This window comes from Lentzea chajnantorensis (genome assembly GCF_054300775.1).
Map to the genome: position 1 here is coordinate 1577111 of NZ_JBSDZT010000002.1, position 111417 is coordinate 1688527.

At 69.2% G+C, this 111417-nt stretch carries 115 protein-coding genes, 4 tRNA genes and 6 pseudogenes (2 of these 125 only partly in view); 95 read left to right on the forward strand and 30 right to left on the reverse strand.

Annotation, left to right across the window (positions count from 1 at the left end):
* The 7 genes from menD to ACVDFE_RS08535 form a co-directional block, all read left to right on the forward strand.
* On the forward strand, nt 1-1283 hold the 3' portion of the coding sequence (gene menD, locus ACVDFE_RS08505) for a 2-succinyl-5-enolpyruvyl-6-hydroxy-3-cyclohexene-1-carboxylic-acid synthase (RefSeq protein ID WP_458430133.1). It extends 289 nt beyond the left edge of the window; only the last 1283 of its 1572 coding nucleotides appear in the window; its start codon lies off the left edge, out of view; its stop codon occupies nt 1281-1283.
* Nucleotides 1284-1349: 66 nt separating this feature from the next.
* Complete coding sequence (locus ACVDFE_RS08510) at nt 1350-2852, forward strand: M1 family metallopeptidase (protein ID WP_458430134.1); 1503 nt, start codon at nt 1350-1352, stop codon at nt 2850-2852.
* Between the two features lie 209 nt (nt 2853-3061).
* The gene (locus ACVDFE_RS08515) at nt 3062-3412 is read left to right on the forward strand and encodes a hypothetical protein (protein ID WP_458430135.1); all 351 of its coding nucleotides are present in this window, start codon (nt 3062-3064) and stop codon (nt 3410-3412) included.
* Nucleotides 3413-3421: 9 nt separating this feature from the next.
* Nucleotides 3422-3958: a DUF3558 family protein gene (locus ACVDFE_RS08520; RefSeq protein WP_458430137.1), complete on the forward strand. Its 537-nt coding sequence runs from the start codon at nt 3422-3424 to the stop codon at nt 3956-3958.
* Nucleotides 3959-3985: 27 nt separating this feature from the next.
* Entirely contained in the window at nt 3986-5200 is a 1215-nt protein-coding gene (locus ACVDFE_RS08525) for a WXG100-like domain-containing protein (RefSeq protein ID WP_458430138.1), read from the forward strand.
* Nucleotides 5201-5268: 68 nt separating this feature from the next.
* Nucleotides 5269-6117 (forward strand): helix-turn-helix domain-containing protein, encoded by an 849-nt coding sequence (locus ACVDFE_RS08530; RefSeq protein WP_458430139.1) that lies wholly within the window; start codon nt 5269-5271, stop codon nt 6115-6117.
* On the forward strand, nt 6095-6265 hold the full coding sequence (locus ACVDFE_RS08535; protein WP_458430140.1) for a DUF397 domain-containing protein: 171 nt from the start codon (nt 6095-6097) through the stop codon (nt 6263-6265). The genes ACVDFE_RS08530 and ACVDFE_RS08535 overlap by 23 nt, the downstream gene beginning before the upstream one ends.
* Here the strand turns inward: ACVDFE_RS08535 and ACVDFE_RS08540 are convergent.
* The gene (locus ACVDFE_RS08540) at nt 6262-7494 is read right to left on the reverse strand and encodes an isochorismate synthase (protein WP_360399717.1); all 1233 of its coding nucleotides are present in this window, start codon (nt 7492-7494) and stop codon (nt 6262-6264) included. The genes ACVDFE_RS08535 and ACVDFE_RS08540 overlap by 4 nt on opposite strands.
* A gap of 78 nt (nt 7495-7572) precedes the next feature.
* Between ACVDFE_RS08540 and ACVDFE_RS08545 the strand changes: the two genes are divergently transcribed.
* The 8 genes from ACVDFE_RS08545 (at nt 7573) to ACVDFE_RS08580 (ending at nt 12996) form a co-directional block, all read left to right on the forward strand.
* Nucleotides 7573-8004, forward strand: coding sequence for a DUF3592 domain-containing protein (locus tag ACVDFE_RS08545; protein WP_458430142.1), 432 nt, complete (start codon nt 7573-7575; stop codon nt 8002-8004).
* Between the two features lie 9 nt (nt 8005-8013).
* Complete coding sequence (gene paaA / locus ACVDFE_RS08550; RefSeq protein ID WP_458430143.1) at nt 8014-8955, forward strand: 1,2-phenylacetyl-CoA epoxidase subunit PaaA; 942 nt, start codon at nt 8014-8016, stop codon at nt 8953-8955.
* Entirely contained in the window at nt 8952-9236 is a 285-nt protein-coding gene (paaB, locus tag ACVDFE_RS08555; protein ID WP_089948924.1) for a 1,2-phenylacetyl-CoA epoxidase subunit PaaB, read from the forward strand. Before paaA ends, paaB begins: the two co-directional genes overlap by 4 nt.
* A complete protein-coding gene (gene paaC, locus ACVDFE_RS08560; protein ID WP_458430144.1) occupies nt 9233-10117 on the forward strand; it encodes a 1,2-phenylacetyl-CoA epoxidase subunit PaaC in 885 nt (294 codons plus the stop codon). The genes paaB and paaC overlap by 4 nt, the downstream gene beginning before the upstream one ends.
* Nucleotides 10114-10605, forward strand: a complete 492-nt coding sequence (paaD, locus tag ACVDFE_RS08565; RefSeq protein WP_458430145.1) for a 1,2-phenylacetyl-CoA epoxidase subunit PaaD — start codon at nt 10114-10116, stop codon at nt 10603-10605. Before paaC ends, paaD begins: the two co-directional genes overlap by 4 nt.
* Complete coding sequence (gene paaE / locus ACVDFE_RS08570) at nt 10606-11646, forward strand: 1,2-phenylacetyl-CoA epoxidase subunit PaaE (RefSeq protein WP_458430146.1); 1041 nt, start codon at nt 10606-10608, stop codon at nt 11644-11646.
* Nucleotides 11647-11684: 38 nt separating this feature from the next.
* Nucleotides 11685-12212, forward strand: coding sequence for a hypothetical protein (locus tag ACVDFE_RS08575; protein WP_458430147.1), 528 nt, complete (start codon nt 11685-11687; stop codon nt 12210-12212).
* 157 nt (nt 12213-12369) lie between these two features.
* On the forward strand, nt 12370-12996 hold the full coding sequence (locus tag ACVDFE_RS08580) for a hypothetical protein (RefSeq protein ID WP_360399694.1): 627 nt from the start codon (nt 12370-12372) through the stop codon (nt 12994-12996).
* Here the strand turns inward: ACVDFE_RS08580 and ACVDFE_RS08585 are convergent.
* Nucleotides 12984-13820, reverse strand: a complete 837-nt coding sequence (locus tag ACVDFE_RS08585; RefSeq protein ID WP_458430148.1) for an inositol monophosphatase family protein — start codon at nt 13818-13820, stop codon at nt 12984-12986. The genes ACVDFE_RS08580 and ACVDFE_RS08585 overlap by 13 nt on opposite strands.
* Nucleotides 13821-13965: 145 nt before the next feature.
* On the opposite strand from ACVDFE_RS08585, the gene ACVDFE_RS08590 reads away from it, so the two are divergent.
* From ACVDFE_RS08590 to ACVDFE_RS08600, 3 genes are read left to right on the forward strand one after another with little or no spacing between them, the layout of a single operon-like run.
* Complete coding sequence (locus ACVDFE_RS08590) at nt 13966-15039, forward strand: glycosyltransferase family 4 protein (protein ID WP_458430149.1); 1074 nt, start codon at nt 13966-13968, stop codon at nt 15037-15039.
* Nucleotides 15036-16133 (forward strand): glycosyltransferase family 4 protein, encoded by a 1098-nt coding sequence (locus tag ACVDFE_RS08595; RefSeq protein ID WP_458430150.1) that lies wholly within the window; start codon nt 15036-15038, stop codon nt 16131-16133. Before ACVDFE_RS08590 ends, ACVDFE_RS08595 begins: the two co-directional genes overlap by 4 nt.
* A 34-nt stretch (nt 16134-16167) precedes the next feature.
* Nucleotides 16168-16926, forward strand: a complete 759-nt coding sequence (locus tag ACVDFE_RS08600) for a demethylmenaquinone methyltransferase (RefSeq protein ID WP_360399682.1) — start codon at nt 16168-16170, stop codon at nt 16924-16926.
* A 111-nt stretch (nt 16927-17037) separates the two neighbouring features.
* Here ACVDFE_RS08600 and ACVDFE_RS08605 read toward each other — a convergent pair whose 3' ends face one another.
* Entirely contained in the window at nt 17038-18081 is a 1044-nt protein-coding gene (locus ACVDFE_RS08605; RefSeq protein ID WP_458430151.1) for a hypothetical protein, read from the reverse strand.
* A 137-nt stretch (nt 18082-18218) separates the two neighbouring features.
* Between ACVDFE_RS08605 and ACVDFE_RS08610 the strand changes: the two genes are divergently transcribed.
* The 16 genes and pseudogenes from ACVDFE_RS08610 (at nt 18219) to ACVDFE_RS08685 (ending at nt 36398) form a co-directional block, all read left to right on the forward strand.
* A complete protein-coding gene (locus ACVDFE_RS08610; protein WP_458430152.1) occupies nt 18219-19484 on the forward strand; it encodes a geranylgeranyl reductase family protein in 1266 nt (421 codons plus the stop codon).
* A gap of 267 nt (nt 19485-19751) precedes the next feature.
* Nucleotides 19752-20117 (forward strand): NADH-quinone oxidoreductase subunit A, encoded by a 366-nt coding sequence (locus ACVDFE_RS08615; RefSeq protein ID WP_065915906.1) that lies wholly within the window; start codon nt 19752-19754, stop codon nt 20115-20117.
* A 7-nt stretch (nt 20118-20124) separates the two neighbouring features.
* On the forward strand, nt 20125-20676 hold the full coding sequence (locus ACVDFE_RS08620) for a NuoB/complex I 20 kDa subunit family protein (RefSeq protein ID WP_089948943.1): 552 nt from the start codon (nt 20125-20127) through the stop codon (nt 20674-20676).
* Nucleotides 20673-21425, forward strand: coding sequence for an NADH-quinone oxidoreductase subunit C (locus ACVDFE_RS08625; protein ID WP_458430153.1), 753 nt, complete (start codon nt 20673-20675; stop codon nt 21423-21425). The genes ACVDFE_RS08620 and ACVDFE_RS08625 overlap by 4 nt, the downstream gene beginning before the upstream one ends.
* Nucleotides 21422-22819, forward strand: a complete 1398-nt coding sequence (locus ACVDFE_RS08630; RefSeq protein WP_360399672.1) for an NADH-quinone oxidoreductase subunit D — start codon at nt 21422-21424, stop codon at nt 22817-22819. The genes ACVDFE_RS08625 and ACVDFE_RS08630 overlap by 4 nt, the downstream gene beginning before the upstream one ends.
* Nucleotides 22816-23535 (forward strand): NADH-quinone oxidoreductase subunit NuoE, encoded by a 720-nt coding sequence (gene nuoE, locus ACVDFE_RS08635; RefSeq protein ID WP_360399669.1) that lies wholly within the window; start codon nt 22816-22818, stop codon nt 23533-23535. Before ACVDFE_RS08630 ends, nuoE begins: the two co-directional genes overlap by 4 nt.
* Nucleotides 23536-23545: 10 nt before the next feature.
* Complete coding sequence (gene nuoF, locus ACVDFE_RS08640) at nt 23546-24826, forward strand: NADH-quinone oxidoreductase subunit NuoF (protein WP_360399666.1); 1281 nt, start codon at nt 23546-23548, stop codon at nt 24824-24826.
* Entirely contained in the window at nt 24823-27273 is a 2451-nt protein-coding gene (locus ACVDFE_RS08645; protein ID WP_458430154.1) for an NADH-quinone oxidoreductase subunit G, read from the forward strand. The genes nuoF and ACVDFE_RS08645 overlap by 4 nt, the downstream gene beginning before the upstream one ends.
* Nucleotides 27270-28605: pseudogene (nuoH, locus tag ACVDFE_RS08650) on the forward strand (NADH-quinone oxidoreductase subunit NuoH). Before ACVDFE_RS08645 ends, nuoH begins: the two are co-directional and overlap by 4 nt.
* Nucleotides 28606-28607: 2 nt before the next feature.
* Complete coding sequence (gene nuoI / locus ACVDFE_RS08655) at nt 28608-29138, forward strand: NADH-quinone oxidoreductase subunit NuoI (protein WP_360399657.1); 531 nt, start codon at nt 28608-28610, stop codon at nt 29136-29138.
* A 59-nt stretch (nt 29139-29197) separates the two neighbouring features.
* A complete protein-coding gene (locus ACVDFE_RS08660; RefSeq protein ID WP_458434296.1) occupies nt 29198-29986 on the forward strand; it encodes an NADH-quinone oxidoreductase subunit J in 789 nt (262 codons plus the stop codon).
* Nucleotides 29983-30282 carry an NADH-quinone oxidoreductase subunit NuoK gene (gene nuoK / locus ACVDFE_RS08665; protein ID WP_030473209.1) on the forward strand — a complete coding sequence of 100 codons (300 nt, stop codon included), beginning with the start codon at nt 29983-29985 and terminating at the stop codon, nt 30280-30282. Before ACVDFE_RS08660 ends, nuoK begins: the two co-directional genes overlap by 4 nt.
* A 10-nt stretch (nt 30283-30292) precedes the next feature.
* Complete coding sequence (gene nuoL, locus ACVDFE_RS08670) at nt 30293-32230, forward strand: NADH-quinone oxidoreductase subunit L (protein ID WP_458430155.1); 1938 nt, start codon at nt 30293-30295, stop codon at nt 32228-32230.
* Complete coding sequence (locus ACVDFE_RS08675; protein ID WP_360399651.1) at nt 32227-33795, forward strand: NADH-quinone oxidoreductase subunit M; 1569 nt, start codon at nt 32227-32229, stop codon at nt 33793-33795. Before nuoL ends, ACVDFE_RS08675 begins: the two co-directional genes overlap by 4 nt.
* A 1-nt stretch (nt 33796) precedes the next feature.
* Entirely contained in the window at nt 33797-35377 is a 1581-nt protein-coding gene (gene nuoN / locus ACVDFE_RS08680; protein ID WP_360399648.1) for an NADH-quinone oxidoreductase subunit NuoN, read from the forward strand.
* Between the two features lie 55 nt (nt 35378-35432).
* The gene (locus tag ACVDFE_RS08685) at nt 35433-36398 is read left to right on the forward strand and encodes a polyprenyl synthetase family protein (protein ID WP_458434297.1); all 966 of its coding nucleotides are present in this window, start codon (nt 35433-35435) and stop codon (nt 36396-36398) included.
* A gap of 31 nt (nt 36399-36429) precedes the next feature.
* Here the strand turns inward: ACVDFE_RS08685 and rarD are convergent, their stop codons facing one another.
* Nucleotides 36430-37362 (reverse strand): EamA family transporter RarD, encoded by a 933-nt coding sequence (gene rarD / locus ACVDFE_RS08690; protein ID WP_458430156.1) that lies wholly within the window; start codon nt 37360-37362, stop codon nt 36430-36432.
* A 144-nt stretch (nt 37363-37506) separates the two neighbouring features.
* On the opposite strand from rarD, the gene ACVDFE_RS08695 reads away from it, so the two are divergent.
* A complete protein-coding gene (locus tag ACVDFE_RS08695; RefSeq protein ID WP_458430157.1) occupies nt 37507-39624 on the forward strand; it encodes a sunset domain-containing protein in 2118 nt (705 codons plus the stop codon).
* 82 nt (nt 39625-39706) lie between these two features.
* Here ACVDFE_RS08695 and ACVDFE_RS08700 read toward each other — a convergent pair whose 3' ends face one another.
* The 4 genes from ACVDFE_RS08700 to ACVDFE_RS08715 all read right to left on the reverse strand — a co-directional run bounded on the left by ACVDFE_RS08700 (nt 39707) and on the right by ACVDFE_RS08715 (nt 43997).
* The gene (locus ACVDFE_RS08700) at nt 39707-40759 is read right to left on the reverse strand and encodes a 2-oxoacid:ferredoxin oxidoreductase subunit beta (protein ID WP_360399639.1); all 1053 of its coding nucleotides are present in this window, start codon (nt 40757-40759) and stop codon (nt 39707-39709) included.
* Complete coding sequence (locus ACVDFE_RS08705) at nt 40756-42594, reverse strand: 2-oxoacid:acceptor oxidoreductase subunit alpha (RefSeq protein WP_360399636.1); 1839 nt, start codon at nt 42592-42594, stop codon at nt 40756-40758. Before ACVDFE_RS08705 ends, ACVDFE_RS08700 begins: the two co-directional genes overlap by 4 nt.
* Before the next feature lie 211 nt (nt 42595-42805).
* Entirely contained in the window at nt 42806-43546 is a 741-nt protein-coding gene (locus ACVDFE_RS08710) for an enoyl-CoA hydratase (protein WP_458430158.1), read from the reverse strand.
* A 10-nt stretch (nt 43547-43556) separates the two neighbouring features.
* Entirely contained in the window at nt 43557-43997 is a 441-nt protein-coding gene (locus ACVDFE_RS08715) for an Lrp/AsnC family transcriptional regulator (RefSeq protein WP_360399630.1), read from the reverse strand.
* A 75-nt stretch (nt 43998-44072) separates the two neighbouring features.
* Here ACVDFE_RS08715 and ddaH point away from each other — a divergent pair, with 75 nt between their 5' ends.
* Complete coding sequence (gene ddaH, locus ACVDFE_RS08720; protein ID WP_360399627.1) at nt 44073-44957, forward strand: dimethylargininase; 885 nt, start codon at nt 44073-44075, stop codon at nt 44955-44957.
* 130 nt (nt 44958-45087) lie between these two features.
* Entirely contained in the window at nt 45088-45822 is a 735-nt protein-coding gene (locus ACVDFE_RS08725; RefSeq protein WP_458430159.1) for a class I SAM-dependent methyltransferase, read from the forward strand.
* Nucleotides 45823-45906: 84 nt separating this feature from the next.
* Here the strand turns inward: ACVDFE_RS08725 and ACVDFE_RS08730 are convergent, their stop codons facing one another.
* Nucleotides 45907-46284, reverse strand: a complete 378-nt coding sequence (locus tag ACVDFE_RS08730) for a helix-turn-helix domain-containing protein (RefSeq protein ID WP_360401810.1) — start codon at nt 46282-46284, stop codon at nt 45907-45909.
* 779 nt (nt 46285-47063) lie between these two features.
* Here ACVDFE_RS08730 and ACVDFE_RS08735 point away from each other — a divergent pair.
* From ACVDFE_RS08735 to ACVDFE_RS08750, 4 genes are all read left to right on the forward strand, one after another.
* Nucleotides 47064-47339, forward strand: coding sequence for a hypothetical protein (locus ACVDFE_RS08735; RefSeq protein ID WP_360401813.1), 276 nt, complete (start codon nt 47064-47066; stop codon nt 47337-47339).
* Nucleotides 47340-47396: 57 nt separating this feature from the next.
* Complete coding sequence (locus ACVDFE_RS08740) at nt 47397-47783, forward strand: hypothetical protein (RefSeq protein ID WP_458430160.1); 387 nt, start codon at nt 47397-47399, stop codon at nt 47781-47783.
* 406 nt (nt 47784-48189) lie between these two features.
* Entirely contained in the window at nt 48190-48936 is a 747-nt protein-coding gene (locus tag ACVDFE_RS08745; protein ID WP_360401819.1) for a transglycosylase SLT domain-containing protein, read from the forward strand.
* Nucleotides 48937-49076: 140 nt separating this feature from the next.
* The gene (locus ACVDFE_RS08750) at nt 49077-49229 is read left to right on the forward strand and encodes a hypothetical protein (protein WP_360401822.1); all 153 of its coding nucleotides are present in this window, start codon (nt 49077-49079) and stop codon (nt 49227-49229) included.
* 33 nt (nt 49230-49262) lie between these two features.
* Here ACVDFE_RS08750 and ACVDFE_RS08755 read toward each other — a convergent pair whose 3' ends face one another.
* Complete coding sequence (locus ACVDFE_RS08755; RefSeq protein WP_360401825.1) at nt 49263-50294, reverse strand: LysR family transcriptional regulator; 1032 nt, start codon at nt 50292-50294, stop codon at nt 49263-49265.
* A gap of 225 nt (nt 50295-50519) precedes the next feature.
* Between ACVDFE_RS08755 and ACVDFE_RS08760 the strand changes: the two genes are divergently transcribed.
* The 4 genes from ACVDFE_RS08760 to htpX are packed head-to-tail and all read left to right on the forward strand — an operon-like array spanning nt 50520 to nt 52810.
* Entirely contained in the window at nt 50520-50930 is a 411-nt protein-coding gene (locus ACVDFE_RS08760) for an NADH-quinone oxidoreductase subunit B (protein ID WP_458430161.1), read from the forward strand.
* Entirely contained in the window at nt 50927-51460 is a 534-nt protein-coding gene (locus ACVDFE_RS08765; protein ID WP_360401831.1) for an NADH-quinone oxidoreductase subunit C, read from the forward strand. The genes ACVDFE_RS08760 and ACVDFE_RS08765 overlap by 4 nt, the downstream gene beginning before the upstream one ends.
* The gene (locus ACVDFE_RS08770; protein ID WP_360401834.1) at nt 51457-51927 is read left to right on the forward strand and encodes a 4Fe-4S binding protein; all 471 of its coding nucleotides are present in this window, start codon (nt 51457-51459) and stop codon (nt 51925-51927) included. The genes ACVDFE_RS08765 and ACVDFE_RS08770 overlap by 4 nt, the downstream gene beginning before the upstream one ends.
* A gap of 19 nt (nt 51928-51946) precedes the next feature.
* The gene (htpX, locus tag ACVDFE_RS08775; protein ID WP_360401837.1) at nt 51947-52810 is read left to right on the forward strand and encodes a zinc metalloprotease HtpX; all 864 of its coding nucleotides are present in this window, start codon (nt 51947-51949) and stop codon (nt 52808-52810) included.
* Here htpX and rfbA read toward each other — a convergent pair.
* Nucleotides 52807-53679 (reverse strand): glucose-1-phosphate thymidylyltransferase RfbA, encoded by an 873-nt coding sequence (rfbA, locus tag ACVDFE_RS08780; RefSeq protein WP_458430163.1) that lies wholly within the window; start codon nt 53677-53679, stop codon nt 52807-52809. The two genes, htpX and rfbA, sit on opposite strands and share 4 nt — an antisense overlap.
* A complete protein-coding gene (locus ACVDFE_RS08785; protein WP_065915931.1) occupies nt 53676-54167 on the reverse strand; it encodes a YajQ family cyclic di-GMP-binding protein in 492 nt (163 codons plus the stop codon). The genes rfbA and ACVDFE_RS08785 overlap by 4 nt, the downstream gene beginning before the upstream one ends.
* A gap of 120 nt (nt 54168-54287) precedes the next feature.
* On the opposite strand from ACVDFE_RS08785, the gene ACVDFE_RS08790 reads away from it, so the two are divergent.
* A tRNA-Tyr gene (locus tag ACVDFE_RS08790) sits at nt 54288-54368 on the forward strand.
* Between the two features lie 86 nt (nt 54369-54454).
* On the opposite strand, the gene ACVDFE_RS08795 is transcribed toward ACVDFE_RS08790, so the two are convergent.
* On the reverse strand, nt 54455-54811 hold the full coding sequence (locus tag ACVDFE_RS08795; RefSeq protein ID WP_360401844.1) for a winged helix-turn-helix transcriptional regulator: 357 nt from the start codon (nt 54809-54811) through the stop codon (nt 54455-54457).
* Nucleotides 54812-54894: 83 nt separating this feature from the next.
* Between ACVDFE_RS08795 and ACVDFE_RS08800 the strand changes: the two genes are divergently transcribed.
* The 3 genes from ACVDFE_RS08800 to ACVDFE_RS08810 all read left to right on the forward strand — a co-directional run bounded on the left by ACVDFE_RS08800 (nt 54895) and on the right by ACVDFE_RS08810 (nt 56943).
* On the forward strand, nt 54895-55716 hold the full coding sequence (locus ACVDFE_RS08800) for an NAD(P)-dependent oxidoreductase (protein WP_458430164.1): 822 nt from the start codon (nt 54895-54897) through the stop codon (nt 55714-55716).
* Entirely contained in the window at nt 55713-56432 is a 720-nt protein-coding gene (locus ACVDFE_RS08805) for an SDR family NAD(P)-dependent oxidoreductase (RefSeq protein ID WP_458430165.1), read from the forward strand. Before ACVDFE_RS08800 ends, ACVDFE_RS08805 begins: the two co-directional genes overlap by 4 nt.
* Before the next feature lie 85 nt (nt 56433-56517).
* A complete protein-coding gene (locus ACVDFE_RS08810; RefSeq protein ID WP_458430166.1) occupies nt 56518-56943 on the forward strand; it encodes a carboxymuconolactone decarboxylase family protein in 426 nt (141 codons plus the stop codon).
* Nucleotides 56944-57052: 109 nt separating this feature from the next.
* Here the strand turns inward: ACVDFE_RS08810 and ACVDFE_RS08815 are convergent, their stop codons facing one another.
* Both ACVDFE_RS08815 and ACVDFE_RS08820 read right to left on the reverse strand, forming a co-directional pair.
* Nucleotides 57053-57262: a hypothetical protein gene (locus tag ACVDFE_RS08815; protein WP_458430167.1), complete on the reverse strand. Its 210-nt coding sequence runs from the start codon at nt 57260-57262 to the stop codon at nt 57053-57055.
* Nucleotides 57263-57424: 162 nt separating this feature from the next.
* A complete protein-coding gene (locus tag ACVDFE_RS08820; protein ID WP_458430168.1) occupies nt 57425-58219 on the reverse strand; it encodes a GNAT family N-acetyltransferase in 795 nt (264 codons plus the stop codon).
* Between the two features lie 30 nt (nt 58220-58249).
* Between ACVDFE_RS08820 and ACVDFE_RS08825 the strand changes: the two genes are divergently transcribed.
* The 12 genes from ACVDFE_RS08825 to rplA all read left to right on the forward strand — a co-directional run bounded on the left by ACVDFE_RS08825 (nt 58250) and on the right by rplA (nt 66214).
* Nucleotides 58250-59002, forward strand: coding sequence for a PhzF family phenazine biosynthesis protein (locus ACVDFE_RS08825; protein WP_458430169.1), 753 nt, complete (start codon nt 58250-58252; stop codon nt 59000-59002).
* 157 nt (nt 59003-59159) lie between these two features.
* Nucleotides 59160-61766 (forward strand): putative bifunctional diguanylate cyclase/phosphodiesterase, encoded by a 2607-nt coding sequence (locus ACVDFE_RS08830; RefSeq protein ID WP_458430170.1) that lies wholly within the window; start codon nt 59160-59162, stop codon nt 61764-61766.
* 74 nt (nt 61767-61840) lie between these two features.
* A tRNA-Thr gene (locus ACVDFE_RS08835) sits at nt 61841-61916 on the forward strand.
* A 42-nt stretch (nt 61917-61958) separates the two neighbouring features.
* Nucleotides 61959-62031 (forward strand) — tRNA-Met (locus ACVDFE_RS08840).
* A gap of 171 nt (nt 62032-62202) precedes the next feature.
* Nucleotides 62203-62367: a 50S ribosomal protein L33 gene (gene rpmG / locus ACVDFE_RS08845; protein ID WP_053733184.1), complete on the forward strand. Its 165-nt coding sequence runs from the start codon at nt 62203-62205 to the stop codon at nt 62365-62367.
* 72 nt (nt 62368-62439) lie between these two features.
* On the forward strand, nt 62440-62889 hold the full coding sequence (locus ACVDFE_RS08850; protein WP_360401868.1) for a MaoC family dehydratase N-terminal domain-containing protein: 450 nt from the start codon (nt 62440-62442) through the stop codon (nt 62887-62889).
* On the forward strand, nt 62886-63293 hold the full coding sequence (locus tag ACVDFE_RS08855) for a MaoC/PaaZ C-terminal domain-containing protein (protein WP_360401871.1): 408 nt from the start codon (nt 62886-62888) through the stop codon (nt 63291-63293). Before ACVDFE_RS08850 ends, ACVDFE_RS08855 begins: the two co-directional genes overlap by 4 nt.
* A gap of 235 nt (nt 63294-63528) precedes the next feature.
* Nucleotides 63529-63601: transfer RNA gene (locus tag ACVDFE_RS08860), tRNA-Trp, on the forward strand.
* 34 nt (nt 63602-63635) lie between these two features.
* Nucleotides 63636-64049, forward strand: a complete 414-nt coding sequence (gene secE, locus ACVDFE_RS08865; RefSeq protein ID WP_360401874.1) for a preprotein translocase subunit SecE — start codon at nt 63636-63638, stop codon at nt 64047-64049.
* A 40-nt stretch (nt 64050-64089) separates the two neighbouring features.
* Entirely contained in the window at nt 64090-64908 is an 819-nt protein-coding gene (nusG, locus tag ACVDFE_RS08870) for a transcription termination/antitermination protein NusG (RefSeq protein WP_458430171.1), read from the forward strand.
* An 85-nt stretch (nt 64909-64993) separates the two neighbouring features.
* Nucleotides 64994-65428, forward strand: coding sequence for a 50S ribosomal protein L11 (gene rplK, locus ACVDFE_RS08875; protein WP_360401880.1), 435 nt, complete (start codon nt 64994-64996; stop codon nt 65426-65428).
* Between the two features lie 75 nt (nt 65429-65503).
* Entirely contained in the window at nt 65504-66214 is a 711-nt protein-coding gene (rplA, locus tag ACVDFE_RS08880) for a 50S ribosomal protein L1 (RefSeq protein WP_360401883.1), read from the forward strand.
* 67 nt (nt 66215-66281) lie between these two features.
* Here rplA and ACVDFE_RS08885 read toward each other — a convergent pair.
* Nucleotides 66282-67032 (reverse strand): annotated as a pseudogene (locus ACVDFE_RS08885) (GlxA family transcriptional regulator).
* Nucleotides 67033-67115: 83 nt separating this feature from the next.
* Here ACVDFE_RS08885 and ACVDFE_RS08890 point away from each other — a divergent pair.
* Both ACVDFE_RS08890 and ACVDFE_RS08895 read left to right on the forward strand, forming a co-directional pair.
* Nucleotides 67116-67535: pseudogene (locus tag ACVDFE_RS08890) on the forward strand (NAD(P)-binding domain-containing protein); the annotation flags it as partial.
* 67 nt (nt 67536-67602) lie between these two features.
* Nucleotides 67603-67992: pseudogene (locus ACVDFE_RS08895) on the forward strand (imine reductase family protein); the annotation flags it as partial.
* Between the two features lie 33 nt (nt 67993-68025).
* Here ACVDFE_RS08895 and ACVDFE_RS08900 read toward each other — a convergent pair.
* Nucleotides 68026-68736 carry a hypothetical protein gene (locus ACVDFE_RS08900; protein WP_458430172.1) on the reverse strand — a complete coding sequence of 237 codons (711 nt, stop codon included), beginning with the start codon at nt 68734-68736 and terminating at the stop codon, nt 68026-68028.
* A 242-nt stretch (nt 68737-68978) separates the two neighbouring features.
* On the opposite strand from ACVDFE_RS08900, the gene rplJ reads away from it, so the two are divergent.
* The 15 genes from rplJ to ACVDFE_RS08975 all read left to right on the forward strand — a co-directional run bounded on the left by rplJ (nt 68979) and on the right by ACVDFE_RS08975 (nt 89345).
* Entirely contained in the window at nt 68979-69533 is a 555-nt protein-coding gene (gene rplJ, locus ACVDFE_RS08905; protein ID WP_360402183.1) for a 50S ribosomal protein L10, read from the forward strand.
* A gap of 56 nt (nt 69534-69589) precedes the next feature.
* A complete protein-coding gene (gene rplL / locus ACVDFE_RS08910; RefSeq protein ID WP_360402180.1) occupies nt 69590-69976 on the forward strand; it encodes a 50S ribosomal protein L7/L12 in 387 nt (128 codons plus the stop codon).
* Between the two features lie 254 nt (nt 69977-70230).
* Entirely contained in the window at nt 70231-71298 is a 1068-nt protein-coding gene (locus ACVDFE_RS08915; RefSeq protein ID WP_458430173.1) for an ABC transporter ATP-binding protein, read from the forward strand.
* Complete coding sequence (locus ACVDFE_RS08920) at nt 71295-72077, forward strand: MlaE family ABC transporter permease (RefSeq protein ID WP_360395681.1); 783 nt, start codon at nt 71295-71297, stop codon at nt 72075-72077. Before ACVDFE_RS08915 ends, ACVDFE_RS08920 begins: the two co-directional genes overlap by 4 nt.
* Nucleotides 72077-72886: an MlaE family ABC transporter permease gene (locus tag ACVDFE_RS08925; RefSeq protein WP_360395683.1), complete on the forward strand. Its 810-nt coding sequence runs from the start codon at nt 72077-72079 to the stop codon at nt 72884-72886. The genes ACVDFE_RS08920 and ACVDFE_RS08925 overlap by 1 nt, the downstream gene beginning before the upstream one ends.
* Nucleotides 72883-74199, forward strand: coding sequence for an MCE family protein (locus ACVDFE_RS08930; RefSeq protein WP_360395685.1), 1317 nt, complete (start codon nt 72883-72885; stop codon nt 74197-74199). The genes ACVDFE_RS08925 and ACVDFE_RS08930 overlap by 4 nt, the downstream gene beginning before the upstream one ends.
* Nucleotides 74196-75227 carry an MCE family protein gene (locus ACVDFE_RS08935; RefSeq protein ID WP_458430174.1) on the forward strand — a complete coding sequence of 344 codons (1032 nt, stop codon included), beginning with the start codon at nt 74196-74198 and terminating at the stop codon, nt 75225-75227. Before ACVDFE_RS08930 ends, ACVDFE_RS08935 begins: the two co-directional genes overlap by 4 nt.
* Nucleotides 75224-76225 (forward strand): MCE family protein, encoded by a 1002-nt coding sequence (locus ACVDFE_RS08940; RefSeq protein ID WP_458430175.1) that lies wholly within the window; start codon nt 75224-75226, stop codon nt 76223-76225. Before ACVDFE_RS08935 ends, ACVDFE_RS08940 begins: the two co-directional genes overlap by 4 nt.
* Nucleotides 76222-77388 (forward strand): MCE family protein, encoded by a 1167-nt coding sequence (locus ACVDFE_RS08945; RefSeq protein WP_360395691.1) that lies wholly within the window; start codon nt 76222-76224, stop codon nt 77386-77388. Before ACVDFE_RS08940 ends, ACVDFE_RS08945 begins: the two co-directional genes overlap by 4 nt.
* Nucleotides 77385-78527, forward strand: a complete 1143-nt coding sequence (locus ACVDFE_RS08950) for an MCE family protein (protein WP_458430176.1) — start codon at nt 77385-77387, stop codon at nt 78525-78527. The genes ACVDFE_RS08945 and ACVDFE_RS08950 overlap by 4 nt, the downstream gene beginning before the upstream one ends.
* Nucleotides 78524-79750 carry an MCE family protein gene (locus ACVDFE_RS08955; protein WP_458430177.1) on the forward strand — a complete coding sequence of 409 codons (1227 nt, stop codon included), beginning with the start codon at nt 78524-78526 and terminating at the stop codon, nt 79748-79750. The genes ACVDFE_RS08950 and ACVDFE_RS08955 overlap by 4 nt, the downstream gene beginning before the upstream one ends.
* Nucleotides 79750-80250, forward strand: a complete 501-nt coding sequence (locus ACVDFE_RS08960; protein WP_360395697.1) for a nuclear transport factor 2 family protein — start codon at nt 79750-79752, stop codon at nt 80248-80250. Before ACVDFE_RS08955 ends, ACVDFE_RS08960 begins: the two co-directional genes overlap by 1 nt.
* Before the next feature lie 47 nt (nt 80251-80297).
* Complete coding sequence (locus ACVDFE_RS08965) at nt 80298-81203, forward strand: hypothetical protein (RefSeq protein WP_458430178.1); 906 nt, start codon at nt 80298-80300, stop codon at nt 81201-81203.
* Nucleotides 81204-81847: 644 nt separating this feature from the next.
* Nucleotides 81848-85333, forward strand: a complete 3486-nt coding sequence (gene rpoB, locus ACVDFE_RS08970; RefSeq protein ID WP_360395701.1) for a DNA-directed RNA polymerase subunit beta — start codon at nt 81848-81850, stop codon at nt 85331-85333.
* Nucleotides 85334-85448: 115 nt separating this feature from the next.
* The gene (locus ACVDFE_RS08975; protein ID WP_360395703.1) at nt 85449-89345 is read left to right on the forward strand and encodes a DNA-directed RNA polymerase subunit beta'; all 3897 of its coding nucleotides are present in this window, start codon (nt 85449-85451) and stop codon (nt 89343-89345) included.
* Nucleotides 89346-89405: 60 nt separating this feature from the next.
* Here the strand turns inward: ACVDFE_RS08975 and ACVDFE_RS08980 are convergent, their stop codons facing one another.
* The 9 genes from ACVDFE_RS08980 to ACVDFE_RS09020 form a co-directional block, all read right to left on the reverse strand.
* Entirely contained in the window at nt 89406-89687 is a 282-nt protein-coding gene (locus tag ACVDFE_RS08980) for a DUF4287 domain-containing protein (RefSeq protein ID WP_458430179.1), read from the reverse strand.
* 75 nt (nt 89688-89762) lie between these two features.
* The gene (locus ACVDFE_RS08985) at nt 89763-90329 is read right to left on the reverse strand and encodes a histidine phosphatase family protein (RefSeq protein ID WP_458430180.1); all 567 of its coding nucleotides are present in this window, start codon (nt 90327-90329) and stop codon (nt 89763-89765) included.
* A gap of 19 nt (nt 90330-90348) precedes the next feature.
* The gene (locus ACVDFE_RS08990; RefSeq protein ID WP_458430181.1) at nt 90349-90624 is read right to left on the reverse strand and encodes a hypothetical protein; all 276 of its coding nucleotides are present in this window, start codon (nt 90622-90624) and stop codon (nt 90349-90351) included.
* Nucleotides 90625-90795: 171 nt separating this feature from the next.
* On the reverse strand, nt 90796-91242 hold the full coding sequence (locus ACVDFE_RS08995) for a hypothetical protein (RefSeq protein WP_360395711.1): 447 nt from the start codon (nt 91240-91242) through the stop codon (nt 90796-90798).
* Nucleotides 91243-91335: 93 nt separating this feature from the next.
* Entirely contained in the window at nt 91336-91710 is a 375-nt protein-coding gene (locus tag ACVDFE_RS09000; protein ID WP_458430182.1) for a TFIIB-type zinc ribbon-containing protein, read from the reverse strand.
* A complete protein-coding gene (locus tag ACVDFE_RS09005; protein WP_458430183.1) occupies nt 91688-92512 on the reverse strand; it encodes a phosphotransferase family protein in 825 nt (274 codons plus the stop codon). Before ACVDFE_RS09005 ends, ACVDFE_RS09000 begins: the two co-directional genes overlap by 23 nt.
* 35 nt (nt 92513-92547) lie before the next feature.
* A complete protein-coding gene (locus ACVDFE_RS09010; RefSeq protein WP_360395717.1) occupies nt 92548-94068 on the reverse strand; it encodes a hypothetical protein in 1521 nt (506 codons plus the stop codon).
* On the reverse strand, nt 94065-94757 hold the full coding sequence (locus ACVDFE_RS09015) for a hypothetical protein (RefSeq protein WP_458434478.1): 693 nt from the start codon (nt 94755-94757) through the stop codon (nt 94065-94067). Before ACVDFE_RS09015 ends, ACVDFE_RS09010 begins: the two co-directional genes overlap by 4 nt.
* A complete protein-coding gene (locus ACVDFE_RS09020; protein ID WP_458430184.1) occupies nt 94754-97564 on the reverse strand; it encodes a hypothetical protein in 2811 nt (936 codons plus the stop codon). The genes ACVDFE_RS09015 and ACVDFE_RS09020 overlap by 4 nt, the downstream gene beginning before the upstream one ends.
* A gap of 28 nt (nt 97565-97592) precedes the next feature.
* On the opposite strand from ACVDFE_RS09020, the gene ACVDFE_RS09025 reads away from it, so the two are divergent.
* Complete coding sequence (locus ACVDFE_RS09025) at nt 97593-97889, forward strand: hypothetical protein (protein WP_458430185.1); 297 nt, start codon at nt 97593-97595, stop codon at nt 97887-97889.
* A 606-nt stretch (nt 97890-98495) separates the two neighbouring features.
* On the opposite strand, the pseudogene ACVDFE_RS09030 reads toward ACVDFE_RS09025, so the two are convergent.
* The 4 genes and pseudogenes from ACVDFE_RS09030 to ACVDFE_RS09045 form a co-directional block, all read right to left on the reverse strand.
* Nucleotides 98496-98882: pseudogene (locus ACVDFE_RS09030) on the reverse strand (WXG100-like domain-containing protein); the annotation flags it as partial.
* A 21-nt stretch (nt 98883-98903) separates the two neighbouring features.
* Nucleotides 98904-99212: a WXG100 family type VII secretion target gene (locus ACVDFE_RS09035; protein WP_360395723.1), complete on the reverse strand. Its 309-nt coding sequence runs from the start codon at nt 99210-99212 to the stop codon at nt 98904-98906.
* Nucleotides 99209-99706 (reverse strand): YbaB/EbfC family nucleoid-associated protein, encoded by a 498-nt coding sequence (locus tag ACVDFE_RS09040; RefSeq protein ID WP_458430186.1) that lies wholly within the window; start codon nt 99704-99706, stop codon nt 99209-99211. Before ACVDFE_RS09040 ends, ACVDFE_RS09035 begins: the two co-directional genes overlap by 4 nt.
* Nucleotides 99707-99814: 108 nt before the next feature.
* A complete protein-coding gene (locus ACVDFE_RS09045) occupies nt 99815-100297 on the reverse strand; it encodes an LppU/SCO3897 family protein (protein ID WP_458430187.1) in 483 nt (160 codons plus the stop codon).
* A 455-nt stretch (nt 100298-100752) separates the two neighbouring features.
* Here ACVDFE_RS09045 and rpsL point away from each other — a divergent pair, with 455 nt between their 5' ends.
* The 16 genes and pseudogenes from rpsL to rplN all read left to right on the forward strand — a co-directional run.
* A complete protein-coding gene (gene rpsL, locus ACVDFE_RS09050; protein WP_030473471.1) occupies nt 100753-101127 on the forward strand; it encodes a 30S ribosomal protein S12 in 375 nt (124 codons plus the stop codon).
* Entirely contained in the window at nt 101127-101597 is a 471-nt protein-coding gene (gene rpsG / locus ACVDFE_RS09055) for a 30S ribosomal protein S7 (protein WP_030478293.1), read from the forward strand. The genes rpsL and rpsG overlap by 1 nt, the downstream gene beginning before the upstream one ends.
* Nucleotides 101598-101675: 78 nt before the next feature.
* Complete coding sequence (gene fusA / locus ACVDFE_RS09060; protein WP_360395728.1) at nt 101676-103778, forward strand: elongation factor G; 2103 nt, start codon at nt 101676-101678, stop codon at nt 103776-103778.
* A gap of 144 nt (nt 103779-103922) precedes the next feature.
* Nucleotides 103923-105116, forward strand: coding sequence for an elongation factor Tu (gene tuf, locus ACVDFE_RS09065; protein ID WP_360395730.1), 1194 nt, complete (start codon nt 103923-103925; stop codon nt 105114-105116).
* A gap of 590 nt (nt 105117-105706) precedes the next feature.
* Complete coding sequence (gene rpsJ / locus ACVDFE_RS09070) at nt 105707-106012, forward strand: 30S ribosomal protein S10 (protein WP_003938093.1); 306 nt, start codon at nt 105707-105709, stop codon at nt 106010-106012.
* Nucleotides 106013-106039: 27 nt separating this feature from the next.
* Nucleotides 106040-106690: a 50S ribosomal protein L3 gene (gene rplC / locus ACVDFE_RS09075; protein ID WP_360395731.1), complete on the forward strand. Its 651-nt coding sequence runs from the start codon at nt 106040-106042 to the stop codon at nt 106688-106690.
* Nucleotides 106690-107377: pseudogene (rplD, locus tag ACVDFE_RS09080) on the forward strand (50S ribosomal protein L4). Before rplC ends, rplD begins: the two are co-directional and overlap by 1 nt.
* Entirely contained in the window at nt 107374-107673 is a 300-nt protein-coding gene (gene rplW / locus ACVDFE_RS09085) for a 50S ribosomal protein L23 (protein WP_065915972.1), read from the forward strand. Before rplD ends, rplW begins: the two are co-directional and overlap by 4 nt.
* Nucleotides 107674-107692: 19 nt before the next feature.
* Nucleotides 107693-108526 (forward strand): 50S ribosomal protein L2, encoded by an 834-nt coding sequence (gene rplB / locus ACVDFE_RS09090; RefSeq protein ID WP_065915973.1) that lies wholly within the window; start codon nt 107693-107695, stop codon nt 108524-108526.
* An 18-nt stretch (nt 108527-108544) separates the two neighbouring features.
* Nucleotides 108545-108826, forward strand: a complete 282-nt coding sequence (gene rpsS / locus ACVDFE_RS09095; RefSeq protein WP_030478300.1) for a 30S ribosomal protein S19 — start codon at nt 108545-108547, stop codon at nt 108824-108826.
* A 34-nt stretch (nt 108827-108860) separates the two neighbouring features.
* Complete coding sequence (gene rplV, locus ACVDFE_RS09100) at nt 108861-109259, forward strand: 50S ribosomal protein L22 (RefSeq protein WP_285643061.1); 399 nt, start codon at nt 108861-108863, stop codon at nt 109257-109259.
* Nucleotides 109259-110092 carry a 30S ribosomal protein S3 gene (gene rpsC / locus ACVDFE_RS09105; RefSeq protein ID WP_360395734.1) on the forward strand — a complete coding sequence of 278 codons (834 nt, stop codon included), beginning with the start codon at nt 109259-109261 and terminating at the stop codon, nt 110090-110092. The genes rplV and rpsC overlap by 1 nt, the downstream gene beginning before the upstream one ends.
* A gap of 3 nt (nt 110093-110095) precedes the next feature.
* Entirely contained in the window at nt 110096-110515 is a 420-nt protein-coding gene (rplP, locus tag ACVDFE_RS09110) for a 50S ribosomal protein L16 (protein ID WP_030473461.1), read from the forward strand.
* Nucleotides 110515-110757 carry a 50S ribosomal protein L29 gene (gene rpmC, locus ACVDFE_RS09115; RefSeq protein WP_053733144.1) on the forward strand — a complete coding sequence of 81 codons (243 nt, stop codon included), beginning with the start codon at nt 110515-110517 and terminating at the stop codon, nt 110755-110757. The genes rplP and rpmC overlap by 1 nt, the downstream gene beginning before the upstream one ends.
* Nucleotides 110754-111035, forward strand: a complete 282-nt coding sequence (rpsQ, locus tag ACVDFE_RS09120; RefSeq protein WP_089949051.1) for a 30S ribosomal protein S17 — start codon at nt 110754-110756, stop codon at nt 111033-111035. The genes rpmC and rpsQ overlap by 4 nt, the downstream gene beginning before the upstream one ends.
* A gap of 70 nt (nt 111036-111105) precedes the next feature.
* A protein-coding gene (rplN, locus tag ACVDFE_RS09125) for a 50S ribosomal protein L14 (protein WP_089915281.1) crosses the window boundary here: on the forward strand, nt 111106-111417 show its 5' portion. 57 nt of this gene lie beyond the right edge of the window; only the first 312 of its 369 coding nucleotides appear in the window; the start codon lies at nt 111106-111108; its stop codon lies beyond the right edge, outside the window.

Consider the following 111417-nt stretch of genomic DNA (forward strand, 5'->3'; position numbering starts at 1 on the left):
TCCCGCTGGTCGCGCTCACCGCCGACCGCCCGGTCGAGCTCTACCGCACCGGCGCCAGCCAGACGATCAACCAGCACGACATCCTCGGCATCCGGACGCTCCACATGCCCGAGGCCGCAGACGAGCCCACGACGCGATCTCTCATCTGTCGCGCGATGGCCACCGACGGCCCGTCGCACATCAACATCCCGTTCCGCCCGCCGCTCACTCCCGACGACGACGCGTGGCCCACGTCCGACCGCACCCCGTGGACGGCCACAGACCGAACCACCGCAATCGAAACCCGCCCGTCGGACCTGCCCGCGAAAACGCTGGTGCTCCTCGGCGACGACCACCCCGGCCGCGTCCGGGAAGCCGCGCGGCTCGGCTGGCCCGTCATCGCCGAACCCACCGCCCCCGGCGGCCTCCGCCACGGTTCACTGCTGCTCAACGCCGGTCTGCCGGAACACCTGGAGCCCGAGGCGGTCCTGGTCGTCGGCCGGGTCACGCTGAGCCGCGGCCAGCAGGCGCTCCTCAAGAACACCGCGGTCGTGCACGCCGTCGGCGACCAGGCGGAGTGGGCGGACACCCAGTTCACCGCCACCCGCGCCTCGACGTGGCTGCCCGAGCCGCAGGCCGTCGACCAGGACTGGGCACAGGCCTGGCAGAGCGCGGTCAAGGACGTCAGCGCCGCCGTGGACGAGCTGCTGGACGCCGAGCCGTGGCCGACAGGGCTGCACGTGGCGCGCGAGCTCACGCACACGGTCCCGGCCGGCTCGATGCTCTTCGTGGGCTCCTCCAACCCCATCCGGGACGTCGACTTCGCCGGCGAGCGCCGCGACGACCTGGAGGTCCACGCCAACCGGGGCGCCGCGGGCATCGATGGGAGCGTGTCCACGGCCATCGGGCTGGCGACCACGCACGAAGGACCGGCCTACGCGTTGATGGGCGACCTGACGTTCCTGCACGACCTCAACGGCCTGATCACCGACCGGCGGCCGGACCTGACGATCGTGGTGCTCAACGACGACGGCGGCGGCATCTTCTCGTTGCTGGAACAGGGCGCGCCGGAACACGACAAGAGTTTCGAGCGGATTTTCGGCACGCCGCACGGAGCTGATCTCGCGGCATTGTGCGCCGGACACCGAATCAGGCACTCCATTGTGGACGGCAAGGAGGAGTTCCGTAGAGCACTTGCGCCACCGGAGGGCATCCAAGTGGTGGAAGTGCGGTCGAAAAGAGACGAACTGCGCTCTTTGCACCAACGTCTCAAGTCGACGGTGTCAACGGTTTTCAGCAGGTAGGAAAACCCTCCGAAACCTACGTAAGTCGGTGGTTGCCCCCGGAAAGGGGTGGATAGCGTCCGGCGCATGTCGATCAGAACCAAGGCAACGGCCGCGGTCGCGTCCGCAGCCGCAGTGACGCTCTTCGCGGGAACGGCGCTCGCCGCGGCGCCCGGTGCCCCCGGCGCGGGCGACCCGTACTTCCCCGGCTACGGCAACGGCGGGTACGACGTCTCCCACTACGACATCAGGCTCAACTACAACCCCAACGGCGACCAGCTCTCCGGCACCACGACGATCCTCGCCAAGGCCACCGAGGACCTCACCCAGTTCAACCTGGACTTCCTGCTCAAGGTCAAGACGCTGCGGGTCAACAACGCCCCCGCCTCGTTCGTCCAGGACGGCGACGAGCTCGTCGTCACCCCGCGCGGCGGCCTGCGCAAGGGCCAGGACGTCACCGTCGTGGTGACCTATGCCGACGTCCCGTCGCAGGTCAAGGACCACAACGGCTACACGGCGTGGACGAAGACGCCCGACGGCGCGCTCGCGATCGGTGAGCCGGAGATCGCCCGCTGGTGGTTCCCCGCCAACGACCACCCCACCGACAAGGCCACCTTCGACGTCAACGTCGCCGTCCCGGAGGGCGTCGAGGTCATCTCGAACGGCACCTTCCTCGGCAACACCCGCCAGATCAACGGCTGGACCCGCTGGAACTGGCGCAGCACCAAGCCGCAGGCCACCTACCTGACGTTCCTCACCATCGGCCAGTACGAGCTCCGCCAGTACGCGGCGCCCAACGGCCAGCCGGTGTTCAACGCCTACTCCACGCGCCTCGGCGACTCCACCGACGCCGCCAGGGCCAGCGTCGAACGCACCCCCGAAGTCATCGAGTTCCTGTCCGGCAACTTCGGCCCGTACCCGTTCGAGGCGCAGGGCGGTGTCGTCACCCCCGACCTCGGCTACGCGCTGGAGGACCAGACCCGGCCCACCTACGACGACGCGTTCTTCCGCCGCGGCGCCAACACCTACGTCGTCGCCCACGAGCTCGGCCACCAGTGGTTCGGCGACTCGGTGTCGGTGCACCACTGGCGCGACATCTGGCTGAACGAGGGCTTCGCCTCCTACGCGGAGTTCCTGTGGTCCGAGCACGTCGGCGAGGGCACGGCCCAGGAGAACGCCGACTTCGTCTACGACTCCTACCCGGCCGACGACCCGTTCTGGCAGGTCCTGCCCGGCGACCCCGGCGCTGACAACGTCTTCCACGGCGCCGTCTACGACCGCGGCGCGCTCGCGGTGCACGCGCTGCGCGTGGCCGTGGGCGACGAGAAGTTCTTCGAGGTCCTCAAGACCTGGCAGGCCGAGAAGAAGTACTCCGACGCCACCATCGAGGAGTTCATCGCGCTGGCCGAGCGGGTCTCCGGCCAGCAGCTCGACCAGCTGTTCCAGACCTGGCTCTTCACCAAGGGCAAGCCGGCGGAGGCCCCCGGCCGGTCCGCCGACCTGACGGCGAAGACCACGGCGAAGGCCGCAGAGCCGAAGTCGCGGGCCAAGATCGCGCTGACGCACGAGCTGCTGGACGCCCACAAGTAGTCGCAATACGGCCGTGAGCGGTTTTTGTCATTGATATGGCCAAAACCGTTCACGGCTTTTTCGTGCGTGGATCGCGATCAATGTATTCCCGATCCGGTGGAACCGGTTAATCCGAACGGGGTGTTTTGCGGGTCAATCCGTTTTTGTTCCCCTGATCTGCCCTAACGTCACTCCCCGGATCACGGTGCCGGTCTCGGGGAGGTGAGCCTGTGGCGGATCAGAACAGTGCCGGGGAAAGCGCTCAGGCCCACACCTCCGGGCTGTACATCGAACACGACCCGCAGGCCGTCGACAAGGCGATCGGGAAGCTCGACGACCTCCAGCGGACCCTGGAGCGGATCAAGCGCAGGTCGTCGCTGCTCGCGACCAGGACCCCGCTCGGCGGGGGTTACGCGCAGGCCGTGGGCTCGGTCAACGAACGGGTCGGCGAGCTCGCGCGCTCCACGGTCATCCCCGGCCTGCTGAGGGTGATCGACGATCTGAGGGCCGAGTTGGACAAGAGCAGCCGGTCGTACCGGAACGTGGAAGAGAGCACGTCCGACACGCTGAACAGACTCTGACGGGAACTCATGAACCGCATGCGCATCGCCGTGGTCGGTCTGGCCCTGTTCGCCGCGGCCTGTTCGGACGGGGGCGTGAGCGGCCGGGCCCGTCCCGCCTCGGTGCGGACGCCGGTGACCAGCGAGGTCAGCCGCACGTCCGGCGCAGGGCTCGCCGGGGTCAAGCCCTGCGAGCTGATCAGCGGGGCGGAGGCGGCCGGCCTGGGCCTCGTCGCGCCGCGCCCCCGCACGACCGCCGGCCTGCAGACCTGCGAGTGGGACGGCAGCGGGAACGGCGGTCTCACCGTCGCCGTGGACGTGCGGCGGGGCGCCGACGCCCTCGACTACTCCGGTGACGCGAAGACCCCGGCCAGGTTCGGCGAACGCGACGGCTTCAGCGTGGCGGCGCCGGACGGGGAGAAGGACCTCTGCCACGCGGTGATCTCCGTGTCCGCGTCGTCGAGCGTGCAGCTCGTGGCGAGCGCGGGCGGCGCGTCGGCCGACACCGCCAAGGCCTGCGCGCTGGCGACGAGATCGGCCGAGCTGGTGGCCGCCAGGCTGCCCTGATCCACAGATCCGCGAGGGGGACGAACGATGCCGCACGACACGCCGCGATTACCGCAGCCGAACGTGAACTACTCGGCGCACAGCCACGCAGACCTGCACCGGCTGGCGATGGACGGCAACGACCCGGCGCTCGCGGGGGAGATCGCGGCCGAGTGGAGGTCGATCGGCACCGAGCTGACCGAGCTGGCGGCCGGGATCAACGAGGTGGTCAACGGCCTGCGGGCGGGCTGGTCGGGCGCCGCGGGCGCCGGTGCGTCGGCGGCGTTGACGAAGATCTGCTCCTTCACGGACGAGCTGGCGTCGACGTTCACCGCCACGGCCCGCGTGGTCGAGGAGCAGGCCGCGGCGGCAGTGGCGGTGAAGAGCGCGTTCCCACAGGAGGTCCCGTTCGACCCGGCGCGGATGCTGAAGGACGCGGCGACCAGCTGGAACCCGGTCCGGATGGTGGCGGCCCCGTTCGACGTCCTGGCCCAGTACGAGAAGGCCAAGGCCGCCAAGCAGGAGGCCGAACGGGTCGTGCAGGCCCGCGACACCGCGCTGGCGGCCTCCGCCGCGCTGCTGCCGGCCTTCGACGACGTCCCGCAGGTCACCACCGGCGACCTGGGCGTGACGACGACGAGCAGCACGACGTTCGCGCACACCACGGCCACGGTGAACCCGAACGCGGTGCACCCGGTCACGCAGGTCGGCACCCCCGTCGTCGGTGTGCCCGGCGTGCCGGTGAGCCCGGTCAGCCCGGTCAACGGCAACCCGGCCGGCGACTCCAGCGCCACGAGGACCGCGTGGTCCGCATCGGCCGCCCACCTCACGCCGCCTGGCCCGACACCGGCCGACCGCACGCCACCCGCACCCGGTTCGAGCTCACCGGTCTCCTCGGGAGCCGTCCAGGGCATGAGCACCCCGCGCGCCGCCGCGGGCAGGGGCGGGGGAGCGGGCGGTGGCCGCGGTGCCGGCGGGTTCGGCCCGTCGCGCCCCGGTGGTGCCGCGGGACGGGGCACGTTCGGTCCGGCCACACCGGGCAGTGCCGCGGGCGTCGCGCCGGGTGCGGAGGGACCGCGCGGCGGCGGCGGTGCTCCCGGAGCGGGCAGGAACGGCGCCCCCGGCCCAGTCGGAGCCGGCCCCGCCGCGGGCGTGGGGAACGGCGGCGAGGAGGACAAGGAACACCGGTCCAACTACCTCGTGCCGACCGACGAGTACTTCGACGACAACCGGATGGTCGTTCCCCCGGTCATCGGAGAATGAGCTCGTCCCCATTTTCACCCGAACGAGCCAGTATCTTGGAATAGAAACACGTCATAGCCTCGGTGGACATGGCCCACAGCACTCCATCCACCGCGTACAGCCGCGATCTCGGCGACGAGTTGCGCCGGCTGCGCGAGTCCAGCACCGATCTCACCGGAAACGCCATGGCGCAACGGCTCGGCTGGGACCCCAGCAAGGTGTCCACCATCGAAAAGGGCAAAACCCGGCCGAGCGAGGTCGACCTGGTCCAGTTCATCACGATGTGCGGCAAGGACGTCGACTTCTTCGAGGACTTCCGGCGCAGGTACCGGTACGCCTTCGACGAGTACATCGTCCAGGTCTCGGACAACGTCCGCACGCTCGCCCTGGCCGAGTCGACGGCCGACAAGATGCTCAACTACGACACGTTGACGGTGGCCGGGCTACTGCAGACGGAGCGGTACGCCGATGCCCTCTACCGAGCCCACGGCGTCGCCACCGAAGAACGAATCCCGGCGCTGGTGCAGGCCCGAATAGATCGTCAGGCGGTGCTGCGTCGACACAATCGGCCGGATTGCTTGTTCTACATCCACGAGCTGGCACTGCGGCAGCAGGTCGGCAACGCCGAGATCATGGAGGACCAGTACCTCCAACTGCTGTTCAACGCGCGCATTGTGCGAATAGTCCCCGCGAACGTGCTCATCAACTCGGCGGGTGTCCGGCTGTGGGAGTACGAGAAGGCGTTGCCGGTCGTCTACAGCGAATCCGACCTCACGCACGTGTTCGTGCAGGACCCCGGTGCGATCGCGCGCACCAGGTTGATCTTCAACCGCTTGGCCGAGGTCGCCTTGGATGAGGAACAATCGCGGAGCAAGCTGGCGGAGTACGTCGGCTCACCGCGAGAGGACCTCCACGATGCAGGACCGCGCCTGGCGTAAGAGCAGCTACAGCAACGGGACGCCGGAGGGTGATTGCGTCGAGGTGTCGCTGACCCGGGACGTGCTCGTCCGCGACACCAAGAACACGGCCGGTGAGGTGCTGGCCTTCAGCACCTCTGCCTGGCACGCGTTCCTGGAAGAGCTCTAGAGCCCTTCCAGCGCCTCCCGCATGGGGCGCATCTTGGCGTGCGCCTCCTGCACCTCGCTGTCGGGGTCGGAGTCCGCGACGAGCCCGCAGCCGGCGAACAGGCGTGCCGTCGACCCGTTGATCTGCGCGCACCGCAGGGCGATGCCGAGCTCGCCGTCGCCGTTGCCGTCGATCCACCCGACCGGTCCGGCGTAGCGCCCGCGGTCCATGCCCTCCAGCTGCGCGATCAGCCGGGTCGCGTCCAGCCGCGGTGTTCCGCCGACGGCCGCCGTGGGGTGCACGGCCTCGCCGAGGTGCAGCAGGGACGCGGACGACGACAGCGTGCCGATGACATCGCTGGACAGGTGCGAGACGTTCGGCAGGCGCAGGACCGACGGGCCGTCGACGGACATGGTCGAGCAGAAGGGGCGCAACGTCTCCGCGAGAGAGGTGATCGCGTACTCGTGCTCTTCGAGGTTCTTCTCGGACGACATCAACGCCGCCGCGAGCTCTTCGTCGCTGATCCCGTCGTGCGGCCACGTCGTACCCGCCAGCACGCGTGAGTCGACCACGGAGCCGGTGCGTCGCAACAGCAGTTCGGGTGTGGCGCCCACGAGACCGTCGACCGCGTACGCCCAGCACTCGGGGTAGCGCCGTGCGAGGCCTTGGAGCACGAAGCGCTGGTCGAGCCGTTTGTCGGTCACGGCCAGGAGGTCGTGGGCGAGCACGACCTTGCCGAGCTCGCCGTCGCGCATGCGGGCGACGGCCTCGCGCACGGCCTCGCGGTACTGCGTGACGGGCAGCTGGCCGTTGGCGTAACGGACCGCCGAAGGGCGCGAGAGAGGGGTTTTGCGGGGGATCGAGTCGGCGGTGCCGATGGTGGTGACCCACTCCACACCGTTGCGCCTGCCGACGACGACCTCGGGGACGATCAGCACCGAGTCGCCGGGCTCGTCGGCGAACGCCATCGAGATGAACGCGACGGGGCCGCTGCCGGGAACGCCCAGCTCGTCGTCCACGTCGAGGTGGCTGACGAACTCGCGCCACCACGCGTCGGCGCGGGCGAACCGGTCCGGACCGCTCACCTCCAGGCGCGCGGCCTCGCCCCACCCGACCAGCCCGGAGCCGTCGCGCACCCACGCGAGGGCCTGCTCCGGGTTCGGCAGCAGTCCGAGCAGGTCACCGGCCCTGTCCCGCCTCGACCGGACGCGGATCCGCTGCCGTGCTCGTGATGTGGGTGCTGATGTCACGCCTCGACTGTATGGACCTGAACCTGAAAGCGTGGCACTCACCCGGCTCTAGACTTCTCAGTTGTGGTGGAGGACGCAGTGACCAAGCCGCCGCTCGGCGTACGCGTCCGCCGTGCGGTCAGCCGTGCTTTGTTCATCGTCGGTGGTGTGGTCACGCTGATCTGCGTGCTGCTCCCTCTCGCGTGTTGGCGCGACGATGTTGCCATCGAGAAGCGCATGGGTGAAGCGGTCGCACAGGTGGATTCGGTGGCATTCAACAGAACCGTTGTGCGCTACGCCACACCGGACGGGCGGGTGATCATCCCGGCGCAGGGGGTGCTCTACCCGGACGGCCTGAACGTGGGCGACAACGTGCGGGTCCAGTACGACAGGGCGAACCCGGAGCTCGTGCGCGTGGCCGGCCGGACGGCGATGCTGTCCCTGCTGCCCGTCGGGACGTTCCTCGCGGCCGTCTGGATCGTGATCGCGGCCGTTGTGACAGTTCTACGCAGATTCGGCACTCAGGTGTAACATCGGTGCATGGCGGATGACCTGGAGCTGCGCTTCGAGCGCACCGTGCAGGCCGACGCGCGCATCGAGCCGCGTGACTGGATGCCCGACGGCTACCGCAAGACGTTGATCAGGCAGATCGCCCAGCACGCGCACTCCGAGATCATCGGGATGCAGCCGGAGGGCAACTGGATCTCCCGCGCGCCCTCGCTGCGGCGCAAGGCGATCCTGCTGGCCAAGGTGCAGGACGAGGCAGGCCACGGCCTGTACCTGTACTCGGCGACCGAGACGCTGGGCGCCGACCGCGAGGACCTGACGACCAAGCTCATCCAGGGCCGCCAGAAGTACTCCTCGATCTTCAACTACCCGACGCTCACCTTCGCGGACGTCGGCGTCATCGGCTGGCTGGTCGACGGCGCCGCGATCTGCAACCAGGTGCCGTTGTGCCGCACGTCCTACGGGCCGTATGCGCGCGCGATGATCCGCATCTGCAAGGAGGAGTCGTTCCACCAGCGCCAGGGTTACGAGCTGCTCATGACGATGATGCGCGGCACGCAGCAGCAGCGGGACATGGTGCAGGACTCCGTGAACCGCTGGTGGTGGCCGGCGCTGATGATGTTCGGCCCGCCGGACGCGGAGTCCACGAACACCGAGCAGTCGATGGCGTGGCGGATCAAGCGCGACACCAACGACGAGCTGCGGCAGAAGTTCGTGAACATGAGCGTGCCGCAGGCCGAGGCGCTCGGCGTCACGTTCCCCGACCCCGAGCTCAGGTGGAACCCCGAGCGCGGGCAGTACGACTTCGGTGCGCCCGACTGGGACGAGTTCTGGCAGGTCGTGAAGGGCGGCGGTGTCTGCAACGAGCAGCGCATCGCCCACCGGCGCAAGGCGCACGAGGACGGCTCGTGGGTCCGCGAGGCCGCTGCCGCGCACGCCGCGAAGCACGCCGTTGCGAAGGAAGGTGCCGCGTGAGCACGTCTTGGCCGCTGTGGGAAGTGTTCGTGCGGGGCAAGCGCGGCCTGAACCACGTGCACGTCGGTTCGCTGCACGCGCCGGACGCGGAGATGGCGCTGCGCAACGCCCGTGACGTCTACACGCGCCGCAACGAGGGCGTGTCGATCTGGGTGGTGCCCGCGGCGTCCATCACGGCCTCCTCGCCGGACGAGAAGGACCCGTTCTTCGCGCCGTCGGGCGACAAGGTCTACCGGCACCCGACGTTCTACGCGATCCCAGAGGACGTGCCGCACCTATGAGCTTCGACAACGCGTACGAGTCGCTGCTGGGCCACGAGGACGCGCACTGGGCGTTCGGGACGGGCTTCTCCGACGCGCTGGTCGGCGTGAACCGCGAGTTCGCCGCCGGTGTCGACCGCGAGGCGCTCGCCGCGTACTGCCTGATGCTCGGCGACGACGCGCTGATCATGTCCCAGCGGCTCGCGGAGTGGTGCTCGCGCGCACCCGAGCTGGAAGAGGACATCGCGCTCGCCAACATCGCGCTGGACCTGCTCGGCCAGGCCAGGATGCTGCTCACGCGCGCGGGCGAGGTGCTCGGCAGGTCCGAGGACGACCTCGCCTACCTGCGCGACGAGCGCGAGTTCCGCAACGTGCACCTGGCCGAGATCGACTGCGGTCCCGGCCCCGGCGGCGACTTCGGCACCACGATCGCGCGGCTGCTGGTGTTCTCGTCGTGGCGCCTCGCGCTGTTCTCCCGCCTGCGCGGCTCCGCTGACCCGGTGCTGGCCGCCGTGGCCGAGAAGGGCCTGAAGGAGCTGGCGTACCACCGCGACCACGCCGCCCAGTGGACCGTCCGCCTCGGCGACGGCACCGACGAGTCGCACCGCCGCATGCAGGCGGGCCTGGACCGCGTGTGGCCGTTCGTGGACGAGCTGTTCGCCACGCACGCCGTCGAGGCGCGCCTGGAGGGCGTCGCGGTCGACCCGGCGTCGCTGCGGTCCGAAGTGGACGGTGTGTTCGAGGCCGTGTTCTCCGCAGCCGGGCTGGTGCGTCCCGAGGACCGGCGGGCCGCGCGGGTCGCGGGCATGGCCGGTCGCGACGGCGTGCACACCGAGGCCATGGGCTACCTGCTGGCCGAGATGCAGCACCTGCACCGCTCGCTGCCGGGAGCCGTGTGGTGAGCACGGCACTGGAGATCGCGTCGGCCGTGCGGGACCCGGAGCTGCCGGTCCTCACGCTGGCGGACCTCGGCGTGCTGCGCAACGTGTCCGAAGAGGACGGACGCGTCGTCGTCACCATCACCCCGACCTACTCCGGCTGCCCCGCGATCGACGAGATGGGCGCGGACCTGCGCCGCTCGCTGCTGTCGGCGGGGTTCGAGGAGGTCGAGGTGCGGCTGTCGCTGTCCCCGGCGTGGACGACGGACTGGATCAGCTCGGAGGGCCGGTCGAAGCTGGCCGCCGCGGGGATCGCGCCGCCGTCGCGCATCGGCCCCGCCCTGGCCGGCCCGGTGCCGCTGAACCTGGTGCCGCCGTCGCGCCAGGTGCCGTGCCCGCAGTGCGGTTCCCCGAACACGGCGGAGATCTCCCGCTTCGGTTCGACCGCGTGCAAGGCGCTGCGCCGCTGCAACGCCTGCTCCGAGCCCTTCGAGCACGTCAAGGAGATCTGAGTGGCCCGCCGCGCTGCCTTCCACAAGCTGACGGTCGCCCGCGTCGACCGCCTCTGCGACGACGCCGCGGCCGTGACGTTCGACGTGCCCGCCGACCTCGCCGACGAGTTCGCGTTCTCGGCCGGCCAGTACCTGACCCTGCGCCAGGGCGACGAACGCCGCTCGTACTCGATCTGCGCGCCGGCGGGGTCTCCTCCGCGCATCGGCGTCCGCCGCGTCGACGGCGGCACCTTCTCCTCGTGGCTCGTCGACCGCCTGGCCGTCGGTGACGTCGTCGAGGTCCTGCCACCCCTGGGCAAGTTCACGCCGACCGGCTCGGGCGTCCACCACGGCTTCGTGGTCGCCGGCTCGGGCATCACCCCGGCCCTGTCGATCGCCGCGACCGTGCTCGCCACGGGCGCCCGCGTGACGCTGCTGTACGGCAACCGCCGCACCGACACCGTGATGTTCGCCGACGAGCTGGCCGACCTGAAGGACCGCTACCCGGCCACCCTCCAGCTCGTCCACGTCCTGTCCCGCGAACCCCGCGACGTGGAGCTGTTCTCCGGCCGCCTGGACGCGGCGAAGCTCTCCGCGCTGTTCTCCACGGTCGTCCCGTTCGACGGCATCGACGAGTGGTGGCTCTGCGGCCCGTACGAGATGGTCCAGGACGCGACCTCCGTGCTGCGCTCCCGCGGCGTGCCCCCCGACCGCGTGCACCACGAACTGTTCTACGTGGACGAACCCCCACCCCCACCGCGCCGGGCGGAAGCCGTGGTGGAGTCCGCCTCCGCCGTGACCGTGGTGCTGGACGGCAAGTCCACCACCCTCCCGCTCCCCGCCGACGAACCGATCCTCGACGCCGCACAACGCGTCCGCGCCGACCTGCCGTTCGCGTGCAAGGGCGGCGTCTGCGGCACCTGCCGCGCGCTCGTGACGGACGGCACGGTCGAGATGCGCCGCAACTACGCGCTCGACGAGTCGGAGGTGGCGGCCGGGTTCGTGCTGACGTGTCAGGCGTTGCCGACGAGTGAGCGCGTGACGGTCGACTTCGACGCCTGAATGGATCAGTGCATTACTCCTTTGAGACCATATGTTCCATGTGGCATGGATTTTTCGACGAGTCCCGTCGAGGCACGACCTACCTGGTTGCGGTGACGCTCGTGCGTTCCCGTGATCTCGACTCGATGCGCTCGGTCATGCGCGGGCTCGTGAAGCAGGGACAGCGACGGGTGCACTTCAACATCGAGGGCGATCGCAGGCGGAAGGACGTGCTCACGAAGATCAGCGCGCTCGGTGTGCGCGCTCACCTCTGGACCTGCAAGCACAACAACGACTCGAAGGCCCGCTCCGCCTGTCTCTTCGACATGGTCCCGCGGCTGGTCGACCTCGACGTCTCGCGGTTGGTGCTGGAGAGCTGTCAGCACCAAGACGCAGCCGATCGCAAAGTGCTCGCTGCCGGGGCGCGCAAGTTCGGAGCTTCGTTCACGTACGAGCACCTGAGGCCCGCGGAAGACCCATTGCTCTGGATCAGCGACGCTGTCGCGTGGTCCTACGGAGCCGGCGGCGACTGGCGGCGGCGAGTCGCGGACCTCGTCGACGGCGTCTGCGCGGTGAACGTCCCCTAGACAGCGCGAAACCCGGCAACCCGTCGTCCGGCGGGTGAACCGGGTCCACTTCCGGTTCCTACTGGAACCGACAAGAAGAACTGTAGCACTGATAGTGCGCGACCAATAACTCCAGCTTGCCGACGCACGAGCGCCGAACATGGCACGATCGACGGTCATGGGGGTCGTGATCCGTTCAACGCTCGGCGGTGCCGCAATCGGCGCCGCGGTCGTGGGCGCCTTCGTCACGATCATCGACCTGTCGATCCCGTCGCCGTCGCAGTCCTCGACCTCGCTGTTCGTCCGGTTCCTGGCGATCCTCTTCTTCGCCGTGGTCTTCGGCGCGTTGCCGGGCGCTCTGATCGGCACCGGCGTCGGCGCCCTCCGCCGTTCGGCGCAGCGCGGGCCGGCCGTGCCACTGCGCCCGATGCACCCGCCGATCGCGCAGCAGCCCTACGACATGTGGTCCGAGCTGGTCGAACGGTGCGCCGAGAGCACGCGCAGGGTCACGGCGGCGGTGCAGACGGTGCCGAACTCACCGGCCAAGGAGTGGCTGCAGCGGATCAGCGGGCAGCTCGCGGGGGAGCTCGACGACGTCCGCGGCATCGCGCAGCTCGGCAGGGCGCTCGGCGCGGTCGACCGGCAGCACCCGGTCTACCAGCGGCTGCTCAGGGCGGCGCACGACTTCCACCAGTTCGAGAACGAGGTGGGCCGGGTCGCGCTGCAGATGTTCGACCACCCGGAGCTCGACGAGGCGCGCACGCATCTCGAGGTCCTCGAGCGGCAGTTGCCTCAGCTCAGTTGACCGTTCAACGCCGACTGCCACCAGCCGAGGACCTCGTCCGCGGCGTCCGGTGCTGCCACCAGCAGGCCGTCCGCGGGCAGTTGAGCGCCCTCGCCACGGCGGTCCAGCACGACCGCGCCGGACTCCAGGGCCAGCGACACGGCGCCGGCGACGTCCCACTCGTGGTAGCCGTGCAGCACGGCGGCGGCGACGTGGCCGAGTGCGACCTGCGCCACGGCCAGGCACTTCGACCCCAGCACGCGGACGCCCGTGCCCGCTATCGCGGCCGTGGAGATGAATTCGCCCATGCCGGGCCACGGTCCCGTGCGGGTCATTTCGGTGCACACAACCAGCGAGTCGCCTTGGCGTTCCGACAGCCGCACCGGGGTGCCGTTGGCACGCATGCCACGGCCGCGGGCGGCAGCGTAGATTTGCGACCTGTACGGATCGGCGACCACACCGACTACCGGGCCCCACCTGTCCACGAGTGCGAGGCTGTAGGCGCACCAGGGCATGCCGGCGGTGTAGTTGGCCGTGCCGTCGACCGGGTCGACCACCCAGCGGAACTCCGAGTCACCCGGGACGTCGTCGTCGGAGTTTTCACAGAAGACCGGAATGGACGGGAACTCAGCGGTGAGCACGCGTCGGGTGTGGCGTTCGAGGGTGCGGTCGGTGTCGGTGACCCAGTCGAACGGTGACTCGTCGGAGTCGGGACGCGCACCACGGCCCGCTGTGGCCATGATGACGTCCGAGGCGTCGTTCGCCAGACGACCGGCCACTTCCATCGCGATGGACACCAGTCCGGGGTCGGCTGGATGCGCGGGACGGGACGACAAGACGGTCATGCTGGCCTAGTCTCACCGCTTCGGGTGACCGGAACACGACCGCCAGATGACCAAACGACGATCACCTGGCCACGACGTGAGGTGTTCTGACCGCGTCAAATTTCGCGTCACGCGGACTTCACACCAGCACTACAAGGTAGGTTCTGTGCGCGTAGCGATCGTGACCGAGAGCTTCCTGCCCCAGGTGAACGGGGTGACCAACTCCGTGCTCCGCGTCCTGGAGCACTTGCGCAGCAGAGGCCACGAGGCCATGGTGGTCGCCCCCGGCGCCGGCGAGGACTCCGTCCACGGCATGCCCGTCATGAGGGTGCCCGCGGTCGACGTGCCGATCGTGACGAGCCTCCCGATCGGCGTCCCCAGCCCCAAGGTGCTGCACGCGCTGGCCGACTTCGAGCCGGACGTGGTGCACCTCGCATCACCGTTCGTGCTCGGCGCCTACGGGCTCAGAGCCGCGCGCAAGCTCGACGTGCCGACCGTCGCCGTCTACCAGACCGACGTCGCCGGGTTCGCCGGCAGCTACGGCCTCGGGCTCACCAAGCGCGCCGCGTGGCGGTGGACCAAGCGCCTGCACACGCTCGCCGACCGCACCCTGGCGCCGTCCAGCTCGGCGGTCCAAGCGCTGGAGGAGCACGGCGTGCCGCGCGTGCACCGGTGGGGCCGCGGCGTCGACATCGAGCTGTACCACCCGCGCCCGCGGCAGAACGACCGGCTGACCGTCGGCTACGTCGGCCGCCTCGCACCGGAGAAGCAGGTCCACCGGCTCAAGGAGATCCACGACATGCCCGGCGTGCAGCTGCGCGTCGTCGGCGACGGACCGTCCCGCGACCAGTTGCAGAAGGACCTGCCGAACGCCGAGTTCCTCGGTTTCCGCACCGGTGAGCCGTTGGCGGAGGCCTACGCGTCGCTGGACGTGTTCGTGCACACCGGACCGCACGAGACCTTCTGCCAGGCCGTCCAGGAGGCGCTCGCCACCGGGCTGCCCGTACTCGCCCCGAACGCGGGCGGCCCGCGCGACCTGGTTGCGCACGGCCGGACCGGGTACCTGTTCGAGGACGACATCGCGCAGTACGTGGACCTGCTGCGCGACCCGCTGCTGCGCAAGCGGTTCGGCCTCGCCGCACGCAGGTCGGTGCTCTCCCGCACCTGGCCCGCGGTCTGCGACGAGCTGCTGGGCCACTACGCTGCGGTTACCGGACTCACTCACCAGGCGGCCGCTTGAGGATCGTTCAGCTAGCCAACTTCTACGGACCGCGGTCGGGCGGACTCCGCACGGCGCTGCACCACCTCGGCGCGGGTTACGTGCAGTCGGGCCACGAGGTCGTCCTCGTCGTGCCCGGCGACCACCGTGCCGACGAGGTGCTCGAGAACGGTGTGCGGCGGATCACGCTGCCGGCCGTGAAGATCCCGTACACCGGCGGCTACCGCGTCGTGGACCCGTGGCGGGTCAAGGCGCTGATGGAGGAGGTCGGACCGGACCGGCTGGAGGTCTCCGACCGCCTGACGTTGCGCGGCATGGGCGCGTGGGCCGGCGCACGGGGCATCCCGAACGTCGTGATCTCCCACGAACGCCTCGACCGGCTGCTGCAGTTCGTGCTGCCGGAGGACCCCGCGGTGAAGGGCGCCGACTGGGCGAACGCCCGCATGGCCGCCTCGTACGACACCGTCGTGTGCACGACCGGGTTCGCCCGCGAGGAGTTCGACCGGATCGGCGCCACGAACGTGACGCAGGTGCCGCTCGGCGTCGACCTCGCGACGTTCACCCCGGAGCGGCACTCGGCCGACCTGCGGCGAGACCTGTTGCGCGGCAAGGAGAACCTGCTGATCCACTGTGGTCGGTTGTCGCCGGAGAAGCACGTGGAACGCTCCGTCGACACGCTCGCCGAACTGCACGAGCAGGGCCACTCCGCACACCTCGTGATCGCCGGCGACGGCCCGCGCAGGGCCGCGCTGGAGAAGCGCGCGGCGGGCCTGCCGGTGACGTTCCTGGGCTTCGTGAAGTCCCGGTCGGAGGTCGCCTCGCTGCTCGCCTCCGCGGACCTGTCGCTGGCGCCGGGCCCGCACGAGACGTTCGGCCTCGCGGCACTGGAGGCCCTCGCCAGCGGCACGCCCGTCGTGGTGAGCAGGAGCAGCGCGCTGAAGGAGATCGTGCAGCCGTCGTGCGGCGCCGCCGTCGACGACCACGCGCACGCCTTCGCCTCGGCCGCCGAACGCCTGCTGGCCTCCGGCTCGCGGGAGGCCGCGCGCGCCCGTGCCGAGCAGTACCCGTGGCAGGCGGCGGTGGACGGCATGCTGACCGCTCTGCGGGTGCCGTAGGACGTCCTCAGCGGTTCTGACCTAGGCTCTTGGCATGTCGCGAGCAGGTTTGGACAAGAACCCCCGCGAGGTCGCCGAGATGTTCGACGGCGTTGCCAAGGGCTACGACCGCACGAACTCGGTCATGACGCTGGGCTTCGACCGCCGCTGGCGGGAGTGGAGCCGGCGCGTGCTCGACGCCCGCTCCGGCGAGAAGGTCCTCGACCTCGCCGCGGGCACCGCCGTGTCCACGGTCGAGTACGCCGCCTCCGGCGCCTGGTGCGTCGCCGCGGACTTCTCCGTCGGCATGCTCGCCTCCGGCGCCCACCGCCGCGTCCCGAAGGTCGCCGCCGACGCCCTGCGCCTGCCGTTCAGGGACAACTCCTTCGACGCCGTGACGGTGTCCTTCGGCATCCGCAACTTCAACGACACCGTGGTGGCGCTGCAGGAGATGGCCCGCGTCACCAAGCCCGGCGGCCGCATGGTGATCTGCGAGGTCTCCACCCCGGTGTGGAAGCCGTTCCGGTTCGTCTACATGCGCTACCTGCTGAAGCTGCTGCCGCTGATCGCCCGTTTCGTGTCCTCGAACCCGGCGGCCTACTCCTACCTGTCGGAGTCGATGGCCGCGTGGCCGGACCAGCGGTCGCTGGCGGAGCTGATCTCGAAGGCCGGGTGGGAGGACGTCGCCTGGTTCAACCTGACCGGCGGCATGGTGGCCCTGCACCGCGCCACAAAACCGAAGCCCAAGCCGGAGTCCGTGCCGGAACCGGGCCCCGAGCCCACGCTGGCCCCCGCACCCGAACAGCAGACCTGACCACCTCACCGCCCGCCCCCACTTCGTCCCCACCCCGCCCCGCCCCCCGCTTTTTGTCGCACGCGGGGCCCTTCCGTTCTCTCCTGGAGTACGAAAGCTCCCCGCGTGCACTCAGACCGGCCGCCACAACGTCGCCGAGACGCGAGGTCTCGGGCGCTGTGCCGCGGCTTGGTAGGCGCCGCGCAACTCGTTGATGACAGCCGCCGGGTCCTTCTTCAGCCGCGACGGAACCGTGTGAACGGTCATCACGCCGTTGGCCAGCAGAGCGGAGTGCTGCGCCATCGTCCGTGCGTAGTCATCCGGCGCCAGGTGGAACTCCAGCGAGTCGATCTGCCATGCGAGTCCGACCTCGTCCCACCAGCCGTCCACGACGGCGAGCTGCTCGCCTGACACGGATCTGATCAGCACGTTCCACTGAGGTGGCGGCAGCGAGGAACGATGGACCAACGATCGTGACCACGCTTCAGCCGCCGAACGAACACCGTCGCTGACCTCCGCCAACACGCGCCTTGGCAGCCAGGTGCCGCCCAGTCGCTGGTCTTTCAGCTCCTCGGCGATCGCTTCCGGTGAACAGAGCCGCCTCTGCACCGCGTCCGCGATGAACGCGCGCACCACGTCCAGACCGCTCTCCTTGCGGGCCGCGTCGATGAGGGCTCGAGCGAGCGTCACAACGGGAAAACCGTCGATGATCACGCCGTCCCACGGCCGGTTGGTCCGTTCGACGAGCATGGCGCCTTGGCTCGTCACACGGCGGCCGTGAGGGACGAGGACGTGAACGCGTGGATCTGCCGGCAATCGACGTACCCCGTGCCTGCGGGCGGCTTCGACGCCGGTCAAGAACGTCAGCGGTCCAGCCCGCAGCAACGCGCCCCGGACGAGCTGCCGTCTGCTCGGTGTTCCACCGGTGAGCAGGTAGACGCCGAGGAACAGCCGCGTCCACCCGCCTCCTGGCCTGCACTTCTTGGCCAGCGTGTTGCTGCTGAACCCGAGTGCGAGCAGGTGCCTGCGAACAGCCACGCCGTCCTCGAAGGCGTCGGCGAGCAGGCCGTAGTCGATCGATCTGGTCTTCATCACTCGATCAATCATCAACACATGTCGGCCAGGAGCAACCAGCCCTTGATCGACATGTGGACAACTCGCGATCTTCAGGTGCACGCGGGGAGCTTTCGTACTCTTCTGGTGCACGAGAGGGCCCCGCGTGCGGTGAGGAGTCGCGGGCGGGAGGCGTGGGGTCTCAGGGAGTGGCGGTTAGAGTCGCGAGGGAGTCACGAGCGAGCGTGTAGGGAGTCTGGATGAGCAGGCGCGGGATCAACGAGGACGCCGACGTCATCGTGGTGGGGGCGGGACCGGCGGGCTCGACCGCGGCGACCTACCTGGCCCGCGCGGGCCTCGACGTCCTCCTGCTGGAGAAGAGCTCGTTCCCGCGCGAGAAGGTCTGCGGTGACGGGCTGACGCCGCGGGGTGTCAAGCAGCTGATCGACCTCGGCATCGACACGAGGGAGAGCAACGGCTGGCTGCACAACAAGGGGCTGCGGGTCGTCGGCGGCGGCGTCACGATGGAGCTGGACTGGCCGGAGCTGGCCACGTTCCCCAACTACGGCGTCGTGCGGCCGCGCATGGACTTCGACGAGATGCTCGCGAACGCGGCGAAGGCGGCCGGCGCGCGCATGCACGAGAACACCACGGTCACCAAGGCGATCGTCGAGAACGGGCGCGTGGTCGGCGTCGAGGCCAAGCAGGGGCCGGAGAAGAACCCGGTCACCTACCGGGCGCCGATCGTCGTCGGGTGTGACGGTGTGTCAGCGCGGCTGGCCCTCAGCGTCGGCCTGCAGAAGGACGACGACAAGCCCATGGGCGTCGCGGTGCGGAGGTACTACGCCAGCCCGCGCACCAAGGACGACTACCTGGAGTCGCACCTGGAGCTGTGGGCGCCGGACGGGCAGCTGCTGCCCGGTTACGGCTGGATCTTCGGCATGGGCGACGGCAGCGTGAACGTCGGTCTGGGCATCCTCAGCACGTCGAAGGCCTACGGCACCACGGACTACCGTCAGCTCCTGCGCTCCTGGCTCGACGCCACGCCGGAGGAGTGGGGCTTCCGCGAGGAGAACGCGACGAGCCGCATCGGCGGCGCCGCGCTCCCGATGGGGCTCAACCGCAAGCCGCACTACTCGAAGGGGCTCGTGCTCGTCGGGGACGCCGGCGGCATGGTCAACCCGTTCAACGGCGAGGGCATCGGCTACGCCATGGAGTCGGCCAAGATCGCGTCCGAGAGCATCGTCCAGGCCCTCGCGCGCACGGGTGTCAACCGTGAACATGCGCTGCACGGCTACCCGGTGCGGATCGAGCACGCGCTCGGCAGCTACTACCGGCTCGGGAACGTCTTCTCGAAGCTCATCGGCAACCCGGCGGTCATGCGGACCGCAACGAAGTACGGAATGCCGCGAAAGCGCCTGATGAAACTCGTGCTCAAGCTGCTCGCGGGGCTCTACGACCCCAAGGACGGCGACGCAATGGACAAGCTCATCGTGGCCGCCACGAAGCTCGCGCCGACGGCGTAAATTACTCCGAATAGGTGACGGCACCGGCTCTTTTCGAGCCGGTGCCGTTTCGTTTGTGTCCACCAGGTTAAACGGCCAGGTCAGACCCTGTGACCCAGGTCATTTACAGGCGTTCTACACTGGCGAGCGAGCTTGTGAATCACTTCACAACAGTGTGATCAGGCTTGTGAACTGTTTCACAAGCGTTTGTTAGGTTCGCCTAACAAACGAGTGGCAGAAGTACACCCTTAGGGTGCGCCTCGACACGCGAGGAAAGGACGACGGAGAGTGCTGGACCCTTACCTCCCCCTCGTATTGATGTTCGCGCTCGCCGGGGCGTTCGCGCTCTTCTCGGTGACCGCAGCGCCCTACATCGGACCCCGCCGCTACAACCGGGCCAAGCTCGACGCGTACGAGTGCGGCATCGAGCCGAGCCCGCAGCCGGTGATCGGTGGTGGCCGCATGCCGGTCGCCTACTACCTGACGGCGATGCTCTTCATCTTGTTCGACATCGAAATGGTGTTCCTCTACCCGTTCGCCGTCGCTGCCGACAAGCTCGGCCTGTTCGGGCTGGTGGAGATCGTCCTGTTCGTCGCAACGGTCGGCTTCGCGTACATCTACGTGTGGCGCCGCGGCGGCCTCGACTGGAACTGAGGAAGTCATGGGTCTCGAGGAGAAGCTCCCGAACGGCATCCTGCTGGCCAGCGTGGAGAAGCTGGTCAACTGGACCCGCAAGTCCTCGCTCTGGCCTGCCACCTTCGGCCTGGCCTGCTGCGCCATCGAGATGATGACGACGGGTGGTCCGCGCTACGACCTCGCCCGCTTCGGCATGGAGGTCTTCCGGGCGTCACCGCGCCAGGCCGACCTGATGATCGTCGCGGGCCGGGTCACCAACAAGATGGCGCCGGTGCTGCGGCAGATCTACGACCAGATGCCCGAGCCGCGCTGGGTGCTGGCCATGGGCGTGTGCGCCAGCAGTGGCGGCATGTTCAACAACTACGCGGTGGTGCAGGGCGTCGACCACGTCGTGCCCGTCGACATGTACCTGCCGGGCTGCCCGCCGCGGCCGGAGATGCTGATGGACGCGATCCTCAAGATCCACGCCAAGATCATGGACGAGCCGCTGGGCGCCGTGCGCGCCAAGGCACTCGCCGACTCGGGCTACCGCACCGACCTCATCCCGTCGTCCGAGCGCTTTGCGAGGAAGAAGTGACCGAGCCAGGGGGAGAGCACTCCAGCGTCAACAACCGCGCGGGAGAAGACCTCGAGAAGACCAACGGCGACGAGGCGAAGGCCAAGGCGCCGATCCTCGCCGGCAAGGAGCGCAGGGGCCTCTTCGGCGTCACCGGCTCCGGTGACACCTCCGGCTTCGGCGGCCTGCGCCTGCCCGCCCACGTGGCCGCTCCGTCCGAGCGCCCGTACGGCGGCTGGTTCGACGAGGTCGCCGACGAGATCCTCGCCGCCGCGAACGAGAAGGGCCTGCCCGCCGACACGGTGCAGCAGGTGTCCGTCGACCGCGGCGAGATCACCTTCTACCTGCGGCCGGAGACGCTGCTGGAGGTCGCGCGGATCTGCCGCGACACCCCGTCGCTGCGCTTCGAGCTCTGCAGCTCGGTGTCCGGTGTGGACTACGGCGCCGGGGTGCCGCAACGCCTGCACTCGGTCACGCACCTCACGTCGATGACGTACCGCCGCCGCATCCGGCTGGAGGTCGCGGTCGACGTCGAGCACCCGCACGTGCCGAGCCTCGTCGAGGTCTACCCGACGGCGGACTGGCAGGAGCGCGAGACCTGGGACATGTTCGGGATCATCTACGACGGTCACCCCGGACTGACCCGAATCCTCATGCCGGACGACTGGGACGGCCACCCGCAGCGCAAGGACTACCCGCTGGGCGGCATCCCGGTCGAGTACAAGGGCGCGGAGATCCCTCCGCCGGACCAGAGGCGGTCCTACTCATGACCGAGCGGCTTTCCGACTTCACCACCGGCACGAACACGAGCGCCACCGGCAGCGACAGCTCCGACGACGTCGACACGAGCCCGAACACCCCCGAGATCGCCGACTCCCGCAAGACCACCGAGGGCACCGTCTACACGGTCACCGGCGGCGACTGGGACGAGGTGCTCGCGGACGCGGTGCACGACGAGCGCATCGTCATGAACCTCGGCCCGCAGCACCCGTCGACGCACGGCGTGCTCCGCCTGGTGCTGGAGCTCGAGGGCGAGACCGTCACCCACGCCCGCAGCGTGATCGGCTACCTGCACACCGGCATCGAGAAGAACCTCGAGTACCGCAACTGGGTGCAGGGCGTCACCTTCATCACGCGCACGGACTACCTGGCGCCGCTGCACCACGAGGCCGCCTACTGCATGAGCGTCGAGAAGCTGCTCGGCGTCACCGTGCCGGACAAGGCGCAGGCCATCCGCGTGCTGCTGATGGAGCTCAACCGGATCAGCTCGCACCTCGTCGCGCTCGCCACCGGCGGCATGGAGCTCGGTGCCCTCACCGGCATGACCTCCGGCTTCCGCGAGCGCGAGGAGGTGCTGCACCTGCTGGAGTTCCTGACCGGTCTGCGGATGAACCACGCGTTCATCCGGCCCGGCGGCCTGGCGCAGGACCTGCCCGACGGCGCGATCGAGAAGATCCGCGACTTCATCAAGCTGATGAACAAGCGCCTTCCCGACTACGACAAGCTGCTCACCGGCCAGCCGATCTGGCGCAACCGGCTCGCGGACGTCGGCTACCTGCCGGTCGACGCGTGCCTCGCGCTCGGCATCACCGGTCCGATCCTGCGCTCCGCGGGCCTCGCCTGGGACCTGCGCAAGGTCGACCCGTACAGCGGCTACGAGAACTACAGCTTCGAGGTGCCGGTCTCCGACCAGGCGGACTGCTTCGCGCGGTACCTGCTGCGGCTGGAGGAGATGCACCAGTCCCTCAAGATCATCAAGCAGGTCGTCGACACGTTGCCGACCGGCCCGGTGATGGTCGAGGACGCGAAGATCGCGTGGCCGGCGCAGCTCACGATCGGCAGCGACGGCATGGGCAACTCGCTCGAGCACGTCCGCAAGATCATGGGCCAGTCCATGGAGTCCCTCATCCACCACTTCAAGCTGGTGACCGAGGGCTTCAAGGTGCCGGCGGGCCAGGTGTACGTGCCGGTCGAGTCGCCGCGCGGCGAGCTCGGCTACCACGTGGTCTCCGACGGCGGCACCCGCCCGATGCGCGTGCACCTGCGCGAGCCCAGCTTCGTGAACCTCCAGTCGATGCCCGCGATGTGCGAGGGCGGCATGGTCGCCGACGTGATCGCGTCCGTCGCCTCGATCGACCCGGTGATGGGTGGTTGCGACCGATGACCCAGGCAGCAGAGAACACCACGTTCGACCAGTCCACCGCGGACAGGGCGCAGGCGATCATCGCCCGCTACCCGCAGGCCCGCAGCGCGCTGCTCCCGATGCTGCACCTCGTGCAGTCGGTGGAGGGCTACGTCTCCCAGGACGGCATCCGGTTCTGCGCCGGGCAGCTCGACCTGACCGAGGCCGAGGTCAGCGCGGTCGCGACGTTCTACACGATGTACAAGCGCCGCCCGTGCGGCGAGCACCTCGTGAGCGTCTGCACCAACACGCTGTGCGCGGCGCTGGGCGGCGACGACATCTACAAGACCCTCAAGGACCACCTCGGCGTGGGCCACGAGGAGACCGCGGGCGAGCCGGGCACGCCGGGCTCGATCACGCTGGAGCACGCCGAGTGCCTCGCCGCGTGCGACCTCGGCCCTGTTCTCCAGGTCAACTACGAGTTCTACGACAACCAGACGCCCGAGAAGGCGCTGGGACTCGTGCAGGCGCTGCAGTCGGGGGAGAAGCCCGCCCCCACCCGCGGCGCCCCGCTCACCGACTTCAAGCAGGCCGAGCTCCAGCTCGCCGGGTTCTTCGAGGGTCGCGACGCCGACCTCGACGGCCCGTCGGCGGCCGCGGAGACGTTGCGCGGCGCCAAGATCGCCCAGGAACGCGGCTGGGACGCGCCGGAGATGCCGTCCAACGCCGAGTTCCCCGCCCTGCCGGAAAAGAAGTAGGGGGCACACGATGGTTGACCCGCTGACTCCCGTTCTCACCAAGCGCTGGACCGAGCCCAGGTCCTGGACGATCGAGACCTACGAGCGCACCGGTGGCTACACCGCGCTGCCCAAGGCGCTCAAGGCCCACCCGGACCAGCTCATCCAGCAGTGCAAGGACTCCGGGCTGCGCGGCCGCGGCGGCGCGGGGTTCCCCACCGGCATGAAGTGGGGCTTCATCCCGCAGGGCGACGGCAAGCCGCACTACCTCGTCATCAACGCCGACGAGGGCGAGCCGGGCACCTGCAAGGACATCCCCACGATGATGGCGGACCCGCACTCGCTGATCGAGGGCGTGATCATCACGTCGTACGCGATCCGCGCGAACTTCGCGGCGATCTACGTCCGCGGCGAGGCCCTGCACTGCATCCGCCGCCTCAACGGGGCCGTGCGCGAGGCGTACGCCAAGGGCTACCTGGGCAAGGACGTCCTCGGCAGCGGGTTCGACCTGGACGTCGTGGTGCACGCCGGCGCCGGCGCGTACATCTGCGGTGAGGAGACCGCGCTGCTCGATTCGCTGGAGGGCCGCCGCGGCCAGCCGCGGCTCAAGCCGCCGTTCCCCGCGACCTCGGGCCTGTACGCGTCGCCCACCGTGGTGAACAACGTCGAGACGATCGCGTCGGTCCCCTTCATCGTCAACGGTGGTGCCGACTGGTTCCGCGCGATGGGCCGCGACCGGTCGCCCGGTCCGAAGATCTACTCGCTGTCCGGCCACGTGACCAACCCCGGCCAGTACGAGGCGCCGATGGGCACCACGCTGCGCCAGCTGCTGGACATGGCCGGTGGCATGAAGGACGGCGTCCCGCTCAAGTTCTGGACGCCGGGTGGCTCGTCCACCCCGCTGTTCACCGCGGAGCACATGGACGTGCCGCTCGACTTCGAGGGCGCGGCCGAGGCGGGCTCGATGCTCGGCACGACCGCGATCCAGGTCTTCAACGAGACCGTGTCCGTGCCGTGGGCCGTCATGAAGTGGACGGAGTTCTACAAGCACGAGTCGTGCGGCAAGTGCACGCCGTGCCGCGAGGGCACGTACTGGCTCGTGCAGATCCTGCAGCGGATGGTGGCGGGCAACGGCACGGCGAGCGACATCGACACGTTGCTCGACGTCTGCGACAACATCCTCGGCCGTTCCTTCTGCGCGCTGGGTGACGGTGCGGTCAGCCCGATCACCAGTGGCATCAAGTACTTCAAGGACGAGTTCCTGGCTCTCTGCGACCAGAACTCCAAGGTCCTGGCTGGAGCGAACGCATGACCATCGCCCCTGACAAGAGCACGCCCACCGAGCTCGTCGTGCCCGAGGGCCACGTCAAGCTCGTCATCGACGGCGTCGAAGTGGTGGCGCCCAAGGGCGAGCTGCTGATCCGCACGGCCGAGCGCCTCGGCACGGTCATCCCGCGCTTCTGCGACCACCCGCTGCTGGAGCCCGCCGGCGCCTGCCGCCAGTGCCTCGTCGAGGTCGAGATGGGCGGCCGGCCGATGCCGAAGCCGCAGGCCTCCTGCACGATGACGGTCGCGGACGGCATGGTCGTGAAGACCCAGCTGACCTCGCCGGTCGCGGACAAGGCCCAGCAGGGTGTGATGGAGCTGCTGCTCATCAACCACCCGCTGGACTGCCCGATCTGCGACAAGGGCGGTGAGTGCCCGCTGCAGAACCAGGCGATGGCCCACGGCCGCAGCGACTCCCGCTTCCACGAGCACAAGCGGACGTTCCCGAAGCCGATCAACATCTCCACGCAGGTGCTGCTCGACCGCGAGCGCTGCGTGCTCTGCCAGCGCTGCACCCGGTTCTCCGCGCAGATCGCCGGCGACCCGTTCATCGAGCTGCTGGAGCGCGGCGCGCAGCAGCAGATCGGTGTGGCGCAGGAGAAGCCGTTCCAGAGCTACTTCTCCGGCAACACCATCCAGATCTGCCCGGTCGGTGCCCTCACGAGCGCCGCCTACCGGTTCCGCGCCCGGCCGTTCGACCTCGTGTCGACGCCGAGCATCTGCGAGCACTGCTCGTCCGGGTGCGCCGAGCGCACCGACTGGCGGCGCGGCAAGGTGCAGCGCAAGCTCGCCGGCGACGACCCGCAGGTCAACGAGGAGTGGATCTGCGACAAGGGCCGGTTCGCCTTCCGCTACGCCACGGCCGGCGACCGCATCACGCGACCGCTGGTCCGCGACGCCGAGACCGGTGAGCTGCGCGAGTCGTCCTGGACCGAGGCGCTGCAGGTCGCGGCCGCGGGTCTGCTGGCGGCGCGGGACGCGAACGGCGTCGGCGTGCTGACCGGTGGCCGGCTGACCGTCGAGGACGCCTACGCGTACTCGAAGTTCGCCCGGATCGCGTTGCGCACCAACGACATCGACTTCCGCGCCCGGCCGCACAGCGCCGAGGAGCTGGAGTTCCTGTCCGGCACGACGGTGTTCACCAACCCGGACAACGGCGTCACGTTCGAGGGCATCGAGAAGGCACCGGCGGCTCTGCTGGTCGCGTTCGAGCCCGAGGAAGAGGCGCCGATCGTCTTCCTGCGGCTGCGCAAGGCCGCGCGCAGGGGCACCACGAAGGTCTTCCACCTCGGCCAGTACACGTCCCCGGCCGTGGAGAAGACGTTCGGAACGCTGCTCGCGTGCGTGCCCGGTGCCGAGGCCAACGCCCTCAACGCGTTGCCGGAGCACGCCTCCGACGTCGTCGAGCTGCTGGGCAAGCCCGGTGCGGTGATCCTCGTCGGCGAGCGCGCCGCCGAGATCCCCGGCGCGTTCACCGCGGTCGCCCGGCTGGCCGAGCGCACCGGCGCGAAGGTCGCGTGGGTTCCGCGGCGGGCCGGTGAGCGCGGCGCGCTCGCGGTCGGCGCGGTGCCGAACCTGCTGCCCGGTGGCCGTCACGTCGCGAACGACGCGGCGCGCACCGAGGTCGAGCGGACCTGGGGTGTGGCGGAGGGCGCGCTGCCCGCGACGCCCGGCCGCGACACCACCGGAATCCTCGAAGCCGCCGCGAGCGGTCAGCTGTCCGGCCTGGTGGTCGGCGGCGTCGACCCGTTCGACCTGCCGGACCCGCGGCTCGCGGAGAAGGCGCTGGCGGGAGCCGGTTTCGTCGTGAGCCTGGAGCTGCGGCCGAGCGCGGTCACCGCGCACGCCGACGTCGTGCTCCCGATCGCCCCCGCGGTCGAGAAGTCGGGCACCTTCCTCAACTGGGAGGGCCGCCTGCGCGAGTTCGGCACGACGCTGGAGGGCACCGGCGCGCTGCCGGACTGCCGAGTGCTCGACACCCTCGCGGTGGAGATGGACGCGGACCTGTTCACGCAGACGCCCGCCGCCGCTGCCGCCGACCTGGCGCGGCTCGGCGAGGGCGTCTCGAACGGGTCCTCGCTGAACGTCGCCGCCCCGCTGGTGTCGCCAGCCGGTGCGGGCAAGGCCGTTCTCGCCACCTGGCACCGCCTGCTCGGCAACGGCTCGCTGCAGGTCGACGAGCCGCACCTGGCCGGCACGGCCCGCCCGGTCGTCGCCAAGATCGCCGAGGCCACCGCGCGGCAGTTCGGCCTGGAGAGCGGCGGCTTCGTGACGGTGTCCACCGAACGCGGCGCGATCACGCTGCCGGTCGAGACCGACGACCTGCCCGAGGGCGTCATCTGGCTGCCCACCAACTCGGGTGACGTGACCGTCCGGGCCACGCTCGGCGCGGGCCACGGCTCGATCGTCTCCGTCAGCGGAGGAAAGTCATGACGCAGCACTACTTCGCGGCGGAGCTCGGTGACACCGGCAAGCTCCTCGCGGACGACCCGATCTGGCTGGTCCTGGTCAAGGTCGTCGGGATCTTCGCCTTCCTCGTGGTCATGACCCTGTTCATGATCAACTGGGAGCGCAAGGTCGTCGCGCGGATGCAGCACCGCCCCGGTCCCAACCGGGTCGGCCCGAACGGCTGGCTCCAGTCGCTCGCGGACGGTCTGAAGCTCGCGTTCAAGGAGGACATCCGCCCGGTCCTCGCGGACAAGTGGGTGTTCTTCCTCGCCCCGGTGATCTCGTGCATCCCCGCGTTCCTCGCGTTCTCGGTGATCCCGCTCGCGGGCGAGGTCAGCATGTTCGGCGAGCAGACCGCGCTGCAGCTCGTCGACCTGCCGGTCGGCGTGCTGGTGGTGCTGGCCTGCTCCTCGCTCGGCGTCTACGGCATCGTGCTGGCCGGCTGGGCCTCCGGCTCGCCGTACCCGCTGCTCGGCGCGCTGCGCTCGGCCGCGCAGGTGATCTCCTACGAGATCGCGATGGGCCTGTCGATCGTCGCGGTGATCATGTTCACCGGCTCGATGTCGACCGGTGACATCGTCAACGCGCAGGCGAGCACGATCCTCGGCACCCCGATCCCCGGCTGGTTCGGCATCCTGCTGTTCCCGAGCTTCGTGATCTACGTGGTGTCGATGGTCGGCGAGACCAACCGCGCGCCGTTCGACCTCCCCGAGGCCGAGTCCGAGCTGGTCGGTGGCTTCCACACCGAGTACAGCTCGCTCAAGTTCGCGCTGTTCTTCCTCGCCGAGTACGTGAACATGGTGACCGTCTCGGCGCTGGCGACCACGCTCTTCCTCGGCGGCTACCGAGCGCCGTGGTCCGGTGAGTTCATGAACACCGGCTGGTGGGGCCTGCTGTGGTTCATCGTCAAGACGCTGTTCTTCCTGTTCATCTTCATCTGGCTGCGCGGCACGCTGCCCCGCCTGCGCTACGACCAGTTCATGAAGCTCGGCTGGAAGGTGCTGGTCCCGGTCAGCCTCGTGTGGATCATGGCCGTCGCCGTCATCCGCACCGGTGCGCTCAAGGAGCTTCTCCACCGGTCAGAAGCTGGTTGCACTGGGTGTGTTCGTCGGCGTCGTGCTGCTGATCTCGTTCCTGCTGCCCGACAAGAAGCAGCAGGCCAAGGGCGGTGTCCCGCTCGCGGGCTCCGGCTTCCCGGTGCCGCCGCTCGACCTCCAGGTCCCCAGGTCCGCGCCCAAGCGCAAGGTCAAGGTCGCCACTCTTCCCCAGGACAAGGAAGCCCTGGCCGCCGCTCCCACCGCGAAGGAGGCGGAGTAGGGATGTTCGAGTCCATCAAGGGCTTCGGAGTCACCTTCGGCACCATGTTCAAGAAGGTGGTGACCGAGGAGTACCCCGAGGTCAAGAAGGTGACCGCACCGCGGTTCCACGGCCGCCACCAGCTGAACCGGCACCCGGACGGGCTGGAGAAGTGCGTCGGCTGCGAGCTGTGCGCGTGGGCCTGTCCCGCGGACGCGATCTTCGTCGAGGGTGGCGACAACACCGAGGAAGCGCGCTACTCGCCCGGTGAGCGCTTCGGTGCCGACTACCAGATCAACTACCTGCGGTGCATCGGCTGCGGCCTGTGCATCGAGGCCTGCCCGACCCGGTCGCTCACGATGACGAACGAGTACGAGCTCGCCGACGACAACCGGCAGGACCTGATCTTCACGAAGGAGGACCTGCTCGCCCCGCTGCTGCCCGGCATGGAGCAGCCGCCGCACCCGATGCGGCTCGGCGACAACGAGCAGGACTACTACGTGAACGGCCCGCAGCTCGCCAAGGCGGCCCAGAAGGAGGGGGATCAGCAGTGAGCCTCGTCCTCCAGTTCCTGGCGCAGCAGCCGGAGCCGGTGCAGCGCGCGGTCGACGTCATGACCACCGGTGAGAAGGTCGCGTTCTGGGTCCTCGGCCCGCTCGCGCTGGCCGGCGCGCTCGGCATGCTGTTCTCGCGCAACGCGGTGCACTCCGCGCTGTGGCTGGTGCTGACCATGCTGAACCTCGGTGTGCTGTACATGGTCCAGCAGGCGCCGTTCCTCGGCTTCGTGCAGATCATCGTCTACACCGGCGCGATCATGATGCTGTTCCTGTTCGTGCTGATGATGGTCGGCCGGGACAGCTCCGACTCGGTCGTCGAGGTGATCAGGGGACAGCGCCTCGCGGCCACGTTCCTCGGCATCGGCTTCGCGGTCCTGCTGGTCAGCTCGATCGCCCGGTCGCTGACCGCGGTGACGCCGGTGGGTCTCGCCGAGGCGAACACCACCAACGGCGGCAACGTCGGCAACATCGGCCAGAAGATCTTCACGGACTACCTGTTCCCGTTCGAGCTCACCTCGGCGCTGCTGATCACGGCGGCCATCGGCGCGATGATCCTCGCGTTCGTCGGCCGCGACGGGAAGCCCGCCAAGAAGACGCAGCGGGAGCTCGTCGAGGAGCGCTTCCAGGAGGGCAAGCGGGTCGGGTCCATCCCCGGTCCCGGTGTCTTCGCCACCGCCAACTCGGTGGCCACGCCCGCACTGCTGCCCGACGGCAGCGTCGCGGAGGAGTCCCTGTTCGAGGTCATCGAGACCACCGACAGGGGCAAGCTCTCCGACGACGTCGCCGAGGTCGCAGGCTCCGGCCACCAGCCGGACCCGCACGCGCTCAAGGGAAGTGAGTCGTGACTCCGACGTACTACCTGCTCCTGTCGGCACTGCTGTTCAGCATCGGCGCCGTCGGCGTGCTGGTGCGGCGCAACGCCATCGTCGTGTTCATGTGCGTCGAGCTGATGCTCAACGCGGTCAACCTGAGCCTGGTGACGTTCGCGCGGATCAACGGCTCGCTCGACGGTCAGGTGATGGCGTTCTTCGTGATGGTCGTCGCCGCGGCGGAGGTCGTCGTCGGCCTCGCGATCATCATGTCCATCTTCCGGACGCGTCGCTCGGCCTCGGTCGACGACTCGAACCTGCTGAAGTACTGAGGGGTCACCGGTGACGGAACCTGTTGCCGCCAGCGGGGTCGCTTCTCTCGCCTGGCTTCTGTTGGCGCTGCCCGCGTTCGGCGCGGTGGTGCTGTTGGTCAGTGGCAAGCGCGCCGACAAGTGGGGCCACCTGCTCGGCAGCGCCACGCTCCTGGCGTCGTTCGGCTACGCGCTCGCGTTGTTCTTCTCGACCCTCGGCGTCTCGAACACCGAGGAGCGGGTCCAAAACCTCAAGCTGTGGGACTGGATCGACGTCAACGCGCTGACCGTCGAGTTCGGACTGCGGCTCGACCCGCTGTCGCTGACGTTCGTGCTGCTGATCACCGGTGTGGGCTCGCTGATCCACATCTACTCGATCGGCTACATGGCGCACGAGGAAGGCAGGCGGAAGTTCTTCGCCTACCTCAACCTCTTCGTGTCGGCGATGCTCCTGCTGGTGCTGGGCAACGGTTTCGTGACCCTGTACTTCGGCTGGGAGGGCGTCGGTCTCGCCTCGTACCTGCTGATCGGCTGGTACCAGTACAAGCCGGAAGCGGCGTCGGCGGCCAAGAAGGCCTTCCTGATGAACCGCGTCGGTGACCTGGGCCTCGCCATCGCGATCTTCCTGATGTTCAACCGCCTCGGGACCACGCAGTACACCGAGGTCTTCAGCCGGGTCGGCGAGTTCAGCGGTGCCGAGGTCCTCGCGATCACGCTCCTGCTGCTGCTCGGCGCCTGCGGCAAGTCGGGCCAGTTCCCGCTGCAGGCCTGGTTGCCCGACGCGATGGCAGGCCCGACCCCGGTGTCCGCCCTGATCCACGCGGCGACGATGGTCACCGCGGGCGTGTACCTGATCGCCCGCTCCAACCCGCTCTACAACCTGAGCGAGGACGGCCGCCTGGTCGTCATGATCATCGGTGGCGTCACGCTGCTGATCGGCTGCATCATCGGCTGCGCCTACGACGACTTCAAGAAGGTCCTGGCGTACTCGACGGTCTCGCAGATCGGCTACATGATCCTCGCCGTGGGCCTCGGCCCTATCGGTTACGCGCTCGGCATCATGCACCTGCTGACGCACGGCTTCTTCAAGGCCGGGCTCTTCCTCGGTGCCGGCTCGGTCATGCACGGCATGAACGACGAGGGCAACATCCGCCGGATGGGCGGGCTCTACAGGTTCCTGCCGATCACGTTCGTCACCTGGACGCTCGGCTACCTCGCGCTGATCGGCATCCCGCCGTTCGCGGGCTACTTCTCGAAGGACGCCATCATCGCGGCGGCGTTCGGCGCGGAGGGCTGGCGCGGGTACGTCTTCGGCGGTGTCGCACTGCTCGGTGCCGCGCTCACCGCGTTCTACATGACCCGCCTGCTGATCCTGGTCTTCCTGGGCAAGCCCCGCTGGAAGGACCTGAAGGCCGAGAACGGCAAGGACTACCACCCGCACGAGTCCCCGCTGACGATGACCATCCCGATGATCGTCCTCGCGGTCGGGTCCGTCGCCGGCGGCTGGTTCCTCTCCTCCGGCGGCCGGCTCGCCGGCTGGCTGGAGCCCTCGCTGGGTGAGCTGCAGGAGTCGCACGGCGTCCTGTCGCACGGCGTGGTCGGAATCCTGACCGTGGTGCTCTCGCTCGCCGGCGCCGGTCTCGCGTTCCTGCTCTTCGGCCGCGGCACGCAGCCGGTCGAGCGGCCGGAGCGGGTGTCGTTCCCGGTCCGCGCGGCCCGCAACGACCTGTACGGCAACGCCTTCAACGAGGCCCTGTTCGCGCGGCCGGGCACCTGGCTCACCCGCGCGCTGGTCTACCTCGACCTCAAGGGCGTCGACGGCGTGGTCAACGGCACCGCGGCGTTGCTGGGCGGTAGCTCCGGCCGGCTGCGCAGGCTGCAGACCGGTTTCGTCCGCTCCTACGCACTGTCCATGCTCCTGGGCTCGATCGTGGTTCTCGGGGCTCTGCTGATGGTGAGGTTCTCGTGAACTGGGTCCTGATCGCGCTGCTGGTCGTGCCGCTCGTCGGCGCGCTGGTGGTGACGTTCCTGCGCAAGGACGACGCGAAGGCCAAGTTCGTCGCGCTGGCGTTCTCGCTCGTCGAGCTGGTGCTCGCGGGTCTGCTGTGGTTCGCCTACGACCCCGACGGTGACCGCCTCCAGCTCACGTCCGGGGTGACCTGGATCGAGTCGTTCGGCGTCCGGCTGTCGTTCGGCATCGACGGCATCGCGCTGGTCATGATCGCGGTCATCGCGCTGCTCATCCCGCTGGTGATCGGTGCCGGCTGGACCGAGCGGCTGCCGGAGGGCCGGTCGCAGGGCGGGTACCTCGCGCTGATCCTGGTGCAGGAGGCCGTGACGGTCGCGGTGTTCGCCGCCACCGACGTCTTCCTGTTCTACGTGCTGTTCGAGGTCATGCTCATCCCGATGTACTTCCTGATCGGCGGCTACGGCGGCGCGCGCAGGCAGTACGCGGCGGTCAAGTTCTTCCTGTACTCGTTCCTCGGCGGCCTGATCATGCTGGCTTCCGCGATCGGCGCCTACGCGATGGCGTCGGACGAGCTGGGCAAGGGCACGTTCGACTGGGCGACGCTCGTGACCGTGGTCCGCGACGCGGACGCGACGACGCAGACCTGGCTGTTCCTCGGCTTCTTCCTGGCGTTCGCCATCAAGGCGCCGCTGGTGCCGTTCCACACCTGGCTGCCCGACGCCGCGGCCGAGGCGCCCATCGGCGTCACGGTGATCGTCGTCGGCATCCTGGACAAGGTCGGCACGTTCGGCATGCTGCGCTACCTGCTGCCGATGTTCCCGGAGGCGTCGAAGAACCTGGCGCCGTACATCCTGGTCCTCGCGGTGGCCGGCGTCCTCTACGGATCGCTGCTCGCCACGGGCCAGCGGGACATGAAGCGGTTCCTCGCGTACGTCTCGATCGCGCACTTCGGCTTCATCGCGCTCGGCATCTTCGCGTTCACGTCGCAGGCCGGCGTGGGCTCGGTGTCGTACATGCTGAACCACTCGATCTCGACGGGCATGCTGATCCTGGTGGTCGGCATGATCATCGCGCGCGGTGGTTCGTCGCTGATCTCCGACTACGGCGGCATGTCGAAGGTGGCCCCGCTGCTCGCGGGCATGCTGCTGATCTCGGGTCTGACCACGCTGTCGCTGCCGGGCACGAACTCGTTCGTCTCGGAGTTCCTGGTGCTGATCGGCTCGTTCCCGACGCAGCCGGTCTACACGGTCCTCGCGACGATCGGCATGGTGCTCGCGGCGCTCTACGTGCTGTGGCTCTACCAGCGGATGATGACCGGCCCGCTGCGCGGCGACGCGCTCGTGGGTGCCGCTGCCGGTCCGGGTGCCGTCGGCGACCCGGAGAAGAAGACGGCCATCGGCGACCTGAACAAGCGCGAGATCGCTGTTCTGGCACCGCTCGTCGTCATCGTGCTGGCCCTCGGGTTCTACCCGCAGCCGGTGCTCGACGTCATCACCCCGACTGTCGGGGCGACGCTGACCGAGGTCGGCGTGACCGACCCGGTCTCCGTGCAGGAAGGCAAGTGACGTGAACCTCCTGTTCGCCCAGGCGCAGCAGATCCAGGCGCCGGAGATCGACTACGCGGCCATCGCGCCGTTGCTGGTGGTGCTCGGCGCGGCGTGCATCAGCGTGCTGCTGGAAGCGTTGCTGCCCAAGCACCAGCGGTGGGCGGTGCAGCTCGTGCTGTCGCTCGTCACCCTGGTCGGGGCCACCGGCGCGCTGATCCTCTACGCGGTGAAGGACGACCGTCCGGCCGCCGGTGTCTCGACGCTGGCGGGTGCGGTCGCCGTCGACTCGCCGTCGCTCTTCCTGTGGGCCACGCTGCTGGTGCTGGCGTTCGGCAGCCTGCTGCTGATCGCGGACCGCTCGGTCGAGCCCGGCGGCGTGTTCGTGTCGCAGGCGGCGATCCGGCCCGGCACGATCCAGGACCGCGCCCAGGCCACCAAGGCCGGGATGCAGACCGAGGTCTTCCCGCTCGTGCTGTTCGCGCTCGGCGGCATGATGACCTTCGTCGCGTCGAACGACCTGCTGACGATGTTCATCGCGCTGGAGGTCATGTCGCTGCCGCTGTACCTGCTGTGCGGCCTGGCCCGCCGGCGGCGCCTGCTCTCGCAGGAGGCGGCGGTCAAGTACTTCCTGCTCGGCGCGTTCGCGTCGGCGTTCTTCCTCTACGGCATCGCGCTGCTGTACGGCTTCGCCGGCTCGGTGAAGCTGTCGGCCATCGCCTCCGCCGCCGCGGGCACGGACCGCTCGGACACGCTGCTGTTCGCGGGCTTCGGCCTGCTGGTGGTGGGTCTGCTGTTCAAGGCCGCGGTCGGCCCGTTCCACGCGTGGACCCCGGACGTGTACCAGGGCGCTCCCACGCCGGTGACGGCGTTCATGGCGGCGTGCACCAAGGTCGCGGCGTTCGGCGGCATCCTGCGCGTGCTCACCGTGGCGTTCCAGAACACCCAGTGGGAGTGGCGGGGCGTGCTGTACGGCGTCGCCGTCGTCTCGATGGTGATCGGCGCGGTGCTCGGCCTCACGCAGACCGACGTGAAGCGCATGATCGCGTACTCCTCCGTGGCGCACGCGGGCTTCCTGCTGATCGGCTCGATCGCCCTGACGCCGGAGGGCGGGTCGCCGGGCGTCAGCGCCACGATGTTCTACCTGCTGGTGTACGGCTTCACGACGATCGCGGCGTTCGGCATCGTCTCGCTGGTGCGCAACTCCGACGGCGAGGCGACGCACCTGTCGCAGTGGGCGGGCCTCGCGAAGCGGTCGCCGCTGGTGGCGGGCATCTTCACGTTCCTGCTGCTGGCACTGGCCGGCATCCCGCTGACGTCCGGTTTCATCGGCAAGTTCGTCGTGTTCAGCGCGGCGATCGAGGCAGGCCTCACGCCGCTCGTGGTGATCGCGCTGGTGGCCTCGGCCGTCGCGGCGTTCTTCTACCTGCGGGTGATCGTGCTGATGTACTTCAGCGAGCCCGCGCCGGACGGTCCGACCGTCACGGTGCCGGGGGCGTTCACCACGGTCGCGATCACGTTGGGTGCGGTGGTCACCCTGGTGTTGGGTCTGTACCCCACGTTGGTGCTCGAATGGGCGGGTACCGGCACCTTCCTCAGCTAGGTGTACGTAGGCTGCTGATGTGACCAGTAGCGAGCATGAGGGACCGGGGTTCGCGTTGGTGGACCCCGTGCTCACCGAGGTAGTCCAGAACGGCCTGGCCGAGGTGGAGCAGCTCCTGCACGACGTCGTGCAGAGCGAGTTCCACCCGGTCACGGAAACCTCGCTTCACCTTGTGGAGGCGGGCGGGAAGCGGATCCGCCCGCTCTTCACACTGCTGGCTTCCCAGTTCGGCGCGGACTACGACCGCGAGAAGGTCGTCAAGGCGGCCGCTGTGGTCGAACTCACGCACCTCGCGACGCTCTACCACGACGACGTGATGGACGAGGCGACCACGCGGCGCGGCGCGGTGTCCGCGAACGCCAAGTGGGACAACAGCATCGCGATCCTGACGGGCGACTTCCTGTTCGCCCACGCCTCCCGCTTGACCGCCGACCTGGGCACGGACGCGGCGCGGATCATCGCGGAGACGTTCTCGATCCTCGTGACCGGTCAGATGCGCGAGACCGTCGGCCCGAAGCCCGGCGAGGACCCGGTCGCGCACTACCTCCAGGTGATCGGCGAGAAGACCGGTGTGCTGATCGCCACCGCGGCCCTCTTCGGCGGCATGTTCTCCGACGCGACCGACGAGCAGACCGACGCCCTGCGCCGGTACGCGGAGGTCATCGGGGCGGCGTTCCAGATCGCCGACGACGTCATCGACATCGCCTCCCCGTCGGTCGAGTCCGGCAAGACGCCCGGCACCGACCTGCGCGAGGGCGTGCGGACGTTGCCGATGCTCTACGCGCTGGCCGACCCCACCGAGACGCGGCTGGCCGAGCTGCTGGCCGGGCCGATCACCGAGGACGCCCTCGTCGACGAGGCGCTGGCGCTGCTGCGCGAGTCCTCCGGCATGGACCGGGCGCGCGAGACCCTCGACGAGTACGCCGACCGGGCCCGCACGGAGCTGGGCAAGCTGCCGCCGTGCGCCGCGCGCGACGCCCTCGAAGAGCTCGCCACCTACGTGGTCGCCCGCACGCGCTGATCCCTCGTCACGCGGGGGCCCCGCGTTCCCTTCAAGCGGGCTGCTCGACCGGCGCGAGCAGTTGCTTGCGCCGGTTCCGCACGGCGTCGGCCGTGAAGATCGCGAGGGCCACCCACACCAGCACGAACCCGGCCCAGCGGCTGGGCGGCATCGGTTCGCGCACCACGAACACGCCCCACGCGAACTGCAGGATCGGCGCCAGGTACTGCAGCATCCCCATGGTGGTCAGCGGGATCAGCCGCGCGCCCAGGCCGAACAGCAGCAGCGGGATCACCGTGACGATGCCGGTGCTCAGCAGCAGGAGCGCGTGGCCGGTGCCCTCGGTGGTGAAGGTGTTCGCGCCGCCGAGCACGAGCAGGTAGCCGAGCGCGATCGGGAAGATCACCGCGCTCTCCGCGGCCAGGCTCGACGTGGCGTCGAGCGGCACCTTCTTCTTCAGCAGCCCGTAGACGCCGAACGAGCAGGCCAGGACCAGCGAGATCACCGGCAGCGTGCCGTAGTCGACCGTGAGCACGATCACTGCGACGACGAGCACACCGATCGCGGCGAACTGCGCCGCCCGCAGCCTCTCCTTCAGCACCACCATGCCGAGGGCCACGCTGACCAGCGGCGTGATGAAGTAGCCGAGCGCCGACTCCACCACGTGGTGGGTGTTGACGGCGTAGATGTAGACGCCCCAGTTCACCGTGATGAGCACCGCGGCCGCCGTGACGATCAGCCAGCCCCTGCCGGACAGTTCGACCAGCGGGCGCCACTTGCGCAGCACCGCCAGCAGCACCCCCATCGTGACGAAAGACCAGACGATGCGGTGTGCCAGCACCTCGACGGGTGCGGCCGGCACGAGCAGTGGCCAGTACGCGGGGAACAGTCCCCAAAGGACGTAGGCGGCCGCGCCGTAGGTGATCCCTCGCCCCTGGGTGTGAACTTCTGCCGAAGTGAGGTTCGGACTCGTCGGGGGAGGCACAGAATCTCACTCTACGCCGCAGGTTCCGGCGCTTGTTTGCGCTGAACGGCGTAGTGGCGCAGCATCATCAACGGCACTGTAGTTTGACTACGCTCACCCTTCCGAGTGAGTGGGTCGGCGCGTGGTCTTAGAAGGGGCTTACCCGTGAATGTCTTCGGGCAGGTCTGGTTGTGGAGTCTGCTGGCGTTCGTCGCGGGGGTGTTGCTCACCTGGCTCGTGATGGTCAGGCCCGCACGGAAGCAGGTCGCGGAACTCGAAGATCGACTTCTTGAGGAGAGGTCGCGGAACACCGCCGCGCCGGTCGCCTCCGCTCCCGTCGACGACTTCGTGGTCGACGAGTGGGAGAGCGGCCCGCAGCGCCCGCTCCGCGACGACATCCTCGCACCCGTCCCGGCACCGGCCCCCTACGCGGAGCCGCCTGCCTACTTCGGTGCGCCCGTGCCGGCGCCCGTCGCGGTGCCGGAGCCGGTCGTCGCCGAACCCGAGCCCGAACCGGAACCCGAGCCCGAACCGGAGCCGCAGCCCGAACCGCAGCCGGAGCCGGAGCCCGCGCCGGTCGTCGAGGCGCCACGCGCGCCGCTGATGTCGCCGGAGGAGGCGCAGCGCCGGTTCGAGGAGCAGCTCGCCGAGCAGAAGGCCTTCGCCGACGCCGCGGAGGAGGACGACCGGCCGCGTTCGTTGTTCGAGCGCCTCAGCCCGGAGTCCGTGCCGGAGGAGACCCCGGCCGAGATGACGACCGTGCTGCCGCGGTCCGGTCTGGAGGCCGCCGACTTCGACGAGGAGCCGGAGCTCCCCGCCGAGCAGACCTCGTTCGTGCCCGCCTACGAGCCGACCGCGGAACCCGGCGCACCCGGCGCGTTGCCGACCGCGGGCCCCGAGGTGGACGGCCCGGCCGACGACTTCATCTACCAGCCGCGCGAGGTGTGGGCCGAGCAGGAGCAGGAGGTGTTCCTCGACGAGGCCGACGAGCAGGAGGACGAGCCCCAGGGCACCCGCTCCGAGCAGACGACCTACATCGCCGTCGAGGAGAGCGCCTGGCCCGCCAACGACCTCACCGGCGAGTACCCCGGCCTGCGGGACGAGCTCACCGGCCGCCTCGACCCCGAGCCCGAGTCGGCCGCCGAGCTGACCGGAGTGCTGGGCGAGCCCATCGACCTCGACGCCCCGCACGTGCGCAATGGCGTCTTCACCGAGCCGCAGCCGGACGCCGAGCCCGCGCAGGACCCCGAGTCCGGGTACGACGAGCCGGCGTACGACACGCAGGTGCACGCGGCCGTGCCCGCGTTCGAGGAGCCCGAGCCCTCCTACGCCCAGGACGAGCCCCCGTACGCCCAGGACGAGCCCTCGTACGTGACGCCCGCCCAGGACGAGCCCGTGTACGGCACGCCTGCCTACGACGAGCCCGCGTACGGCACTCCCGCCCAGGACGAGCCCGCCCGCCAGTCGCCCGCGGCGCACTCCCAGCCGTTCACCAGCCCCGGCGCGGCCCCGGCCACGGCGTTCTCCGCGTTCGGCGACAACACCGACCCGGTCGAGCCGCAGGAACGCCAGCCCCGCGGCATGGGCGCCGCCTTCAACCACCCGCCGGAGACCCCCGAGGAGGCGGCACCCCCGGCGGCCCGCCCCGAACCGGTCGCGGAACGCCCGCGCTCGCTGTTCGAGCCCCTCCTGGACGCCGACGAGCCGCTGCCGGCCACCGGCCAGACCCGTTCGCTGCCGGACACGAGCGACGACCAGCCGTTCGTGCCGAAGTTCGTGCCCTCCGACGAACCCCTGCTCGCCGCCCCGCCGGAGCCGGAGCCGGAACCGGAGCTCGACCTCCCGCAGCGCGTGACCGAGGCCGGCCTGCCCATCCGCGAGGCCCGCAAGACCACGAAGCAGCGCCAGCAGAGCTTCCCGGCCTTCCAGGCGTTCGAGGCCCCCAAGCAGGAGGCCCCGAAGCCGGCGGCGGCCCTGCCCCAGCGCCCCCGCCCGGTCGGCTTCTCGCCGTCCACCGGCGGTCGCCCCAACGGCACGGCAGCCCCCGGCTCCTCCCGCTTCCAGCAGCCGGAGGGCTTCAACCCGCGCTCCCCGTTCGGCCCCGGCTCTGTCCTGCCCAGGTCCGACGGCCACGCCCCGGCGGAGGACTTCGCGGTGAAGGCCACCCTCACCGGCCGCCGCTACTACACGGAGGGCTCGGCGAACTTCGGCGAGACCCGCGCCGACGTGTGGTTCCGCACCGAGTCCGACGCCGAGAAGGCGGGCTTCCGCCCGGCGCCCTGAGCCGCCGCACCTGAGGTGTTGAACGCCGAGAGGCCCCCACCGACTGCGGTGGGGGCCTCTCGCGTTGTCGCCGAGCTGTGGATCAGTCGCTGAGCACGGTCCACGTGTCCTTGCCGTGCAGCAGCTTCTCCAGGTCCGCGGCCTTCGCCTGCTTGGCCGCCGCCACCTGCGCCCGCGCACCGTCGTCGTACGTCGGACGGTCCGCACGCCGGAACACACCGGTCACCGTGTGCGTGAGGTCCTGCGTCGACAACCGCGACAGCGCGAACGACAGGTTCAGGTCCGACGCGTCGTGCACCACGACGTCCGAGGCGTCCACGTCGGCGGACTTCGCGACCGCCAGGCCGAAGCCGTCGCGGACCACGCAGTACTCGCCCTCGCGGCCGAACCGGATCGGCTCGCCGTCGACGACGTTGATGATCCGGCGCTGGGCCTCGTCGGCGTCCTTGAGGACGTCGAACGCGCCGTCGTTGAAGATCGGGCAGTTCTGGTAGATCTCCACGAGCGCCGACCCGCGGTGCTCGGCGGCCTGGCGCAGCACCGACGTGAGACCCGCCTTGTCGGAGTCGAGCGCGCGGCCCACGAAGGACGCCTCCGCGCCCAGCGCCAGCGACACCGGGTTGAACGGGTGGTCCAGCGAGCCGATCGGGGTCGACTTGGTGACCTTGCCCTCTTCGGACGTCGGCGAGTACTGGCCCTTCGTGAGGCCGTAGATCCGGTTGTTGAACAGCAGGATCTTGAGGTTCACGTTGCGGCGCAGCGTGTGGATCAGGTGGTTGCCGCCGATCGAGAGCGCGTCACCGTCACCGGTCACCACCCACACCGACAGGTCCGGCCGCGCCACGGCGAGACCCGTGGCGATGGCCGGCGCACGGCCGTGGATGGAGTGCATGCCGTAGGTGTTCATGTAGTACGGGAACCGGGACGAGCACCCGATGCCCGACACGAACACGATGTTCTCGCGCTTGAGACCGAGCGACGGCAGGAACGACTGCACGGTGTTGAGCACGATGTAGTCGCCGCAGCCGGGACACCAGCGGACCTCCTGGTCCGACTTGTAGTCCCTGGCCGTCTGCTTCTCGTCCGTCGTGGGAACTCCGGTCAGTCCCGGGATTCCGAGGTCGATCGCAGTCACGCCGACACCCCCTTGATCACGTCAGCGAGCACGTCCTGGAGCTCTTCCGCCTTGAACGGCAGACCCTGCACCTTCGTGTAGGACACCGCGTCCACGAGGTACTTGGCCCTCAACAGCAACGCGAGCTGGCCCAGGTTCATTTCCGGCACGACCACCCTGTCGTACCGGCCGAGCACCTCGCCCAGGTTCTTCGGGAACGGGTTGAGGTGCCGCAGGTGCGCGTGGGCGACCGGCAGGCCCAGCTTGCGGACGCGGCGTGCGGCCGCGCCGATCGGGCCGTAGGACGAACCCCAGCCGAGGACCAGCACGCGGGCCTCGCCGCTCGGGTCGTCCACCACGACGTCGGGGACCTCGATGCCGTCGATCTTCGCCTGGCGCAGGCGGACCATCCGGTCGTGGTTCTCCGGGTCGTAGGAGATGTTGCCGGTGACGTCCTGCTTCTCCAGACCACCGATGCGGTGCTGCAGACCGGGGGTGCCGGGCACGGCCCACGGGCGGGCCAGCGTCTCCGGGTCGCGCGAGTACGGCTGGAAGTTCTCCGGGTCGGTAGCGAACTCGACGGTGAGGTCGGGCAGCGCGTCGACGTCGGGGATCAGCCACGGCTCGGAACCGTTCGCGACCGCGCCGTCGGACAGGAACAGCACCGGCGTGCGGTACTTGAGCGCGATGCGGCAGGCGTCCACCACCGCGTCGAAGCAGTCGGACGGCGACTGCGGCGCGACGATCGGCACCGGCGACTCGCCGTTGCGGCCGAACATCGCCTGCAGCAGGTCCGCCTGCTCGGTCTTCGTCGGCAGACCGGTGGACGGGCCACCGCGCTGCACGTCGATCACCAGCAGCGGCAGCTCCGTCATCACCGCGAGGCCGATGGTCTCGGACTTCAGCGCGATGCCGGGACCCGACGTCGACGTGACGCCGAGCGCGCCGCCGTAGGACGCGCCGAGCGCGATGCCGATGCCGGCGATCTCGTCCTCGGCCTGCACGGTCGTGATGCCGAAGTTCTTGTGCTTCGACAGCTCGTGCAGGATGTCCGACGCGGGCGTGATCGGGTACGTGCCGAGCACGACGGGCAGCTTCGAGCGCTGCGCCGCCGCGACGATCCCGTACGCCGTCGCCGTGTTGCCGGTGATCTGGCGGTAGGTGCCGGTGTTGAGCTTCGCGGGCGCCACCTCGTAGGTGACGGCGAAGGCCTCGGTCGTCTCGCCGTAGTTCCAGCCCGCGCGGAACGCCAGGACGTTGGCCTCGGCGATGTCCGGCTTCTTCGCGAACTTCTCGCGCAGGAACCGTTCCGTGCCCTCGGTGGGCCGGTGGTACATCCACGAGAGCAGGCCGAGCGCGAACATGTTCTTCGCGCGTTCCGCGTCCTTCTTGCCCAGGCCGGTCTCTTCCAGAGCGCCGATGGTCAGCGTGGCCATCGCGATCTTGTGGACCTGGAACTTCTCCAGCGAGTCGTCCTCCAGCGGGTTCGAGTCGTACCCGACCTTGGTCAGGTTCCGCTTCGAGAACTCGTCGGTGTTGACGATCAGGATGCCGCCGTCGGGGAGGTCGACGACGTTCGCCTTGAGCGCGGCCGGGTTCATCGCCACGAGCACGTCGGGACGGTCACCCGGCGTCAGGATGTCGTAGTCGGCGAAGTGCAGCTGGAACGACGACACACCGGGCAGGGTGCCCTGTGGTGCGCGGATCTCGGCGGGGAAGTTGGGCTGCGTGGCGAGGTCGTTGCCGAATGCCGCCGCTTCCGACGTGAACCGGTCTCCGGTGAGCTGCATGCCGTCACCGGAGTCGCCGGCGAAGCGGATCACGACGCGATCCAGCTTGCGGGTCTCAGTGCTCATTCCTACGCCGATACCTCTCTCCAAGGGTGGCTGTGCCCCACCGCGAGGGTAGTCGCCAGGACCGCCTGCGAGACGGGCCGTGTACCACTAGGCGAGACGAACCGTCCCATCTGCCGCACCGGGTCCTCACTCAGACGGTAGGCACAGCACTACCAGCGGATACCTGAATGCGGCAGACGTCACCCTCGATACCTGTTACCCACGGTAACACCTAACGCCCGCTGATCCGAGCCTTCATCGCGGCAAGCCTGGCAGCGAACTCTGGAGTGTCGATCGAAACCACCTGTGGCCGCAGCTCCGTCTCGACCGCTTCGCCGTGGTCGTCGAGAACATCGGTCACCCGCATCGTGGCCTTGATGGTCCGGACGAGTTCGGCCGGTGCCTCCGCGGCCGCCCTCGCCAGTCCCCTCGCCGCCTCCACGGGGTTCTCCGCACGCTGGAGGGCCAACCCCGTCCGGACCGCCTCGTCGGCGTCGAGCACCTGCCCGAGCAACGTCATCGCGGTCGCGACCTGCGGCCCGACCTTGCGCTGCAACATCCACGTCATGCCGCCACCGGGGTGGATGCCGAGCTGCAGGAACCGCGCGTCGAACCGCGCCTTCGGTCCTGCCACCAGGACATCGCACGCGAGCGCGAGGTTGAGCCCGGCACCGACAGCGGCCCCGTTGACGGCGGCGATGGTGGGGATCCGCGCGTTCGCCACGGCGAGGAACCCGCGGTAGATCCGCCGCAGCCCCTCGTCCTTGGAGTTGCCGAGCTGCGTGAGGTCCGCACCGGCGCAGAACGCCGGCGGCGCCCCGGTGACGACCACCGCGTTGGCGCGCTCCTCGGCCTCGGCGACCTTCTCCGCGAGCTCCTCCGACAGGTCGATCGTCAACGCGTTGCGCCGCTCCGGGTCGTCGATCGTGATCACGGCGACGGAGTCGGCGCACTCCAGCAGAACCTGAGCCATGGCCCGGACTCTAGGGTGCCGGCGGCCGGTCCAGCAGCCGGGACAGCACCACCGTGGACACCGTCCGGTCGATGATCTCGACGGCCCTGAGCCGCTCCAGCGCCGTCTCCAGGTGGTGGATGTCCGCGGCCCGCAGGTGCACGATCGCGTCCGCCGCGCCGGACACCGTGTAGGCCGCGCTGACCTCGGCCATCGGCTCCAGCCGGTGCTGGATGTCGTGCGGCGCCACGTTCCCCCTGCAGTGCACCTCCACGAACGCCTCGGTGCCCCACCCGAGCGCCTCCGGGTCCACTACGGCCGTGAACCCGCGCAACACCCCGTTGTCCAGCAGTTTGTCCACCCGCCGCTTCACCGCGGGTGCGCTGAGCCCGACCTCCTTGCCGATCTCCGCGTAGCTGGACCGTGCGTTCGCCATCAGGCACGAAATGATTCGCTGGTCAATGCTGTCCACACGCAACATTCTGCCCTAGTTCACGCAATATCGCGGCGTTGTTCGAGGGTCATCCTCACCTTTACATTTCGATCCATGACGGTATCCATCTCCGGGCCGGCCGAGCCGATCACGCTCGACATCGCCGCACCCCTCGCGCCGACGCGCACGCCGACCACCCGTCGGTACCTGATGTGCCCGCCGACGTACTTCACGGTGGAGTACGCGATCAACCCGTGGATGGACCCCACGCAGCCCACCAGCACCTCGCTGGCCGTGGAGCAGTGGACCGCGCTCAAGGAGACCTACGAACGCCTCGGCCACGAGGTGAACGTCATCGACCCGGTCCCCGGCCTCCCCGACATGGTCTTCTCCGCCAACAGCGGCACCGTCGTCGACGGCCGCGTCCTCGGCTCCCGCTTCCGCGCCCCGCAACGCGCGGCAGAAGCCGACCACTTCCGCCGCTGGTTCCTCGCCTCCGGCTACAACTCCGTCGTCATGCCCACCGCCGTGAACGAGGCGGAGGGCGACTTCACCTGGACCGGCACCCTGCTGCTGGCCGGCACGGGCTTCCGCACCGACCCCCACGCCCACGGCGAGGCCCAGGAGGTCCTCGGCGTCCCCGTGGTGTCCCTGCAGCTGGTCGACCCGCGCTTCTACCACCTCGACGTGGCCCTGTTCATGCTCGACGACCAGTCCCCGACCCCCCTGGTCGCCTACTACCCGGAAGCCTTCTCGCCCGGCTCACAGGCGGTGCTGCGCCGCCTCTTCCCGGACGCGGTGATCGCCAACGACGCCGACGCGGTCTGCCTGGGCCTGAACGCGGTGTCCGACGGCAAGCACGTCGTGATGCCCGTCGAGGCAACGCACCTGGCGGAGCAGGTGGCCCTGCGCGGGTTCGAGCCCGTGTTCGTGGACATCTCGGAGCTGCGCAAGTCCGGTGGCGGGCCGAAGTGCTGCACGATGGAACTGCGCGGCTGACCTCGCCCACGCGACCATCACGATCTGCGCTGGAAGGAGCTCCCGAACCGGGTCTTCGACCAGCGCAGATCCGTTTCCGGGCGAACTACCGCTCCGACACGGTGATCGACATCTCGGCACTATGGGAACCATGCCTGCCGATCCCAACAGCCCCACCCCCGCACCGGTGGAGAACGACTACGACCTCTTCGCCGAGAACTACACGGCCGTGAACGAGACCAGCCTCCTCAACGCCCACTACACCCGGCCCGCGATCGTGAACCTGGCCGGTGACGTGACCGGCCGGCGGATCCTGGACGCCGGGTGCGGCTCCGGCCCCATCTCGAAGGTGCTGCGCGACAAGGGCGCCGCCGTGGTCGGCTTCGACCGCAGCGCGAAGATGGTGCAGCTGGCCCGGCAGCGCCTCGGCGACGACGCGGACCTGCGGGTCGCCGACATCAGCCGGCCGCTGCCGTACCCCGACGGCGCGTTCGACGACTGCGTTGCCGCGCTGGTCCTGCACTACCTGGAGGACTGGTCCGCACCGCTGGCCGAGCTGCGGCGGGTGTTGAAGCCCGGTGGGCGGCTGATCGTGGCCGTCAACCACCCCATCATGCTCAAGATCCTGGATCGCAAGGCCAACTACTTCGCGACCACCAAGTGGACCGACGAGTACGACTTCAACGGCCAGAAGGCCACGCTCACCTACTGGCACCGGCCGTTGCACGCCATGACCGACGCCTTCACCGCGGCGGGCTTCCGCACGGCCGTCATCAGCGAGCCGCCTCCGGCGCCGGAGGCCCATGAGCTGTTCCCCGACGAGATGGCGGAGTTCCCGGGCGGGGCCTTCCTGAGCTTCCTGTTCTTCGTCCTGGAAGCCGCCTGACCCGGAACGGCGGAGCAGTGGATCTGCGCTGGTCGGACGACTTGGAGCAGGGTTTTCGCCAGCGCAGATCTGCTTTGTGCGGGCCTACGCGCCACGCAGCGGCGGGCGGGCCTCCTGGTGCGGCACCGGAGCGGTGTGCCGGGCGTTGATCGCCTGAGCCTCGGCGAGCTGGTCCTCCAGCGTCACGATGCGGCAGGCCGCGTCCAGGCCCGTGCCCTGGTCGACCAAGGCGCGGACGCGGGCGGCGAGGCGCAGTTGGTAGCGGCTGTACCGGCGGTGGCCGCCGGCCGAGCGCTGGGGCTCGATGAGCTTCGCCTCGTCCAGGCTGCGCAGGAAGTTCGCCGAGGTGTTCAGCAGCTCCGCGGCCCGGCCCATCGTGTAGGCGGGGTAGTGCTCGTCGTCGAACTTCTCGGCTGTCGTCTGCGGGTTCTCCGCAGTTGATTCATCTGTGCCAGGGGTCATCGCGCCTCCGCATCACGAGGGGCCCCGATGCCGTAGCACCGGGGCCCCAGGGTTGTTGGGTTTCACTTCCACCTAGCCGACCGTGAGATCGACTTGCTCTGTCCGCACGGCCCCTGTCAGAAGCGGGCACTGCGGGGATCGCGTGTGCGTAACCGAAGACCACCTTCCAATCTGATGGAACTGCGGTACCCGTCCGGCCGAGTTCAGCCGAAGGCGGGCGATCCGATGGGGTGCAACCCTTCCCTTCTCCTCTGATTACTGCTCTTTCACTCTCACGTGGCTGTCGGCACCGGACCTCATGCACATGCCGGTTTCGCTTCCACCGACTGCCTTCTTGCACATCTCACGGGCAGTTCGTCATCTCCCGTGCCCTGGACCTCTTGTTCGACGAGGAGAATGCTACCCACATCGGACCGAGGATGTCTACCTCCGCCACCACAGATTTTCTCCCGCAGGCAACGTGCACCGTCGACCAGCCGCTCATCGCAGCCCTGCGAGCTCCTACCGCCTGTGGACAACCCTTCAACGGCGCGGGAAGGCCTTCAAAGGCCCATGGAGTTCGATCAACGCGACTACCCGCTCGTTAACGCTCCTGCAGCCCGCCGTGTGGACGGTGCCGCTCAACGACCAACGGCCGTATGCGCACCCTTCGGCTCCATACGCTGGCCATCGCCCGGAGGCACACGCCTAAGAAGAGGAACGGCTCCCTGGCCAGAGGGAGCCGTTCGATCACCTTCGCCGGGCTGAAACCACCCCACACGCGAAGGAGCTTGCGACAAGTGACGTTAGCCAGTCGGTTCGCCGCCCAGAACCACGCGGACGACGAACGGTCGGTCGCGCCTGCCGGCCAGCACGCCTGTTCTCGCCGAAGCGAAGGACCCGCCGAGAACCTCTGGTCCACGATCCGCCACCACACGTCCAGCTGGTCACTGCTGCTGCGCCTGCTCACGCTCGCGCTCGGCGTTGCGGTGTTGTTGGGCGCGGCCACCGCGCTGATGTGGCTCCTCGGCATGAGGGTCGGCATCGCGGGCTTCGAGGTTGCACCCGCGTCCTGAGCCGGTGGCCCTCGTCAACGGTGCCGAGGGCCACCGAACGGCAGTAGCCTCCGGCGGGTGCCCACCGTTCTCGTCATCGGCTTCGACCCGCACACCATCCCCGGCTACGACCCGGACGCCGTCGCCGCGGCCATCGAGCAGGGCAGCAGGCTCGCGGCCGAGCTCGGTCTCGCCGAGGACCTCCACCTCGTCGACTTCGCCCAGCTCGGCGACGCCGCGCTGGCCGGGATCGCCGACCGGCTCAAGGTCAAGCGGTACGACTGCGTGGTCGTCGGTGGCGGCATCCGCAAGCAGCCGGAGCTGCTGGAGGTGTTCCAGCAGGTGGTGAACCTCGTGCACTGGCTCCAGCCGGACGCGGCCATCGCGTTCAACAGCGGGCCGGGCGACAGCGCGGACTGGGTGCTCAAGGCGCTGGAGCAGAGGCGCCAGAACAACCGGCCGTGAACCGCGGCGGCCACGCTTCCGTACCTCTCATCAGAACTGCGTGCCAAGCGAGCACCGAGCCGGCAGACAGCTCTGCCGGTTCGTCAGGAGGCAACGATGAACACATCACGGAAGCATTCACAGCACTGCTGACTGTGTGTTAGCAACGGATCGCCCAAGTCATCGGAAACGTGACGAGAGTCACCGAACGGGTGCCCAGGCTTGCCTGTGCTCGTGACGCGAGGTTACGTTCTCGCCCGCCGATAACGGTTTGGTCACTGGCAGGACACGGGAACCGCAGCTCGACGGGTTCCGCGGGTCCGCCCGGAATCCCCCGCCGGGAACGCCGGAGACCAAGCTCCCCGACGCAGGAGGCTCCCCCTTGGCCCGGCACAGCAAGGCCGCCGGCCGAACCGTGTACACGGTCGTGCCCAAAGCAGAAGTGAAGCCCGGTTCCCACCGCGCCGAGGACGACAAGGTCCCGCTCGCCCACCGCGTGAGCGCCATCGTCGTCGCGGCGGGTGTCGCCGCCGGCACGGCCGCCATCGCCAACGCGGCCACCAGTGGCTCCTCCACCGACCTCGCCGCGGGTGCGGCCGAGCTCGGGGCGGCTCCGCAGACGCAGCAGGCCTTGAAGACCGTGCACGACGTCAACCCCGGCGGTGAGGTCGGGCGCCTGCTGCAGTTCCAGCAGATGTACGCGATGCAGACGTTCGAGCAGGCGAGCAAGATCGCCAAGGACGCGCACGCGCAGCGGGTGGAGGCGGCTCGCGTCGAGGCGGAGCTCCAGGCCGAGATGCGCAAGCCGGCCAAGCAGCGCGAGGTCGAGGGCTGGATCAAGGAAGCCATCAAGGTCCTGCAGGCCAACGGCACCAACATCGACAACAGCAGCCTCGACGAGATCTACACGATCATCATGAAGGAGTCGAACGGCAACCCGAACGCCGTCAACAACTGGGACTCCAACGCGCTGCGCGGCACCCCGTCCAAGGGGCTCATGCAGTGCATCGACCCGACGTTCCGCGCGTACAAGCTGCCGGGGTACGACAACATCCTGGCGCCGGTCGACAACATCATCGCCGGTGTCCGCTACACCTACGCGCGCTACGGCGGCTTCCACAACCACCCGGGTCTGGTCAACATGAACCTGGGCGGCGGGTACCTGGGGTACTGAGAACGGTCGCCCCGGGGTGCGGGAACCCCATCGGCGGGCGATGCTGTCAACAGAGTTCACCCACAAGCATGGCGGCCCTAGCGGGCGCACGCCCGGTAGTGCTCCCATCGAAGCGATCCCCCGAACGCAGGGAGTGGCCGATGAACGAGCAACAGGCACCCGACACCGAGCTGGCGAAGATCCGCTCGGAGGCGACGAGCTGGCTGGCCAAGATGGCCAAGGCCCAGCACCGTCCCAAAGTCGAGCCCCGCAGGCCTGAGCACGACGCCATGACACCCGCGAAGACGCAGTAGCGCAGCACCCGCAGGACCCCGGGAGCGCCTCGGCTACGGCCGGGGCGCTTCTGCTGTGAAGGCCGCCCACAGCAGGTTGAGCGGGTGATCGGCCGGGTGCTTCGACAGTTCGTCCGTTCGGGCGAAAACGCCGACGAGCCGCTCCAGCGAGTCATCTGCGAGCTCGACGACCCGGAGGCCGCCTCCCTCCCGCAGCTCGTTGTTCGACGCCACCACGCCCAAACCGGACGTCACGATCATGGCTCCCTGGACGAGGTTCGAGCGCAGCAGCGAGATGCCGTACTGGATCTCGTCGATCTCTGCGGCGATGTCGATGCTCTGCCGGTAGTCGGGGCCGAACCAGCCGCGCAGGAACTCCGCGATCAACCCCGCTCCCGGCACCACCAGCGGCAGGGACCGCAGCTGCGGCACCCGCACCCGTTCGCCGACGACCGCGTCCGGCAGGTTCGTCAGCAGCGCCAGGCCGCCGCGCCGCCACTCGATCACGTCGAACTCCGGCCGCTCCCAGCCGGCGCCCGCCCGCGTCACGACGCTGCCGCACACCACGTCGACCTCGCGGGTCTCCAGCTTCGTCCAGATGTCCTTGGTGCGGATGTGCACGACCTTGAGGTCCACGTCGCGCTCGCGGAACTCGTCGGCGACGTGGTGCCACGCCTTCGCGAGCGTGTCCAGCATGTATCGCGTGGTGCCGACGGTGACGGTCGTCCCGAGCTTGCGGCGGCACTCGTGAATTCCGTCGAGCCAGTCCGCGAGCGTCTCCCGCGCCATTTCGACGAGCGACTCACCGGTGGGCGTGAACAGCACGTCCCTTCCGCGTCCCTGCTTCACCACCAGCGGTTCACCGCACAGTTCCCGGAAGTTCCTGTTCAACGTGTCCAGCTGCTTCTGCACGCTCGACTGCTCACGTCCCAGCGCCCGTGCCGCGCGCAGGGCCGACCGGGTCTCGTGCACCGTCAACAGCGTCCTGAGCTGGTCCATCGTGGTGTCCAGGAGAGCACCGGGCATGTTCAGCAGACGGTGCAGCGAGGTGCTGGTGGGCAGCACCAACTGGGACGAGCCGGACATCGGAACCCTCTCTGGTGTTCTACCGATCAGTTGAACTGAACTTGACCGCAGTTCGCAGACAGATAATCTGCAGATTCTGCCGGTAAATCCCTGGACACTTATCTGGCGGTGTACAAAACTATCCGCGGCGACCACGCGTGGGAGCCGATTCCGGGGGGAATCATTGGGGGGTGGGGGTCCGCCAGGCGCAAGCCGGCGGGCCCCCAAGTATTACCCTCGCTGGTTGTGACGGCTTCCGCTCGCCTGGAATGGGGCACCACCTACCAGGTCACCGTGCTCGAACTCGGACTCGCCTGCTGCGGGGTAGAGGTGATGGCAGCGCTCGACCGCCTCCCCGGCCTCGGCGTGACGCCGGTCGACGGCGCGGGCGAGGCGCACGTGCTCGTCGTCTCCGGCACCGTCACGGACGTCATGTTGCCCGCTGTGCTCCGCAGTTACGAGGTCATGCCGGAACCCAGGTACGTGATCTCCGTGGGCGCCTGCAGCAACACCGGCGGCCCGTACTGGGACTCCTACAGCGTCACCAAGGGCATCGACCAGGCGTTGCCGGTCCACGTCGCCGTCCCCGGCTGCCCGCCGCGCCCGGAGGCGCTGCTCGAAGGCCTCAGGGCGCTGCACCGGCTGGTGAACGCGTGACGACCACCCCCAAGACCGCGTTCGGGCAGACGGTCCACCACGTCGAGCTCGCCGACTGGCTCACCACCGCCACCGAACACCACGCCGCGGGCTTCGCGATGTTCGACTGGCTCGGCGTCGAGGATGCGGGCCGGCCCGGTGCCGTCGGCCGGCGCCACGCCGTGTTCCTGCACGTCATCGACCCGAGCACGCGCGAAGGCGTCATGCTGCGCACCGAGGTCGGCCAGGACGACCCGCTGCCGAGCGTCGCCCACCTCTGGCGCGGCGCCGAGTGGCACGAGCGCGAGGCCGCGGAGATGTTCGGCATCGTGCTCACCACGCCCGGCGACCGCCTGCTGCTGCCCGACAGCTTCCAGGGCCACCCGCTGCGCAAGGACTTCGTGCTGGCCTCCAGGGTCGTGCGCCCGTGGCCGGGCCGGCTGGAGCCGGGCGAGGACAACACCAGCGCGCCCAGCCGCCGCCGCACCGCACCGCCCGGAGTGCCGGACCCGTCGTGGGGCCCGCGCCGTGAAGAGGAGAGCACGCCATGACCGGGCCGGAGAACGGCAACAGCCTCCCGCCGCGCACGAGGGGCGTCATCGCGCTGCTGGAGGCCAACTGCACGGTCTGCATGATCTGCGCGCGCGAGTGCCCCGACTGGTGCATCCACATCACGTCGCACACCGAGGTCGAGCAGCAGGCCGGCAGCGCCCGCCCGCGCAGCCGCAACGTGCTCGACCGGTTCGCGATCGACTACGGCCAGTGTCTCTACTGCGGCATCTGCGTCGAGGTGTGCCCGTTCGACGCCCTGCACTGGGCACCGGAGTTCGGCTATCCGGGCACCGGGTCGCTCGACGGCGACGGCGCCGTGGCGGAGCTGGTGCACGAACGGGACGTGCTGGCCACGTGGGTCGACCAGGTGCCACCGCCGCCCGCGCTGGACCCGGCCGCGGAACCGGCGCCGGAGACGGCCACCGGAACCGGGAGGCGACCGGGTTCGTTGAGGGGTAGGACGTGAGGAACCCGGAGGCGCAACCGTGCACAAGCACATCAACGGGTTGAAGACGGCCTTGCTGCTCGGCGGGATGAGCGCGCTGATCATCGTGATCAGCAGCCTGTTCGGCCGCACGGCACTGGTCATCGGCCTGCTGCTGGCCTTGGGCGTGAACGCCTACGCGTACTTCAACTCGGACAAGCTCGCCCTGCGCGCGATGCGGGCCAGGCCCGTGTCGCAGGTGGAGCAGCCGGTCATGTTCGCGATCGTGCGCGAGCTGTCGCAGAAGGCCAAGCAGCCGATGCCGCGGCTCTACCTGAGCCCGACGGTGGCACCGAACGCGTTCGCGACCGGCCGCAACCCGCGCAACGCCGCCGTCTGCTGCACGACCGGCATCCTGGAGCTGCTCGACGAACGCGAGCTGCGCGCGGTGCTGGGCCACGAGCTCGCCCACGTGTACAACCGCGACATCCTGATCAGCTGCGTCGCCGGCGCGCTGGCGGGCGTGATCACCATGCTCGCGAACCTGGCCCTGTTCGCCGGGATCTTCGGCGGCGGCGACGGTGACGACGACGGCCCCGGCCCGCTCGGCCTGCTGCTGATCGCGCTGCTCGGCCCGGTCGCCGCGACCGTCGTGCAGCTGGCCGTGAGCCGGTCCCGCGAGTTCCAGGCCGACCAGTCCGGCGCGGAGCTCACCGGCGACCCGCTGGCGCTGGCGAGCGCCCTGCGCAAGATCGATCTCGGGACGCGGGCGGCGCCGCTCGCGCCGGAGCCGGAGGTGGTGTCGCAGAGCCACCTGATGATCGCGAACCCCTTCCGGCCGGGGGAGCAGTTCGCGCGGTGGTTCTCGTCCCACCCGCCGATCGCCGACCGCGTCCGCAGGCTCGAGGAGATGGCGCGGCGCTAGCGCGTGGTCTGCGCCACGGCCATCAGGTACTCGCCGTAGCCCGACTTGCCGAGCTTCTCGCCGAGCGCGTAGCACTCCTGCGCGGAGATGAAGCCCATGCGCAGCGCGATCTCCTCGGGACACGCGATGCGCACGCCCGTGCGGTGCTCCAGCACCTGCACGAACTGCCCGGCCTCCAGCATCGAGTCGTGCGTGCCGGTGTCGAGCCACGCGAACCCGCGGCTGAGCTCCACCAGCTGCGCCCGCCCCTCGCGCAGGTAGCGCAGGTTGACGTCGGTGATCTCCAGCTCGCCCCGCGCCGACGGCTTGAGGTTCGCCGCGATGTCGAGCACACCGTTGTCGTAGAAGTAGAGCCCGGTGATCGCCCGGTTCGACTTCGGGTGCCGGGGCTTCTCCTCGATGGAGATGAGCCGCCCGAACGCGTCGACCTCGCCCACGCCGTACCGCTCGGGGTCCTTCACCTGGTACCCGAACAGCACGCAGCCGTCCAAAGAGGACGCGTGCTGCTGCAGGGTGGTGGAGAAGCCCTGGCCGTAGAAGATGTTGTCGCCCAGCACCAGCGCCACGTCGTCGTTCCCGACGAAGTCCGCGCCGATGACGAACGCCTCGGCCAGCCCGTTCGGCGCCGCCTGCTCGGCGTACTCGAAGCGCATGCCCCACTGCGACCCGTCGCCCAGCAACCGCCGGAACAGCGGCAGGTCGACCGGCGTGGAGATGATCAGCACCTCCCGGATGCCGGCCAGCATCAGCACCGACAGCGGGTAGTAGATCATCGGCTTGTCGTAGACCGGCAGCAGCTGCTTCGAGACGGCCTGCGTGATCGGGTGCAGGCGCGTCCCGCTGCCACCGGCGAGGACGATGCCCTTCACCGGTAGTTGGTGAACTGGAGCGCGATGCCGAAGTCCGAGCCCTTCAACAGGGCGATGACGTCCTGCAGGTGGTCCTTCTTCTTGCCGGACACGCGCAGCTGGTCGCCCTGGATCTGCGCCTGCACGCCCTTGGGCGCCTCGTCGCGGATCTTCTTGGCGATCTCCTTGGCCTTCTCCGACGAGATGCCCTGCACGAGGTTCCCCGTGACCTTGAACACCTTCCCGGAGATCGCCGGCTCGCCCACCTCGAACGCCTTCATCGAGATGTTGCGCTTGACCAGCTTCTCCTGGAAGACGTCGATGGCCGCCTTGCAGCGCTCCTCGGTCTCGGAGGTGAAGGTGATCGCCTCCTCGCCGGCCCAGGCCACCGTGGTGCCGGTGCCCCGGAAGTCGAAGCGCGTGCTCAGCTCCTTGGCCGCCTGGTTGAGCGCGTTGTCGACCTCCTGCCGGTCCACCTTGCTCACCACGTCGAACGACGGGTCCGCCACGACTTCACTCCTCAACGATCTCGGGGTCTTCGTGCTGCACCGATGCTACTGGGGGACCCCGATTTGAGGCCGCCCGACGGGGTTATGTATTGTTCCCACCGCACCGTTACGACGGTGTGGGGCGGGTTGCCCGAGCGGCCAATGGGAGCGGACTGTAAATCCGTCGCGAAAGCTACAGAGGTTCGAATCCTCTACCCGCCACTCGACGCCAGGGGTCTCTGTCTGCGGACAGGGACCCCTCGTCGTTTTCCGGCTCAGTTCGTCCGATCGGGACTGAGTCCGAACGCTCACCCGTGCCGCGGAGCCGGCTCGACGCCGCGGCGGCGCGCGATGTCGGTCATGTTCTCCTCGCCCCAGTCGCCCAACGGCAGCAGTGCGTCGTTCAGCCGCGTGCCCTGCGGCGTCAGCGAGTACTCGACGCGGGGTGGGACCTCGTGGAACACCTCGCGGTGCACGATCCGGTCCGCCTCCAGCTCGCGCAGCACCTGGATGAGCATCTTCTCGCTGATGCCGGACACCGAGCGGCGCAGTTCGCCGGTGCGCATCGGGCCGTGGTGCAGGGCCCAGAGGATCAGGGCCTTCCAGCGGCCGCCGATCACGTCGATGGCCGCGTCGAGGCCGCACGAGTACGTTCGTGGCTTCATGCTCGATCCTTACCAAAAGGTGGGTACCTGACAAAATAGTAGGTACTTGTCGTTCTGTCAGTACCCGAACGAGCATGAACGCCATGGGGACCAAGAAATCGGTGAGCGTGCTCGGCCTCGGCCGCATGGGCAGCGCGCTCGCCTGCGCCCTGGTCGAAAAGGGCTACGACGTGACGGTGTGGAACAGGTCGGCGGACAAACCAACGCCGACCGGCACGACGAGGGTGCGCACGACCGAGGAAGCGTTCGAGGCGGACGTCGTGGTGACGTGCCTGACCTCCTACGCGGTGCAGCAGCCGTTGCTCAGCAAGAACATCAGGACGCTGGTCAACCTCACCAGCGGCACGCCGGAGGAGGCGCGGGCCACCGCGCGGTGGGCGTCGGACAACGGGGTCGAGTACGTCGACGGCGTGATCATGGCCGTGCCGCAGCAGATCGGGACGCCGGGTGCGCGGATCTTCTTCAGCGGCAACGAGGAACACCACGTGCTGGACGCGTTCGGCGAGCCGGTGCACGTGGGGGCGGACGCCGGGCTGGCCGCGCTGTACGACCTCGGGTTGCTCGGGATCATGTGGGCGACGTTCGCCGGGTACCTGCAGGCGGTCGCGTTGCTGGGCACGGAGGGCATCACGCCGCAGCAGTTCACGCCGATGGTTGCGCAGTGGCTGAACGAGCTCGGCGGCATGCTGCCGGAGATGGGGGAGGAGACGCGACACCGGAGCTACGAGACCGAGGTGTCCGCTTTGGACATCAACGTGGCCGGGCTGCGCATGCTCACCGAGGCCAACCGGGAGCAGGGGCTCGACACCGCGCTGCCGCAGGCGTTGCACGACCTGTACCGGCGCGCGCAGGAGCAGGGGCACGGCACGCACAGCATCGCGAGCGTCATCGAGGTGATCAGGTGAGGTACCAGGGGAAGAAGGCCGTCGTCACCGGCGGCACGCACGGCATGGGGCGCGCGGTCGTGGACAGGCTGCTCGAACAAGGCGCCGAGGTGCTGCTGACCGGGCGCAAGGCCGACGACGTCGAGCACGGCCTCTCGATGGACGCCGCGAACCTCGGCGACATCGCACGGCTCAGGGACGAGGCGAGGCGCCGGTTCGGCACCATCGACCTGCTCTTCGTCAACGTCGGCTTCTCCACGCTGACGCCGTTCGCGCAGACCGGCGAGGCCGACTACGACACGACGTTCGACGTGAACACGAAGGGCGCTTTCTTCACCGCCCAACTGCTCGCGCCGCTGGTCGTCGAGGGTGGCTCGATCGTCTTCACCACCAGCGTCGCCACGGTGCTGGGGTCGCCGGGGCTGAGCGTCTACGCCGGGGCCAAGGCCGCGGTCAGGGCGTTCGCCAGGGGGCTCGCGGCGGAGCTGGCGCCGCGGGTCAGGGTCAACGTCGTCAGCCCCGGGTTCATCGACACCCCGTCGATGGGCGTGACCGGTGTGCCGGACGAGGTCGTCCAGCAGTTCAAGGAAGAGGGCGACCGGATCACGCCGCTCAAGCGGCACGGCACGTCCGACGAGGTGGCGAAAGCCGTGCTGTTCCTCGCGTTCGACGCGACCTTCACGACCGGGGCGGAGCTCGCCGTCGACGGTGGTCTCGGCCAGGGCGTCAGCGCCTGAGGCGAAGTTCTCGCGCCGGCCTGTCACACGTTCGCCGCCCGCCGGGTCAACAGGGCACAGGCGAAGACAGACAGGGAGAACGACGATGAGGATTGCCAACCCGGTGCTGAGCGTTCCCGGTGCGATGCAGGCGCTGCTGGCGTTGTCCGAGGCGGCCGCGACCACCGGGGTCGACAAGGACCTCGCGGAGCTGATCTGCCTGCGGGTCAGCATCATGAACGGCTGCGGGGCCTGCATCGACTACCACACCAGGCTGCTGCGCGAGGCGGGCGTCGAGGACCAGAGGATCTGGGCGATCGCGGGGTGGCGGGACGTGCCGTACTACACCGACGCGGAGAAGGCGGCGTTCGCGCTGGCCGAGCAGGTGACGCACGTGCACGTCAGCGACGAGGTGTGGAACGGGGCCGCGGAGCACTTCGACGAGGAGCAGCTGGCCGGGCTCATGCTCGTGATCGGCGCGATCAACCTGTGGAACCGCATGAACGTCGGCACCCAGCAGAAAGCCGGCTGATCCGGCGCCTCGAAGAGCGAGGCCGGCGCGCAAGAGCTTCCTCTCCCTTGCGTGCCGGCCTCACGGCGCAGCATACCTCATGTCGAACAAATGTTCGATCATCAGGCGATCAACTCGCCGCGAGCGCGGCGCGTCCGTCCTCGGTCAGCTCGGCGCACACGCGGTGCTCGAACCGGGTCGGTTCGGCCGCGCGCAGCAGTCCCGCGTGGACGAGGTCGTGCGTCGCCGTCTGGTCGCAGCACGGCAGGCCGTCGACGTACAGCTCCGGTTCCGAGCCGCCCGTCACCTCGGCCCTGCCTGCCTCGACAGCCTTCAGCATCGCGCGGGCTCTTCCGCTGAGCTCCATCTCGACCCCCAGGTGTGGTGTCCGGTCCACTTGTCCCTTTGTCGAAAAGAGTCCGCATTCGTTCCACAAGTACGGGTCGGTCCGGGTTCTTCACGGTTGCGAACGCCGTGAGCTTGACCCAGTAGGCCGTTCGGGTCACGTCGACACGCCGGGGGAGGACCTCAGCGCGGGCCGGCGCACCCACGTCGTCCAGCGCGGCCGGTAGCCGTGCGAGTACCAGAACGGCGTCGAGCGCGGGTTCGGCAGCGCGTGGTGCAGCAACGTCGACGCCACGCCTGCCCCGTCCAGTACCGCGTGGGCGTGCGCGACGAGGGCGCTGCCGGCGCCGCTGCCGCGGGCGTCGGGTCGCACGCCGAGGTGGCCGAGGTAGGCGAACGGCCGCTGCTCGGCGAACCGGTCCATCCACCCCGCGTGCCGCGGCAGGTCCACGTAGACCATCCCGACGGGCGTGCCGCCGTGGACCGCGAGCCACATCGCCTCGTGGTCGCGGTCGAGCACCTCGGCCAGCGCCGCCCGCAGGTGCTCCGCGCTGTTCGCGCGCACGGTGACCATGCCGAACTCGGCGTCGTACCGGACCGTGTGCAGGTTCAGCTCGACCGCGACGTCCAGGTCGGCGCGGGTCGCGGGGCGCACCGCGACGGTCGAGGGCCGCGCAGGGGCGGTCCGCCCGGCGAGGCGTTCCGCGACCACCGTGAGCGGGGCGAAGCCGTGGTGCAGCAACGGCGCCGCGGTCGCCGTCTCGTGGCTCGGCACGGTCACGAGCGCCGCGGTGTCGGGGTCGTCGAGACCGGTGAGCCGGGGCTCCCACTCGTCGAGCAACGCGGGCAGGTCGCAGCCGGGCCGCCAGTGCAGCCGGTGCACCCGCAGCGGCCCCCAGGTCGCCCCGATCGAGCCGGGGTCCGTCTCGGTGAAGGAGAAGTCGTCGTCCACCGGCCACTTCTACCTGGCAGGGTCGGTCCGGTGGAGATATTCGTGGTGGACTCGTTCACCGACAAGCGCTTCGCGGGCAACCCGGCCGGGGTCGTCCTCCTGACCGAACCGCGCGACGACGTGTGGATGCAGCACGTCGCCGCCGAGATGAAGCACGCCGAGACGGCCTTCGTCACCCCCGACAACCACCTGCGCTGGTTCACCCCGGAGGTCGAGGTCGACCTCTGCGGGCACGCCACGCTGGCCACCGCACACGTGCTCGGCGGTGAGCAGAGGTTCACCACGCGTAGCGGTGTGCTCACCTGCGTACCGGACAACGGGTGGATCCGGATGGACTTCCCGGCCGATCCGCCGAAGTTGACTGACCCGCCAGTCGGACTAGTGGAGGCGCTCCCACATGCGACGATCAAGTCCGTCGCGGTCGGCCGCTTCGACTACCTGATCGAGCTCGGCAGCGCGGAGGAGGTCCGTTCCCTGCGGCCCGACGTCCAAGGACTGGCACAGATGTCGTCACGTGGAGTGATCGTCACGGCGGTCGGCGATGGCGAGGCGGACATCGTCAGCCGGTGCTTCTACCCGGCCGTCGGCATCCCGGAGGACCCCGTCACCGGATCGGCGCACTGCACGCTCGCGTCCTACTGGGTGCCCCGGTTGCAGCGCGCTGACCTGCTGGCGGAGCAGGCGTCGGCGCGCGGCGGGTTCGTCAGGGCCACTCTCGCCCAAGATCGGGTGCTGCTCTCCGGGCAGGCCGTGACGGTGCTCCAGGGGCGTCTGACCGACTAGCCACGTCTGGGTGAACAGGCGTCACGCGGGGTGCTCGACCTGCCATTTCGTCCCCCGAGCGGGGTACTCTGGTGCCCCTGGAGGGGTCCTGATCATCAAGTACGGGACCCCTCAGTCACGCCTGAGCGTCCCCACCCCAGGCCGACGAGGAGGCTGGATGTCCGACCGAGCGTCGGCCCCCGTGTCGAACTCGGCCGCCTGGTCGGCCAAGTCGACCAACCGCGCGTTCAGCGCGTTCGCCGTCACCCTCCTGGTGGCCGGCGTCGTGTGCGCGGGCATGGTCGCGGCCTGGCTCCCCGAGGAGGAGCACACCTCGCTCTTCTGGATCGGCCCGCTGCTCGTCGTCGGCTTCCTGCTGGCCGAGCAGCTCGCGATCAACGTCGACGTCCGCAGCGGCGTCGCCTGGACCATCTCCTTCACCGAGATCCCGCTGGTGCTCGGCCTGCTGGTGGCCCCGTTCGAGATCGTCCTCGCCGCGCACGTAGTCGCGGGCGTGGGCACGCTGCTGGGCAGGCGGATCCTGGACCGCGCCGTCTACAACGCGGGCCTGATGTTCATGGAGATCTCCGTCGCGTTCGCCGCGGCGGCCGTGGTGAACCGGGTGGTCGGCGAGGGCGGGCCGTTCTGGGCGGGCGCGTTCGTCGGCACGATCACGGTGCCGCTGCTCGCGAGCGTCCTGGGCCTCTGCGCCCTGCGGCTCATGGGCAAGTCGATGCGGGTGGGCAACAGCCTCCGCCTCGTGCTCCAGACGCTCGTCGTGGCGCTGCTCAACACCTCGGCCGGCCTCGTCGGCTACCAGATCGTCTCGACCACGCAGTGGGGCGGCCTGCTGATCGTCCTGGTGCTCGCCGGGATCATCGCCACCTACCTCGCCTACTCCGGGCTGCTGCGCGAACAGCGCGACCTGGAGGCGCTGAGCGAGGTCAGCCTCCGCGTCGCGCGGTCGGGCCAGCACGGCACCGGCCCGCGCCAGCCCGACGACGACCTCACCGCGAACGTCGAAGAGGACGAGTGGCAGCTCATCGCGGAACGCATCCGCGAGCAGCTCAACGCCAACCGGGTCGTGCTGCGCCTGCGCACCGACCCGCAGGAAGCCATGATCACCCTCGTCGCCGGCGAACCGCTGCCGGAGGAGATGACCACGACGGACCCGCGGGCCGTGCGCGAGGACCCGGTCCTGCAGCTGCCCGGCACGCACGTCCGCTACTACCGCGTGGCCGACGCGACCGAGGACGTCACCGAGGCCCTGCTGCGCCGCGACGTGCAGGAAGCGCTGGTGGTGCCGTTGCGCGGCGCGACCCAGCTGCTCGGCGCGGTCGAGGCGCACGACCGGCTCTCCCGGTGGCGCGGCTTCGGCAAGGCCGACATCCAGCTGCTGCGCACCCTCGCCTCCCACCTCGCGACCGCCGTGGACAACCGGCGGCTGCTCGCCCGCCTGCGCCACGACGCCTACCACGACCCGCTGACCGGCCTGCTCAACCGCGCGGGCTTCCGCGAGGCCTGCGCCGAACCGCTGCGCGAGTCGAAGAGGGGCGTGGTGCTGCGCATCGACCTCGACGTCCTGTCGACGGTCTCCGACGCGCTCGGACAGGCCTGGGGCAACCGCATGGTCGTCGCCGCCGGGCGCAGGCTGCGCGACGCGCTGGGCGCCGATGTGCCGCTGGCCCGCCTGGAGGGAGGCGCGTTCGCGGCGTTCTTCGACGACGAGCGGGCGGCCACCGCCCACGAGATCGCCGACCGGCTCCGCGCGGGCCTGTCCGTGCCGTACCCCGTCGACCGGCTGACCGTCGAGGCCTCCGCCGTCGTGGGCTACGCGTCCAAAGCGGACTCCGAGACCGAGGACCCCGACCCGGACGCGTTGCTGCAGCGGGCGGACGTCGCCGTGCGCGCCACGACGGAGGGAACGCCGGTGCGGGCCTACGCACCGAGCATGGGCCAGATCTTCCTGCGCCGCTTCCAGCTCGTGACGCAGTTCCGCCAGGCCGTCGAGACCGGGCAGATCTCCGTGCACTACCAGCCGAAGGTCGCCCTGCCCTCACGCCAGGTCGTGGGCGCGGAGGCGCTGGTGCGCTGGACGCACCCCGAGTTCGGCCGCGTCGACCCGGACGAGTTCGTGCCGGCCGTCGAGGCCACCGGCCTGGTGGACGTGCTGACGGACTTCGTGATGGACCGCGCCCTGGAACGGGTGCGCCGCTGGCTCGACCGCGGGCTGCGGATGTCCATCGCGGTCAACCTGTCCGTGCGGACGCTGGGCGACGAGGACTTCCCCAACCGCGTGGCGGCCGCGCTGGAACGCCACGACGTGCCCTCCGGCCTGTTGACCTTCGAGCTCACCGAGTCGGGCGTCATGGCCGACCCCGAGCGCGCCCTGCCGGTGCTGCGGCGCCTGCACGCGATCGGCGTCGTGCTGGCGGTCGACGACTTCGGCACCGGGTACTCCTCGCTGGCCTACCTGCGCCAGCTGCCGGTGGACGAGGTGAAGATCGACAAGTCGTTCGTGCTCGGCATGGGCACCGACCTCGGCGACATGGCCGTGGTGCGCTCGATCGTCGAGCTCGGTCACTCGCTCGGTCTCGTCGTGGTCGCCGAGGGCGTGGAGGACGACGCCGCACGTGACCAGCTGGTCGGCATGGGCTGCGACGTCGCGCAGGGGTACCTGATCTCCCGGCCGCTCTCCGAAGATCGCTTCGAGGCGTGGCTGCGGGCGCGAACGGTGCAGGTCAGGGGTGCTCGCGATGAGACGGTGCTCACGCTGGTGCACTGAAGGCACCCCCGGATTTCGTTCTTGGTGGACCCGTGTTGTAGAGTTCTCCTCGCTCGGCAAGAACGAAAGAGCAAGCCCCTTTAGCTCAGTCGGCAGAGCGTCTCCATGGTAAGGAGAAGGTCTACGGTTCGATTCCGTAAAGGGGCTCCACTACTGGCCGCGGTGCTGAGCATCGCGGCTGTGGTGTGTTAAAGCGGTGTAGCTCAGTTGGTAGAGCAAGCGGCTCATAATCGCTGTGTCGCCGGTTCAAGTCCGGCCACCGCTACGTGAGTGGGTGAGGTGTGCTGGCGGAGAGCGCCAGCCGTCCTCACTCCGCCATGATTTTGGGGGCCGAGCCCCCAGACCCCCGGGCAGCACCCTCGCTGCCCATCCCCGCCAGGCGGTAAGCCCGCACTGGGTTGTCCGGGGTTCGCGTGCTCTCAGGAAGGCAAGGACCGTGGCTGCAACCGACGTACGCCCGAAGATCACCCTCGCGTGCGAGGAGTGCAAGCACCGGAACTACATCACCAGGAAGAACCGGCGCAACGACCCGGACCGCCTGGAGGTCAAGAAGTTCTGCCCGAACTGCAAGACGCACCGCGCGCACAAGGAAACCCGCTGAGCGCGTAGCGAGTCTTTCGGCGAGGCCCGTCCCACACCGTGGGGCGGGCCTCGCCGCATATAGGCTCATTCGGTGCCTCTGGACCCCGCCTTCATCGGACGTAGTTATCCGCCGTCGCAGCCGTACGACGTGAGCCGCGAGAAGATCCGCGAGTTCGCCGACGCGATCGGTGCCGACAGCCCGGCTCATCGCGACGCGGAAGCGGCGAAGGCGCTGGGGTACGGGGACGTCATCGCGCCGCCGACGTTCGCGATCGTGGTGTCGATGAAGACCAACGAGACGGTCATGTTCGACCCGGAGCTGCAGCTCGACTACAGCCGGGTCGTGCACGGCGACCAGAACTTCGTCCACCACCGGCCCATCACCGCGGGCGACCAGCTCGTGTGCGTGGCGCACATCGACGGCATCGTGGCCCGCATGGGCAACGACATGGTGACCGTCCGGACCGAGATCAGCACGGCCGAGGGCGAGCCGGTCACCACCGCCAGGTCGATGCTCGTCGTGAGGGGAGAAGACGCGTGAGCCACGAAGTCGGGACCGTGCTGCCGGCCCTGTCCGTCCGCCTCACGCGCGCCGACCTGGTGCGCTACGCGGGCGCCTCGCTGGACTTCAACCCCATCCACTGGAACGAGAAGACCGCGAAGGACGTCGGCCTGCCCGACGTCATCGCCCACGGCATGCTCACGATGGCCGTGGCGTCGCGGATCGTCGCGGAGTGGATCGGCGACCCCGGTGCGATCGTCGAGTACGGCTGCCGCTTCGGCCGGCCGGTCGTGGTGCCCAACGACGACGAGGGCGCGCTGGTCGAGGTGACCGCGAAGGTCACCAAGGACCTCGGCGACGGAACTGTGAAGGTCAACATCAACGCGGCTTTTGACGGCAAGTCGGTGTTGACGGGCGCGTTCGCTCGCGTGCGCGTGGGCTGACGATGTGATCAACGACACCGCCGGGCCACCCGGTCCGGTGGTGTTTGCCGTGCTCACGGGAGGTTCGGGTCACACCGCCGCCGCGGTTGCCCGACCCTGATTCGTCTTCTCGGCACTCGTGTGGGTAGGGTGTGCGACAGGCCGCTCGACAGATGCTTGGGCGGTCTGGTTGGAATGGACGGGGCAGGCTCCCGTACACTTCCTGCGTGGCCAGGGGATCTCTCGCAGATCCCGAAGGGGCGTAGCTCAACTGGCAGAGCAGCGGTCTCCAAAACCGCAGGTTGCAGGTTCAAGTCCTGTCGCCCCTGCTGTCGAAGCGTCATGGGTGGAGTGGAGGACGGCATGAGCGAGGGCCGCGAGCAGGACCAGCCGGAGGAGCGCGAAGGCGCTGTCCGGCCGTCCACTGCTGCGGCGCGGCGTGAACGTCGTGCCTCCTCTCGCCCGGCCGCCCGCAAGGACGGCAGCAGCGCTGAGTCGAAGAAGAGCGCCGTCAAGTCCGACGACTCGGACGACGACGCCAAGAAGGGTCGCCCGACGAAGACCCGTGATGGACAGGAGAAGGGCCCCTCGCTGATCGGGCGGTTCTTCCGCTACATCCGCGAGGTCATCAGCGAACTCCGCAAGGTGATCTGGCCGACGCGCAAGCAGCTCGTCACGTACACCGGTGTAGTCCTGGTGTTCGTGGTCGTGATGGTCGCGCTGGTGTGGGCTCTCGACCTCGGCTTCGGCGCGGCTGTTTTCGAGTTGTTCGGCTGAGCCGGACAGCTGCCGCTGCAACCAGGAAGCGAGATCCACAGTGAGCTCCGACAACGGCGTTGACGCCCAGGAGAAGACCGACCTCATCGACGACGAGGTGTCCGAGGACACCGCGGCCGACGAGACGGTCGAGTCGGAGGCTGTGGACTCCGAGGACGCCGCTGACGCCGACGTCGCGGACGAGGCCGACGAAGACGAGACCGAGGACGTCGACGTCCTCGCCATCGACGAGACCCCGATCGACGAAGAGATCGCCGACCCCGCCGAAGAGCTGCGCCAGGCCCTGCGCCACGCGCCCGGCGACTGGTACGTCGTGCACTCGTACGCCGGTTACGAGAACAAGGTCAAGGCCAACCTCGAGACCCGCATCCACACGCTCGACATGGAGGACTACATCTTCCAGGTCGAGGTGCCGACCGAAGAGGTCACCGAGATCAAGAACGGCCAGCGCAAGCTGGTGCAGCGCAAGGTGCTGCCCGGCTACATCCTGGTCCGCATGGAGCTCACCGACGCGTCCTGGAGCGCCGTCCGCAACACGCCGGGCGTGACCGGGTTCGTCGGGGCCACCTCCAAGCCCTCGCCCCTCACGATCGACGAGGTGCTGAAGTTCCTGCTCCCGCAGGGCGAGCAGAAGCCGGCAGAGGGCAAGAAGGCCGCCTCCACCACCGCGCCGAAGCCGACCATCGAGGTCGACTTCGAGGTGGGCGAGTCGGTCACCGTCATGGACGGCCCGTTCGCCACGCTGCCCGCCACGATCAGCGAGGTCAACGCGGACGGCCAGAAGCTGAAGGTCCTGGTGTCGATCTTCGGCCGGGAGACGCCGGTCGAGCTGTCGTTCAGCCAGGTCTCCAAGATCTGAGCGGTTCCCTCGAAAGAGGAACCGATCGGCCACGCTGCGGCTGGCAGGGCCGCGCGCGGACACCGCAATAACAGGAAGTACGGACATGCCACCCAAGAAGAAGAAGCTGTCAGCGATCATCAAGCTGCAGATCAAGGCTGGTGCCGCCAACCCGGCGCCGCCCGTCGGTCCCGCGCTTGGTCAGCACGGCGTCAACATCATGGAGTTCTGCAAGGCCTACAACGCCGCGACCGAGTCGCAGCGCGGTCAGGTCGTGCCGGTCGAGATCTCGGTCTACGAAGACCGCTCGTTCGACTTCAAGCTGAAGACCCCGCCGGCCGCGCGCCTCATCCTCGCCGCCGCCGGCGTCGACAAGGGATCGGGCGAGCCGCACCGCGTCAAGGTCGCCAAGGTGACCATGGAGCAGGTGCGCCAGATCGCGCAGACCAAGATGGTCGACCTGAACGCGAACGACGTCGACCAGGCCGCGAAGATCATCGCCGGCACCGCCCGTTCCATGGGCATCACGGTCGAAGGCTGATCTTTCTCTTTCGCAAGCGTGGGAGAGCCGAGCGCGGCTCATTCACCACGACTGATCCACGGTTAGGACAGAGTCATGAAGCGCAGCAAGGCCTACAAGGCCGCAGCCGAGCTGGTGGACCGGGAGCGGCTGTACTCGCCGCTGGAGGCCGCCAAGCTCGCCAAGGAAACGTCCAAGGTGAAGCTGGACTCGACCGTCGAGGTCGCGATTCGCCTCGGCGTCGACCCCCGCAAGGCCGACCAGATGGTCCGCGGCACCGTGAACCTGCCGCACGGTACGGGCAAGACCGCCCGCGTGATCGTCTTCGCAACCGGTGACAAGGCCGCAGAGGCCGAGGCCGCCGGTGCGGACGCCGTCGGCGCCGAAGACCTCATCGAGCGCATCCAGGGTGGCTGGCTCGACTTCGACGCCGCGATCGCGACCCCCGACCAGATGGCGAAGGTCGGCCGCATCGCCCGCATCCTCGGCCCGCGTGGCCTGATGCCGAACCCCAAGACCGGCACCGTGACCCCCGAGGTCGCGAAGGCGGTGAACGACATCAAGGGCGGTAAGATCAACTTCCGCGTCGACAAGCAGGCCAACCTGCACTTCGTGATCGGCAAGGTGTCGTTCGACCCCGAGAAGCTGGTCGAGAACTACGCCGCGGCTCTGGACGAGGTGCTCCGCGCCAAGCCGTCCGCGGCCAAGGGCCGGTACGTCAAGAAGGTCACCGTCTCCACGACGATGGGCCCCGGCATCCCGGTCGACCCGAACCGCACCCGCAACATGCTGGTGGACGAGGCCTGAGCCTCGCGGTTCTGAAGCACCCGTGAAGGGCCCCCGGCGCACGCCGGGGGCCTTTTGCCTGCGTCGCTCAGTGCTGCTCGACGGGCGGTGAGGCCCGCTTCCGCCGCTCCGGCTGCCACGCCTGCCGGTAGTCGCTGGGTGACACCCCGACCTGCTTCAGGAAGTGGTGCCGCAGGTTGTTCGCCGTGCCGATGCCGCTCAACGCCGCGATCTTCTCCACCGGCAGGTCGGTCGACTCCAGCAGCGCCTGCGCCCTGGCGATGCGTTCGTTGAGCAGCCACTGCAACGGCGTGGTTCCGGTGGCCGCGTGCAGGCGGCGGTAGAACGTCCGCGGGCTCACGGCGGCGCGGCGGGCCAGGGCGTCGATGGTCAGCGGTTCGTCCAGGCGTTCGCGAGCCCAGTCGAGGGCCGCGGTCATGCCCGCGCTCGTGAGGACGTTGCCGTCGTCGACGTGGAGGACCGAGTCGTCGACCCGCACCGCGGGGTAGCGCTCGGCGAGCAGTGCGGTGTGCATCCAGTGGGCCGTTGCCCTGCGGCCGTCGAGGAGGCCCGCTTCGGCCAGTGCGAAGGCGCCGACGCAGAGGGAAACGATGCGGGCGCCGGCCTCGTGGGCCCCGCGGAGGGCGGAGACCAGGGCGGGTGGGACCGGGGCGTTGTCCTCGATGACCTCCTCCGGCACCCACGGGACGATGACGGTGTCCGCTCGTGCGAGGGTCGGGGTGCGGCGTGCCGAAGACGGCCGCGGGGATGCCCAGTTCGTAGAGGTCCAGGACGCCGAAGTCGTCGGGCACGACCAAGGCGACGGAGCCGGCGGTCATGCGACCCAGCCTATGGCAGGAATTGATGGACGGGGGCATTCCGGTCACTGGTTGCGGTGATCACCGGTGGCGAAGCTGGAGCCATGACAACTGAGGCGATCACGGTGCTGGGGCTGGGCAACCTCGGACGTGCCGTGGCGGAGGCGTTCCTGCGGGGCGGGCACCCCACGACGGTGTGGAACCGTTCTGCCGCAAAGGCTTTGGCGCTCGTGGAGGGTGGTGCGACTGCGGCGGCCACAGTCGGGGAGGCGGTCGCGGCGGGTGAGCTCGTGGTCGTGGCCGTGCTCGACCACCGGGCGGTGCGGGAGGTGCTGCATGGGGTGGACGTGCGGGGGCGGGCGTTGGTGAACCTCACCTCCGGCACGCCGGACGAGGCGCGCGCGGTGGCGCGGTGGGCCGGGGAGAACGGCGCGGAGTACCTGCACGGCGCGGTCTACGCGGTGCCGCAGACGATCGGGACCGCGGCGTCGTCGATCAACTGCAGCGGTTCCGCCGCGGTGCACGAGCGGTGGCGGGAGCGGTTGGGGCTGCTCGAGAAAGGTCACGTTCCTCGGCGCCGACGCCGGGCGCGCGTCCGGGTACGACGTGGCGGTCCTGGCCGGGATGTACGGGCTGATCGGCGGGTTCCTGCACGCGGCGGCGCTGGCGCGGGCCGGTGGCATCAAGGCCACCGAGCTCACGCCGATGTTGTTGTCGTGGCTCGTGGACCTGCACCCCGCGCTGGTCGCGTTCGCCGAGGAGGTCGACTCGGCCGCCTACGCCGGCGGGGAGTCGAGCCTCGCGATGAACCAGAGCGGGCTGGCCACGCTGATCCGCGCCGCCGAGACGCAGGGCGTGCCGTTCGCGGGGCTCGACGCCGTCAAGGCGCTGGTCGACCGGCAGGTCGCCGAAGGGCGGGGCGCGGAGAGCCTGGCCCGCGCCGTCGAGTCCCTCGGTGGCCCGCACCGGTCCGGGGGCTGACGGCGGGAACACCGGGGCGGGCGTGGTCCTCGATCAACCGCAGGTGCTCGGGTTCCAGTCGGTGATGACCCAGCCGGAGCCGACCTTCTCGACGACGAACGTGCCCAGCCGCGGGCCGCCCTCGACGGTCAGCGCGCAGGAGTCGATGGTGACCTTGGTGGAGGTCGGGGTCTTCAGCATCTCGGGCGGGAACATGACCTGCTGGTACCGGTCGACGTTGGTGACCTGCGCCCGCAGCCCCTTCACCGCGGCGGCGCAATCGCTTGCGCCGTGGGCGTTCGCGAACTTCTGGCGGGTGTCGTCGCGCAGGATCAGCGTGCAGGCGCGGGTCGTGTCGGCGAAGGAGACGTGCTTGTAGAACATGCCGACGGTGCCCTGCAGGCCCGCGGGTGCGGACAGTCCCTGTGCCGCACCGGTCACGCCGCCGCTGTCCTGCGCGATGTCGCCGGGGTCGTCGGTGCCGAAGAAGTGGTTGTAGGCCCAGATCGCCGAGCCCAGCACGACGAGGAACGTCAGCACGCGCCAGAAGAGCGCGCTGCCGAGGATGAACAGCACCCACCGCAGCCGGTTGCCGGGGCCCGGCCTGGGTGCCTGCGGCGCTTGGCCGGTGGCCTCCTGGTAGCGCTGGAACTCCTGGAAGCGCTGGAACTCCTGGAACTGCCGGAGCTGTTCGGGGTCCATCGGGGGCTGCGGCGGCTGCGGGGGCTGCCGGGGTGCGAGGTCCTTGCCGGGCTCGTCCGTCACAGGTCACATCATGCCGATTTGGAGTGGCCGTACACAGTCGAGTAGTCTTTTCCTGGTTCTACCGAAGACCGCAGGTTTTCTCCGCGAGGAGAACGAAGGCCCCGTTGCAACACGGGCGGCCCGCGCAGGGAGGACGAGGCTCAGCTTGTCGTGACGCCCCGTGCTGCTTGTGCGCGTGGGCGTTTTTGTTGTTTCGGAGCCTTCTCGAACTGGCGGTCACCCAGCCCAGAGAGGAGGCGATCATGGCGAAGCCCAGCAAGGTTACGGCGGTCGCTGAGCTCGCGGACCAGTTCCGCAGCAGCTCGGCAGCGGTTGTCACCGAGTACCGTGGCCTCTCCATGGCGCAGCTCACGACGCTGCGTCGCGCTCTCGGCGCGGGCACCAAGTACACCGTCGCGAAGAACACGCTGGTCAAGCTGGCCGCCGCGGACGCCGGCATCGAGGGCCTCGAGGCTCTCCTGTCCGGTCCGACCGCCATCGCGTTCGTCGAGGGCGAGCCCGTCGACGCCGCCAAGGCGATCCGCGACTTCGCGAAGGACAACAAGGCCCTGATCATCAAGGGCGGCTTCATGGATGGCCGCCCGCTCTCGGTCGACGAGGTCACGGCTATCGCCGACCTCGAAAGCCGTGAGGTGCTGCTCGCGAAGCTCGCGGGCGCGATGAAGGGCAACCTGGCCAAGGCCGCGGGTCTGTTCAACGCCCCGGCTTCCCAGGTCGCTCGCCTGGCTGCTGCCCTGCAGGAGAAGAAGGCCGAGTCGGCTCCCGCCGCCGAAGCCGACGCTCCCGCCGAAAGCTGATCACCCGAAGACACACCCGACGCTTTCGCGCGGGAAATTAGAAAGGACCGCCGATCATGGCGAAGCTCAGCACCGAAGAGCTGCTCGACGCGTTCAAGGAGATGACCCTCCTGGAGCTGTCGGCGTTCGTGAAGCAGTTCGAGGAGACCTTCGAGGTCACCGCCGCGGCTCCGGTCGCCGTCGCTGCTGCCGGCCCGGCCGGCCCCGCCGCCGCCGAGGTCGAGGAGAAGGACGAGTTCGACGTCGTCCTCGAGTCCGCCGGTGACAAGAAGATCCAGGTCATCAAGGTCGTCCGCGAGGTCGTCTCGGGCCTGGGCCTGAAGGAGGCCAAGGAGCTGGTCGAGTCCGCTCCGAAGCCGATCCTCGAAGGTGTCGCGAAGGACGTCGCGGACGCCGCCAAGGAGAAGCTCGAGGCCGCCGGCGCCAAGATCACCCTCAAGTGATCCGGGCCCCCTCGGGGGCTTGGCGTTCAGCCGCTTGAAACGGGCGTGCACCCACAACGGGGGTGCACGCCCGTTTTGCTGTGTCCGGACCTTCACGACATGCGCCGTGTGACCGTTTCACGAGGTCACGCTCAGTGCTGTTATCCGAACGCAACCGCCATTAACCCAACTGGTGAGTAACCTCCCGCGAACGAACTCGTTGCCCAGGTGTGACGCCGGTCCCGTCGGCGTCGTCGGGCTGTGCGGAGGTGCGGATGGGCGTCGAGGTGGTCGTCGAGGGTCTGACCAAGTCCTTCGGCAAGCAGACCATCTGGCAGGACGTCACGCTCACGTTGCCGCCGGGTGAGGTCAGCGTGATGCTCGGACCGTCGGGCACCGGCAAGAGCGTGTTCCTGAAGTCGCTGGTGGGACTGCTCAAGCCGGAGCAGGGCAAGATCGTCATCAACGGCACGGACCTCGTGCGGTGCTCCGAGCACAAGCTCTACGAGATCCGGAAGATGTTCGGCGTGCTGTTCCAGGACGGTGCGCTGTTCGGGTCGATGAACCTGTACGACAACATCGCCTTCCCGCTGCGGGAGCACACCCGCAAGAGCGAGGCCGAGGTCCGCAGGATCGTCCTCGAGAAGATGGAGATGGTCGGTCTCGTCGGTGCGGAGAAGAAGCTCCCCGGCGAGATCTCCGGCGGCATGCGCAAGCGGGCCGGTCTGGCCCGCGCGCTGGTGCTCGACCCCGAGATCATCCTGTGCGACGAGCCGGACTCCGGGCTCGACCCGGTGCGCACGGCGTACCTGAGCCAGCTGCTGATCGACCTCAACGCGCAGATCGACGCGACGATCCTCATCGTCACGCACAACATCAACATCGCGCGGACCGTGCCGGACAACCTCGGCATGCTGTTCCGGCGGGAGCTCGTCATGTTCGGGCCGCGGGAGGTCCTGCTCACGAGCGACGAGCCGGTGGTCGAGCAGTTCCTCAACGGGCGGCGGCTCGGGCCGATCGGCATGTCCGAGGAGAAGGACCAGGCGACCATGGCCGCCGAGCAGGCGCACGCGGACGCCGGGCACTCGGACGGGTCGCCGGACGAGGACATGCGCGGGGTCGTGCCGCAGCTGGAACCGACGCCGGGGTTGCCGTACCGGGACGCGGTGCGGCGGCGCAAGGACCGGGTCATGTCGATCATCCACCGGCTGCCGCACGAGGCGCAGCAGGGCATCATCGCCAGCCTCACCACCGAGGAGCAGGTGCGGTACGGGGTGCACGTCGGGACGCCGGTCGCGGCTCCCACGCCGAGCCCGTGGCCGCGGACCGGTGGTGTGCTGTGAGCACCCAGACCTTTCCCGGCGCCGGTGCGCTGCGGGAGACCGGGAAGCTGTGCCAGCTCGGCATCGACGTGGTGCGCACGTCGTTCCGGCGGCCGTTCCAGCTGCGGGAGTTCATCCAGCAGAGCTGGTTCATCGTCAGCGTCACGGTGCTGCCGACGGCACTGGTCAGCATCCCGTTCGGCGCGGTCATCGCGTTGCAGCTGGGCAGCCTGACCAGGCAGATCGGCGCGCAGTCGTTCACCGGTGCCGCCAGCGTGCTCGCGATCATCCAGCAGGCCAGCCCGATCGTGACGGCGCTGCTCATCGCCGGTGCCGGCGGCAGTGCGATCTGCGCGGACCTCGGGTCCCGCACGATCCGCGAGGAGATCGACGCCATGGAAGTGCTCGGGGTGTCGCCGATCCACCGGCTGGTCGTGCCCAGGGTGCTGGCGGCGATGCTGGTGTCCGTGCTGCTCAACGGCATGGTCAGCGTCGTCGGCGTGCTCGGCGGCTACTTCTTCAACGTGATCATGCAGGACGGCACGCCCGGTGCCTACCTCGCGAGCTTCAGCGCGCTGGCGCAGCTGCCGGACCTGTGGATCAGCGAGCTCAAGGCGCTGATCTTCGGGTTCATCGCGGGCATCGTGGCCGCCTACCGGGGGCTCAACCCCGCGGGTGGCCCGAAGGGCGTGGGCGACGCGGTCAACCAGGCCGTGGTCATCACGTTCCTGCTGCTGTTCTTCGTCAACTTCGTCCTCACCACGATCTACCTGCAGGTCGTGCCCGCGAAGGGGAGCTGATGGCGAACAAGGTGCTGTCCACCCTGGACGGGTTCGGCGACCAGCTGTCGTTCTACCTCAAGGCGCTGGCGTGGACGCCCCGCGCGCTGAAGCGGTACTCCAAGGAGACGCTGCGGCTGCTGGCCGAGGTGAGCTTCGGGTCCGGTGCGCTCGCGGTCATCGGCGGCACGATCGGCGTGATGGTCGGGTTGTCCGTGTTCACCGGCACCGTCGTCGGTCTGCAGGGGTTCACGGCCCTCAACCAGATCGGCACGAGCGCGTTCGCCGGGTTCGTGTCCGCCTACTTCAACACGCGTGAGATCGCGCCGCTCGTCGCCGGGCTGGCGTTGAGCGCGACGGTCGGAAGTGGGTTCACCGCGCAGCTCGGCGCCATGCGGATCTCCGAGGAGATCGACGCGCTGGAGGTCATGGGCATCCCGAGCCTGCCGTTCCTGGTCACCACGCGGATCATCGCCGGGTTCGTCGCGATCATCCCGCTGTACGTGATCGGCCTGCTCACCAGCTACCTGGCGGCCAGGACGATCACCGTGGAGTTCTACGGGCAGTCGGCGGGCACGTACGACCACTACTTCAACCTGTTCCTGCCACCGGTCGACGTGCTCTGGTCGTTCGGCAAGGTGCTGGTCTTCGCGGTCGTGATCATCATGACCCACTGCTACTACGGCTACCGCGCCTCCGGCGGGCCGGCGGGGGTCGGTGTGGCCGTCGGACGGGCGGTGCGCACCGCCATCGTCACGACCGCGCTGCTCGACTTCTTCCTGAGCCTCGCGATCTGGGGCGCCACGACGACGGTGAGGATCGCCGGATGAAGAAGCGCGTGCTGGGCATCGCGTTCCTCCTCGCGATCGCCATGTTCCTGTCGCTCACGGTGGCGCTCTACAAGGACGCCTTCAGCGACTACGTGAAGGTGACGCTCAAGACCGACCACATCGGCAACCAGCTGCTGACCGCGAGCGACGTCAAGGTCCGCGGGCTGATCGTCGGCTCGGTCAAGGCCATCCGCACCACCGGCGACGGCGCCGAGCTGGAGCTCGCGCTGCTGCCGGACAAGGTCGAGCAGATCCCCGGCAACGTCTCCGCGCGCCTGCTGCCCAAGACGTTGTTCGGCGAGCGGTACGTGAACCTCGTGCTGCCGCAGCGCAAGGGCGCCGCCATCAGGGAGGGCGCGGTCATCGAGCAGGACCGCACCAGCAGCGCCATCGAGGTCGAGCGCGTGCTGAACAACCTGATGCCGGTGCTGCAGGCGATCCAGCCGGAGAAGCTCGCCACGACGCTCACGGCGTTGTCGCAGGCGCTCGACGGCCGCGGCAAGCCGCTCGGCGAGACGCTGGTGTCGCTCGACGCCTACCTCGGTGAGCTCAACCCGCAGCTGCCGGCGCTCAAGGAGAACATCTCCAGGCTCGCCGACGTCGCGAACGTCTACTCCGACGCCGCTCCCGACCTGCTCCAGGCGCTCAACGACATGACCACGACGACCAAGACCGTGGTCGACCAGCGGGACAACCTGCTCGCGCTGTACGGCTCGCTCACCACGACCTCGCAGGACCTCACGGGCTTCCTCGCGGTCAACAAGAACAACATCATCCAGCTCGCGGACACCAGCCGTCCGACGCTGGAGCTGCTGGCCAAGTACGCGCCCGAGTACCCGTGCCTGCTCAAGGGCCTCAGCGAGTTCAAGCCGGTCATCGAGAAGGCGTTCGGTGTGGGCACCAACGAACCCGGCCTGCACATCACGCTGGAGATCACGAACACCCGCGGCAAGTACAAGCCCGGCATCGACGACCCCGAGTACCGGGACAAGCGCGGGCCACGCTGCTACGACCTGGTCCCGCGGCCGGACCCGTTCCCGCAGTACCCGCCGGAGGGTCCGGTGAAGGACGGCTCCAGCTCGCCGCCGCCCGCCCGCGTCGCCAACGACGGGATCCTGCCGCCCGCGACCGCCGGGAACGCGACCTCGCCGTCGTCGGCCACCGCGGTGAACCTCGCGAACTCGCCGGAGGAGGCCCGGATGATCGCGGCGCTGTTCGGCCCGCGGATGGGCGTGGACCCGCAGGACGTGCCGGGCTGGTCGAGCCTGCTGCTCGGACCGCTGGTGCGCGGAACGGAGGTGACGGTCGAGTGAAGGGTGTGCTCGCCCCGCTGCTGAAGCTGATCACGTTCGCCGTGGTCACGATCCTCGCCACGACCCTGCTGGCGATCACCATCGCGAACGTCAACCTGGCCGGCGCCACCGGGTACAAGGCGCGGTTCACCGACGTCACCGCCCTGAACGAGGGCGACGACATCCGCATCGCCGGCGTCCGCGTCGGGCAGGTCGACGAGATCAGGGTCGTCGACCGCAAGACCGCCGAGGTCGAGTTCTCGATCGACGGCGACCGCCGGCTGCCCGACGCGGTGACCGCGACCATCAAGTACCGCAACCTGGTGGGCCAGCGGTACATCGCGCTGGAGGCCGGCACCGGCGACACCAGCGCGGTGCTGCCCGAGGGCGGCACGATCCCGCTGGAGCGCACCAGGTCAGCGCTCGACCTCACGGTGTTGTTCAACGGCTTCAAGCCGCTCTTCCAGGCCCTGTCGCCGGACGACGTGAACAAGCTGTCGTTCGAGATCGTCCAGGTGCTGCAGGGAGAGGGCGGCACGATCGACAGCCTGCTGCGGCACACGGCGTCGCTGACCAGCACGCTCGCCGGCAAGGACAAGGTCATCGGCCAGGTCGTCGACAACCTCAACGTCGCGCTGGACACCGTGAACTCGCGCGGCGACGACCTGAACAACCTCGTCGTCACGTTGCAGCAGCTCGTCTCCGGGCTCGCGCAGGACCGCCAGCCGATCGGCGAGGCCATCACCGCGCTCGGCGACCTCACCAACGCGACCGCCGGCCTGCTGGAACAGGGTCGCGAACCGTTGCGCAACGACATCGCTCAGCTCGGCATCGTCTCGAAGACGCTGGGGGACAACGAGGTGCTCGTCGAGGGCGTGCTCCAGCGGCTGCCGAACAAGCTGGAGACGATCACCAGGACCGCGACCTACGGCTCGTGGTTCAACTTCTACCTGTGCGAGGCCAGCGGCCAGATCGCCGTGCCGCCGGTCATCACCGACCCCGTCCCCATCACGGCGTTGCCGGTGACACAGCAGAGGTGCCGCCGATGAAACAGCGCAACCCCATCGCCACCGGCGCGATCAGCCTGACGTTGATCGCACTGCTGCTGCTCGCCGCGTTCTACTCCGACGACCTGCCGATCGTGGGCGGCGGCACGAGCTACGCGGCGGACTTCAGCGAGGCCGCGGGCCTGGTGCCGGGCAACGAGGTCCGCGTCGCCGGCGTGAAGGTCGGCAAGGTCACCAAGGTCGGGCTGAACGGCGACCGGGTGCGGGTGACGTTCAAGGTCAAGGACGCCTGGGTGGGCGACCGGTCGACCGCGATGATCCGCATCAAGACGTTGCTGGGCCAGAAGTTCCTGGCGCTCGACCCGCAGGGCTCGCAGCCGCTCTCGCCCGGTGACCCGATCCCGAAGGAACGCACGCTCGCGCCGTACGACGTGAACGAGGCGTTCAACGGGCTCGCGACGACCGTCGGCCAGATCGACACCAAGCAGCTCGCGGACAGCTTCACCGTGCTGTCCGAGACGTTCAAGAACTCGCCCGAGCACGTCCGCGGCGCGCTGGACGGCCTGTCCGCGCTGTCGAAGACGATCTCCTCGCGCGACGAGCAGCTCGCGAAGCTGCTCGACAACACCCGGCAGCTGACCGGGACGCTGGCCGACCGCAACGCCGAGTTCGAGAAGCTGATCGCCGACGGCAACCTGCTGCTGGGCGAGCTGCGCAAGCGGCGGGAGGCCATCAGCGCGGTGCTCGGCGGCACGCGCGACCTGGCCAGGCAGCTCTCCGGGCTGGTCGCGGACAACCAGGACCAGCTGCGGCCGGCGCTGCAGCAGCTCGACCGGGTCACCACGATCCTGCAGCGCAACCAGGACAACCTGGACCGCAGCCTGGCGCTGCTGGCCCCGTTCTACCGGGTGTTCGCGAACACCCTGGGCAACGGGCGCTGGTTCGACACCTACATCTGCGGTCTGCTGCCGCCCTCGGTGAACCTCGGCGTCGTCGGGTTCAACGAGGAAGGCTGCCTGCCTCCGGGGGTGGCGCGATGACGACTGTGGTGCACAGCAGGGCCGGCCGGTTCATCGCGATCGCGTGCGTGCTCGCGCTCGTGCTGACCGCCGCGCTCTGGTGGGTGTTCAACGGCATGAACGGGCGCAAGGTCACCGCGCACTTCGCAGCGGCCGTCGGCGTCTACCCCGGCGGTGACGTGCGGGTGCTGGGCGTGAAGGTCGGCACGATCGACGAGGTCACGCCGGAGGGCAAGACGGTGAAGGTGGTGTTCACCGTCGACCGCGACGTGCGGGTACCGGCGAACGCGCAGGCCGTCGTGGTCTCGCCGAGCGTGGTCAGCGACCGGTACGTGCAGCTCTCGCCCGCCTACACCGGTGGGCCGGCGATGGCCGACGACGCCGTGATCCCGCGCGAGCGCACCGCGACACCGGTCGAGCTCGACGAGCTGTACTCGTCGCTGGACAAGCTCACGACCGCGCTGGGCCCCAACGGCGCGAACGCCGACGGCGCGCTCGCGGACCTGCTGAACTCCGCGGCGAAGAACCTGGAGGGCAACGGCCAGGCGCTCAACGACACGCTGAAGAACCTCGGCCAGGCCACCCGCACGCTGTCGGGGTCGAAGGAGGACCTCTTCGCGACCGTCGACAACCTGCAGAAGTTCACGGCGATGCTGGCCGCGAACGACAGCCAGGTGCGGGACCTCAACAAGCAGCTGGCTGACGTGGCGAAGCTGCTCGCCGACGAACGCGGCGACCTCGGTGCCGCGCTGAGCGAGCTGGCGACCGCGCTGGGGCAGGTGCAGGGGTTCGTCAAGGACAACCGTGCCGGGCTGAAGTCCAACGTGGACAAGCTGGCGTCGATCACGCAGGTGCTCGTGAACCAGCGGGCGGCACTGGCCGAGACGCTGGACGTGGCACCGCTGGCGCTGGGCAACCTGCAGAACTCCTACAACGCGGCGTCCGGCACGCTCGACACCCGCGCGAACATCAACGAGCTCAACCAGCCGCCGATCGTGTTGATCTGCAAGCTGGTGCAGCAGGCGACGCCGAACAACGTGCCGCCGGTGCTCGCGAACACGTGCAAGCAGCTGGAGCCGCTGCTGAGCGGTGCGATCCCGCTGAAGTCGCCCGCCGAGGTGCTCGGCGACCTCAACGCGGGCAAGCTGCCGCTGCCCCTGCCGCTCGCGGGGGTGCCCCGGTGAAGAAGCTCGTCGTGGGTCTCGCGGCGGTGTTGCTGGTCTCCGGCTGCGGTTCCGGTGGCTTCGACGGCGTCTACAACATGCCGCTGCCCGGTGGCGCGGACGTGGGCGACCACCCGTACCGGGTGAAGGCGCACTTCAAGGACGTGCTCGACCTGGTGCCCCAGGCGGGCGTGAAGGTCAACGACGTGCCGGTCGGCCGGGTGGAGCGGATCGACCTCGCTCCCGGCGGCTGGACCGCCGAGGTCACGCTGCTCGTCAACGGCGACGTGCAGCTCCCGGCCAACGCGTACGCGAACCTGCGCCAGTCGGCGTTGCTCGGCGAGAAGTTCATCGAGCTGGGCAAGCCGAAGGACGCGAGCGGCAAACTCGCGGACAACGCGACCATCCCGATCGAGAAGACCAACCGCAACCCCGAGGTCGAAGAGGTCTTCGGCGCGTTGTCGTTGCTGCTCAACGGTGGCGGTGTCGCGCAGCTGCAGAACATCACCAAGGAGCTCAACGCGACGTTCGAGGGCAACGAGCAGGAGATCAGGTCGCTGCTCGGCAACCTCGACACGTTCGTCGGGCAGCTGGACGAGCACAAGGCGGAGATCGTCCGCGCGCTCGACTCGATGAACCGGCTCGCCGCCACCCTCGCGCAGCAGCGGGACCGGATCACCGTGGCGCTGACCGACCTGGAGCCCGGCCTGAAGGTGCTGGCCGAGCAGCGCACGCAGCTGGTGACGTTGCTGCAGTCGCTGACCAGGCTGTCCGACGTCGCCGTGGACACGGTCAACCGCAGCCGCGACGACATCGTGGCCGACCTCAAGGCGTTGCAGCCGACGCTGACGAAGCTCGCCGAGTCGGGGCAGAACCTGCCGAACGCGTTCGAGCTGCTGCTGACCTACCCGTTCCCGGACGCGGCGGTCGACGGCATCAAGGGCGACTACACCAACGCGTTCATCGACCTGGACCTCAACCTGGGCAACGTCCTCGACAACCTGGGCCGGTCGCGGCAGACCCCGCTCGAAGGCATCCTGCCGCCGAGCCAGGGCACTCCGCTGCCGCTGCCGAACCTCCCGCTGCCCGGCATCGGCCAGGGCACCGGGTCGGGCCTCGGCGACATCCTCGGCGGTCTGCTGGGAGGGGGGCGCAAGTGATCACGCGGGGCACGAAGCTCAAGGTCGTGGCGTTCGTCCTGGTGGCGTTGCTGGGCATCTCCTACGTCAGCGCGAACTACGTCGGGCTCTTCCGCTCGTCGTCGACCGTCGTGACGATGCAGCTCGCCGACTCCGGCGGCATCTTCTCCAACGCCGAGGTCACCTACCGCGGTGTCACGATCGGCCGGGTCGGGCAGCTGCGGCTGACCGCCGACGGCGTCGAGGCCGACCTGGAGCTCGACGCCGACGCACCGCGGGTGCCGGCGTCGGCCGAGGCCGTCGTCGCCAACCGGTCGGCGGTCGGCGAGCAGTACGTGGACCTGCGGCCGAAGACCGACGGCGGCCCGTTCCTGGAGGCCGGGTCGGTGATCCCGCGGTCGGCGACGAAGACGCCGCCGCCGGTGGACGGGCTGCTGACGAACCTCGACGCGTTCGCCACCTCGGTGCCGACGGACTCGCTGAAGGTCGTGGTCGACGAGCTGCACACGGCCTTCAACGGCACGGGCGGCGACCTCCAGGTGCTGATCGACAACACCGCGGCGTTCACGGCAGCGGCGCGCGAGCACCTGCCGCAGACCACGCGGCTGCTGCAGGACGGGCGGATCGTGCTGGCCACGCAGGCCGTGTCCGGCGGCGCCATCCGGTCGTTCAGCGGTGACCTGCGGTTGCTCGCCGAGCAGCTGAAGGCCTCCGACGGCGACCTGCGGCGGCTCATCGTCGCGGTGCCGCCGGCGTCCGAGCAGGTGTCGGCGCTGCTCAGGGAGAGCGGGCCGAACCTGGGCGTGGTGTTCGCGAACCTGCTGACCACCTCGAACATCCTGGTGACCCGGCGCGACGGCCTGGAGCAGATCGCCGTCACCTACCCGATCGCCGTGGGCGGTGGCTTCACCGTTGCGCCGGGCGACGGGTCGGCGCACTTCGGGCTGGCGCTGAACGTGTTCGACCCGATGCCGTGCACGGTCGGGTACGAGGGCACGCGCATCCGCACCGGCGCCGACACCGCACCCGTGCCGCTGAACACGCAGGCCTACTGCGCGCTCGCGCCCGGAAGTGCCACCTCGGTGCGCGGGTCGCAGAATGCTCCGTACGGCGGGACACCGGTGGGCACCGCGGTCACCCAGCCCGGCCAGGAGCCCACCACCGGGTCGCAGACCACCGTGCCCGAGGTGCCGTTGCTGACGTCGCTGGGCCAGCTGCTGGGCCTGCCAGAGGGGAAGAAGTAGTGCGGACCTTCACCACCGTCGCCGCCGTCCTCGCGGTCCTGACCTTCGGCTTCGCCGCGTACGCGGGCGTGACCTGGTACGCGGCGGCCCATTCCTCCGAGTCGTCGTTCGCCTCCGCGCGCGACGAGGCCCGGCGCGCGGGTGAGGTCGGCATCACGAACTTCCTGACGCTCGACTACCGCAAGGTCGACGAGGACCTGCAGCGCTGGCTGAGCTCGTCGACCGGCGAGCTGCGCGCGGAGATCGACAAGGACAAGGACGCGCGCAAGAAGCAGCTGGTCGACGCGAAGTCCGTGACGACGTCGAAGGTCCTCGACGCCGCCGTGTCCGAGCTGGACGACCGCGCGGGCACCGCCGAGATGATCGCCGTGGTCGAGAGCACCGTGACGCCCGACGGCGGCCAGCAGGTCACCAAGATCAACCGGTACCTGACCAAGCTCACCCGCACGGACGACGGCTGGAAGCTGAGCCAGCTGGGCCCGCTGCGGGCGGGCGTCTGACCCGGTCCCGGTCCCGGCTTCGGCCAGAGTTGATTGGACGAGAGCACGTGCCCCCACCCCGCCGCCGCCCCATCCCCACGCCGCCCGCCGGTGGCCGCCCGCGCGTGGCCGGTCTGAACCGCCGTGCCGCCGCGCCCGAGGCCGGTGAGGCGACCGAGGTGGTGACGCCGGAGACCGCCGCTGCGAAGCGGGCCGAGGCGGTTGAGGCCGTCGAGCGGGCCGAGGCTGCCGGTGCGGGTGAGGTCGTCGAGGCTGCGGAGGCCGGGCAGTCCGCCGAGACCGTCGAGCCGGAGGAGTCCGGGCTCAAGGCGCCCGAGGCGGTGGACTGGACGCCGTCGGCCGCTCCGAAGCCCGCGAAGTCAGAGCCTGCAGAGGCCGAGCCGGAGGGGCTCCCGGTCGAGGTCGCCGGTACGAGGTCAGCGTCCGGGGGCTGGGTGCTGCCGGTCGCGCTGGTCGTGGTCGCGCTGCTGTTCGCGGGCCTCGGCACGTTCTTCCTGGTCAAGTCCAGGTCGGGCGGCTACGACTCGGCGCTGGTCGACTCCGCCACCACGTCCTCGGTGAACGGCCAGGTCCGCGAGGCCGTGGAGAAGTCGTTCTCGTACAACTTCGCCGACGTCACCGCCACCGAGAAGGCCGCGAAGGAGCTCCTGACCGGCAAGGCGCTCTGCCAGTACAACGCCGTCTTCGGTCCGGTCCGCGAGATCGCCCCGCAGCAGAAGCTCGTGGTCAGCGTCCGCGTCGTCTCCTCCGCCGTGTCGTCCCTGCGCGACGGCCGCGCCACCGTCCTGGTCTTCGCCGACCAGGTCACCACCCGCACCACCGACAACCAGACCGGCGGCGGCACCGCCATGCTCCAGGTCGGCGCCGTGGAGGACGGCGGCCGCTGGAAGGTCGACAACCTGAGGATGTTCGGCGCGACCGCCGACCAGGACCGCCAACTCCAGTCCTGCTGACCGGCACGCGGGCCCCCCGCGTGCCCTCCTGGGGGTACGCGGGGACCCCGCGTGCGGTCCTGGAGTACGAAAGCTCCCCGCGTGCACTTGCCGAGGGGGTGCGGACGTTCGGTTCGGGCTGCCTCGCTGCCCTTCGCCGGGAGCCACATACCCGGTGGATGGTCGGTGCCAAACGCTTCGGTGGGGTCGAGTAAGATCAACAACGTCGTCCAAGGCCCGCAAAGGGCTTGGAAGCACCCCAAAGGGGCCCTTCGCCAGACCCGACACGCGTGATCTCGGTCACACGGTTTCTCGTGGCGCTCTGTAAGAGCGCTTGAGGCCGTCAACTTCCCACCAAACCGGGCGTACACGTGTTTGTGCAGGTCAACTGGATGACGGTCGGTGAACGGCGCTCCATCCAGAGAGTGGATAAGCGCTCGACATCTTGACTGCGCGCTCATGCAGGGTCACTCTGTCGGTGAGCAAGAGGAGGGTCCTTCCAGGTGCCTCTCGACAGTCGCCGTGCGTGTGGCTAGACTGCCCCTTTGCGCTGCCCATTTTCCGCTTGCCCTTCGCCGAGAGCGTGGATTAGTCGAGCAGCGCCGCACCCTAGACAGCCGTGCTAGTTCGCTCTAGCCAGCTATTTGTCCCTGGAAGGACGCATCTTGGCGATCTCTCGCGCGACCAAGGCCACTGCTGCGACCAACTCCACGTCGGGGATCCCTGGAGCGCCGAAGCGAGTTTCCTTCGCGAAGATTCACGAGCCGCTTCAGACGCCCAACCTGCTCGACCTGCAGATCCAGTCCTTCGAATGGCTCACCGGTGACGAGGCGTGGTTCCAGCGCCGCGTCGACGCCGGCGACGAGACCCCGACGGGTGGCCTCGAAGAGGTCCTCAACGAGATCTCGCCGATCGAGGACTTCTCCGGCTCCATGTCACTGTCCTTCTCCGACCCGCGCTTCGACGAGGTCAAGGCCTCGACCGAGGAGTGCAAGGACAAGGACATGACGTACGCGGCACCGCTGTTCGTCACGGCGGAGTTCACCAACCACACCACTGGCGAGATCAAGAGCCAGACGGTGTTCATGGGTGACTTCCCGATGATGACGAACAAGGGCACGTTCATCATCAACGGCACCGAGCGCGTGGTTGTCTCGCAGCTCGTTCGCTCGCCTGGTGTCTACTACGACACCGCGGTCGACAAGACGACGGACAAGGACGTCTTCAGCGTCAAGATCATCCCGTCCCGGGGTGCCTGGCTGGAGTTCGACGTCGACAAGCGCGACACCGTGGGTGTCCGCATCGACCGCAAGCGTCGCCAGCCGGTGACGGTGCTGTTGAAGGCCCTGGGCTGGAGCACGGAGCAGATCCGCGAGCGGTTCGCGTTCAGCGAGACGTTGCTGACCACGCTCGAGAAGGACCACACCGCGGGTACCGACGAGGCGTTGCTCGACATCTACCGCAAGCTGCGTCCGGGCGAGCCGCCCACGAAGGAGTCCGCGCAGGCCCTGCTGGAGAACCTGTTCTTCAAGGACAAGCGCTACGACCTGGCGAAGGTTGGTCGCTACAAGATCAACAAGAAGCTGGGCCTGGACACCGAGATCAACACCGGTGTGCTGACCGAGGACGACATCGTCACGACGATCGAGTACCTCGTCCGCCTGCACGCCGGTGAGACGATGATGGACGCCGCCGCCGGTGGCGACGTGCCGGTCGAGGTCGACGACATCGACCACTTCGGCAACCGCCGCCTGCGCACGGTCGGCGAGCTGATCCAGAACCAGATCCGCGTCGGTCTGTCCCGCATGGAGCGCGTCGTCCGCGAGCGCATGACCACGCAGGACGTCGAGGCCATCACGCCGCAGACCCTGATCAACATCCGTCCCGTCGTGGCGGCGATCAAGGAGTTCTTCGGCACCTCGCAGCTGTCGCAGTTCATGGACCAGACCAACCCGCTCGCGGGTCTGACCCACAAGCGCCGCCTGTCGGCGCTGGGTCCCGGTGGTCTGTCCCGTGAGCGGGCCGGCATGGAGGTCCGCGACGTCCACCCGTCGCACTACGGCCGCATGTGCCCGATCGAGACGCCGGAAGGCCCGAACATCGGCCTGATCGGTTCGCTCTCGTCCTACGCGCGGGTCAACCCGTTCGGCTTCATCGAGACGCCGTACCGCAAGGTCGTCGACGGCCGGGTCACCGACCAGATCGACTACCTGACCGCGGACGAGGAGGACCGCTTCGTCAAGGCGCAGGCGAACTCGCCGACCGATGACGAGGGCAACTTCACCGACGACCGCGTCCTGGTCCGCAAGAAGGGCGGCGAGGTCGAGTTCATCGACCCGACCGACGTCGACTACATGGACGTCTCGCCGCGCCAGATGGTGTCGGCCGCGACCGCCATGATCCCGTTCCTCGAGCACGACGACGCCAACCGCGCCCTGATGGGTGCGAACATGCAGCGCCAGGCCGTGCCGCTGCTCCGCTCCGAGTCGCCGCTCGTCGGCACCGGCATGGAGCTGCGCGCCGCGGTCGACGCCGGTGACGTCGTCGTCGCGAAGAAGACCGGTGTGGTCGAGGAGGTCTCCGCCGACTACATCACCGTCATGGCCGACGACGGTGCGCGCAACACCTACGCGCTGCACAAGTTCCGCCGGTCGAACCAGGGCACCTGCATCAACCAGAAGCCCATCGTCAACGAGGGCGACCGGGTCGAGCAGGGCCAGGTCCTGGCCGACGGTCCGTGCACCGAGAACGCCGAGATGGCGCTCGGCAAGAACCTGCTCGTGGCGATCATGCCGTGGGAAGGCCACAACTACGAGGACGCGATCATCCTGTCGCAGCGCCTCGTGCAGGACGACGTTCTCACCTCGATCCACATCGAGGAGCACGAGATCGACGCCCGCGACACGAAGCTCGGCGCCGAGGAGATCACCCGGGACATCCCGAACGTCTCCGAGGAGGTCCTCGCCGACCTCGACGAGCGCGGCATCATCCGCATCGGTGCCGAGGTCCAGCCGGGCGACATCCTCGTCGGCAAGGTCACGCCCAAGGGCGAGACCGAGCTGACGCCGGAGGAGCGCCTGCTCCGCGCGATCTTCGGTGAGAAGGCGCGCGAGGTCCGCGACACCTCGCTCAAGGTGCCGCACGGCGAGTACGGCAAGGTCATCGGCATCCGCGTGTTCTCGCGCGAGGACGACGACGAGCTGCCTCCGGGCGTGAACGAGCTCGTGCGCGTCTACGTGGCCCAGAAGCGCAAGATCCAGGACGGTGACAAGCTCGCCGGCCGCCACGGCAACAAGGGCGTCATCGGCAAGATCCTCCCCGTCGAGGACATGCCGTTCCTCGAGGACGGCACGCCGGTCGACATCATCCTGAACACGCACGGTGTTCCGCGTCGTATGAACATCGGCCAGGTGCTGGAGACCCACCTCGGGTGGATCGCCAAGCAGGGCTGGAGCATCAACGGCGACCCGGACTGGGCGAAGAACCTGTCCGAGGACCTGCTGGAGGTCGAGCCCGGCACCAAGACCGCGACCCCCGTGTTCGACGGCGCGAAGGAAGAGGAGATCACGGGCCTGCTCGGCTCGACGATCCCGAACCGCGACGGCGAGCGCATGGTCAAGGAGAACGGGAAGGCGCAGCTCTTCGACGGCCGCTCCGGCGAGCCGTACCCGTTCCCCGTGTCGGTCGGCTACATGTACATCCTGAAGCTGCTGCACCTGGTGGACGACAAGATCCACGCGCGTTCGACCGGGCCGTACTCGATGATCACGCAGCAGCCGCTGGGTGGTAAGGCGCAGTTCGGTGGTCAGCGCTTCGGTGAGATGGAGTGCTGGGCGATGCAGGCGTACGGCGCCGCGTACACCCTGCAGGAGCTGCTCACCATCAAGTCCGACGACGTGCTCGGCCGCGTGAAGGTCTACGAGGCCATCGTCAAGGGCGAGAACATCCCGGAACCCGGTATCCCGGAGTCCTTCAAGGTGCTGCTCAAGGAGCTGCAGTCGCTCTGCCTCAACGTCGAGGTCCTGTCTTCGGACGGTGCCGCGATCGAGATGCGCGACGGCGACGACGAGGACCTGGAGCGCGCGGCCGCGAACCTCGGCATCAACCTGTCGAGGTCCGAGTCGCCCTCCGTGGACGACGTCGTCAACTAGTCACCTCGCCGGCTGGTGATGGGGCTGCCTCCGAGCCAAGAAATCGGACGCAGTCCCTCACCGGCCCTCCGACCAGCTCCTTTGCCACCGATCTAAAAAGGGGAAGAGAGTAGACGTGCTCGACGTCAACTTCTTCGATGAGCTCCGCATCGGTCTCGCGACCGCGGACGACATCCGCCAGTGGTCCTACGGCGAGGTCAAGAAGCCCGAAACCATCAACTACCGCACGCTCAAGCCCGAGAAGGACGGCTTGTTCTGCGAGAAGATCTTCGGTCCCACCCGGGACTGGGAGTGCTACTGCGGCAAGTACAAGCGCGTGCGCTTCAAGGGCATCATCTGTGAGCGCTGCGGCGTCGAGGTGACCCGCGCGAAGGTGCGTCGTGAGCGCATGGGCCACATCGAGCTCGCCGCTCCGGTCACGCACATCTGGTACTTCAAGGGCGTCCCCAGCCGGTTGGGCTACCTGCTCGACCTGGCCCCCAAGGACCTCGAGAAGATCATCTACTTCGCCGCCTACGTCATCGTGGGCGTGAACGCCGAGCTGCGCCACAACGACCTGCCGACGCTCGAGAGCGAGATGCAGGTCGAGCGCAAGCGCGTCGAGAACCGCCGCGACGCCGACGTGGAGGCCCGCGCCCAGAAGCTCGAGGCCGACCTGGCCGAGCTCGAGGCCGAGGGCGCCAAGTCCGACGTGCGCCGCAAGGTCAAGGAGGGTGGCGAACGTGAGATGCGCCAGCTCCGCGACCGCGCCCAGCGCGAGCTGGACCGCCTCGACGAGATCTGGTCCACCTTCACCAAGCTCGAGCGCGCCCAGCTGATCGCGGACGAGCTGCTCTACCGCGAGCTGTACGACCGCTACGGCGACTACTTCACCGGTGCCATGGGCGCCGAGGCCATCCAGAAGCTCCTGGGTGACTACGACGTGGACGCCGAGGCCGAGGTCCTGCGCGAGACGATCCGCAGCGGCAAGGGCCAGAAGAAGCTGCGTGCGCTCAAGCGCCTCAAGGTCGTCGCCGCGTTCCAGGCGACCCGCAACAACCCGCAGGGCATGGTCCTGGACTGCGTCCCGGTCATCCCGCCGGACCTGCGCCCGATGGTGCAGCTCGACGGTGGCCGCTTCGCGACCTCGGACCTGAACGACCTGTACCGCCGCGTGATCAACCGCAACAACCGCCTCAAGCGACTGATCGACCTCGGCGCGCCCGAGATCATCGTCAACAACGAGAAGCGGATGCTGCAGGAGGCCGTCGACGCGCTGTTCGACAACGGCCGCCGCGGCCGCCCGGTCACCGGGCCCGGCAACCGCCCGCTCAAGTCGCTGTCCGACCTGCTGAAGGGCAAGCAGGGCCGGTTCCGCCAGAACCTGCTCGGCAAGCGCGTCGACTACTCCGGCCGTTCGGTCATCGTGGTCGGCCCGCAGCTCAAGCTGCACCAGTGCGGTCTGCCCAAGCAGATGGCGCTGGAGCTGTTCAAGCCGTTCGTGATGAAGCGGCTCGTGGACCTCAACCACGCGCAGAACATCAAGTCCGCCAAGCGGATGGTCGAGCGTGCGCGCCCGGCCGTGTGGGACGTGCTGGAAGAGGTCATCACCGAGCACCCGGTGCTGCTCAACCGCGCACCCACGCTGCACCGCCTCGGCATCCAGGCCTTCGAGCCGCAGCTGGTCGAGGGCAAGGCCATCCAGCTGCACCCGCTGGTCTGTGAGGCGTTCAACGCCGACTTCGACGGTGACCAGATGGCGGTCCACCTGCCGCTGAGCGCCGAGGCGCAGGCCGAGGCCCGCGTCCTGATGCTGTCGTCGAACAACATCCTGTCCCCGGCGTCCGGCAAGCCGCTGGCCATGCCGCGTCTGGACATGGTGACGGGTCTGTACCACCTGACCCGGCACAAGCCCGGCGACATCGGCGAGGGCCACTTCTACTCGTCGCCCGCCGAGGCCCTGATGGCGTTCGACCGCAAGGTCCTGGGCCTGCAGTCGATGGTGAAGATCCGCGTCTCCGACAAGAACCCGCCCAAGGGCCAGGAGCCCGAGGGCTGGGAGCCCGGTCAGCCGTGGCTCGCGGAGACCACGCTGGGTCGCGTGCTGTTCAACGAGATCCTGCCGCAGGACTACGCCTTCATCAACGAGGTCATGCCCAAGAAGCGGCAGGCCATCATCATCAACGACCTGGCCGAGCGGTACCCGATGGTCACCGTCGCCCGGACGCTGGACAAGCTGAAGGACGCCGGTTTCCACTGGGCCACCCGTTCCGGTGTGACCGTCGCGATCTCGGACGTCCTCGTCCCCGCCGCGAAGCAGGACATCCTCGAGGAGCACGAGCGCCTCGCGGACGCGGTGGAGAAGCGCTACCAGCGCGGTCAGCTCTCCCACGAGGAGCGCAACTCCGAGCTGGTCAAGGTGTGGACCAAGGCCACCGAGCAGGTCCACGAGATCATGGAAGACAACTTCCCCGAGGACAACTCGATCCGCGTCATCGTGCAGTCCGGCGCCGCCGGCAACATGACGCAGGTCCGTTCGCTCGCGGGTATGCGTGGTCTCGTCACCAACCCGAAGGGTGAGTACATCCCGCGCCCGATCAAGAACTCGTTCCGCGAGGGCTTGTCGGTGCTGGAGTACTTCATCGCGACGCACGGTGCCCGCAAGGGTCTGGCCGACACCGCGCTGCGCACCGCCGACTCGGGTTACCTGACCCGTCGTCTGGTGGACGTCTCGCAGGACGTCATCATCCGCGAGGTCGACTGCGGCACCACCCGTGGTGTCCAGATGACCGTCGGCGAGCAGCTGGGCGACAAGGTCGGCCTGCACGAGTTCGCGCAGACCTCGGTCTACGCCCGCACCGTCGCGGACGACATCCTCGACGCGCAGGGCAACCTGGTCCTGAACCGCGGCGACGACCTCGGCGACCCGGCGCTCCAGTCGCTGGTCGACGCGGGCATCATCCGCGTGAAGGTGCGCTCGGTCCTGACCTGCGAGTCCGCGGTCGGTGTGTGCGCGTCCTGCTACGGCCGCTCGATGGCGACCGGTCAGCTGGTCGACGTCGGCGAGGCCGTCGGCATCGTCGCCGCCCAGTCGATCGGTGAGCCGGGCACGCAGCTGACGATGCGCACGTTCCACCAGGGTGGTGTGGCCGGTGACGACATCACGACCGGTCTGCCCCGTGTCCAGGAGCTCTTCGAGGCCCGCGTCCCGAAGGGCAAGGCGCCGATCGCCGACGTCGACGGCCGCGTCCGCATCGAGGACGGCGACCGCTTCTGGAAGATCACGCTGATCCCGGACGACGGTTCCGAGGAGATCGTGTTCGAGAAGCTGTCGAAGCGTCAGCGCCTCGCGAACACGGCGACCGGCCCGCTGCAGGACGGCGACCACGTGGCCGTCGGTCAGCAGCTGCTGGAAGGTACCCCGGACCCGCACGAGGTCCTGCGCGTCATGGGCCCGCGCGAGGCCCAGCTGCACCTGGTGCAGGAAGTGCAGAAGGTGTACCGCGCCCAGGGTGTGGCCATCCACGACAAGCACATCGAGGTCATCGTCCGGCAGATGCTCCGCCGGGTCACGATCATCGACTCGGGTGCGACGGAGTTCCTCCCGGGCTCGCTGGTCGAGCGCGCGGACTTCGAGTCGGGCAACCGCGCCGTCGTCGCCGAGGGTGGCGAGCCGGCGGCCGGACGTCCGGTGCTGATGGGTATCACGAAGGCCTCGCTGGCGACGGACTCGTGGCTGTCCGCCGCGTCGTTCCAGGAGACCACGCGTGTGCTGACCGACGCCGCCATCAACGGGCGTTCGGACAAGCTCATCGGTCTGAAGGAGAACGTCATCATCGGTAAGTTGATCCCGGCCGGTACGGGCATCAACCGCTACCGCAACATCCAGGTCCAGCCGACCGAGGAGGCGCGCGCTGCCGCGTACGCCATCCCCTCGTACGACGACGGGTACTACACCCCGGACGTCTTCGGCACGGGCACTGGTGCCGCGGTGCCGCTGGACGACTACGACTTCGGTCGCGACTACCGCTGAACGCGCTAGTGGAGAACGGCCCCCGGAGCTTCTGCTCCGGGGGCCGTTCCGTTTGTGCCGTCAGCGGTGGGCGAGGCCGTCCAGCCGCAGCGCGGTGGAGTCGTCCCGGTGGCTGCCGGTGCTGCCGACGTGCTTGGCGCTGATCTCCGCGCCGTTCTTGAGCACGTGGTGGAGTGCCATCCCGTGCCCGCGGCCCAGGTCGTAGTCCGTCTTCAGCCATTCCAGGAAGACGCCCGCCTTCGTGCTGCCGTCGTAGCCCTGCTCGGCGGCGGCCGCCAGCAGCTCGGCCGGGGTCTTGCCGGTCTTCTTCTCCGCGCCGTCGAGGTAGGCCTGGAAGGACATCGCCGTCTCCGTTCGTCGTGATGCCCGAAGCCTAGGACAACTCCAGCTGTCTTGACAACTTTTATTGTCGGTGAGTCACAGCCCCGGCCCGGAGACCTCGACACCGTGGTCGGTGAAGCGGAGCCGGTAGATCGCCGGCATCGACATGGCCTGCGAGAACGAGTGGTCCACGGTGTCGACGCCGAAACCGACGAGCGCGCGGGACACGAACGTGCCGTGGCTGCCGATGACCACGGGGCCGTCCCCGTGCTCGCGGGCGAGCGAGGTCAGGACCGCCGTGGCGCGGGCCGTGAGCTGGTGCAGGCTCTCCGCGCCGGGGCGGGCGAAGTGCGGGTTGGCCCAGCTCTCGGCGTAGTGGCGCGCGTAGTCCGGCGTGGGGTCGATGCCGGAGTCCCACTCCCGCAGGTCGTGGCCGGTGCGCACGGGCAGGCCCAGCGCGCGGGCGAACGGTTCGACGGTCTGCACCGCCCGCAGGTACGGGCTGGAGGCGATGAGGCTGGGCTCGATCCCGGCGAGGTGCGCGACGAGGTGTTCGGCCTGCGCCAGGCCCTCCGTGGTCAGCGGCCTGCGGTACTCGTCAGGGCCGCCGCGGCGGGGAGGCGTCGACCGGGCATGCCGGACCAGGACAACTTCGGCGCGCATCAGCCGAGTGTGGCAGCGATCAGCGGCGACGGGCACGGGCCAGCGCGCGGGCCCGCAGGACGAGGTCGTCGACCAGCTGCTCGTCCACCAGCGGCGGCACGCCGGACTCGTCGGTGCAGCACCGCGGTTTCGTGCGCTTCTCCGACAACCGCGGGCGGACGCCGGCCATCTCGTACAGCACCTCGTAGAGGTCGAGGCCGGGATCGTCGTCGTGCGGGCCGACCAGCAGCACCCACACGACGTCGGGGGAGGGGAAGGCGACGACGACCCGGTCGGCACCGCGCAGGTGCTTCACGCACAGGCGGGGCAGCGGTTCGGGGCCGGTGACGCGGTAGCCGAGGGCGGCGCAGCCGGAGTGGGCGAAGCTCGTCGAGGAAGCGCTCGTAGGCGACGCGGGCGCGGCCGCGGAGGCCGGCTGCCTGGGCGTGGGCGGTGTGGGTTTCTACGACCTGGAGCAAAGGGGATCTCAGACCGGGCGGACCACGCGTCCCCTGCCGCTGCGCATCTCGTCGAGGGAGGCGGCGAGGTCGCTGCGTTCGAGCAGTGACTGGTCGCTGAGGCGGCGGTGGACTTCGTCGAGGAGGCCGCGGGTCTTGCCGGCGCGGCGGAGGTCGGACACGAGGTGCAGCACCTCGTGCAGGCGCACGGTGTCGAGCAGCATGCGCGGTTCCTGGCTGTGGATGGCCAGCACGCCCTCGCGGGCCCAGGCCTTCACGGTCTTCTCGGTGAGGTCGAGCAGCTCACCGGCCACCACCGGGCGCACCGGCGGGGCCTGGCGCAGGGTCTTCGCCACCACGCCGTCCAGCCGGTGGCGGCGTTCGTCGTCCTCCGCCAGGGAAGACGCGACGGACTCGAGCTCTTCGATGGTGTCGAACAGGTCGCGGATCTGGGCGGCCTCGGTTGCGACGGACATCGCTCCTCCTCCCGTTGACTACCGATTATCGCCCTGATTCTCGGTAGTCGTCAACGGCCCCGGAGTCGGGGGTCCGGGGCCGTCGCGCGGGCGTCAGGAGGAGAAGAACAGGCCGGAGAGGCCGTGGTGCTTGCGGTGGCCGTAGCCGTAACCGTGGTGGCCGCCGTGGTGGTGGTGGACCTGCTGCGGCGCGGCGCCCCAACCGGGCTGGACCGGCTGCGGGTAGGCGACGGGCGGCGGGGTCGGAGCGGCCGGCGGCGGCGTGTGCATCTGGGCCTCGAGGCGGGTGATGGACTCGAGCTCGCCGTAGTCGAGGAAGACGCCGCGGCAGCCGTCGCACTGCTCGATGTGAACGCCCATGCGGTCGAACGTGCGCATGTTCGCATGACACTTGGGACACTGCATCGTGGTGAGCCTCCTGCGGTGGGACCGGACAAAAACGATATTAGCCGCGGTCGTCGTGCTCATGCGCCGCAGCGATCCGACGACAAGCCTCGACCAGCGGTTCCACGGCCTGCAGACCGGTCACGAGTGCCCGCGCTGCCATTTGCACAACGTACGCCTGGGCCGGGATGTTGAGCGCTTCCCATTCTGATGTCGGCAGCGCCACACCCCCCGTTTCACGGTAGGTGTTCAGGAACCGCGCCCACAGGTCCGCCGGCAGGATGCCCGCCGCGAACAACGCCGCAGGTCGGGCCAGGTCCCACACCGGGTCGCCCACCCCCAGGTCGTCCACGTCGATCAACCGCCACGCCCCCCGGTGCACCAGCTGCCCGAGGTGCCAGTCGCCGTGGATCAACGCCCGCGTCGACATGCCCAGCGGCGGCAGCACCGCGAACGCCGCCAGCACCACGTCCGCGTGCGGCAGCTCCGGCGGCAACGCCCTGATCGCCCGCACGATCCGCTCCGGCGCCCCCGCCACGGGCCCCCGCGCCGGCAGCGCGTGCAGCTGGGCCAGCAGCTGCGCGCTCTCCTCCCACGGCGCCGCGTCCGGGTCCGCCTGGCTCACCGGCGTCCCGTACGGCCACACCGTCACCGGCCGGTCGTCCACGAACTGCACCGGCCGCAACGGCGGCAGCATCAGCTCCGGGTGCGCGGCCGCGATCTCCAGCCGCTGCGCCAGCGCCTCGACGTCGGTGTCCGCCGAGTGCGCCTTGGCCACCACGTCACCGACCCGCACCACCACGACGTCACCGCGGTCGCCGCCCAGCACCTCCGGGTCGCCGGAAGAGCCGGTCAACGAGGCCATCGCCGCGATCAGGTCGTCCACGCCGCACAGTGAACCAGGTGGCCACCGCGTGGGGATCACGCTCGTTGCAGCGATCCCGCGTAGGAGTAGAAGAACCCGATCAGGTAGGTCGCCGCGTCTCCCGGGCTGTCGAACTCGGCGTAGAACCGCCGCTCGTCCTCGTTCACCCAGTACACGGCGTAGCGGTCACCGACCCGCACCAGGCACAGCGCGCCGTCGACCTGCTCGCCCACCGAGTAGCGCGCGGGGTCCAGGCCGAGGTGGGCGGCGATGTCCAGGGCGGCGCTCGCCGCCTGCTCGAACTCCTCCTGCAGCCCCGGTTCCTCCTCGGCGCTGCCGGTGGCCGTCGCGAGTGCCCGCGCCCTGACCGCGGAGGGCAGCCGGTCGGGCGGGCGGTACCGGTTGGCCCTGATGTGCGCGAGCAGGGCTGTGTCCGGCGCGATGTCGTGGTGTTCGAGGTAGTGCGGTACCGAACCGGACCAGACCCACCTGCCGTCGGTGTGGAACACCATCGGCACCGTTTCCGGGTGCTCGGGGTCGACCAGGTCGGGTGCGAGACCGCGGGAGGACAGCACGACCGGTGCGCCGCGCAGGTAGTCGAGCACCGCCTGCTTCTCGAACCGCACGACCGGGGTGCGGTAGGTGAGCGCCACGCCGTCCGCGGACATGCCGTCGACCGCCCGCGCCAGGAGCAGCTCCGGCCGGTGCGGGGCCTTCGCCCGCGGCTCGGGCTTCAGCGTGCCGGTCGTGCTCAGCGCCGCGTTGAGCCAGCCGGGCACGTACCGGGGGTTGCGCGGGTAGAACGTCGGCTCGTGCCGCAGGGCCTGGGCCGCGAAGTCCGCGAGGTCGCTGAAGTACGGCCGCCAGGCGGGTTCGGCCTCGGTGTCGAAGGCCAGCGTCGGCTGACCGCCGTCCTCCAGCACGTAGCGGGCGGTGAACCACGCCCCGAACGGGTAGGAGTAGCCCGCGGCCCTGAGCCGGTGGAACCACTGGCTCACCACCGCCGACGGCAGCCAGTGCACCTCCTCGCCGTCCGCCGTCGTCACCGTGGTCGTGAGGACCTGCCACCCGGCCGTCGCGTCGCACTCGACGCTGATCCGCGTCCACCCCTCGGGTGCGGACGAGGCGAGCTCCGCCGTGATCGCGTCGACGATCGCGTCGAGGTCCGGTTCCCCCGGCGGTCCCCACGCCAGCGAGACGCCGTGCGCCGCGGGCGGTTCGTCCAGGAAGGACAGGTGGTCGACCCGCACCTGGCAGAGCCGGTCGAACTCGCCGGCGGGCCCGCGCAGCCGCCAGCTCCGGGGAACCCGCAGGGAGAGCGGGCTGGTGACGAGGTCCGCACCGTCGGCGGCGACGACCTCGGCGGCGGTCTCACCGGCCAGGGCAACGGTGATGAGCGTGAACCACGACTCGACGAGGCTGCGCTGCAACGGCGTGCCCGCGATGTCGTCGTCGGGGTCGGGATCGACGACGACGTACTGGCGCGCACCGTCCTGCCCCGCACGCGCGACGCAGAGCTGGTCGGACCAGACCGCGTGCGTGGTCCTGCCCAGCGGACCGGACAAGATCGCCTTCACTGCTGTCCTCCCGGCATCGCGGTGCCCATCGGCGTCGGCGTCGCGGGAAGCGGCCCGACGCGCATGAGGTCGTTGACTCGTTCGCTCTCGGCCCGGTGCAGCTCGGCCAGCGTCTGCACCGGTATCCGCAGCTTCGGCTTGGACGACCGGTTGAGCTGCAGGCCGACGTGGTGGCGGCCGTGGCCGAGGTGCCTGATCAGGTCGATGCCGCGCACCGACGTCCAGTGCGGCCAGGTGCTCGGCACCCGCACGAACGAGGTGCAGACGTCGAGCGTGCGGTCGCCGTGCTCGTTCGGCCGGAGCACCAGCTCCTCGCCCTCGTCGCACATGGCCATGAGCTCCGCTTCCGCGAACGCCCGCGCGAACGGCCCGAGCCGCACGAACCCGTTGATCGTGCGCCACAGCTCCAGTTCGAAGTCCGTGTGGAACCTGGTGCCCGCGGTGTCCGGGTGCGGCACGAAACCGGGGTTGCGCCACTCCTCACCGGTGAACGCACCGTCCGGGCCGACCTCGCGGAGCCCCTTCAGGGTCCGGGTGTCGTCGCGCTTCTCCCGCGGCTGGTGGAGGTCGTAGTAGCCGACCTGACCACCGGGGTTGCGGGCGGCCAGGGCAATGCCCTCGTCGTCGACGTCGGGCAGGGGGGACCTGCCCAGGTACCAGTCGACGTGCACCTCTGGCACCCCGCTCATAGCTCTGCCTCCAGCTCCTGCATTTCCGCGAGCCACTTGAAGTTCTCGTTCACCTGGGGGTTGCCGACGCTGGTGTCGTGGATGTCGCCGTTGTCGTCGAAGTAGGTGACGCGTTCCCAGGTCCGGTAGACGTACTCGTTGCCCATGCCGCCGGGGAACACGTACTCCGACTCCCCGTGCGTGCCGTTCTGGCCCGCGTCGTGGTAGGTGAAGTCGACGTTGACGCCGTTCGGGTGGTACGCCTCCGTGATCCGCTCCACCCTCTTGTTGAGCCCGCTCTCCGTCTTCACGTCGGTGTCGGCGTTGAACCTCATGTTCGTCTCGAACCGGCCGGGCGCGTGGTCGACGTCCATCGTGAACGACACGTGCGCGGAGCCCGTGACGATCTTGTCGCCGAACCCGGACATCGCGCCGCCCGCCACGTGGTTGTTGATGCTCAGCGCCTCGGGGTTGCGCGGCGCGATGCCCTGACCGGCGTGGATGTCGGCCGCACTGCCGCCGTCGATGCGCAGCAGCGGCTGGCTGAGCATCTGCCGCAGGCCCTGGACGTCGCGGTAGACCGGCTTCTCCGGGATGGCCGAGACGTCCACCCGCACCGGAGCGCCGTCGAGCATCCCGGGCGGTGCCTGGCGGGTGTGGCCGGGCGGCAGCTCCCCTCCGGGGGTGAAGGTCGGCTTCTCGTCGTTGCGCCCGCCGGTGATCTCCCCCTTGTTCTTGAACACCCGGTCGACGTACTCCGTCGCGGCCTTGTTCAACCTGCGCTGCATCGCGTCCTGCGCCGACTCGCGGGGTGCGGTCGAGGCCGCGTCCGGCTCGATGAACCTGCCGTCGGGACCGACCTCGAGGCCCGCCGTCCGGATCCACACCTCGGCCATGGACAGCTCGGGGTGCTCCAGCGCGTAGAGCTTGACGGCGTGCTGCTCCAGCTCCGCCTGGCTCATGTCCTCCAGCGACCGCTGCCGTCGAGGAGCTTCCGGTTCCGTGCTCCTGGGCTGCGGTGTGTCGGCCCTGGTGGGGACCGTGTGCTGGACCGGGGCCGGCTGGTGCCGTGCCGGATCGGCCGGTCGGTTCCACGGCTGGTCCTGGGTGCTGCCCGGGGGCATCGGCCGGCGAGGTGGCTGCGGGCCCTGTGCCGGGTGCACCGGGCGAGGAGGACCGGCGTTCGGCGGCGCGGTGTGCCGTGCCTGCTGGGGGTGGTGACCGGCGGGAGGCGCCATCGGGCGCCGCAGCTGGTCGGGGTGCTGCGGGTGGTTGCGGTGCTGGCGGTGGTTGTGGTGTTGCGGGTGGTTGTGGTGCTGCGGGTGACCGTGGTGCTGCGGGGGCTGGCCCTGCTGTGGTGCGGGCCTGCCCTGTTGCGGGTGCTGGCCGGTGTGCGGACGTGGTCCGGCCTGTGGGTGTTGCCAGGCCTGTGGGTGTTGCCCAGCTGCCGGGTGTGACCTGGCCTGCGGGTGTTGGCCGGTGTGCGGACGTGGCGCGGGCTGCGGGTGCTGACCAGTCTGCGGGTGCTGACCAGGCTGTGGATGTTGTCCGGCTTGCGGGCGAGGCCCTGCCTGCGGAGGTGGTCCGGCCTGAGGGCGTGGTCCGGCCTGCTGCGGACGCGGTCCCGCCTGGGGGTGCTGCCCTGCTTGCGGGTACCGGCCGACCGGTGGCTGGAGCGGGCGTTGCTGCTGGTGCCACGTGCGCGGATCGGCTCCGTGCTGCGGGCGTTGCTGCCCTGCCCACGGCTGGCCGGGACCGTGGGCGGGGCGCTGCGGAACCCCACCCGGAGGCATCCCGCCCACGGGCGTCCCACTGCGAGGCGGAAGTCCCGGTAGAGGCCCCTGCCGCCGCGGTGGCTGCCGGTCCGACCAGCCCGGTGGCGGTGCGCCGGGGTGGACCGGTCGCTGGTGGCCGTCCGGCTGCACCGGGTGCCACTCGCCGGACGCGTCGCGCACCCAGTCCGTCGGTTCGCCGCGGCGCCATGCGCGCGGGCGGTGCTCCGGTGTCGTGTCGCCCCACGTGGGGGTCGTGCCGGGCGGGGTCGGGCGGTCGTGCCGGGTGCTGGTGCCGTCCGGCTTGAAGGTGACCCAGTCGCCGTTCGGCGGCCAGCCGGGGGAGAAGTCGCCGCGGACGTGGTCGAAGTGCGACGAGCTCGCGAAGACGTTGCCCATGTCGTCGACCCACGCGTCCTTGGTGGGGGAGACGACGTCGACTCCGAGCTCCTGGCTCAGCCGGGCCGCGAACCCGTCCGACCTCGTGCCGGTCTGGCAGGAGACCAGGCGGATCGGCTGCCTGCCGTCCCAGTCGCCGCTCGACCTGATGATGTCGGCGAGGTCCTCCGGCGTCAGCCTGGTGCCGCCCACCCGGACGTCGTCGGTGGAACCGTGCAGGTCCACGGTGTAGCGGTGCGGATCGGGGGCGACCATCGCCGCCGACTGCGAGTAGGCCTTGAACTCGTCGTCGTGCAGCGACAGGCCGGACCGGGTGTGCCTGACGTCGTCCTGCAGGTGCTCGAAGCGATCCGGCAGCGGCACCGGGCTCCGCAGCCTCTTGTGCTCCTCCCACGGCGTGCGCGCGGGCCGTTCGTGCGGCGAGGCGGCGTCGGCAGGCGGCTGTGGTGCGTGCGCGGGGTGCGGGGGCGGTCCGGCCGGTGGCAACGGACGGGCGTGCGGTGACGGGCCCGCGGGGTGGGCCGGCCGGTGCGGGGACGGGGGAGGCTGGGGAGCGCGGTGCGGTGCCGGAGCGGCTGCCGGTGGAGCGGAGCGGTGCTGCGGCGGTGGCACCTGGCCGTGCTGCGGCGGGGAGGTCTGGGCGTGCTGTGGCGGCACGTGGGCAGGCTGGTGCTGGGGGACGTCGTTGGCAGTGCGGTGCGTCGGCGGGAGCAGAGGTGCCGACGTCGCCGCCTGGTGCACGCCGTCCGCCGGCGGTGTGCGCGGAGCGGTCGGCGGTGGGGCCGAGGTCGTCGGTGCCGGCTGGAAGGGGGCGGAGGCGTTCGGCGCGTGGTTGCCGTGGGAGGCGGGGCCGGACGGGACCGGGCCGGTTGTCGCGTGGGTGCCGGGGGCAGGGGCCGACGGTGCCGGGCCGGTGTGGCCGTGGGGTGCGGACGTGCTGCTGCCGGCGGGCACGGGCTGGTGGCTGCTGCCGGACGGGTGAGGACCGGCGTTGGTCGGCGAGTTGCCGGCGTGCCCACCCGGCGTCGAGACGGGTGCGCTGCTCGGTGAGAAGGCCGAGGGGGCCGTCGTCGGCACCGAGCGAGCCGCGGCGGGTGAGCCCTGCTGGCCCGGACTCTGCTGGCCCGGACCCTGCGGCGCTGGACCGGTCTGTGCGGGAGCGTGCTGAAAGCCCTGCGGTTGCTGCGGAGCAGCCGCCGCGGAGGACGGGGCAGCGGAGGACGGGGCCGCTTCGGGCGTGGCCGATCGAGTCGCCTACGCCGTCGCCGAGGGCCTTGCCCGCGCCGGCGCCCACGCCGAAGCCGACGGCGCCGGAGATGAGACCCGACTTGGCGGCGTCGAGGGTGAGCTTGCCGTCGAGCTCGGAACGGGTGCCCTTGGCCAGCTGGATGCCCTGGACGGCGAGGTCGGTGGCCACGGAGGTGGCCACCTCGATGCCCACCTGCACGGCGAGCTTTCCGATGAGGTTGCGGCCGACCTGCTGCATCAGCCGTTGCACCAGTTGCCGGAACACGATCTGCACGCCGGCGCGGGTGGCCAGCTGGGCGGGGACGATGCCTGCGGTCGAGGCGCCGAAGGACGCCACCGCGGAGGCGATCATCGCGGCGATCTGGATGGCCAGGATCACCAGCGCGATGATGATCGAGAGCTTGGCGTACTCGATCTGCATGGCGCAGTTGCGGCAGGCGGTGGCGAGCTTCTCGGAGACGTTCTTCATCTTGGGCAAGGTGGCTTCCTCGCCCTTGACGAACTTCTCCCAGTACTTCTTGAACGCCTCCGCCGCCTCGCCGTCCATGTGGGACGTGGCCTGCGCCACGGCGTCGTCCGCCTCGCGCATGGCGTTGTCGATATCGGTCGCGGCGGTCTGCCACACCTCGGCGAGGCGTTGCAGTGCCGTCTCGTCGCCTTCCGGCCAGCTGTCGCCCACCACGATCGGGATGAGCCAGCGGACCTCGGCGGGCATCTCGATGCCCATTGCAGCAATCCCCCCAGACTGCTAACCGCTGATGCCGCGTGCGTTGAAGTCGTCCTGCTGTTCCATCAGGTTCGCGGACTCTTCGAGGTTCTTCCCGATGTCCTGCAACGTCTGCGCGACCTTCGCCATCACCTCGCGCACGGCCTGCGCGGCGGGGGCGTAGTCGGTGCCGAACTTCTGGCCGGCCTCGTCGTTGCCCCAGCACTGGCCCTCGGCGTCGAGACCGCGGGCCAGCGCCGCCGCGTGCGTGCCCATCTCCTCGCCCGCGTGGCCCATCTTCGCCGCGGCCGAGCGCACGCCGGCCGCTTCCATCCACGTGTGCCCGCTCACCAGCGGTGGCCCCTGCCCATGATCGAGTCGCCGCCGAAGTCCTCGTCGTCGGACTCGGCGGAACCGGCGCGCTGCACCGGGCGGGCCTCGCGGCGCAGCACCGAGGAGCCGAAGTCCTCATCGGACGGTGGTGGCGGAGCGGCGGGCTCCTCGCGCTGCTCGACCTTGAAGAAGTCCTTCAGCGACGGTGCGCCCGGCACGACGTCCGGCAGGTCGACCATGCCCTCTTCCGAGGTGAGCGGGGCCATCTCGGCGTTGACCTGCTCGCGCACGTTCATCGCGGCACGGCGGGCCACCTGCGTGATCGTCTGCGCCAGCTGTTCGGGGGTCACCCGGTCGAACGCCCGCGGGCCCAGCTCCAGCTCGTCCAGCACACCGGTCGCGTCCACGGTCACCACGACGTTGCCGTCCGGTGAGGACGCGACACCCGACATCGCCGCGATCGCCGCCTGTGCGTCCCGCAACCCGTCCGTGCGCTGCTTGAGCTCGCGCATCAGGGTGTCGAGCGTGCCTCGCAACTCTGCGTTACGTGCCGCTAGCTGTTCGTCATCGAGCACTGCGGCAACGTACCGAACGCCGCTGCGGCCTGTCGGGCGTATGGATCATTTGGTGATGCAGATCGTCGTCGGCGGCCGGTCGTAGGTCCTGGTGTCGTCGTCGGGACCGCACAACGACCGGTCCGACCTGCCGTCGACCACCTTGGTGACCCTGCGGGTGCCGGTGCCGCAGGCGAGCTTGGTGTCGAAGATGCCGACCTGCTGGAGGCAGTCGCCCTGGCGCACGTTCAGCGAGTAGCACTCCCGCGTCTTGCGCTTGGTCTTGCGGTTGCGCGCCGACGCCTCCTCCACGTAGTCGCCGCCGGGGCAGGGCGCGGTGACGCCGCGCTCGATGGACACCAGCCGGTAGGTGGCGTCCTGCGCGGCGCAGTCCACCTTCGTCAGCTCGGCCTTGTCGCGGGACAGGTCCACGACCCTGGCGCACTCGCCGACGCCGGGCTGCTCGGTCCAGAGCGAGCAGCCGGAGACGACCAGCGCCAACGCGGTGACCGCGACGAGCTTCCGCACGGCGAAGTGGTACTTCGACATGGCCTCACACCTCCGGGACGCGGACGTCGGACAGCTGCTGTGGCGAAAGTCGCACCGCCCGCGGCCGGGGCCGGCGTCCGCGGCCGGACCACCGGGTCCTGCGGCGGCGCTGACCGCACGGTCGGGTGACGAGGCGGCGGTGGGCTGTGACAAAACCGCTTCCCCCAGGTAGAGCTTGATGTGCGGACCATGTCTACTGCACGGGCGGGAGCGGTACCCCCGTTTTGACCCAGGTAGACGTGGGCGGGTATCTTTGCTACTCGTGCCCGACCCATGTCGGGCCGCTCCGCGTGCCCGTGAGGCCGCGGTGTCCTCCACTCGCGGTGGCAGTCGAACTGTTGCTTGCGGACCTGAGTAGCGGGCGACACGCCCGACCTCGGGTGCAGAGAGGGATCAAGAAACACGAGGGTGAACCGCAAGGGGAACCCGCAGAAGACGGAAGAAGCAGCCGGCGAATGCCAACGATCCAGCAGCTGGTCCGCAAGGGCCGCCAGGACAAGGTGGCCAAGCAGAAGACGGCGGCCCTCAAGGGCTCGCCGCAGCGGCGCGGTGTGTGCACCCGCGTTTACACCACCACCCCCAAGAAGCCGAACTCCGCACTGCGCAAGGTCGCTCGCGTGAAGCTGACCAGCGGTATCGAGGTCACGGCCTACATCCCCGGTGAGGGTCACAACCTCCAGGAGCACTCGATGGTGCTCGTGCGCGGTGGTCGTGTGAAGGACCTGCCGGGTGTTCGCTACAAGATCATCCGTGGCTCTCTCGACACGCAGGGTGTCAAGAACCGCAAGCAGGCTCGCAGCCGCTACGGCGCGAAGAAGGAGAAGAGCTGATGCCCCGCAAGGGACCGGCCCCGAAGCGGCCGCTTATCTCTGACCCGGTCTACAGCTCGCCGCTCGTGACCCAGCTCATCAACAAGGTGCTGGTGGACGGCAAGCGCTCCGTGGCCGAGAAGATCGTCTACGAAGCCCTCGAGGGTGCTCGCGAGAAGACCGGCACCGACCCGGTCGTCACGCTGAAGCGCGCGCTGGACAACGTGAAGCCCTCGCTGGAGGTCAAGAGCCGCCGCGTCGGTGGTGCGACCTACCAGGTGCCGATCGAGGTCAAGCCCGGCCGCTCCACCACGCTGGCGCTGCGCTGGCTGATCACCTTCTCCCGGCAGCGCCGTGAGAAGACCATGGTCGAGCGTCTGATGAACGAGCTGCTCGATGCGAGCAACGGTCTCGGTGCGAGCGTCAAGCGCCGTGAGGACACTCACAAGATGGCCGAGTCCAACAAGGCCTTCGCCCACTACCGCTGGTGATGTGCCGCCCGGCCTGCCGGTCAGGCCGGGCGCTCCCAGCCCTAGTGAGCCCACAAGCTCAAGACAGGGGAAAGACCCGTGGCACAGGACGTGCTCACTGATCTTGCCAAGGTCCGCAACATCGGGATCATGGCCCACATCGACGCGGGCAAGACCACGACGACTGAGCGGATCCTGTTCTACACCGGGATCAGCTACAAGATCGGCGAGGTCCACGACGGCGCTGCCGTGATGGACTGGATGGAGCAGGAGCAGGAGCGCGGCATCACGATCACGTCGGCCGCGACGACCTGCTACTGGAAGAACCACCAGATCAACCTGATCGACACGCCCGGCCACGTCGACTTCACCGTCGAGGTCGAGCGCAACCTGCGCGTCCTCGACGGCGCCGTTGCCGTCTTCGACGGCAAGGAGGGCGTCGAGCCGCAGTCCGAGCAGGTCTGGCGGCAGGCGACCAAGTACGACGTCCCGCGCATCTGCTTCGTCAACAAGATGGACAAGCTCGGCGCGGACTTCTACTTCACCATCCGCACCATCTCCGAGCGCCTGGGCGCCAAGCCCCTCCCGATCCAGATCCCGATCGGTGCCGAGAGCGACTTCATCGGCGTCGTCGACCTGATCGAGATGCGCGCTCTGACCTGGCGCGGCGAGGTCCAGAAGGGCGAGGACTACGCGATCGAGGAGATCCCCGCAGATCTCGTCGAGAAGGCGCAGGAGTTCCGCGAGGCGCTGCTCGAGGCCGTCGCCGAGACCGACGACGACCTGACCGAGAAGTACTTCGAGCAGGGCGACCTGTCCGTCGAGGAGATCAAGGCCGGCCTCCGCAAGATCGTTGCCGAGGGCACCGCCTACCCGATCCTCTGCGGCTCCGCGTTCAAGAACAAGGGCGTCCAGCCCATGCTCGACGCGGTGATCGACTTCCTGCCGTCGCCGCTGGACCTCCCGCCGGTCGAGGGCACGCTGCAGGACGGCGAGACCGTCGTGTCGCGCAAGGCCTCGTCCGACGAGCCGTTCTCCGCGCTCGCGTTCAAGATCGCCGTGCACCCGTTCTTCGGCAAGCTGACCTACATCCGGGTCTACTCGGGCAAGGTCGCCTCCGGCACCCAGGTCGTCAACGCGACCAAGGACCGCAAGGAGCGCATCGGGAAGATCTTCCAGATGCACGCCAACAAGGAGAACCCGGTCACCGAGGCCATCGCCGGTCACATCTACGCCGTGATCGGTCTGAAGGACACGACGACCGGTGAGACCCTCGCCGACCCGGCGAACCCCATCGTCCTCGAGTCGATGACGTTCCCCGAGCCGGTCATCCAGGTCGCCATCGAGCCCAAGACGAAGGCCGACCAGGAGAAGCTGGGCACCGCGATCCAGAAGCTGGCCGAGGAGGACCCGACGTTCCGGGTCAACCTCGACCAGGAGACGGGCCAGACCATCATCGCCGGCATGGGCGAGCTCCACCTGGACATCCTGGTGGACCGCATGCGCCGCGAGTTCAAGGTCGAGGCCAACATCGGCAAGCCTCAGGTGGCGTACCGGGAGACCATCCGCAAGGCGGTGGAGAAGTACTCCTACACCCACAAGAAGCAGACCGGTGGCTCCGGCCAGTTCGCGAAGGTGCTCGTCACCGTCGAGCCGCTGGAGAAGAAGGAAGACGGCGCGCTCTACGAGTTCGTCAACGCCGTCACCGGCGGTCGCATCCCCCGCGAGTACATCCCGTCGGTCGACGCGGGTGCGCAGGACGCGCTGCAGTACGGCGTGCTGGCGGGCTACCCGCTGGTCGGCGTGAAGGTGACGCTGCTCGACGGCGCCTACCACGAGGTCGACTCCTCGGAGATGGCGTTCAAGATCGCTGGTTCGATGGCCCTCAAGGAAGCCGCCCGTCAGGCGTCTCCCGCGATCCTCGAGCCGCTGATGGCCGTCGAGGTCACGACGCCCGAGGAGTACATGGGCGACGTGATCGGCGACCTGAACTCCCGCCGTGGCCAGATCCAGGCCATGGAGGAGCGCAGCGGTATCCGCGTCGTCAAGGCGCTGGTCCCGCTGTCGGAAATGTTCGGGTACGTGGGTGACCTGCGGTCCAAGACCCAGGGTCGTGCCAACTACTCGATGGTGTTCGACTCCTACGCAGAGGTTCCCGCGAACGTCTCGAAGGAGATCATCGCGAAGGCGACTGGGGAATAACCCCACACCGGAGCACCGCAGTTCCACCGCGGGCTCTCCGGGGTTGATTCCCTGGGGTCCGCTACTTTTTGACCCTGACGTGTAAGTCCGGCCGGCCGCCCCTAGCCGGCCGGACCAGCAAAAGAAGTCCAGGAGGACAATCCAGTGGCGAAGGCGAAGTTCGAGCGGACGAAGCCGCACGTCAACATCGGCACCATCGGTCACATCGACCATGGCAAGACCACGCTGACCGCGGCGATCTCCAAGGTTCTGCACGACGCGTACCCCGATGTCAACGCTTCGTTCGCGTTCGACCAGATCGACAAGGCGCCGGAAGAGAAGCAGCGCGGCATCACGATCTCGATCGCGCACATCGAGTACCAGACGGAGAACCGTCACTACGCGCACGTCGACTGCCCCGGTCACGCCGACTACATCAAGAACATGATCACCGGTGCGGCGCAGATGGACGGCGCCATCCTGGTGGTCGCGGCGACCGACGGCCCGATGCCGCAGACGAAGGAGCACGTCCTCCTGGCCCGCCAGGTCGGCGTCCCCTACATCGTCGTCGCGCTGAACAAGGCCGACATGGTCGACGACGAGGAGATCCTGGAGCTCGTCGAGCTCGAGGTCCGCGAGCTGCTCTCCGAGTACGAGTTCCCGGGCGACGACCTGCCGGTCGTGCGCGTTTCGGCGCTGAAGGCGCTGGAGGGTGACGAGACCTGGGGCAAGTCCGTGCTGGAGCTCATGGCCGCCGTCGACTCGGCGATCCCGGAGCCGGAGCGCGAGACCGACAAGCCGTTCCTCATGCCCGTCGAGGACGTCTTCACGATCACCGGCCGCGGCACCGTCGTGACCGGTCGCATCGAGCGCGGCATCATCAACGTGAACTCCGAGATCGAGATCGTCGGCATCAAGGAGCAGTCGAAGAAGACGACTGTCACCTCGATCGAGATGTTCAAGAAGTTCCTCGACGAGGGTCGCGCCGGTGACAACGCCGCGCTGCTGCTCCGCGGCATCAAGCGCGAGGAGGTGGAGCGCGGCATGGTCATCGTCAAGCCGGGCACCACGACCCCGCACACCGAGTTCGAGGCGCAGGTCTACATCCTGTCGAAGGACGAGGGTGGCCGCCACACGCCGTTCTTCAACAACTACCGTCCGCAGTTCTACTTCCGGACGACGGACGTGACCGGCGTCGTGACCCTGCCCGAGGGCACCGAGATGGTCATGCCCGGTGACACCACCGGCATGTCGGTCAAGCTGATCCAGCCGATCGCCATGGACGAGGGCCTCCGCTTCGCGATCCGCGAGGGTGGCCGCACCGTCGGCGCCGGCTCGGTCACCAAGATCGTCAAGTGACCTGGCTCTAGCTGTTAGTTCGGCGTCAGGCCGGGCCAACGTTCGCGTTGGCCCGGCCTTCGTCGTAGCAGGACCAGGCGTGTGCGACAGCTCACGCCGGAAATGTTTCGCGGCGCGCGAGGTAGATCCGCCGCGGGGATCTCGTTGCCGGACAACGGGTCCGTTTCGCTCGTCGGTCCACACGCGACCGATCGGGCGGCTCGTCGGACAAGATCCGCACGTGATCTGCCTCCAACTGACCCACCCCGATTTGGAGTGCCCCGCGACCGTGTGGCATCCTTTACGGGTTGCTCGACGAAGGCCGGGTCGCATCCGTGCGTGCCCATCTCCTTCGACCGAGCGTCCGCGCCCTGTTAGTGAACGCCTCCTTGCGGAGATGGGCATCAGGGTGCATGGGCTGTGGTAGGCCCAATCCCACCGGGGAGACCTTGCGTGGGACCGGTATGCGTACCGGGCGCGACACGCCCGACCGCGTGGACCGGGCACCATGACACTTCAACAGGGGCGGAGCGCGCCAAGAGGCTGTAACAGGCCTCATCCGAGGCACCGCACCGCAGCGGTTACGAGAAGCAGAGGAACGGCAAGCCATCATGGCGGGACAAAAGATCCGCATCCGGCTCAAGGCCTACGACCACGAGGCGATCGACGCGTCTGCGCGCAAGATCGTTGAGACCGTGACGCGCACCGGCGCTCGGGTTGTCGGGCCCGTGCCGCTGCCCACTGAGAAGAACGTGTACTGCGTCATCCGCTCGCCGCACAAGTACAAGGACTCGCGCGAGCACTTCGAGATGCGCACGCACAAGCGGCTGATCGACATCCTCGACCCGACGCCGAAGACGGTTGACGCGCTCATGCGCATCGACCTGCCGGCCAGCGTCGACGTCAACATCCAGTAAGCGTTGGGCGCGGAGAGTAACGGACCAATGTCTGACAGGCAGATGAAGGGCATCCTGGGCACCAAGCTCGGCATGACTCAGGTCTTCGACGAGAACAACCGGGTCGTCCCGGTGACCGTCGTCAAGGCTGAGCCCAATGTCGTGACCCAGGTTCGCACCGAAGAGAAGGACGGCTACACCGCCGTCCAGCTGGCGGCCGGCGCGATCGACCCGCGCAAGGTCAACAAGCCCGTCGCGGGCCACTTCGCCAAGGCCGGGGTCACGCCCCGTCGCCACCTGGTGGAGCTGCGCACGGCGGACGCCGGCGAGTACACGGTCGGCCAGGAGATCACCGCTGAGGTGTTCGAGGCCGGCGCTGTTGTCGACATCACCGGCACCAGCAAGGGCAAGGGCACCGCGGGTGTCATGAAGCGCCACAACTTCCGGGGTCTCGGCTCCAGCCACGGCACCCAGCGCAAGCACCGCTCGCCGGGTTCCATCGGCGGCTGCGCCACCCCGGGTCGCGTCTTCAAGGGTCTGCGCATGGCCGGCCGCATGGGCCACGAGCGCGTGACGACCCAGAACCTGAAGGTGCACAAGATCGACGTGGAGAACGGCCTGCTGCTCATCAAGGGCGCGGTTCCCGGTCCCAAGGGCGGTCTGGTGTTCGTCAAGACTGCTGCGAAGGGTGGTGCCTGATGTCGACGGTTGAGATCCGTACGCCGGACGGCAAGTCCGCCGGCACGGTCGAGCTTCCCCTCGGCTGTTTTCGACGCGCAGGCGAACGTCGCGCTGCTGCACCAGGTCGTCGTGGCCCAGCAGGCCGCCGCGCGCCAGGGCACGCACTCGACGAAGACCCGCGGCGAGGTGTCCGGTGGTGGCAAGAAGCCGTACCGCCAGAAGGGCACCGGTCGTGCCCGCCAGGGTTCGACGCGTGCGCCGCAGTTCGCCGGCGGTGGCGTCGTCCACGGCCCGCAGCCGCGCGACTACTCGCAGCGGACGCCCAAGAAGATGAAGGCCGCCGCTCTGCGCGGTGCCCTCTCCGACCGGGCCCGCGCCAACCAGGTGCACGTCGTGTCCGGCCTGGTGGACGGGGACACCCCGTCGACCAAGTCCGCGCGCAAGGTCCTGGAGTCGGTCACCCAGGCCCGTCGCGTCCTCGTGGTGCTCAACCGCACCGACGAGGTCTCGTGGGTCAGCGTGCGCAACCTGCAGCACGTGCACGTGATCGCGCCCGACCAGCTCAACACCTACGACGTGCTCGTCAACGACGACGTGGTGTTCACCAAGGACTCGCTCGACGTGTTCCTCGCCAGCAAGGCCCAGTCGGGTTCTGGCTCGGCTGAGGCCACGGCGACCGTGGTGGACGAGGAGGCCTCGAAGTGATCCCCGACCACAGGGACATCTTGCTCGCGCCGGTGATCTCCGAGAAGTCCTACGGACTGCTCGAGGAGAACAAGTACACCTTCCTGGTGGCGCCGGGTTCGAACAAGACCCAGATCAAGATCGCCGTGGAGAAGGTCTTCGGCGTGAAGGTCGTCAGCGTCAACACCATCAACCGGCAGGGCAAGCGCAAGCGCACCCGCACCGGGTTCGGCAAGCGCAAGGACACGAAGCGCGCGATCGTGACGCTGTCGGCTGACAGCAAGGCGATCGAGATCTTCGGCGGCCCTGCCGCCTGATGACGAGGACTGCGTAGAGATGGGCATTCGCAAGTACAAGCCGACGACTCCCGGTCGTCGCGGTGCGAGCGTCTCCGACTTCGCCGAGATCACTCGGTCGACTCCGGAGAAGTCGCTGATCCGCCCGCTGCACAAGCTGGGTGGCCGCAACGCCTCGGGCAAGATCACCACGCGGCACAAGGGTGGCGGTCACAAGCGGGCTTACCGCCTGATCGACTTCCGCCGCAACGACAAGGACGGCATCCCGGCCAAGGTCGCTCACATCGAGTACGACCCCAACCGCACCGCCCGCATCGCGCTTCTGCACTACGCCGACGGCGAGAAGCGCTACATCATCGCCCCGGAGAAGCTCAAGCAGGGTGACACGGTTGAGAACGGCCCCAAGGCCGACATCAAGCCGGGCAACAACCTGCCGCTGCGCAACATCCCGGTCGGTTCCGTGATCCACGCGATCGAGCTCCGCCCCGGCGGCGGCGCGAAGATGGCGCGCTCGGCCGGTGCCTCGGTCCAGCTCGTGGCCAAGGACGGTCCGTACGCCCAGCTGCGCCTCCCCTCGGGTGAGATCCGCAACGTGGACGTGCGCTGCCGCGCCACGCTCGGCGAGGTCGGCAACAAGGACCACCAGAACATCAACTGGGGCAAGGCCGGCCGCATGCGGTGGAAGGGCAAGAAGCCCACCGTCCGCGGTGTCGCGATGAACCCGGTCGACCACCCGCACGGTGGTGGTGAGGGCAAGACCTCCGGTGGTCGCCACCCGGTCAACCCGGCTGGTAAGCCCGAGGGTCGTACCCGCCGCCGCAAGCCAAGCGACAAGCTCATCGTCCGGCGTCGTCGCACCGGTAAGAAGCGCTGAGCAGGGAGGGAGTGAAGGATGCCTCGCAGCCTTAAGAAGGGTCCCTTCGTCGACGACCACCTGCTCAAGAAGGTGGACGTTCAGAACGAAGCGGGCAAGAAGACCGTCATCAAGACGTGGTCCCGCCGGTCCACGATCATCCCGGACATGCTGGGTCACACCATCGCGGTGCACGACGGCCGCAAGCACGTCCCGGTGTTCGTGACCGAGGCCATGGTCGGGCACAAGCTGGGCGAGTTCGCCCCGACCCGGACCTTCAAGGGCCACATCAAGGACGACCGGAAGTCTCGTCGCCGCTAGGCGCCGAACTGAGAAGAGCAAGGGAAAAGCAGCGATGAACGCCCGTAAGGACGCTGAGGCGCAGGAGTTTCCGCGCGCCGTGGCTCGGGCTCGTTACGTTCGCGACACCCCCATGAAGGTGCGTCGCGTCATCGAGCTCATCAAGGGTCGTAACGCCAGCGAGGCCCTGGCCGTGCTCCAGTTCGCGCCCCAGGCCGCCTCTGAGCCGGTCGCGAAGGTGCTCGCCAGCGCCATGGCCAACGCCGAGAACAACCTGTCCCTGGACCCGTCCACCCTCTGGGTGTCGGTGGCCTACGTGGACGAGGGTCCGACCCTCAAGCGTTTCCGCCCGCGTGCCCAGGGCCGCGCGTACCGGATCCGCAAGCGGACGTCGCACATCACCATCGAGGTGGAGTCGCGTCCGAAGAAGACCAGCGCGAAGGGAACCCGGTAGTGGGCCAGAAGATCAACCCGCACGGCTTCCGGCTGGGGATCACCACCGACTGGAAGTCCCGCTGGTACGCCGACAAGCAGTACGCCGAGTACGTGGCGGAGGACGTCAAGATCCGCCGCCTGCTCGGCAAGGGCATGGAGCGTGCCGGCATCTCCAAGGTGGAGATCGAGCGGACCCGTGACCGGGTGCGCGTCGACATCCACACCGCCCGGCCGGGCATCGTCATCGGCCGCCGCGGTGCCGAGGCGGACCGCATCCGCGGTGAGCTGGAGAAGCTCACCAAGAAGCAGGTCCAGCTGAACATCCTCGAGGTCAAGAGCCCCGAGTCGGACGCGCAGCTCGTGGCACAGGGTGTCGCCGAGCAGCTGTCCAACCGCGTCGCCTTCCGGCGCGCGATGCGCAAGGCCATCCAGTCGGCCATGCGTTCGCCGCAGGTCAAGGGCATCCGCGTGCAGTGCGGCGGTCGCCTCGGCGGCGCCGAGATGTCCCGCTCGGAGCACTACCGCGACGGCCGCGTGCCGCTGCACACGCTCCGCGCCAACATCGACTACGGCTTCTTCGAGGCCCGCACCACGTTCGGCCGCATCGGCGTGAAGGTGTGGATCTACAAGGGCGACATCGTCGGTGGCATCTCGGCCAAGCGCGCGCTCGACGCGGCCCCGGCTCAGGGAGCCGACCGCGCCCCGCGCCGCGACCGCGGCGAGCGTCCGAACCGGGCCCGTCGCTCGGGTGCCAGCGGCACCACCGCGACGAGCACCGAGGCCGGCCGTGCCGCAGCTGACGCCACGGCGTCGGCCGAGGCCCCGGCTGCTGCAGAGAAGACGGAGAGCTGAGTCATGCTCATCCCTCGTAGGGTCAAGCACCGCAAGCAGCACCACCCCAAGCGGTCGGGTGCTGCCAAGGGCGGCACGAAGGTCACCTTCGGTGAGTACGGCATCCAGGCTCTCGAGCCGGCCTACGTCACCAACAGGCAGATCGAGTCCGCTCGTATCGCCATCACGCGCCACATCCGTCGTGGCGGCAAGGTCTGGATCAACATCTTCCCGGACCGTCCGCTGACGAAGAAGCCGGCCGAGACCCGCATGGGTTCCGGTAAGGGTTCGCCGGAGTGGTGGGTGGCCAACGTCAAGCCGGGTCGCGTCCTCTTCGAGATGGCCTTCCCGAACGAGCAGGTGGCCCGCGAGGCTCTTCGCCGCGCGATCCACAAGCTCCCGATGAAGTGCCGCATCGTTACGCGTGAGGGTGGTGAGTTCTGATGGCAGCGGGTACCACCGCTTCTGAGCTGCGTGAGCTCACCGAGGAAGAGCTCGTGCTGCGTCTGAAGGAGTCGAAGGAAGAGCTCTTCAACCTTCGCTTCCAGATGGCCACGGGCCAGCTCGACAACAACCGGCGGCTGCGCACGGTCCGGCACGAGATCGCCCGGATCTACACCGTGATGCGGGAGCGGGAGCTCGGGCTCTCCGTCACGCCGGATTCCACTGGTGAGGGTGCGGCATGACCGAAAGCAACGAAGTCCAGACCGAGAAGCGCAACGACCGCAAGGTCCGCGAGGGCCTCGTCGTGTCCGACAAGATGGACAAGACGATCGTCGTGGCGCTCGAGGACCGCAAGAAGCACCCGCGTTACTCCAAGATCATGCGCTCCACCACCAAGGTGAAGGTGCACGACGAGGAGAACGCGGCGGGCGTCGGCGACCGCGTCCTGCTCATGGAGACCCGGCCTCTGTCGGCGACCAAGCGCTGGCGGCTCGTCGAGATCCTCGAGAAGGCCAAGTAAGTCCTTTCTAGACAGACCGAGCCCGTCGGGTCGGAAATCCGGCGGGCCAGGAATGGTCAGGAGCAGGTAAGTGATTCAGCAGGAGTCGCGGCTTCGTGTCGCCGACAACACCGGTGCGAAGGAGATCCTTTGCATCCGTGTTCTCGGTGGTTCGGGCCGCCGCTACGCGGGCATCGGCGACATCATCGTCGCGACCGTCAAGGACGCGATCCCCGGTGCCGGCGTGAAGAAGGGTGACGTCGTCAAGGCCGTCATCGTCCGCACCGTCAAGGAGCGCCGTCGCGCGGATGGCTCGTACATCCGCTTCGACGAGAACGCCGCCGTGCTCATCAAGAACGACAACGAGCCGCGCGGTACCCGCATCTTCGGCCCGGTCGGCCGC

Coding starts and splice junctions, on each gene's coding strand:
- ACVDFE_RS08510 (WP_458430134.1), top strand. CDS start 1,350: ATGTCGATCAGAACCAAGGCAACGGCCGCGGTCGCGTCCGCAGCCGCA.
- ACVDFE_RS08520 (WP_458430137.1), top strand. CDS start 3,422: ATGAACCGCATGCGCATCGCCGTGGTCGGTCTGGCCCTGTTCGCCGCG.
- ACVDFE_RS08525 (WP_458430138.1), top strand. CDS start 3,986: ATGCCGCACGACACGCCGCGATTACCGCAGCCGAACGTGAACTACTCG.
- ACVDFE_RS08530 (WP_458430139.1), top strand. CDS start 5,269: ATGGCCCACAGCACTCCATCCACCGCGTACAGCCGCGATCTCGGCGAC.
- ACVDFE_RS08535 (WP_458430140.1), top strand. CDS start 6,095: ATGCAGGACCGCGCCTGGCGTAAGAGCAGCTACAGCAACGGGACGCCG.
- paaA (WP_458430143.1), top strand. CDS start 8,014: ATGGCGGATGACCTGGAGCTGCGCTTCGAGCGCACCGTGCAGGCCGAC.
- paaC (WP_458430144.1), top strand. CDS start 9,233: ATGAGCTTCGACAACGCGTACGAGTCGCTGCTGGGCCACGAGGACGCG.
- ACVDFE_RS08575 (WP_458430147.1), top strand. CDS start 11,685: ATGTGGCATGGATTTTTCGACGAGTCCCGTCGAGGCACGACCTACCTG.
- ACVDFE_RS08580 (WP_360399694.1), top strand. CDS start 12,370: ATGGGGGTCGTGATCCGTTCAACGCTCGGCGGTGCCGCAATCGGCGCC.
- ACVDFE_RS08585 (WP_458430148.1), bottom strand. CDS start 13,820: ATGACCGTCTTGTCGTCCCGTCCCGCGCATCCAGCCGACCCCGGACTG.
- ACVDFE_RS08600 (WP_360399682.1), top strand. CDS start 16,168: ATGTCGCGAGCAGGTTTGGACAAGAACCCCCGCGAGGTCGCCGAGATG.
- ACVDFE_RS08610 (WP_458430152.1), top strand. CDS start 18,219: ATGAGCAGGCGCGGGATCAACGAGGACGCCGACGTCATCGTGGTGGGG.
- ACVDFE_RS08620 (WP_089948943.1), top strand. CDS start 20,125: ATGGGTCTCGAGGAGAAGCTCCCGAACGGCATCCTGCTGGCCAGCGTG.
- ACVDFE_RS08630 (WP_360399672.1), top strand. CDS start 21,422: ATGACCGAGCGGCTTTCCGACTTCACCACCGGCACGAACACGAGCGCC.
- nuoE (WP_360399669.1), top strand. CDS start 22,816: ATGACCCAGGCAGCAGAGAACACCACGTTCGACCAGTCCACCGCGGAC.
- nuoF (WP_360399666.1), top strand. CDS start 23,546: ATGGTTGACCCGCTGACTCCCGTTCTCACCAAGCGCTGGACCGAGCCC.
- ACVDFE_RS08645 (WP_458430154.1), top strand. CDS start 24,823: ATGACCATCGCCCCTGACAAGAGCACGCCCACCGAGCTCGTCGTGCCC.
- nuoI (WP_360399657.1), top strand. CDS start 28,608: ATGTTCGAGTCCATCAAGGGCTTCGGAGTCACCTTCGGCACCATGTTC.
- ACVDFE_RS08660 (WP_458434296.1), top strand. CDS start 29,198: ATGACCACCGGTGAGAAGGTCGCGTTCTGGGTCCTCGGCCCGCTCGCG.
- ACVDFE_RS08705 (WP_360399636.1), bottom strand. CDS start 42,594: ATGAGCACTGAGACCCGCAAGCTGGATCGCGTCGTGATCCGCTTCGCC.
- ACVDFE_RS08710 (WP_458430158.1), bottom strand. CDS start 43,546: ATGGCTCAGGTTCTGCTGGAGTGCGCCGACTCCGTCGCCGTGATCACG.
- ddaH (WP_360399627.1), top strand. CDS start 44,073: ATGACGGTATCCATCTCCGGGCCGGCCGAGCCGATCACGCTCGACATC.
- ACVDFE_RS08725 (WP_458430159.1), top strand. CDS start 45,088: ATGCCTGCCGATCCCAACAGCCCCACCCCCGCACCGGTGGAGAACGAC.
- ACVDFE_RS08730 (WP_360401810.1), bottom strand. CDS start 46,284: ATGACCCCTGGCACAGATGAATCAACTGCGGAGAACCCGCAGACGACA.
- ACVDFE_RS08750 (WP_360401822.1), top strand. CDS start 49,077: ATGAACGAGCAACAGGCACCCGACACCGAGCTGGCGAAGATCCGCTCG.
- ACVDFE_RS08755 (WP_360401825.1), bottom strand. CDS start 50,294: ATGTCCGGCTCGTCCCAGTTGGTGCTGCCCACCAGCACCTCGCTGCAC.
- ACVDFE_RS08770 (WP_360401834.1), top strand. CDS start 51,457: ATGACCGGGCCGGAGAACGGCAACAGCCTCCCGCCGCGCACGAGGGGC.
- ACVDFE_RS08795 (WP_360401844.1), bottom strand. CDS start 54,811: ATGAAGCCACGAACGTACTCGTGCGGCCTCGACGCGGCCATCGACGTG.
- ACVDFE_RS08800 (WP_458430164.1), top strand. CDS start 54,895: ATGGGGACCAAGAAATCGGTGAGCGTGCTCGGCCTCGGCCGCATGGGC.
- ACVDFE_RS08810 (WP_458430166.1), top strand. CDS start 56,518: ATGAGGATTGCCAACCCGGTGCTGAGCGTTCCCGGTGCGATGCAGGCG.
- ACVDFE_RS08815 (WP_458430167.1), bottom strand. CDS start 57,262: ATGCTGAAGGCTGTCGAGGCAGGCAGGGCCGAGGTGACGGGCGGCTCG.
- ACVDFE_RS08830 (WP_458430170.1), top strand. CDS start 59,160: ATGTCCGACCGAGCGTCGGCCCCCGTGTCGAACTCGGCCGCCTGGTCG.
- secE (WP_360401874.1), top strand. CDS start 63,636: ATGAGCGAGGGCCGCGAGCAGGACCAGCCGGAGGAGCGCGAAGGCGCT.
- rplK (WP_360401880.1), top strand. CDS start 64,994: ATGCCACCCAAGAAGAAGAAGCTGTCAGCGATCATCAAGCTGCAGATC.
- rplA (WP_360401883.1), top strand. CDS start 65,504: ATGAAGCGCAGCAAGGCCTACAAGGCCGCAGCCGAGCTGGTGGACCGG.
- rplJ (WP_360402183.1), top strand. CDS start 68,979: ATGGCGAAGCCCAGCAAGGTTACGGCGGTCGCTGAGCTCGCGGACCAG.
- rplL (WP_360402180.1), top strand. CDS start 69,590: ATGGCGAAGCTCAGCACCGAAGAGCTGCTCGACGCGTTCAAGGAGATG.
- ACVDFE_RS08915 (WP_458430173.1), top strand. CDS start 70,231: ATGGGCGTCGAGGTGGTCGTCGAGGGTCTGACCAAGTCCTTCGGCAAG.
- ACVDFE_RS08925 (WP_360395683.1), top strand. CDS start 72,077: ATGGCGAACAAGGTGCTGTCCACCCTGGACGGGTTCGGCGACCAGCTG.
- ACVDFE_RS08930 (WP_360395685.1), top strand. CDS start 72,883: ATGAAGAAGCGCGTGCTGGGCATCGCGTTCCTCCTCGCGATCGCCATG.
- ACVDFE_RS08940 (WP_458430175.1), top strand. CDS start 75,224: ATGAAACAGCGCAACCCCATCGCCACCGGCGCGATCAGCCTGACGTTG.
- ACVDFE_RS08945 (WP_360395691.1), top strand. CDS start 76,222: ATGACGACTGTGGTGCACAGCAGGGCCGGCCGGTTCATCGCGATCGCG.
- ACVDFE_RS08980 (WP_458430179.1), bottom strand. CDS start 89,687: ATGTCCTTCCAGGCCTACCTCGACGGCGCGGAGAAGAAGACCGGCAAG.
- ACVDFE_RS08985 (WP_458430180.1), bottom strand. CDS start 90,329: ATGCGCGCCGAAGTTGTCCTGGTCCGGCATGCCCGGTCGACGCCTCCC.
- ACVDFE_RS08995 (WP_360395711.1), bottom strand. CDS start 91,242: ATGTCCGTCGCAACCGAGGCCGCCCAGATCCGCGACCTGTTCGACACC.
- ACVDFE_RS09000 (WP_458430182.1), bottom strand. CDS start 91,710: ATGAGCACGACGACCGCGGCTAATATCGTTTTTGTCCGGTCCCACCGC.
- ACVDFE_RS09015 (WP_458434478.1), bottom strand. CDS start 94,757: ATGAGCGGGGTGCCAGAGGTGCACGTCGACTGGTACCTGGGCAGGTCC.
- ACVDFE_RS09040 (WP_458430186.1), bottom strand. CDS start 99,706: ATGCGCGAGCTCAAGCAGCGCACGGACGGGTTGCGGGACGCACAGGCG.
- ACVDFE_RS09045 (WP_458430187.1), bottom strand. CDS start 100,297: ATGTCGAAGTACCACTTCGCCGTGCGGAAGCTCGTCGCGGTCACCGCG.
- rpsL (WP_030473471.1), top strand. CDS start 100,753: ATGCCAACGATCCAGCAGCTGGTCCGCAAGGGCCGCCAGGACAAGGTG.
- rpsG (WP_030478293.1), top strand. CDS start 101,127: ATGCCCCGCAAGGGACCGGCCCCGAAGCGGCCGCTTATCTCTGACCCG.
- rpsJ (WP_003938093.1), top strand. CDS start 105,707: ATGGCGGGACAAAAGATCCGCATCCGGCTCAAGGCCTACGACCACGAG.
- rplC (WP_360395731.1), top strand. CDS start 106,040: ATGTCTGACAGGCAGATGAAGGGCATCCTGGGCACCAAGCTCGGCATG.
- rplB (WP_065915973.1), top strand. CDS start 107,693: ATGGGCATTCGCAAGTACAAGCCGACGACTCCCGGTCGTCGCGGTGCG.
- rpsS (WP_030478300.1), top strand. CDS start 108,545: ATGCCTCGCAGCCTTAAGAAGGGTCCCTTCGTCGACGACCACCTGCTC.
- rplV (WP_285643061.1), top strand. CDS start 108,861: ATGAACGCCCGTAAGGACGCTGAGGCGCAGGAGTTTCCGCGCGCCGTG.
- rplP (WP_030473461.1), top strand. CDS start 110,096: ATGCTCATCCCTCGTAGGGTCAAGCACCGCAAGCAGCACCACCCCAAG.
- rpmC (WP_053733144.1), top strand. CDS start 110,515: ATGGCAGCGGGTACCACCGCTTCTGAGCTGCGTGAGCTCACCGAGGAA.
- rpsQ (WP_089949051.1), top strand. CDS start 110,754: ATGACCGAAAGCAACGAAGTCCAGACCGAGAAGCGCAACGACCGCAAG.